Source organism: Shinella sp. G-2, assembly GCF_050172695.1.
Lineage (GTDB): Bacteria > Pseudomonadota > Alphaproteobacteria > Rhizobiales > Rhizobiaceae > Shinella.
Window position 1 is genome coordinate 1 of record NZ_JBBEYH010000005.1, and the last position, 111433, is coordinate 111433.

Annotated in this window: 107 protein-coding genes, 2 tRNA genes, 1 pseudogene and 1 riboswitch (1 of these 111 cut by a window edge); of the genes and pseudogenes, 54 read left to right on the forward strand and 56 right to left on the reverse strand. The window is 65.9% G+C overall.

The window, feature by feature from the left end; translation table 11 throughout:
- Positions 1 to 94, forward strand: a pseudogene (locus V8U06_RS10760) (IS5/IS1182 family transposase); the annotation flags it as partial.
- 16 nt (positions 95 to 110) lie between these two features.
- Here the strand turns inward: V8U06_RS10760 and V8U06_RS10765 are convergent.
- Both V8U06_RS10765 and V8U06_RS10770 read right to left on the reverse strand, forming a co-directional pair.
- Entirely contained in the window at positions 111 to 1013 is a 903-nt protein-coding gene (locus tag V8U06_RS10765; RefSeq protein WP_427140617.1) for a S41 family peptidase, read from the reverse strand.
- Positions 1014 to 1270: 257 nt separating this feature from the next.
- Positions 1271 to 2152, reverse strand: coding sequence for a branched-chain amino acid aminotransferase (locus V8U06_RS10770; protein WP_427140618.1), 882 nt, complete (start codon positions 2150 to 2152; stop codon positions 1271 to 1273).
- Positions 2153 to 2333: 181 nt separating this feature from the next.
- Here V8U06_RS10770 and V8U06_RS10775 point away from each other — a divergent pair, with 181 nt between their 5' ends.
- The 4 genes from V8U06_RS10775 (at position 2334) to tam (ending at position 5404) form a co-directional block, all read left to right on the forward strand.
- Positions 2334 to 2846, forward strand: a complete 513-nt coding sequence (locus V8U06_RS10775) for an N-acetyltransferase family protein (protein WP_427140619.1) — start codon at positions 2334 to 2336, stop codon at positions 2844 to 2846.
- 16 nt (positions 2847 to 2862) lie between these two features.
- Positions 2863 to 3903, forward strand: a complete 1041-nt coding sequence (locus V8U06_RS10780) for a zinc-dependent alcohol dehydrogenase family protein (protein ID WP_427140620.1) — start codon at positions 2863 to 2865, stop codon at positions 3901 to 3903.
- Between the two features lie 77 nt (positions 3904 to 3980).
- Positions 3981 to 4631 carry a haloacid dehalogenase type II gene (locus V8U06_RS10785; RefSeq protein ID WP_427140621.1) on the forward strand — a complete coding sequence of 217 codons (651 nt, stop codon included), beginning with the start codon at positions 3981 to 3983 and terminating at the stop codon, positions 4629 to 4631.
- A complete protein-coding gene (tam, locus tag V8U06_RS10790) occupies positions 4631 to 5404 on the forward strand; it encodes a trans-aconitate 2-methyltransferase (protein WP_427140622.1) in 774 nt (257 codons plus the stop codon). The genes V8U06_RS10785 and tam overlap by 1 nt, the downstream gene beginning before the upstream one ends.
- A gap of 48 nt (positions 5405 to 5452) precedes the next feature.
- Here the strand turns inward: tam and V8U06_RS10795 are convergent, their stop codons facing one another.
- Positions 5453 to 6346, reverse strand: a complete 894-nt coding sequence (locus V8U06_RS10795) for a LysR family transcriptional regulator (RefSeq protein ID WP_427140623.1) — start codon at positions 6344 to 6346, stop codon at positions 5453 to 5455.
- A 138-nt stretch (positions 6347 to 6484) separates the two neighbouring features.
- On the opposite strand from V8U06_RS10795, the gene V8U06_RS10800 reads away from it, so the two are divergent.
- The 4 genes from V8U06_RS10800 (at position 6485) to V8U06_RS10815 (ending at position 10517) form a co-directional block, all read left to right on the forward strand.
- The gene (locus tag V8U06_RS10800) at positions 6485 to 7678 is read left to right on the forward strand and encodes an MFS transporter (protein ID WP_427140624.1); all 1194 of its coding nucleotides are present in this window, start codon (positions 6485 to 6487) and stop codon (positions 7676 to 7678) included.
- A 62-nt stretch (positions 7679 to 7740) separates the two neighbouring features.
- The gene (locus V8U06_RS10805) at positions 7741 to 8574 is read left to right on the forward strand and encodes an aldo/keto reductase (protein WP_427140625.1); all 834 of its coding nucleotides are present in this window, start codon (positions 7741 to 7743) and stop codon (positions 8572 to 8574) included.
- Between the two features lie 276 nt (positions 8575 to 8850).
- Positions 8851 to 10005, forward strand: coding sequence for an MFS transporter (locus tag V8U06_RS10810; RefSeq protein ID WP_427140626.1), 1155 nt, complete (start codon positions 8851 to 8853; stop codon positions 10003 to 10005).
- 5 nt (positions 10006 to 10010) lie between these two features.
- A complete protein-coding gene (locus tag V8U06_RS10815; protein ID WP_427140627.1) occupies positions 10011 to 10517 on the forward strand; it encodes a ClbS/DfsB family four-helix bundle protein in 507 nt (168 codons plus the stop codon).
- Between the two features lie 86 nt (positions 10518 to 10603).
- Here the strand turns inward: V8U06_RS10815 and V8U06_RS10820 are convergent, their stop codons facing one another.
- Positions 10604 to 10999, reverse strand: coding sequence for a hypothetical protein (locus V8U06_RS10820; protein WP_427140628.1), 396 nt, complete (start codon positions 10997 to 10999; stop codon positions 10604 to 10606).
- Positions 11000 to 11232: 233 nt separating this feature from the next.
- Between V8U06_RS10820 and V8U06_RS10825 the strand changes: the two genes are divergently transcribed.
- Complete coding sequence (locus V8U06_RS10825) at positions 11233 to 12798, forward strand: helicase HerA-like C-terminal domain-containing protein (protein WP_427140842.1); 1566 nt, start codon at positions 11233 to 11235, stop codon at positions 12796 to 12798.
- Positions 12799 to 13258: 460 nt separating this feature from the next.
- Entirely contained in the window at positions 13259 to 14773 is a 1515-nt protein-coding gene (locus tag V8U06_RS10830) for an ABC-F family ATP-binding cassette domain-containing protein (protein WP_427140629.1), read from the forward strand.
- A gap of 75 nt (positions 14774 to 14848) precedes the next feature.
- Here the strand turns inward: V8U06_RS10830 and V8U06_RS10835 are convergent, their stop codons facing one another.
- The 5 genes from V8U06_RS10835 to V8U06_RS10855 all read right to left on the reverse strand — a co-directional run bounded on the left by V8U06_RS10835 (position 14849) and on the right by V8U06_RS10855 (position 17002).
- Positions 14849 to 15607: an RES family NAD+ phosphorylase gene (locus tag V8U06_RS10835; RefSeq protein WP_427140630.1), complete on the reverse strand. Its 759-nt coding sequence runs from the start codon at positions 15605 to 15607 to the stop codon at positions 14849 to 14851.
- Entirely contained in the window at positions 15567 to 15944 is a 378-nt protein-coding gene (locus tag V8U06_RS10840; protein ID WP_427140631.1) for an MbcA/ParS/Xre antitoxin family protein, read from the reverse strand. Before V8U06_RS10840 ends, V8U06_RS10835 begins: the two co-directional genes overlap by 41 nt.
- A 62-nt stretch (positions 15945 to 16006) precedes the next feature.
- Complete coding sequence (locus V8U06_RS10845; RefSeq protein ID WP_427140632.1) at positions 16007 to 16402, reverse strand: VOC family protein; 396 nt, start codon at positions 16400 to 16402, stop codon at positions 16007 to 16009.
- Between the two features lie 12 nt (positions 16403 to 16414).
- Positions 16415 to 16705: an ArsR/SmtB family transcription factor gene (locus V8U06_RS10850; protein WP_427140633.1), complete on the reverse strand. Its 291-nt coding sequence runs from the start codon at positions 16703 to 16705 to the stop codon at positions 16415 to 16417.
- Positions 16706 to 16825: 120 nt separating this feature from the next.
- The gene (locus V8U06_RS10855; RefSeq protein ID WP_427140634.1) at positions 16826 to 17002 is read right to left on the reverse strand and encodes a hypothetical protein; all 177 of its coding nucleotides are present in this window, start codon (positions 17000 to 17002) and stop codon (positions 16826 to 16828) included.
- Between the two features lie 273 nt (positions 17003 to 17275).
- On the opposite strand from V8U06_RS10855, the gene V8U06_RS10860 reads away from it, so the two are divergent.
- A complete protein-coding gene (locus V8U06_RS10860; RefSeq protein WP_427140635.1) occupies positions 17276 to 19153 on the forward strand; it encodes a methyl-accepting chemotaxis protein in 1878 nt (625 codons plus the stop codon).
- 89 nt (positions 19154 to 19242) lie between these two features.
- On the opposite strand, the gene V8U06_RS10865 is transcribed toward V8U06_RS10860, so the two are convergent.
- Positions 19243 to 19665: an organic hydroperoxide resistance protein gene (locus V8U06_RS10865; protein WP_427140636.1), complete on the reverse strand. Its 423-nt coding sequence runs from the start codon at positions 19663 to 19665 to the stop codon at positions 19243 to 19245.
- A gap of 114 nt (positions 19666 to 19779) precedes the next feature.
- Between V8U06_RS10865 and V8U06_RS10870 the strand changes: the two genes are divergently transcribed.
- From V8U06_RS10870 to rnd, 6 genes are all read left to right on the forward strand, one after another.
- A complete protein-coding gene (locus tag V8U06_RS10870; RefSeq protein WP_427140637.1) occupies positions 19780 to 20280 on the forward strand; it encodes a MarR family winged helix-turn-helix transcriptional regulator in 501 nt (166 codons plus the stop codon).
- 102 nt (positions 20281 to 20382) lie between these two features.
- Positions 20383 to 22335: a sensor histidine kinase gene (locus V8U06_RS10875; protein WP_427140638.1), complete on the forward strand. Its 1953-nt coding sequence runs from the start codon at positions 20383 to 20385 to the stop codon at positions 22333 to 22335.
- Entirely contained in the window at positions 22304 to 22681 is a 378-nt protein-coding gene (locus tag V8U06_RS10880; RefSeq protein ID WP_427140639.1) for a response regulator, read from the forward strand. Before V8U06_RS10875 ends, V8U06_RS10880 begins: the two co-directional genes overlap by 32 nt.
- A gap of 130 nt (positions 22682 to 22811) precedes the next feature.
- Positions 22812 to 24053, forward strand: coding sequence for an MFS transporter (locus V8U06_RS10885; protein ID WP_427140640.1), 1242 nt, complete (start codon positions 22812 to 22814; stop codon positions 24051 to 24053).
- An 85-nt stretch (positions 24054 to 24138) separates the two neighbouring features.
- Positions 24139 to 25521: a multicopper oxidase family protein gene (locus tag V8U06_RS10890; protein WP_427140641.1), complete on the forward strand. Its 1383-nt coding sequence runs from the start codon at positions 24139 to 24141 to the stop codon at positions 25519 to 25521.
- Positions 25522 to 25668: 147 nt separating this feature from the next.
- Positions 25669 to 26814 carry a ribonuclease D gene (rnd, locus tag V8U06_RS10895; protein ID WP_427140843.1) on the forward strand — a complete coding sequence of 382 codons (1146 nt, stop codon included), beginning with the start codon at positions 25669 to 25671 and terminating at the stop codon, positions 26812 to 26814.
- A 79-nt stretch (positions 26815 to 26893) separates the two neighbouring features.
- Here the strand turns inward: rnd and V8U06_RS10900 are convergent, their stop codons facing one another.
- A complete protein-coding gene (locus V8U06_RS10900) occupies positions 26894 to 28204 on the reverse strand; it encodes a dicarboxylate/amino acid:cation symporter (RefSeq protein WP_427140642.1) in 1311 nt (436 codons plus the stop codon).
- A 177-nt stretch (positions 28205 to 28381) separates the two neighbouring features.
- On the opposite strand from V8U06_RS10900, the gene V8U06_RS10905 reads away from it, so the two are divergent.
- Positions 28382 to 29281: a LysR substrate-binding domain-containing protein gene (locus V8U06_RS10905; RefSeq protein ID WP_427140643.1), complete on the forward strand. Its 900-nt coding sequence runs from the start codon at positions 28382 to 28384 to the stop codon at positions 29279 to 29281.
- 41 nt (positions 29282 to 29322) lie between these two features.
- Here the strand turns inward: V8U06_RS10905 and V8U06_RS10910 are convergent, their stop codons facing one another.
- Positions 29323 to 29730: a DUF2000 family protein gene (locus V8U06_RS10910; RefSeq protein WP_427140644.1), complete on the reverse strand. Its 408-nt coding sequence runs from the start codon at positions 29728 to 29730 to the stop codon at positions 29323 to 29325.
- On the opposite strand from V8U06_RS10910, the gene V8U06_RS10915 reads away from it, so the two are divergent.
- Positions 29729 to 30628, forward strand: a complete 900-nt coding sequence (locus V8U06_RS10915; RefSeq protein ID WP_427140645.1) for an AraC family transcriptional regulator — start codon at positions 29729 to 29731, stop codon at positions 30626 to 30628. The two genes, V8U06_RS10910 and V8U06_RS10915, sit on opposite strands and share 2 nt — an antisense overlap.
- Before the next feature lie 76 nt (positions 30629 to 30704).
- Here V8U06_RS10915 and V8U06_RS10920 read toward each other — a convergent pair whose 3' ends face one another.
- The 5 genes from V8U06_RS10920 to V8U06_RS10940 form a co-directional block, all read right to left on the reverse strand.
- Positions 30705 to 31256: a DUF922 domain-containing Zn-dependent protease gene (locus V8U06_RS10920; protein WP_427140646.1), complete on the reverse strand. Its 552-nt coding sequence runs from the start codon at positions 31254 to 31256 to the stop codon at positions 30705 to 30707.
- A gap of 56 nt (positions 31257 to 31312) precedes the next feature.
- A complete protein-coding gene (locus V8U06_RS10925; RefSeq protein ID WP_427140647.1) occupies positions 31313 to 32833 on the reverse strand; it encodes a Ppx/GppA family phosphatase in 1521 nt (506 codons plus the stop codon).
- Between the two features lie 11 nt (positions 32834 to 32844).
- Positions 32845 to 35058 carry an RNA degradosome polyphosphate kinase gene (locus V8U06_RS10930; RefSeq protein WP_226919987.1) on the reverse strand — a complete coding sequence of 738 codons (2214 nt, stop codon included), beginning with the start codon at positions 35056 to 35058 and terminating at the stop codon, positions 32845 to 32847.
- A gap of 202 nt (positions 35059 to 35260) precedes the next feature.
- A complete protein-coding gene (gene hdaA / locus V8U06_RS10935) occupies positions 35261 to 35956 on the reverse strand; it encodes a DnaA regulatory inactivator HdaA (protein WP_226919988.1) in 696 nt (231 codons plus the stop codon).
- Positions 35957 to 35979: 23 nt separating this feature from the next.
- Complete coding sequence (locus V8U06_RS10940) at positions 35980 to 37101, reverse strand: AI-2E family transporter (protein WP_226919989.1); 1122 nt, start codon at positions 37099 to 37101, stop codon at positions 35980 to 35982.
- 436 nt (positions 37102 to 37537) lie between these two features.
- Between V8U06_RS10940 and purM the strand changes: the two genes are divergently transcribed.
- Together purM and purN are read left to right on the forward strand one after the other, a co-directional pair.
- Positions 37538 to 38611 (forward strand): phosphoribosylformylglycinamidine cyclo-ligase, encoded by a 1074-nt coding sequence (purM, locus tag V8U06_RS10945; protein ID WP_427140648.1) that lies wholly within the window; start codon positions 37538 to 37540, stop codon positions 38609 to 38611.
- Positions 38608 to 39270, forward strand: coding sequence for a phosphoribosylglycinamide formyltransferase (gene purN, locus V8U06_RS10950; protein ID WP_427140649.1), 663 nt, complete (start codon positions 38608 to 38610; stop codon positions 39268 to 39270). Before purM ends, purN begins: the two co-directional genes overlap by 4 nt.
- Positions 39271 to 39449: 179 nt before the next feature.
- On the opposite strand, the gene V8U06_RS10955 is transcribed toward purN, so the two are convergent.
- Positions 39450 to 40226 carry a L,D-transpeptidase gene (locus V8U06_RS10955; protein WP_427140650.1) on the reverse strand — a complete coding sequence of 259 codons (777 nt, stop codon included), beginning with the start codon at positions 40224 to 40226 and terminating at the stop codon, positions 39450 to 39452.
- A 262-nt stretch (positions 40227 to 40488) separates the two neighbouring features.
- On the opposite strand from V8U06_RS10955, the gene V8U06_RS10960 reads away from it, so the two are divergent.
- Positions 40489 to 41448, forward strand: coding sequence for a glutathione S-transferase family protein (locus V8U06_RS10960; RefSeq protein ID WP_427140651.1), 960 nt, complete (start codon positions 40489 to 40491; stop codon positions 41446 to 41448).
- A gap of 222 nt (positions 41449 to 41670) precedes the next feature.
- Here the strand turns inward: V8U06_RS10960 and V8U06_RS10965 are convergent, their stop codons facing one another.
- The 10 genes from V8U06_RS10965 to V8U06_RS11010 form a co-directional block, all read right to left on the reverse strand.
- Positions 41671 to 42582, reverse strand: coding sequence for an agmatinase (locus V8U06_RS10965; RefSeq protein ID WP_427140652.1), 912 nt, complete (start codon positions 42580 to 42582; stop codon positions 41671 to 41673).
- A 435-nt stretch (positions 42583 to 43017) separates the two neighbouring features.
- Positions 43018 to 44082: a sn-glycerol-3-phosphate import ATP-binding protein UgpC gene (locus tag V8U06_RS10970; RefSeq protein ID WP_427140653.1), complete on the reverse strand. Its 1065-nt coding sequence runs from the start codon at positions 44080 to 44082 to the stop codon at positions 43018 to 43020.
- The gene (gene ugpE / locus V8U06_RS10975; protein WP_427140654.1) at positions 44082 to 44930 is read right to left on the reverse strand and encodes a sn-glycerol-3-phosphate ABC transporter permease UgpE; all 849 of its coding nucleotides are present in this window, start codon (positions 44928 to 44930) and stop codon (positions 44082 to 44084) included. Before ugpE ends, V8U06_RS10970 begins: the two co-directional genes overlap by 1 nt.
- A 7-nt stretch (positions 44931 to 44937) precedes the next feature.
- Complete coding sequence (gene ugpA, locus V8U06_RS10980) at positions 44938 to 45819, reverse strand: sn-glycerol-3-phosphate ABC transporter permease UgpA (RefSeq protein ID WP_427140655.1); 882 nt, start codon at positions 45817 to 45819, stop codon at positions 44938 to 44940.
- Between the two features lie 66 nt (positions 45820 to 45885).
- Positions 45886 to 47190, reverse strand: coding sequence for a sn-glycerol-3-phosphate ABC transporter substrate-binding protein UgpB (gene ugpB, locus V8U06_RS10985; protein WP_427140656.1), 1305 nt, complete (start codon positions 47188 to 47190; stop codon positions 45886 to 45888).
- Between the two features lie 512 nt (positions 47191 to 47702).
- Positions 47703 to 48266 carry a dual specificity protein phosphatase family protein gene (locus tag V8U06_RS10990; protein WP_427140657.1) on the reverse strand — a complete coding sequence of 188 codons (564 nt, stop codon included), beginning with the start codon at positions 48264 to 48266 and terminating at the stop codon, positions 47703 to 47705.
- Positions 48267 to 48542: 276 nt separating this feature from the next.
- On the reverse strand, positions 48543 to 50168 hold the full coding sequence (locus V8U06_RS10995) for a cisplatin damage response ATP-dependent DNA ligase (protein WP_427140844.1): 1626 nt from the start codon (positions 50166 to 50168) through the stop codon (positions 48543 to 48545).
- Between the two features lie 187 nt (positions 50169 to 50355).
- Positions 50356 to 51366 (reverse strand): ligase-associated DNA damage response exonuclease, encoded by a 1011-nt coding sequence (locus V8U06_RS11000; RefSeq protein WP_427140658.1) that lies wholly within the window; start codon positions 51364 to 51366, stop codon positions 50356 to 50358.
- 112 nt (positions 51367 to 51478) lie between these two features.
- On the reverse strand, positions 51479 to 51925 hold the full coding sequence (locus V8U06_RS11005; RefSeq protein WP_427140659.1) for a MarR family winged helix-turn-helix transcriptional regulator: 447 nt from the start codon (positions 51923 to 51925) through the stop codon (positions 51479 to 51481).
- 62 nt (positions 51926 to 51987) lie between these two features.
- Positions 51988 to 54288 carry a putative bifunctional diguanylate cyclase/phosphodiesterase gene (locus tag V8U06_RS11010; RefSeq protein ID WP_427140660.1) on the reverse strand — a complete coding sequence of 767 codons (2301 nt, stop codon included), beginning with the start codon at positions 54286 to 54288 and terminating at the stop codon, positions 51988 to 51990.
- A 233-nt stretch (positions 54289 to 54521) separates the two neighbouring features.
- On the opposite strand from V8U06_RS11010, the gene V8U06_RS11015 reads away from it, so the two are divergent.
- From V8U06_RS11015 to V8U06_RS11025, 3 genes are all read left to right on the forward strand, one after another.
- Positions 54522 to 55904, forward strand: coding sequence for a TIGR03808 family TAT-translocated repetitive protein (locus V8U06_RS11015; RefSeq protein WP_427140661.1), 1383 nt, complete (start codon positions 54522 to 54524; stop codon positions 55902 to 55904).
- 150 nt (positions 55905 to 56054) lie between these two features.
- The gene (locus tag V8U06_RS11020; RefSeq protein ID WP_427140662.1) at positions 56055 to 56309 is read left to right on the forward strand and encodes a type II toxin-antitoxin system Phd/YefM family antitoxin; all 255 of its coding nucleotides are present in this window, start codon (positions 56055 to 56057) and stop codon (positions 56307 to 56309) included.
- Positions 56309 to 56710, forward strand: coding sequence for a type II toxin-antitoxin system VapC family toxin (locus V8U06_RS11025; RefSeq protein WP_427140845.1), 402 nt, complete (start codon positions 56309 to 56311; stop codon positions 56708 to 56710). The genes V8U06_RS11020 and V8U06_RS11025 overlap by 1 nt, the downstream gene beginning before the upstream one ends.
- Positions 56711 to 56820: 110 nt before the next feature.
- Here V8U06_RS11025 and V8U06_RS11030 read toward each other — a convergent pair whose 3' ends face one another.
- From V8U06_RS11030 to V8U06_RS11040, 3 genes are all read right to left on the reverse strand, one after another.
- Complete coding sequence (locus tag V8U06_RS11030; protein ID WP_427140663.1) at positions 56821 to 57321, reverse strand: copper chaperone PCu(A)C; 501 nt, start codon at positions 57319 to 57321, stop codon at positions 56821 to 56823.
- A 26-nt stretch (positions 57322 to 57347) separates the two neighbouring features.
- Positions 57348 to 58727: a PepSY-associated TM helix domain-containing protein gene (locus V8U06_RS11035; RefSeq protein WP_427140846.1), complete on the reverse strand. Its 1380-nt coding sequence runs from the start codon at positions 58725 to 58727 to the stop codon at positions 57348 to 57350.
- A gap of 72 nt (positions 58728 to 58799) precedes the next feature.
- Positions 58800 to 59171, reverse strand: coding sequence for a hypothetical protein (locus V8U06_RS11040; RefSeq protein ID WP_427140664.1), 372 nt, complete (start codon positions 59169 to 59171; stop codon positions 58800 to 58802).
- A 251-nt stretch (positions 59172 to 59422) separates the two neighbouring features.
- On the opposite strand from V8U06_RS11040, the gene V8U06_RS11045 reads away from it, so the two are divergent.
- The gene (locus V8U06_RS11045; protein ID WP_427140665.1) at positions 59423 to 60082 is read left to right on the forward strand and encodes a glutathione S-transferase family protein; all 660 of its coding nucleotides are present in this window, start codon (positions 59423 to 59425) and stop codon (positions 60080 to 60082) included.
- Here the strand turns inward: V8U06_RS11045 and V8U06_RS11050 are convergent.
- Positions 60042 to 60983, reverse strand: coding sequence for a LysR substrate-binding domain-containing protein (locus tag V8U06_RS11050; RefSeq protein ID WP_427140666.1), 942 nt, complete (start codon positions 60981 to 60983; stop codon positions 60042 to 60044). The genes V8U06_RS11045 and V8U06_RS11050 overlap by 41 nt on opposite strands.
- Before the next feature lie 103 nt (positions 60984 to 61086).
- On the opposite strand from V8U06_RS11050, the gene V8U06_RS11055 reads away from it, so the two are divergent.
- Together V8U06_RS11055 and V8U06_RS11060 are read left to right on the forward strand one after the other, a co-directional pair.
- Positions 61087 to 61290 carry a hypothetical protein gene (locus tag V8U06_RS11055; protein ID WP_427140667.1) on the forward strand — a complete coding sequence of 68 codons (204 nt, stop codon included), beginning with the start codon at positions 61087 to 61089 and terminating at the stop codon, positions 61288 to 61290.
- Between the two features lie 68 nt (positions 61291 to 61358).
- Positions 61359 to 61706, forward strand: a complete 348-nt coding sequence (locus V8U06_RS11060; protein WP_427140668.1) for an MmcQ/YjbR family DNA-binding protein — start codon at positions 61359 to 61361, stop codon at positions 61704 to 61706.
- A gap of 88 nt (positions 61707 to 61794) precedes the next feature.
- Here the strand turns inward: V8U06_RS11060 and V8U06_RS11065 are convergent, their stop codons facing one another.
- Both V8U06_RS11065 and V8U06_RS11070 read right to left on the reverse strand, forming a co-directional pair.
- Positions 61795 to 62190: a VOC family protein gene (locus tag V8U06_RS11065; RefSeq protein ID WP_427140669.1), complete on the reverse strand. Its 396-nt coding sequence runs from the start codon at positions 62188 to 62190 to the stop codon at positions 61795 to 61797.
- 95 nt (positions 62191 to 62285) lie between these two features.
- Positions 62286 to 62651 (reverse strand): DUF4406 domain-containing protein, encoded by a 366-nt coding sequence (locus tag V8U06_RS11070; RefSeq protein ID WP_427140670.1) that lies wholly within the window; start codon positions 62649 to 62651, stop codon positions 62286 to 62288.
- A 98-nt stretch (positions 62652 to 62749) separates the two neighbouring features.
- On the opposite strand from V8U06_RS11070, the gene V8U06_RS11075 reads away from it, so the two are divergent.
- Entirely contained in the window at positions 62750 to 63505 is a 756-nt protein-coding gene (locus V8U06_RS11075) for a DeoR/GlpR family DNA-binding transcription regulator (protein WP_427140671.1), read from the forward strand.
- Here V8U06_RS11075 and V8U06_RS11080 read toward each other — a convergent pair whose 3' ends face one another.
- Complete coding sequence (locus V8U06_RS11080) at positions 63506 to 64513, reverse strand: asparaginase (RefSeq protein WP_427140672.1); 1008 nt, start codon at positions 64511 to 64513, stop codon at positions 63506 to 63508.
- An 85-nt stretch (positions 64514 to 64598) separates the two neighbouring features.
- On the opposite strand from V8U06_RS11080, the gene V8U06_RS11085 reads away from it, so the two are divergent.
- A complete protein-coding gene (locus tag V8U06_RS11085; RefSeq protein WP_427140673.1) occupies positions 64599 to 65336 on the forward strand; it encodes a DUF3750 domain-containing protein in 738 nt (245 codons plus the stop codon).
- Between the two features lie 9 nt (positions 65337 to 65345).
- Here V8U06_RS11085 and V8U06_RS11090 read toward each other — a convergent pair whose 3' ends face one another.
- Entirely contained in the window at positions 65346 to 66209 is an 864-nt protein-coding gene (locus V8U06_RS11090) for a sigma-70 family RNA polymerase sigma factor (protein ID WP_427140674.1), read from the reverse strand.
- A 108-nt stretch (positions 66210 to 66317) separates the two neighbouring features.
- Here V8U06_RS11090 and V8U06_RS11095 point away from each other — a divergent pair, with 108 nt between their 5' ends.
- From V8U06_RS11095 to V8U06_RS11105, 3 genes are all read left to right on the forward strand, one after another.
- Positions 66318 to 66776 carry a carboxymuconolactone decarboxylase family protein gene (locus V8U06_RS11095; RefSeq protein ID WP_427140675.1) on the forward strand — a complete coding sequence of 153 codons (459 nt, stop codon included), beginning with the start codon at positions 66318 to 66320 and terminating at the stop codon, positions 66774 to 66776.
- Positions 66777 to 66881: 105 nt separating this feature from the next.
- Complete coding sequence (locus tag V8U06_RS11100; protein WP_427140676.1) at positions 66882 to 68300, forward strand: MFS transporter; 1419 nt, start codon at positions 66882 to 66884, stop codon at positions 68298 to 68300.
- Between the two features lie 111 nt (positions 68301 to 68411).
- On the forward strand, positions 68412 to 69386 hold the full coding sequence (locus V8U06_RS11105; RefSeq protein ID WP_427140677.1) for a diguanylate cyclase: 975 nt from the start codon (positions 68412 to 68414) through the stop codon (positions 69384 to 69386).
- A 15-nt stretch (positions 69387 to 69401) separates the two neighbouring features.
- Here the strand turns inward: V8U06_RS11105 and V8U06_RS11110 are convergent, their stop codons facing one another.
- From V8U06_RS11110 to V8U06_RS11135, 6 genes are all read right to left on the reverse strand, one after another.
- Positions 69402 to 70403 carry an NAD(P)H-quinone oxidoreductase gene (locus V8U06_RS11110; protein WP_427140678.1) on the reverse strand — a complete coding sequence of 334 codons (1002 nt, stop codon included), beginning with the start codon at positions 70401 to 70403 and terminating at the stop codon, positions 69402 to 69404.
- An 89-nt stretch (positions 70404 to 70492) separates the two neighbouring features.
- A complete protein-coding gene (locus V8U06_RS11115) occupies positions 70493 to 72280 on the reverse strand; it encodes a GGDEF domain-containing protein (protein ID WP_226920022.1) in 1788 nt (595 codons plus the stop codon).
- A 125-nt stretch (positions 72281 to 72405) separates the two neighbouring features.
- The gene (locus V8U06_RS11120; RefSeq protein WP_427140679.1) at positions 72406 to 72843 is read right to left on the reverse strand and encodes an EamA family transporter; all 438 of its coding nucleotides are present in this window, start codon (positions 72841 to 72843) and stop codon (positions 72406 to 72408) included.
- The gene (gene crcB / locus V8U06_RS11125; RefSeq protein WP_226920024.1) at positions 72840 to 73229 is read right to left on the reverse strand and encodes a fluoride efflux transporter CrcB; all 390 of its coding nucleotides are present in this window, start codon (positions 73227 to 73229) and stop codon (positions 72840 to 72842) included. The genes V8U06_RS11120 and crcB overlap by 4 nt, the downstream gene beginning before the upstream one ends.
- A gap of 102 nt (positions 73230 to 73331) precedes the next feature.
- Positions 73332 to 73395, reverse strand: a riboswitch (Fluoride riboswitch).
- Positions 73396 to 73433: 38 nt separating this feature from the next.
- On the reverse strand, positions 73434 to 74600 hold the full coding sequence (locus V8U06_RS11130) for an acetyl-CoA acetyltransferase (protein WP_427140680.1): 1167 nt from the start codon (positions 74598 to 74600) through the stop codon (positions 73434 to 73436).
- A 57-nt stretch (positions 74601 to 74657) separates the two neighbouring features.
- The gene (locus tag V8U06_RS11135) at positions 74658 to 75206 is read right to left on the reverse strand and encodes an HdeD family acid-resistance protein (RefSeq protein ID WP_226920026.1); all 549 of its coding nucleotides are present in this window, start codon (positions 75204 to 75206) and stop codon (positions 74658 to 74660) included.
- 151 nt (positions 75207 to 75357) lie between these two features.
- Between V8U06_RS11135 and betI the strand changes: the two genes are divergently transcribed.
- The 8 genes from betI (at position 75358) to V8U06_RS11175 (ending at position 85333) form a co-directional block, all read left to right on the forward strand.
- The gene (gene betI, locus V8U06_RS11140) at positions 75358 to 75993 is read left to right on the forward strand and encodes a transcriptional regulator BetI (protein WP_427140681.1); all 636 of its coding nucleotides are present in this window, start codon (positions 75358 to 75360) and stop codon (positions 75991 to 75993) included.
- Positions 75994 to 76034: 41 nt separating this feature from the next.
- On the forward strand, positions 76035 to 77564 hold the full coding sequence (betC, locus tag V8U06_RS11145) for a choline-sulfatase (RefSeq protein ID WP_427140682.1): 1530 nt from the start codon (positions 76035 to 76037) through the stop codon (positions 77562 to 77564).
- Position 77565: 1 nt separating this feature from the next.
- The gene (betB, locus tag V8U06_RS11150) at positions 77566 to 79029 is read left to right on the forward strand and encodes a betaine-aldehyde dehydrogenase (protein WP_427140683.1); all 1464 of its coding nucleotides are present in this window, start codon (positions 77566 to 77568) and stop codon (positions 79027 to 79029) included.
- A gap of 101 nt (positions 79030 to 79130) precedes the next feature.
- Positions 79131 to 80783 carry a choline dehydrogenase gene (gene betA, locus V8U06_RS11155; protein ID WP_226920030.1) on the forward strand — a complete coding sequence of 551 codons (1653 nt, stop codon included), beginning with the start codon at positions 79131 to 79133 and terminating at the stop codon, positions 80781 to 80783.
- A gap of 535 nt (positions 80784 to 81318) precedes the next feature.
- Positions 81319 to 82071, forward strand: coding sequence for a phosphoadenylyl-sulfate reductase (locus V8U06_RS11160; RefSeq protein ID WP_427140684.1), 753 nt, complete (start codon positions 81319 to 81321; stop codon positions 82069 to 82071).
- 46 nt (positions 82072 to 82117) lie between these two features.
- The gene (gene cysD, locus V8U06_RS11165) at positions 82118 to 83071 is read left to right on the forward strand and encodes a sulfate adenylyltransferase subunit CysD (RefSeq protein WP_427140685.1); all 954 of its coding nucleotides are present in this window, start codon (positions 82118 to 82120) and stop codon (positions 83069 to 83071) included.
- Between the two features lies 1 nt (position 83072).
- On the forward strand, positions 83073 to 84566 hold the full coding sequence (gene cysN / locus V8U06_RS11170) for a sulfate adenylyltransferase subunit CysN (RefSeq protein ID WP_427140686.1): 1494 nt from the start codon (positions 83073 to 83075) through the stop codon (positions 84564 to 84566).
- Positions 84567 to 84769: 203 nt separating this feature from the next.
- Positions 84770 to 85333 carry a GNAT family N-acetyltransferase gene (locus V8U06_RS11175; RefSeq protein ID WP_427140687.1) on the forward strand — a complete coding sequence of 188 codons (564 nt, stop codon included), beginning with the start codon at positions 84770 to 84772 and terminating at the stop codon, positions 85331 to 85333.
- Positions 85334 to 85511: 178 nt separating this feature from the next.
- Here the strand turns inward: V8U06_RS11175 and V8U06_RS11180 are convergent, their stop codons facing one another.
- Positions 85512 to 86018, reverse strand: a complete 507-nt coding sequence (locus tag V8U06_RS11180) for an MgtC/SapB family protein (RefSeq protein WP_427140847.1) — start codon at positions 86016 to 86018, stop codon at positions 85512 to 85514.
- Positions 86019 to 86177: 159 nt separating this feature from the next.
- Between V8U06_RS11180 and V8U06_RS11185 the strand changes: the two genes are divergently transcribed.
- From V8U06_RS11185 to V8U06_RS11195, 3 genes are all read left to right on the forward strand, one after another.
- A tRNA-Pro gene (locus V8U06_RS11185) sits at positions 86178 to 86254 on the forward strand.
- 648 nt (positions 86255 to 86902) lie between these two features.
- A complete protein-coding gene (locus V8U06_RS11190) occupies positions 86903 to 87247 on the forward strand; it encodes a hypothetical protein (RefSeq protein WP_226920036.1) in 345 nt (114 codons plus the stop codon).
- Positions 87248 to 87314: 67 nt separating this feature from the next.
- Positions 87315 to 88061, forward strand: coding sequence for a class I SAM-dependent methyltransferase (locus V8U06_RS11195; protein ID WP_427140688.1), 747 nt, complete (start codon positions 87315 to 87317; stop codon positions 88059 to 88061).
- A 141-nt stretch (positions 88062 to 88202) separates the two neighbouring features.
- Here V8U06_RS11195 and V8U06_RS11200 read toward each other — a convergent pair whose 3' ends face one another.
- The 4 genes from V8U06_RS11200 to V8U06_RS11215 form a co-directional block, all read right to left on the reverse strand.
- Positions 88203 to 88907, reverse strand: a complete 705-nt coding sequence (locus V8U06_RS11200; RefSeq protein WP_427140689.1) for an SDR family oxidoreductase — start codon at positions 88905 to 88907, stop codon at positions 88203 to 88205.
- Between the two features lie 188 nt (positions 88908 to 89095).
- Positions 89096 to 89803, reverse strand: coding sequence for a glyoxalase superfamily protein (locus tag V8U06_RS11205; protein WP_427140690.1), 708 nt, complete (start codon positions 89801 to 89803; stop codon positions 89096 to 89098).
- A 317-nt stretch (positions 89804 to 90120) separates the two neighbouring features.
- Positions 90121 to 90600, reverse strand: a complete 480-nt coding sequence (locus V8U06_RS11210) for a VOC family protein (RefSeq protein ID WP_427140691.1) — start codon at positions 90598 to 90600, stop codon at positions 90121 to 90123.
- Positions 90601 to 90638: 38 nt separating this feature from the next.
- Positions 90639 to 91082 (reverse strand): SRPBCC family protein, encoded by a 444-nt coding sequence (locus V8U06_RS11215; RefSeq protein WP_427140692.1) that lies wholly within the window; start codon positions 91080 to 91082, stop codon positions 90639 to 90641.
- Positions 91083 to 91677: 595 nt separating this feature from the next.
- On the opposite strand from V8U06_RS11215, the gene V8U06_RS11220 reads away from it, so the two are divergent.
- A complete protein-coding gene (locus tag V8U06_RS11220; protein ID WP_427140693.1) occupies positions 91678 to 93276 on the forward strand; it encodes an SIR2 family protein in 1599 nt (532 codons plus the stop codon).
- Between the two features lie 282 nt (positions 93277 to 93558).
- Positions 93559 to 93789 carry a hypothetical protein gene (locus tag V8U06_RS11225; protein ID WP_427140694.1) on the forward strand — a complete coding sequence of 77 codons (231 nt, stop codon included), beginning with the start codon at positions 93559 to 93561 and terminating at the stop codon, positions 93787 to 93789.
- A gap of 102 nt (positions 93790 to 93891) precedes the next feature.
- Here the strand turns inward: V8U06_RS11225 and V8U06_RS11230 are convergent.
- A tRNA-Gln gene (locus V8U06_RS11230) sits at positions 93892 to 93966 on the reverse strand.
- A 179-nt stretch (positions 93967 to 94145) separates the two neighbouring features.
- Here V8U06_RS11230 and V8U06_RS11235 point away from each other — a divergent pair.
- Entirely contained in the window at positions 94146 to 94442 is a 297-nt protein-coding gene (locus V8U06_RS11235) for a cupin domain-containing protein (protein ID WP_427140695.1), read from the forward strand.
- Positions 94439 to 95386, forward strand: coding sequence for an MBL fold metallo-hydrolase (locus V8U06_RS11240; RefSeq protein ID WP_427140696.1), 948 nt, complete (start codon positions 94439 to 94441; stop codon positions 95384 to 95386). Before V8U06_RS11235 ends, V8U06_RS11240 begins: the two co-directional genes overlap by 4 nt.
- 97 nt (positions 95387 to 95483) lie before the next feature.
- Here V8U06_RS11240 and V8U06_RS11245 read toward each other — a convergent pair whose 3' ends face one another.
- On the reverse strand, positions 95484 to 96389 hold the full coding sequence (locus V8U06_RS11245; protein WP_427140848.1) for a DUF1499 domain-containing protein: 906 nt from the start codon (positions 96387 to 96389) through the stop codon (positions 95484 to 95486).
- A gap of 208 nt (positions 96390 to 96597) precedes the next feature.
- On the opposite strand from V8U06_RS11245, the gene V8U06_RS11250 reads away from it, so the two are divergent.
- Both V8U06_RS11250 and V8U06_RS11255 read left to right on the forward strand, forming a co-directional pair.
- The gene (locus V8U06_RS11250) at positions 96598 to 96978 is read left to right on the forward strand and encodes a hypothetical protein (RefSeq protein WP_427140697.1); all 381 of its coding nucleotides are present in this window, start codon (positions 96598 to 96600) and stop codon (positions 96976 to 96978) included.
- Between the two features lie 67 nt (positions 96979 to 97045).
- Positions 97046 to 97297, forward strand: coding sequence for a hypothetical protein (locus tag V8U06_RS11255; protein WP_226920055.1), 252 nt, complete (start codon positions 97046 to 97048; stop codon positions 97295 to 97297).
- Positions 97298 to 97321: 24 nt separating this feature from the next.
- On the opposite strand, the gene ppdK is transcribed toward V8U06_RS11255, so the two are convergent.
- From ppdK to V8U06_RS11285, 6 genes are all read right to left on the reverse strand, one after another.
- Positions 97322 to 99988, reverse strand: coding sequence for a pyruvate, phosphate dikinase (gene ppdK / locus V8U06_RS11260; RefSeq protein ID WP_226920056.1), 2667 nt, complete (start codon positions 99986 to 99988; stop codon positions 97322 to 97324).
- A gap of 181 nt (positions 99989 to 100169) precedes the next feature.
- Positions 100170 to 100316 carry a hypothetical protein gene (locus V8U06_RS11265; protein ID WP_427140698.1) on the reverse strand — a complete coding sequence of 49 codons (147 nt, stop codon included), beginning with the start codon at positions 100314 to 100316 and terminating at the stop codon, positions 100170 to 100172.
- 63 nt (positions 100317 to 100379) lie between these two features.
- A complete protein-coding gene (locus V8U06_RS11270) occupies positions 100380 to 103004 on the reverse strand; it encodes a patatin-like phospholipase family protein (protein WP_427140699.1) in 2625 nt (874 codons plus the stop codon).
- Positions 103005 to 103132: 128 nt separating this feature from the next.
- The gene (locus V8U06_RS11275; RefSeq protein ID WP_427140700.1) at positions 103133 to 106597 is read right to left on the reverse strand and encodes a chromosome segregation SMC family protein; all 3465 of its coding nucleotides are present in this window, start codon (positions 106595 to 106597) and stop codon (positions 103133 to 103135) included.
- Positions 106598 to 106753: 156 nt separating this feature from the next.
- On the reverse strand, positions 106754 to 107596 hold the full coding sequence (locus V8U06_RS11280) for a DsbA family protein (RefSeq protein WP_427140701.1): 843 nt from the start codon (positions 107594 to 107596) through the stop codon (positions 106754 to 106756).
- Positions 107597 to 107866: 270 nt separating this feature from the next.
- On the reverse strand, positions 107867 to 108373 hold the full coding sequence (locus V8U06_RS11285; protein ID WP_427140702.1) for a DUF721 domain-containing protein: 507 nt from the start codon (positions 108371 to 108373) through the stop codon (positions 107867 to 107869).
- 154 nt (positions 108374 to 108527) lie between these two features.
- Between V8U06_RS11285 and mutY the strand changes: the two genes are divergently transcribed.
- From mutY to V8U06_RS11300, 3 genes are read left to right on the forward strand one after another with little or no spacing between them, the layout of a single operon-like run.
- The gene (mutY, locus tag V8U06_RS11290) at positions 108528 to 109622 is read left to right on the forward strand and encodes an A/G-specific adenine glycosylase (protein ID WP_427140703.1); all 1095 of its coding nucleotides are present in this window, start codon (positions 108528 to 108530) and stop codon (positions 109620 to 109622) included.
- Entirely contained in the window at positions 109619 to 110236 is a 618-nt protein-coding gene (locus tag V8U06_RS11295) for an HAD family hydrolase (RefSeq protein WP_427140704.1), read from the forward strand. Before mutY ends, V8U06_RS11295 begins: the two co-directional genes overlap by 4 nt.
- A gap of 4 nt (positions 110237 to 110240) precedes the next feature.
- Positions 110241 to 110624 (forward strand): nuclear transport factor 2 family protein, encoded by a 384-nt coding sequence (locus V8U06_RS11300; RefSeq protein ID WP_427140849.1) that lies wholly within the window; start codon positions 110241 to 110243, stop codon positions 110622 to 110624.
- A gap of 278 nt (positions 110625 to 110902) precedes the next feature.
- Here V8U06_RS11300 and V8U06_RS11305 read toward each other — a convergent pair whose 3' ends face one another.
- Positions 110903 to 111433: the final stretch of a site-specific DNA-methyltransferase gene (locus tag V8U06_RS11305; RefSeq protein ID WP_427140705.1), read on the reverse strand. It continues 600 nt past the right edge of the window; only the last 531 of its 1131 coding nucleotides appear in the window; its start codon lies off the right edge, out of view; it ends in the stop codon at positions 110903 to 110905.

The window sequence follows — 111433 nt, forward strand, 5'->3', positions numbered from 1 at the left end:
GGACTGGCGGCGCATCGCAACCCGCTACGACCGTTGCGCGCATACCTTCTTCTCGGCAATCTGCATCGCAGCCACCATCATCTTCTGGATCTAATCAATGAGTCCTGAGCCTAGGTCCTGCTGCCGCGCTTCGCCATGGCGATGGCCGTTTCCATGGCATCCTCAAGCCCTGTCTCGACATCCGGGCGGACGCCGACACCTTCCCAGTTGCCGCGGGTCACGGGATTTTCCGCCCGGCCCGTCGGCACGACGACGAAGAGGTCGGAACCGAGATCGTTGAGCCCGCCCGGATTGGCGCCGCCGCGCGTGACCGTGCCCACCACGTTCGCCCGCTGCAGGGCTTGCAGGTCATAGGCAAACTCCTCCCCTGCCGAATAGGTCTGCGGACCGACAAGCACATAGACGGGTTTGCCGGCATAGCGCACCGGCGTCGGCGAACTCCAGAACGATTCCGTCCGAAAGGTCGTGGTTCCGCGATTGCGCCAGACGAGGTCGTTGACATGGACGCGCACGCCCGGGTCGAGAAAGAAGCTGACGAGATAGGCGACGGAGGCCGGGTGCCCGCCGCCGTTTTCCCGCATGTCGATTATGAGGGCGCGCGTGTCCGACAGGCTGCGCATGGCCGCATCGGCCGCCGGATTGAAGATGTCGGGGGGAACGAACCGCTCCAGACGGATGTAGCCGATATCGCCGCCCAGCCGCCTTGCCTCGAAACCGGCATCCTCTGATCCGGCGGGCGTGGGCTGTTTGCCGAAGGGCGAGCCGAAGATCACCCGCACATGACTGTCCTTCGTGACCGCCCGGAGCTGCTCGGTCAGTAGCAATGCAAACCGGGCCGGATCGGTCGCGCCGGCATAGGCGTTTTCCGCCAGCGCCTTTTCCAGCATGTCCGCCGCTATCGCTCCCTTGTCCGGGAACACGTAGGCTTCGCGCATTTCCGCGGCGATGCCGCCGATGGTCTTCTGAATCGTCGCCCGATCGAGCACCGCGCCTTGCGCGACGGTGGGCGGCACGTCCGCCCTTGCCGCGGACGCGACCACAAGGAGGCTAGTTGCCGCGAGACAAGCGGCCAGGAAGGGGGAATGGCGGTGCGGCATCGGGCTCTCGCTTGGCGGATCGAAAGCCTATGGCAACCGCCAATTCCGGACGAAACTATGGCGAATGCAACGCCACGCCGAACCAGGGCCTGCAATGTCCCGGCAGCCATCCGAGGACCGGGGGTTCCCGCCGCGGGTCTGAAAACCGGCGGCGGGCAGCTTGCGAGGCCGGATCAGGCGTCGTTGTTGGAATGCGCCCAGTCGAAATAGAGGTCGCGGGCCTTGGCGGTGACGGGGCCGGGCTGGAGGTCGCGATCCTCGAGGCGCGTGACCGGCACGACCTTGGAATAGTTGCCCGAAGTGAAGATCTCGTCGGCGGCCTGGAAATCGGCCACGGTCAGCGTGGTCTCGACCACTTCGAAGCCCGCCTCCTTCAAAAGGCCGATGACACGCGAGCGGGTGATGCCGGCAAGGAAGGTGCGGTTGGCGGCCGGCGTGAAGACGACGCCGTCCTTGACCATGAAGATGTTGGACGAGGCCGTTTCGGCGACATTGCCCAGCATGTCGCGCACCAGCGCATTGTCGAAGCCGCGCTTCCTGGCTTCCACCAGCATGCGGGCATTGTTGGGATAGAGGCAGCCGGCCTTGGCGTCGGTCGGCATGCATTCCACCGTCGGGCGGCGGAAGGGCGAGACGGTCAGCGACGAACCGGCCGAGGGCGAGCCCATCGGCGCCTCGAAGAGGCAGAGCGCGAAGCGGGTCGATTCGGCATCCGGCGCGACGACGCTGAAGGAGCCGTGCTCGGCCCAGTACATCGGCTTGATGTAGATCGCCGTCTTGCCGTCGAACTTCTTGACGCCTTCCCAGGCGAGCCGCTCGATTTCCGCCGCATCGACCGTCGCCTTGAGGCCGAGCGCCTCGGCGGAGCGGTTTACGCGCTGGCAATGCAGGTCGAGGTCCGGCGCGATGCCGTCGAACCAGCGGGCGCCGTCGAAGACGGTCGAGCCGAGCCACATGGCGTGCGAGGTGGGGCCGATCAGCGGCGGGTTGCCGGATATCCATTCGCCATCCACGAAGGTCCAGGTGGCGGAGCGCGGTGCGGTATCGACTGGCATTTCTCAACTCCTTTTCGCCCATCAGGGGCCCATCAAGGCCGGGCCGGCGCGGCCGGTCAAGCGTGTCGTTGCCTTCGGCCAATGCGCGCCGCTTGTCCATTCAAGATGTTGAATGGGTGTATCAGGTCTTATCATGGGTGCCATTCTGGCAGCGCGCAAACGGTCATGCCATAGAAGAGGCATGATCGCAGAGCCCGCCATGCCGCACATCCGCCGCCTCACCGTCGACGACGTCGCGGCCTACCGCGCCATCCGCCTGGAAGCGCTGACCGAGGCGCCGGCCGCCTTCGCCAGCACGGCGGCGGATTTCGCGCTGCGTTCCGACGCGGCGCTGCGCGTGACGCTCGCCGAACTCATCCTCTTTGGCGCCTTCCGCAACGGCGAGCCGGTCGGCCTGATGGGCCTGATGCGCAACGGCTCCAGCAAGATGGCCCACCGCGCCACCGTCATCATGGTCTATGTGCGCGCCGACGAGCGCGGCCGCGCGCTGGCGGATGCGCTGCTGGCCACCGTCACCGAGCATGCCCGCGGCATGGGCCTGCGCCAGCTCGAACTTGCCGTGGCCGTCGAGAACGCGCCGGCGCTCGCCTTCTACCGCCGGCAGGGCTTTGCCGAAGTGGGACGCATTCCGGCGGGCTTCCTGCACGAAGGCCGCGAGATCGACGAAATCCTGATGATGCGCCGCATCACCTGACAGCGGGAGGACCACCATGCGCGCCATGTATTACGAAGCCTTCGAGGCGACACCGGAGATCCGCGTTCTACCCGATCCGACGCCGGCGCCGGGCGGCGTGGTGATCAAGGTGGAGGCGACAGGCCTGTGCCGCAGCGACTGGCACGGCTGGATGGGGCACGACCCGGACATAAGGCTGCCGCACGTGCCGGGCCACGAACTGGCCGGCAAAGTGGTGGCCGTCGGCAAGGCCGTGCGGCGCTTCCGCGAGGGCGAGCGGGTGACGGTGCCCTTCGTTTCCGGCTGCGGCCATTGCGGCGAGTGCCGCTTGGGTAACCAGCAGGTCTGCGAGGAGCAGTTCCAGCCCGGCTTCACCCATTGGGGCTCCTTTGCCGAATATGTCGCCATCGACCATGCCGACCACAATCTCGTGCACCTGCCCGAGGCGATCGACTATGCCACCGCCGCCAGCCTCGGCTGCCGCTTCGCCACCTCCTTCCGCGCCGTGGTCGACCAGGCGCGGGTGACGGGCGGCGAATGGGTGGCGGTGCACGGTTGCGGCGGCGTCGGCCTTTCCGCCATCATGATCGCCGCCGCCCTCGGCGCGAACCCCATCGCCATCGACATTTCGGCGGAAAAACTGGATTTCGCCCGGAAGATGGGCGCGGTGGCAACGATCGACGCCCGCGCGGTCGCCGATGTCGCCGAGGCGGTGCGCGAGATCACCGGCGGCGGGGCGCATGCCTCGGTCGACGCGCTCGGCTCGCCCGTCACCTGCTTCAACTCCATCAAGAACCTGCGCCGGCGCGGGCGGCATGTGCAGGTCGGCCTGATGCTGGCCGATCACGCCACGCCGCAGATCCCCATGGCGCAGGTCATCGGCCACGAGTTGGAGATCTACGGCAGCCACGGCATGCAGGCCTGGCGCTACGATGCCATGCTGGCGATGATCGAAAGCGGCAAGCTCGCCCCGCAGAAGCTGATCGGCCGGCATATCGGGCTGGAGGAGGCCGTGCCGGCGCTGATGGCGATGGACAGGGCGACGGATCTCGGAATCAGCGTGATCACGCGGTTCTGAGGGCGCACCAATCGATTGACATTCCCCGTCCGATACCCGCCAATCGACCGTGACAATGCCAGGAGGAATCGCAGATCATGTCCCATGCCGCCTATGTCTTCGACGCCTATGGCACGCTGTTCGACGTGCATGCGGCGGTGCGCCGCCATGCGGGGGATGTGGGGCCGAACTACCAGATCTTCTCCGAGATCTGGCGCGCCAAGCAGCTCGAATATTCCTGGACGCGGGCGCTGATGGGCGCCTATGCCGATTTCTGGCAGCTCACCGAACAGGCGCTCGACTATACCTTCAAGCGCATCGGCGGCGTCGATCCGGGGCTGCGCCAGAAGCTGCTCGACGCCTACTGGAAGCTCGACTGCTATCCGGAAGTGCCGGCAGTGCTGAAGGCGCTCAAGCAGCGCGGCGCGCATATCGCCATCCTCTCCAACGGCTCGCCCGCCATGCTCGCCTCGGCGGTCAAGAACGCCGCGCTCGACACCGTCATCGACGACATCTTCTCGGTGGACGCGCTGAAGACCTACAAGACCGCCCCCGCCGTCTACGATCTCGTGACGACGAACTACCGGCTCTATCCCGAGGCGGTCTCCTTCCAGTCCTCCAACCGCTGGGACATTGCGGGCGCGACGAAATTCGGCTTCCGCACCGTCTGGATCAACCGCTCCGACATGCCGGACGAATATTTCGATCTCGGCCCGGCGCTCATCCTGCCGACGCTGGAGAGCCTGTAATGGCCTGGTCAGCCGCGCAATATCTGAAGTTCGAGGACGAACGCACCCGTCCGGCCCGCGACCTCATCGCCCAGGTGCCGGCCGATCTCGTCGCCGGCACGGTCTACGATCTCGGCTGCGGCCCGGGCAATTCGACGGAGCTGCTGGTCAGGCGTTTTCCCGGCCGGGGCGTGCGCGGCGTCGACAATGCCGCCGACATGCTGAAGGCCGCGCGAGAGCGCCTGCCGGGCGTCGATTTCGTCGAATGCGACCTTGCCGCATGGAAGCCGCACGAACCGGCCGCCCTGCTCTTCGCCAATGCCGTCTTCCAGTGGCTGCCGGACCATGTGGCGCTGCTGGCAAAGGCCATGGAGGGGCTGCGCCCGGGCGGCGTGCTCGCCGTGCAGATGCCCGACAACATCACCGAACCCTCCCATCTGCTGATGGAGGAAAGCGCGCTTTCCGGCCCCTGGCGCGCGGCCTTCGCGAACGGCACGCCGCGCCGCAACGCCCTGCCCGCCCTCGCCGCCTATTTCGACGCCCTCGGCCCCGGCGCCGCCCGCGTCGACGTCTGGCACAGCGTCTACTACCACCCGATGGCGGATGCGGCCGCCATCGTCGAATGGGTCAAGGGCACGGGCCTTCGCCCCTATCTCGACCGCATTCCCGCCGAACACCAGGCCGCCTTCCTCGCCGACTACGAGGCCCGCCTCGCCAAGGCCTATGCGCCGATGGCGGACGGACGGCGGCTGCTGCGCTTCCCGCGGATCTTCATCGTGGCGGTGAAGGCCTGATCGTTTCGGCGGCGCGCGGGGTTGCCGGGGGCCGCCGCGTGCCGTCCCTCAAATCTTCTCCACCAGAAAATCGATGAACGCCCGGATGCGGGCGGCGAGATGCTCGTGGCCGGCAAAGACGGCGTGGACGGTTTCGATGTCGCCGGGGTTGCGCGCCTCCAGCACCGGGACCAGCGTGCCGGCGGCGATGTCGGGCTCGACATGGAAACGGCCGATGCGGCCGAGGCCGAGACCGTCGAGGCAGAGCTGGCGCAGGATCGCGCCGCTGGAAACCAGCATGTTGCCCGTCGCCTCGACAGTTTCGACGGATTGGCCGTCCTCGGAGAGGAAGGGCCAGTCGTCCATGGCGCGGCGGAAATTGAAGCGCAGGCAATTGTGCGCGGCAAGCTCGGCCGGGTGCCGCGGCGTGCCGTGGCAGGCAAGATAGGCGGGCGCAGCGATGACGACCTTGCGGCTGTCCAGCAGCTTGCGCGCCTTCAGCGATGAATCGCGCAGCGGGCCGGAGCGGATGGCGACGTCGGCGCGCTCGCCGATCACGTCGATCACGCCGTCCGTCAGCGTCAGGTCCAGCTCGATTTCCGGATAGAGCGCCAGGAAATCCGGCAGCAGCGGCAGGATGTAGCGCTCGCCGAAGCCGACCGAGGCATTGACCCTCAGCGGCCCGCGCGGCACCACCTTCGCCCCTTCCGCAACGATGCGCTCCGTCTCGGCGATCTCCGCCAGGATGCGCCGCGCCCTTGCAAGATAGACCTCGCCTTCCGGCGTCAGTTCCAGCCGGCGCGTGGTGCGCACGAGGAGGCGCGCGCCGAGCCGGTCCTCGATGCGGGTGACGAGCTTGCTGACGGCCGAGGGCGACAGGCCCAGCTTGCGCCCCGCGGCGGAAAAGCTCTTCAGCTCCGCCGCCAGCACGAAGACCTCCATTTCGCCGGCCCGGTTGTCCATGGGATCACCTGTGAATTGACTTCACATATGCTTATCCACTTCTCCCGATTAACGCGCAAGTCGCCTCGCCCCATATTCCGCCCCGAACCTCAACACCACCCAACAGGACGCCCGGCACCGGGCGCGGGGATTTCGACCATGCCACTTGCCCTCTTTGCCCTCACCGTCGCGGCCTATGCCATCGGCACCACGGAATTCGTGATCGTCGGCCTCCTGCCGACCGTCGCCTCCGACCTCCACATCACCCTGCCGCTCGCCGGCCTCATCGTTTCCGTCTATGCACTCGGCGTCACCTTCGGCGCGCCCGTGCTGACGGCCCTCACCGGAAAGCTCGGCCGCAAACCGCTGCTTCTTGGCCTCATGGCCCTTTTCATCGCCGGCAATGCGCTGGCCGCGCTCGCGCCGAGCTACGGCATGCTGCTGGCCGGCCGCGTGCTTTCGGCCTTCGCGCATGGCGTCTTCTTCTCCGTCGGTGCCACCATCGCGGCCGATCTCGTCGCACCCGACAAGCGCGCCTCCGCCATCGCCATGATGTTCATGGGCCTGACGGTCGCCATCGTCACCGGCGTGCCGCTCGGCACCTTCATCGGCCAGACTTTCGGCTGGCGCGCCACCTTCTGGGCCGTCGCCGGGCTCGGCGTCGTGGCCCTCGCCGCCATCGCCTTCCTGCTGCCGGCGAACCTGCGCCGCGAAACGCCCGCCAGCCTGATGGAGCAGGTGCGCGTGCTCGGCTCCGGCCGCCTGCTGATCGTCTTCGCCATGACGGCGCTCGGCTATGGCGGCACCTTCGTCACCTTCACCTTCCTTTCGCCGCTCCTGCAGGAGGTCACCGGCCTTTCCGCCAACACCGTCAGCCTCGTGCTGGTGCTCTATGGCGCGGCCATCGCCCTCGGCAACGTCATCGGCGGCAAGGTGGCCGACCGCGATCCCGTCAGGGCGCTCGTCGTGCTCTTCGCCCTGCAGGCCGCCGTGCTGGTCATCCTGACCTTCACCGCGCCCTCGCCGTTCCTCGCGCTCGTCACGCTGGCCGCGCTCGGCTTCCTGTCCTTCGCCAATGTGCCGGGCCTGCAGCTCTATGTCGTCGACATGGCCAGGCGTCACCGCCCGGCCGCCGTGGACGTCGCCTCGGCGCTCAACATCGCCGCCTTCAACCTCGGCATCGCGGCCGGCGCATGGATCGGCGGTCTGGTCGTCGCCTCGCCGCTCGGCCTCGGCGCAACGCCCTGGATCGGCGCCATCCTCGTTGCGGGCGCGCTCGGCCTGACGCTGGCCAGCGGCGCGCTCGACCGGCGCGAGCGCAGCCAGCCGGACGCCGCCTGCCAGCTGGCCTGAAACCCTTCCCCCTGCCGGAGCGTTCCTCCCGAAGCTCCGGCGCCCATCGAAAGGAGACTCCCATGAAAACCGTCAACGCCAATGGCGCCCATATTCCCCAGCTCGGCTTCGGCACCTTCCGCATGCCGGACGCCGAGGTGCTCGCCATCCTGCCCAAGGCCCTTCAGGGCGGCTTCACCCATGTCGACACCGCGCAGATCTACGACAACGAGGCGGCGGTCGGCACGGCCATCCAGCAGTCCGGCATCGCGCGGGAAAATATCTTCCTCACCACCAAGGTCTGGGTCGCCAATTACGGCCGGGACCGCTTCGCCGCCTCCGTGGAGGAGAGCCTTTCCAGGCTGAAGACCGACCATGTCGACCTTCTGCTGCTGCACTGGCCGAACGAGACCGTGCCGCTGGAGGTGCAGATCGGCGAACTCAACGCCGCGCGCGAGCGCGGCCTTGCCCGGCATATCGGCATCAGCAACTTCAACACCGCGCAGATGGCCGAGGCCGTGCGCCTCAGCACCGCGCCGCTCGCCACCAACCAGGTCGAGTATCATCCCTATCTCGATCAGATGAAGGTTCTGGAGGCCGCCGAGACCTATGGCATGGCGCTGACCGCCTATTACGCCATGGCCGACGGCAGGGTGCCGAACGACCCCGTGCTGCGCGAGATCGGCGCGGCGCATGGCAAGTCGGCCGCGCAGGTCGGCCTTCGCTGGCTGATCCAGCAGCCGGACGTGGTGGCGCTCACCAAGACCGCGACGGAAAGCCGGCTTGCCGAGAACCTCGCGCTGTTCGATTTCACGCTGACGCAGGACGAGATGACGCGCATCCACCGCCTTGCCGGCCCGAACGGCCGCATCGTCAGCCCGGACGGCCTTGCCCCGGCCTGGGACGTCGCCGCCTGATGTTCTCGGCGGGGCTGTCGCCCCGCCGGTCTCTATCAAGGGTGTAGCCGGCTTTTCAAAAGCCGATCTCTCTCAAAGGTATGGCCGGCTTTTCAAAAGCCGGACCGGCGGGTCTGCCGCCCGCCGGTCTCTCTCAAAAAAGGTGCCCGGCTTTTCAAAAGCCGGCCGGCGGGGCTGCCGCCCCGCCGGTCTCTATCAAGGGTGTAGCCGGCTTTCCAAAAGCCGGCCGGCCGGATATGGGTGATGCGCCGCCTCGCATGCGGCAGGGAGCCCCTAATGCAGTCCTCGTCTTCAGCCGTCTTCTCGCCGGACTGGCCGGCTATCGTCGCCGTTGTCCTCGGCGCGACCGCCTTTTCGGTGGCGCAGGGGCTCACCTATCCGCTCGTCTCGCTGACGCTGGAGGCGCGCGGCTTCTCCCCCTCGATGATCGGCTTCAACGCCATCGCCTATGCCGCCGGCATGGGCGCCTCGACGCTGCTCATCGGCAGCCTCACCACGCGCTGGCGTGCGGACCGGCTGATCATCGCAAGCCTCATCGTCTGCTCGATGTGCCTTGCCACCTTCGCCGCCTCCTCGTCCTTCACGGTGTGGCTCGTCGCCCGCTTCCTGCTCGGCTTTTTCGCCAGCGTCATCTTCATGCTGGGCGAGGCCTGGCTCAACGCCGCCTGTCCGGACCGGCTGCGCGGCCGCGTCTCCGGCCTCTACGGCGCCGGCATCTGCGCGGGCTTTGCCGCCGGGCCGCTCGCCATTCCGCTGCTCGGCAGCGAGGGCGGGCTCGGCTTCGCGCTGACGGCCGTCTATCTCGCCATCGTCGCCTTCGCGACGGGCATGCTGATGTTCTCCACGAAGACGGTGCCGGAGCCTTCGTCCAACGGCGAACTCCTCCGCTTCTTCAAGGCCGCGCCGCTGCTGGTGGGCATGGTCTTCGTCTTCGGCTTCGCCGATATCGCGGCGATCTCGGCCATGCCGGTCTATTTCGTGAAGATGGGCTACAGCCAGTCCTTCGCCGCCGTCAGCGTGACGGTGCTGGCCCTGCCCACGGCCATCGCACAGCCCTTCATCGGCGTGCTGCTCGACAAGCTGCCGCGCGAGCGCGTGGCGCTGGCCGCCGTCAGCGTCGCGGCGGCCAGCTACCTCATCCTGCCGCTGGTGCAGTCGGAAATCGCCATCCTCACGGTCTTCGCCATCATGGGCGGGGCCGCCTTCTCGCTCTATACCTGCGCCCTCACCATGCTCGGGGAGCGGCACAGCGGCTCCATGCTGGTGGCCGGCAGCGCGGCCTTCGCGCTCGCCTATTCGGTCGGCAGCGGCGCGGGCTCGGGCCTGACGGGCGCCATCATGGATGCGGGCGGGCCGCAGGCCGGGCCGATCTCCGTCGGCCTCGGCCTGTCCGCCTTCACCGCCGCGCTGATCTTCGCGCGGCGGCGGTAACGGCCGTGGCGGTTCCGCAGGACAGGGACGCGCTGCTTGCCGCCATCCGCCTCGAATTCGGCAAGCTGACGGCGGTGCTGGCGGAGGTTCCGCCCGACCGCCTCCACGAGCGCAGCATGGAGGGGCATGCCAGGGGCACGACGATGAGCCCCTTCGATCTCGTCGCCTATCTCACCGGCTGGAACGAACTGGTGCTGAAATGGCTGGAGCGGGACGCCGCCGGCAAGGATATCGATTTTCCGGAAACCGGCTTCAAGTGGAATGAACTCGGCAGGCTCGCCGGCAAGTTCTACGCCGATTACGAGAGGATCGCCTATCCGCAACTCGCCGCGCGGCTGCAGGCCGCGAGCGGCAGGATCGTCGCCTTCCTTGAAAGCACGGATGACGCGGCGCTCTATGGCCGGCCCTGGTACGGGAAATGGACGATGGGCAGGATGATCCAGTTCAACACGTCATCGCCCTATGCCAATGCGCGTGGCCGCCTGCGCAAGTGGCTGAAAGCCCGCACGTAGCGCGGCAAAGCGGCATCGCACCGGTGAGCCGCAAAGGCTCGGGGCGGGAGCCATCCCGCGCGGACGCGGGATGGCGAAAGCAGGGATCAGACGAACTGGCTGAGGCCCGGAACCGAGGCGACGACTTCGTCGACCACGTCGTTGCCGGCATGTTCGCGGGCGACCGCGATGGTTTCCTTGGCAAGGCCGGTGATTTCGCCCATGCCGAGGCCCTGGCTCATCAGCTGCTGGGCGAGGGCCATGACGCCGCCGCCACCGCCGATGGCGCTCATCAGGCTGCCGAGCAGGCCGCCCTTGCCTTCGCCTTCGCCATTGTACTGGGCGACGAGATCGGAAGCACCCGGAATGGCCTCGATCATCCGGGCGACCGGGCCGTCGGCGGCTTCGCGCTGCAGGAAGCCGAGCATCATGCCGATGGCCTTTTCAGCCAGAGCCGCGTCGATGCCGACAGCTTCGGAAACGCGGGAGACGAGATCGTTCATGGAAAATCCTCCGATGGAATTGACGTTGACGTCAAGGTAAATGAATTCTTCGGCAAACTCAAGCCGGCACGTCGCGCATATCGAGGAAGGGCCGGGCCCTGAAAGCGTGTTGTTCCCGTGCCGGACTATCCTTATAACCTGCGTGAGACGATTCAATGAAAACATGGCCGAAGCGACGCTTGGCCGCGAATCGCCAGGACCGGCAGCCAGGGAGTTTCAACGTGGCGGATTCCATTCTTCAGGACGGAAAACTCTATATCGGCACCAGCCGCAAGCCGGACGATACGAACAACAAGCCCGAATATCTGGAGCTGAAGTTCGGCAATCGCCACGGCCTCGTCACCGGCGCCACCGGTACGGGCAAGACCGTGACGCTGCAGATCCTCGCCGAGGGCTTTTCCAATGCCGGCGTGCCGGTCTTCTGCGCCGACGTGAAGGGCGACCTTTCGGGCATCGGCGCGATGGGCGAGGCGAAGGACTTCCTGCAGAAGCGCGCCGACCAGATCGGCCTCACCCCTTACGAGTTCCAGGAATTCCCGGTCATCTTCTGGGACCTCTACGGCGTGAAGGGCCACCGGGTGCGCACCACCATCTCCGAGATGGGTCCGCTCCTGCTCTCGCGCCTGATGAACGCGACGGACGCGCAGGAAGGCGTCATCAACATCGCCTTCAAGATCGCCGACCAGGGCGGCCTGCCGCTGCTCGACCTGAAGGATCTGCAGGCGCTGCTGAACTATATGGGCGAGAACGCCTCGGCGCTCTCCAACCAGTTCGGCTTCATCTCCAAGGCCTCGGTCGGCTCGATCCAGCGCGAGCTTCTGATCCTCGAACAGCAGGGCGCCGAGCAGTTCTTCGGCGAGCCGGCGCTGAAGATCTCCGACATCATGCGCACCACCAATGACGGGCGCGGCGCGATCTCGGTGCTCGCCGCCGACAAGCTGATGATGAACCCGCGCCTCTACGGCACCTTCCTGCTGTGGATGCTCTCGGAGCTGTTCGAGGTGCTGCCGGAAGTGGGCGACCCGGACAAGCCCAAGCTCGTCTTCTTCTTCGACGAGGCGCATCTTCTCTTCAACGATGCGCCGAAGGTGCTGGTCGAGCGCGTCGAGCAGGTCGTGCGCCTCATCCGTTCCAAGGGCGTCGGCGTCTATTTCGTCACGCAGAACCCGCTCGACGTGCCGGAAACCGTGCTCGCCCAGCTCGGCAACCGCGTGCAGCATGCGCTGCGCGCCTATACGCCGCGCGAGCAGAAGGCGGTGAAGACCGCCGCCGACACCTTCCGCCCCAACCCGGATTTCGACTGCGCCACCGTCATCACCAATCTGGGCACCGGCGAGGCGCTGGTCTCCACGCTCGAAGGCAAGGGCGCGCCCTCCATGGTGGAGCGCACCCTCATCCGCCCGCCGGCCTCGCGCCTCGGCCCGGTCACGGATGCCGAACGTCAGGACATCATGAAGGTCAGCCCCGTCGCCGGCCTCTATGACGAGGACTTCGACCGCGAATCCGCCTACGAAATCCTCACCGCCCGCGCCAAGAAGGCCGCCGATGCCGCCGCCGCGCAGGAACAGGCGGCAGCGGAAGAAGCCAACCAGCCCGCCTCCGGCGGCAGCCGCTGGACCCTGCCCGGCTTCGGCGACGAAGAGCCGGCCGCGCCCTCCGCCCCCAAGCAGGCCAAGCCCCGCGCCGGCTACCAGCGCGAGACGGTGGCGGAAGCGGCCATGAAGTCCGTCGCCCGCACCGTGGCCTCCTCCCTCGGCCGCGCGCTGGTGCGCGGCATCCTGGGAAGCCTGCGGCGGTAGGAACCGCCCCGACGATTTGCCTTCCCCGCTGCGGCATGCCTCGCAGCGGGAAGCGCCGCCCGTCAGCCCCTCTCCTCCATCAAGCCGGACCCGATCCGGCATCTCGCCGCCGCGTCCACGCGGGGAGAGAACGTCCCCTATCCGTTGCAACGTTCCCCGACGCGGCCAGACATTTCGTGCCCGTATCCGCCCCCGTTGCCAATCCGCCCGGCCGGTGTTATCTCTCCCTCGTTCGCAACCCCGTAAGAGAGGACTGTGCCGTGAAGCTCGACTTCCTGCCAAATCGCACGCATGGTCCTGATTCTGCCCTGCAAATGCGTTTGCAGGGCTGATCGGAACGAACCTTACTCTTCTGGTCTGCCTTGTCCGGCGATGCGGCCTGCCGCGTCGAATTTTCTTGCCCTTCGCGTGATCGACGGCCGATGCCGCGCCGCGGGGCTGACAGGACCAGAGATTTTTCATGTCGCTCATCAATATCCGTGCGCTCGGCGTCACGCTGTCCACCCCGCTCTTTGCCAATCTCAACCTTTCGGTGGCCGCCGGCGACCGGATCGGGCTCGTGGCCGCCAACGGGCGCGGCAAGTCCACGCTGCTCAAATGCATCACCGGCGATTTCGAGCCGACGACGGGCGAGATCACCCGGGCCCGCGGCCTTACCGTCGGGCACATGGAGCAGAACCTGCCCGCCGGTCTCGAGACCCAGACGTTTCGCGAGGCGGTGCTGGGCGCCCTCACGCCCGACCAGCAGGAAAACGAGAGCTGGCGCGCCGATGTGACGCTCGAGGAGCTGGAGGTGCCGGAGGCCCTGCGCGAGCGCCGGCTCGACGCGCTCAGCGGCGGCTGGCAGCGCATCGCGCTCATTGCCCGCGTGCGCGTCGGCGAGCCGGACGTGCTGCTGCTCGACGAGCCGACCAACCATCTGGATCTCGAAAAGATCGCCCGGCTGGAAGGCTGGCTCGCCACGCTGCCCCGCGACATGCCGGTCCTCATCTCCAGCCACGACCGCGCCTTCCTCGATGCCGTGACGAACCGCACCCTCTTCCTGCGCCCCGAGCGCTCGCAGCTCTTCGCCCTGCCCTATTCCCGCGCCCGCGCGGCGCTGGACGAGGCGGACGCGGCGGAGGAGCGGCGCTTCGAGAAGGACATGAAGGCGGCGCAGCAGCTTCGCCAGCAGGCGGCCAAGCTCAACAATATCGGCATCAACTCGGGCAGCGACCTCCTGGTGGTGAAGACCAAGCAACTGAAGGAACGGGCCGAGCGCATCGAGGATGCGGCAAGGCCCGCCCATCTGGAGCGCTCGGCCGGCGCCATCCGTCTCGCCAATCGCGGCACCCATGCCAAGGTGCTGGTGACGCTGGAGGATGCGGCGGTGGAAACGCCGGATGGCGCCCTCCTCTTCCGCACCGGCCCGAAGTTCATCTGCCAGGGCGACCGCATCGTGCTGCTCGGCCTCAACGGCACCGGCAAGACGCGGCTGGTGCGCCTGCTGCGGCAAGCGATCGAGGGGGCTGGCGCGCCCGGCGTCAAGCCGACGCCCTCGCTGGTGCTCGGCTATGGCGACCAGGCGCTGTCGGACCTTGCGGACGAGGAGACGCCGCACGGCACCATCATCCACCGCTTCGACATCGGCGACCAGCGGGCGCGCAGCCTGCTGGCCGGCGCGGGGCTGTCCATCGAGATGCAGGGGCGGCCGGTCGGCCAGCTCTCCGGCGGGCAGAAGGCGCGGCTCGGCATGCTGGTGCTCCGGCTCACCGACCCGAATTTCTACCTGCTGGACGAGCCGACCAACCATCTCGACATCGAGGGGCAGGAAGCGCTGGAACGTGAACTGACGGACCAGCAGGCAAGCTGCCTCATCGTCTCGCACGACCGCGCCTTCGTGCGGGCGGTGGCGAACCGGTTCTGGCTGATCGAGAAGCGGCGGCTCGTCGAGGTGGACGGGCCGGAGAACTTCTTCGCCGAAGCGGCGCTGTAGTCCACCGGAAGGGCATCACCTCTTGTTTTGCGCATTGTCTGGCGCCGAAGCGATGCCGCTCCGACTGGAAATGCTCTAACCTGACGCGGCGATGCGCGGGTCGGCGCGAAAATCGTCGCGCGAAAAGCCGATGCGCCTTGGCGGGTGGTCGCAGAGCGCCTGCACGCCGAGGCCCGAAAGCCGGATGCGCCAGGTCTGGCGCTCCACGGGCCTCGGAGCGGCAAAGCCGGTGGCCGTCAGCAGCGCCATGTTGGTGCCGGCGGCGGGATCGCGCACCGAGCGGTAAAGGATGGCGGCGATATCCGCCGTCCTTGCCCCGTCCGCCAGCGCCTGGCAGGCGGCATAGTCGGTCGGATGCGTCCAGTGCGCGGCGTCGCGGGAAAGCGGGGGAAGCGTGAGGTCGATGCTCCTTTCCGTCGCGATGGCGGCGGAAAAGGCGGTGTAGTCGGCGGCATTGCCCGGCAGCGGGGTCGCGGGCGATTCGGCGAAGAAGAGCAGCCGGTAGAAGGCCATTTCGGCAAGCGCCGTCTCCACCGAGAGCGCCGCGTAATAGACACCCAGCGTGCGCCCCGCCCTGCGGAAGCGCGAGCCGTAGGGATAGACCGCGCCATAGCGGAAGGGTGTCGCCAGCAGATAGTCGAGCCCGGCGCATTCGGCCGGCAGCACCGGTTTGCTCTCTTCCAGCAGGTCTTCCAGCAGGGCCTGTTCGTCCAGGGTGTCGACGAGCTTCAGGGTCGAGACGCGGTGCTGCGCCTCGACGAACCGCCAGACGGGCCCCGCGAAGGGCCGCGCCTCAGACGAGAGCGCGGCGGGCGTCCAGATAGGCAAGGACATCGACAAGGCCGGTAACGGAAACGATGCAATCGACGGGGCGCGCGCGCAGCACGGTGTTGTCGGCCGTCATCCAGGCGCGGGCGACGGTCTCGTCGCCGCCGGTGATGGCGTCCAGCGAGCGGAACAGGCGCACCAGCAGCACGGCGAGCTCGAAGGGCTTCGTGCCGCGCTCCAGCAGCACGTCCTGTCGCTTCAGCCGCGAGACGGTGGCCTCGGAAACGCCGATGACCGCGGAGAGCAGACGCGCCGTCAGGCCCAGCCGGTCCGCCGCATTGACGGCCGCCTTGGTGAGCACGATGCCTTCGGCATTGGCCTGCGGGACGGGTTTGCGCTGCATGACGCGATCTCCTTTCATGGGAAAGAATATAGTCTCTATTTTTCCCATGACAAGATGCGCGATCAGGCAGCGGCTTTCATCTCGATGATCTGGATGAGATTGCCGCAGGTATCGTCGAAGACCGCCATGCGCACCGGCCCGGCATCCATCGGCGCCTGGGTGAAGGAGACGCCGAGCGACAGCAGCCGCTGGTGTTCGCCATCGACGTCATCGACCATGAAGGAGGTAATGGGAATGCCATCCGCCACGAGTGCGCTCTTGTAGGGCCCGACGGCCGGATGGCCGCTCGGCTCGAGCAGCAGTTCGGTGCCCTCGGGGTTTTCGGGCGAGACGACGGTGAGCCAGCGGTCCTCGCCGATGGGCACGTCATGCTTCACCCGGAAGCCCAGCACGCGGGTATAGAAGTCCTCGGCCTTCTCCTGGTCGTCCACGGGGACGCTGGTGATGTAGATGCGCATGGTCTTCTCCTCCTACAGATGGTTGCCAAGCCACGCCTCGACGGCGGCGCGCAGCGGGCCGGCATCCAGCGTGTGGAACTTTGTGCGCCCCGACCATTCGATGCACACGATGCCCGCCTTTTCCAGCATGTCGAGATGCTGCGTCACGGCCTGCCGCGACAGCGTCGCGCCGTCCTCGGCGAAGGACTGGGCGCAGATCTCGAACAGCGACTGGCGCGGGCGGGCGCGCAGGCGATCGATGATCCTGCGGCGCGTGGGATCGCCGAGCGCCTTGAAGACGCGGTCGAGGTCGTCGTCGGTCATGCGGGAGAATATGCAATAGAATTATTGCATGTCAAGGGCGACCATGGCGTAGAGGGCGCAAGCGAAAGACCCGGATGCAGGGGACATCCGGGCCTTCGGGGAGGTCAGTCGGCGTAACGCTTACTTGCAGACCTTGATCTTCTTGATGATGACGTTGCCGTAGTAGTCGTAGGACTTCACCTTCTTGATGAAGCAATGCGGCTTGTAGCCGTAGCTGTAGTAGCCGGCCTGCGAGGGGGCGGCGAAGGAAACGGCGGCGACGAGGGCGATGGTGGCGGAAACGATGATCTTGCGCATGGGGTCTCTCCTGATCGGTTAAGGATGAGCCTCTCTCATCCGGTGATCAGAAGGTCTCACATCGCCCCTTCCACCGCTGTTCCGCAGGGAACATGGCAAAAACCACGGCGCCAAAACTACAGCGCCAGAACCACAACGCCAAAACTACAGCGCTTGAGCGACCAGCCGGACGCCGGCGCAACCAAGAATAAGCACATTCTAAATTTAATTAATGCTTAAATAAAATCACTCTACCCTTGCCCATCCCAGAGTCCCGAACGGCAGGGCCTTCCCATGAAAATATCGACAAAACTCGGTGCAGTGACGCTCTTCCTGACGCTGCTGCTCGCCGGCGCCATTCTGTCCACCTATCTGGTGCTCAACGCCATGTCGGCGTCGATGAGCACCATCGTCGTCGACCGGCTGGTGCCCGCCGCCAGCCTCAAGAAGGTCGGCGATCTCTACGCGGTCAACATCGTCGACACCGCCCACAAGGTGCGCAGCGGCGCGCTCGCCTGGGAGGAGGGCTACCGGCTGAACAGCGAAGCGGTGGCGACGATCCAGACGCTCTGGGACGCCTATGCCGCCACCTATCTCACCGACGAGGAGCGGGCGCTGGCCGGCCAGATGACGGCCGAAATGCAGAAACAGGCCGCCAGCATCGACGACCTGCTCGCCATCATGAAGGCCAAGGACAAGGCGGCGCTCGACGCCTATGTCGAAACCCGGCTCTACCCGACCATCGATCCGATCGGCACCTATGTGGCGGCGCTGATCGACCTGCAGATCCGCGTCGGCCAGGAGGAATTCGCCGCCGCCAGCGCGAACAAGCAGACGAACCTGCTCCTGCTTTCGCTCTTCGGCGCGGTGGCGCTCGTCGTCTCCGCCCTCTCCTTCTGGATCATCGTCGCCGGCGTCTCGCGTCCGCTCAATGCCATCACGCGGATCATGCAGACGCTGGCCGGCGGCACCACGGATTTCGAGGTGCCGTTCCGCCGCCGCAAGGACGAGATCGGCAGCATTGCCGGCGCGGTGGAAGTGTTCCGCGGCGCGGCCATCGACAAGCGGCGGCTGGAAGCGGAGGCCGAGGCCGCGCGCCTTCAGGCCGAGGCCGACCGGGTGCGCCTGCAGGAAGAGGCGGAAGCCGCCGCGCAGAAACGCCTGCGGGAGGCGACATCCGGCCTTGCCGGGGGCCTGCGCCGGCTGGCGGCGGGCGATCTCTCCTTCCGGCTGAACGAACCCTTCGCGCCCGATTTCGAGCAGTTGCGCAGCGACCTCAACGCCGCGGTCGGCCAGCTCGGCGAGGCGCTTGCCGCCGTCGCCCAGTCGGTCGATGAAATGGATACCGGCACGCGGGAAATCAGCACCGGCTCGGATGCGCTCTCCAAGCGCACGGAACAGCAGGCCGCCTCGCTGGAAGAGACCGCCGCCGCGCTCGACGAGATCACCGCCAATGTCGCCAACTCGACGCGCCGGGCGGAGGAAGCCCGCGCCGTGGCGGTGGAGGCCAACGGCTCGGCCGCCCGCTCCGGCACCGTGGTTGCCAATGCGGTCGACGCCATGCAGCGCATCGAGCAATCCTCCGGCCAGATTTCCAGCATCATCGGCGTCATCGACGAGATCGCCTTCCAGACCAACCTTCTGGCGCTGAATGCCGGCGTCGAGGCGGCGCGCGCCGGGGAAGCCGGCAAGGGGTTCGCGGTCGTCGCGCAGGAGGTGCGCGAGCTTGCCCAGCGTTCCGCCAAGGCGGCCAAGGAGATCAAGGACCTCATCCGCAATGCGGAGGCGGAGGTGCGCAACGGCGTGACGCTGGTCAGCGAGACCGGCACGGCGCTGCAGGCCATCGGCGGCCATGTCGCGACGATCAACCAGCATATGGAGGCGATCGCCGTCTCCGCCCGCGAACAGTCCGTCGGCCTTTCGGAAATCAACACCGCCGTCAACCAGATGGACCAGATGACCCAGCAGAACGCCGCCATGGTGGAGGAGAGCAATGCCGCCTCCGCCACGCTGGTCACGCAGGCCGACCGGCTGCGCACGCTGATCGGCCGTTTCGCGCTCGGCCAGCCGGTTCGCCAGGCGCAGTCGGCGCCGCAGCAGGTCGTCCGGGCGGCCCGGCCGCGCCTTGCCGGCAACACGGCGCTGAAGGCGGAGAGCTGGGAAGAATTCTGAGACCTTCCCCTCACGCAAAAGGCCATAGAAAAAAGGCCGCCCGGAAACGCTCCGGGCGGCCTTTTCATGTGTGCGATCGCTTGGACGGATCAGGCGACGGTCGTCTTGACGTCGAGATTGCCGCGCGTGGCGTGGCTGTAGGGGCAGACGACATGCGCCTTCTTGACGAGGTCTTCGACCACGGCCTTGTCGACGCCGGGGACGGACACTTCGAGGGCTGCTTCGAGGCCGAAGCCGCCGCCGTCTTCACGCGGGCCGATGCCGACGGTGGCGGTCACCTTGGCGTCTTCCGGGATCTTCACCTTTTCCTGGCCGGCGACGAACTTCAGCGCGCCGAGGAAGCAGGCGGAGTAACCGATGGCGAAGAGCTTTTCCGGGTTGGCGCCGGTTGCGCCGTCGCCGCCGAGTTCCTTCGGAACGGTCAGCGTGACGTCGACGGTGCCGTCTTCGGTTGCGCCATGACCGGCGCGGCCACCGGTTGCGAAAGCCTTGGTCCTGTAGAGAATGGGCATGGATGTCTCCTTCCTGGTTTCGTTGTCGATGGGCAATAGGTAGCGCAAAATTAAATTGCGCGCAATATGATTTTGCAAATTGCAATTTTGGCCATTTGTGCGAGAATGGCCAGCATGAGCGACAAACGTGACGAGGTTGAGACGGGCGAATTTGCGGACGTGCCGGCGGACATGCTGGCGCTCGACGCGCAGCTTTGTTTTGCCGTCTATTCCGCCGCCCATGCGCTCAACCGCACCTACAAGCCGCTGCTCGACCCCTATGGCCTCACCTATCCGCAATATATCGCGCTGATGACGCTGTGGGAGGAGGACGGCCGCTCGGTGAAGGCGCTCGGCGCCAAGCTGGGGCTCGATTCCGGCACGCTCTCCCCCCTCCTCAAGCGGCTGGAAGCCGCCGGCTATATCCACCGCGCCCGCGACAGGAGCGACGAGCGGCAGGTGCTGGTGACGCTGACCGACAAGGGCCGCGCCATGCAGCGCGAGGCCGTCGCCATCCGCATGGCGATCGGCCAGGCGACCGGCTGTTCGCTGGCGGCGCTGCAGGCGCTGACCGGTGACCTGCAACGCCTGACCGAGCAGCTCGAAGCCGCCCCGGCGCGGGACGACGCGGCGTAAAAGTAGGATTTTTCATCTCCTCACCCTACGGCACCTGTTCGCGATTCAACCTTCGCGCTAAGGTGCGCGCCAAGGCGGAACGGAACCGCCAAGGGGGCAAGGGTGAATCGGGAGTGGTCCTGGCAGAAGGCGAACGTCGCGGCGGGCCTTTGGTGCATCGCCGTGGGCGTCGTCATGATGACGCTGTGGCTGGCCGAACCGGCCGGCCTTGCGGCGCGATACCCGTCCCTCTTCGGCATGAAGTTCAACGCGGCGCTCGCCGTTGCCATCACCGGCGCGGCGCTGCTGCTCATCGCGCACGGCTTCCGGCACCTGCCCACGATCCTGCTGGCGCCGGTCTTCGTCTACGGCGCGCTGGCGCTTTCCCAGCATCTTTTCGGCATCGACGCCGGCATCGACACGCTGCTCGACACGCCCTTCGTCGATATCGGCACCAGCCTGCCGGGCCGCATCGCGCCCAACACGGCCTTCTGCTTCATGCTGGCAAGCATCGCGCTCTGCCTGCGGGCGCGGCGGCAGAAAAACGACCTGACGCAGATCGCGCTCGGCTTCGTCCTCATCATCGTCTCGGCCGCCGCCCTCATCGGCTACATCATCGCGCTGGATTTCGCGCATGACTGGGTCCGCTTCACCCGCATGTCCTTCCAGAGCGCGAGCTGCTTCGTCGCGCTCGGCGTCGCCGTGGTCTTCGTCGGCACGGAGGCGTCCCGTTACAACCGGCTGACGCTCGCCGGCGTGCTGGGCCTTGCGACCTATCTGCTGCTGCTGGCGATGACCTACTACGAACTGGCGCGCTACGAGCGCTCCTTCGGCATCACCTTCTCCAGCAGCGGCGGCGGCGCGCATTCGACGCTCTCCTGGCTCGTGCTGATCTCCGGCGCGCTCTATGCCGGGCTCATCGCCCACCTCTATTTCTCCTCGCGCCGCGCCCGCGGCATGGCCGCCGACCTTGCCGAAAGCCGGGCCCGCCTTGCCGCCATCATCGACAATGCCGTCGACGGCATCGTCACCATCGACGAGCGCGGCGCCATCCTCACCGTCAACGCCGCCTGCACCCGCATCTTCGGCTACGAGCCCGGCGAGATGATCGGCCGCAACGTCAAGATGCTGATGCCCGAGCCCTATCACAGCGCCCATGACAGTTATCTCGGCAACTACCACCGCAGCGGCGAGGCGCGCATCATCGGCATCGGCCGCGAGGTGGAGGGACGGCGCAAGAGCGGCGACATCTTCCCGCTCGACCTCGCCGTGGCGAAGATCGAGCTCAACGGCACGACGATATACAGCGGCATCGTGCGCGACATTTCCGAGCGCAAGGCGAGCGAGCAGGCGCTGATCGAGGCGAATGCCGAACTGGAGGAATTCGCCTACCGCACCTCGCACGACCTGCGTTCGCCCATCGCCTCCTCCATGGGCCTGCTCGGCATTTCGCGCGAAATGCTGGCGGAGGGCGATACCGACGCGCTCGGCCAGATGCTCCAGCGCATGGAGCACAATTTCCGCCGCCTCGACCATCTCATCCAGAACATCATCACCATCACGCGCAACCGGCTGATGGAGGAGGAGAGCCGGCGGATTCCGCTGCACGACCTCGTTTCCGAAGCCATCGACGCGCTCTCCCATCTCGACGACGTCAAGCGCATCCGCATCGAAAATCACGTCCCCGCGGAATTGACAATTGACAGCAAGCCGTCGAAATTCCACGTCATCGTCGGCAACATGCTGTCCAATGCGGTCAAATATCATGACCCGAAGGAGGCGGAGCCGAGGATCGATGTCCGCGCCTTCCGCTATGCCGGCAAGCTGCGGCTGTCGGTGGAAGACAACGGCCTGGGCGTTCCGCTCAAGAGCCGCCATTTGTTGTTCAAGATGTTCAAACGGCTGCACCCGAACCGGTCCTTCGGCAGCGGGCTCGGCCTCTACATTTTAAGAAAGAGCGCGGAATCCCTGGGGGGAGCTGCGCTATATGAAGCAAGAGATAAGGGCAGCCGGTTCATAATAGAGCTGCCCGACGGGGACCATCATGAAAATCACCTCGATCCTGGTCGTCGATGACGACGAGAACGACCAGTTCATCTGCGACTACACGATCCGCAAGTTCGATCCGTCGATCCGCGTGCTCAAGGCCTTCGACGGCACGGAAGCGCTCGACATCCTGCACCAGGAAACGCCCGACGCCATCATCCTCGACATCAACATGCCCGTGATGAACGGCTTCGAATTCCTCGACCGCTATGCCGAGGAATTCGAGGTGCACGCCCCCGTCGTCGCCATGCTCACCTCCTCCCATCTCGGCAAGGACCGCGAGCGGGCGATGCAGTACAGTTTCGTGAAGAGCTATTTCGAAAAGCCCCTGCAGGCCGATCACCTGCGCCTCATGGCGGAACTGCTGGGCGGCTGAGGAACCGGTTACGCCGCTGCCTGCCGGACGGCGGCCTTCCGGGCCGCCACCCCATCGCCATTGCATACAATTTCCGCGTCCCTGGCGCTTTCCCCCTCCTCTTCCGCAAAAGCTTCGCCATAGTGCCGGCATGTCCACGATTCGCCCCCTGATTCCCCTTCTCGTCACCGCCGGCATCCTCATCGGGGGCAACGGGCTGCAAGGCACCTTCATCGCGCTGCGCGCCTCGCAGGAGGGCTTCTCCACCACGCTCATCGGCCTGTTGGGCGCGGGCTACAGCATCGGCTTTGCCATCGGCTGCATCTATGTGACGCGCGTGCTGCGGGCCATCGGCCATATCCGCACCTTCTCGGCCATGGCGGCCATCGCGTCGGCCTCGGCCATCGCCATGCTGCTGGTCATCGATCCACTCATCTGGTTCGTCATGCGCCTCGTCGCCGGCATCTGTTTCGCCAGCCTCTTCGCCACTGTCGAAAGCTGGCTGAACGCCTCCGTCACCAATGCCAACCGGGCGCGCACGCTGTCCGTCTACCGCCTCGTCGATCTCGGCTCGGTGACGGCGGCGCAATATCTCATTCCCGGCATCGGCATCGGCGGATTCGAGCTTTTCGCCATCGTCGCCATGGCGCTGTCGCTGTCGCTGGTGCCGATCTCGCTGGCCGACCGCTCCAGCCCGACCGTGCCGGAGGCGATCCGCTTCGACGTCAAGAAGCTCTGGAACATTTCGCCGCTCGCCACCGTCGGCTGCATCGTCGTCGGTCTCACCAATGCGGCCTTCCGCAATCTCGGGCCGATCTATGCGCACGATATCGGGCTGTCGGTCACCGCCATCGCCAGCTTCATGAGCGCCGGCATCGTCGGCGGCGTGGTGCTGCAATATCCGCTCGGCATCTATTCCGACCGGCTCGACCGCCGCCTCGTCATCCTCGTCGCGACGCTCGGTTCGGCGCTCGCCGCGCTCTATCTCGCCGTCTTCGCCGGCGGCGACGAATGGAAGAACCTCGTCGGCATCTTCATCTTCGGCGCTTTCGCCATGCCGCTCTATTCGCTCTGCTCGGCCCATGCCAACGACCATGCGGGCGAAGGCGAACATGCGCTGGTCTCGGCCGGCATGCTGTTCTTCTGGTCCTGCGGGGCGATCATCGGCCCGCTCTTCGCCTCGGTGCTCCTGCAGTTCTTCGGGCCGCAGGCGCTGTTCCTCTATACGGCCGTCATTCTCGTCGCCTTCATGGGTTATACGGCGCTGCGCATGAGCGCGCGGCCCGCCGTGCCGGCCGGCGAAAGGCGCAGCCGCTTCCGCAATCTCCTGCGCACATCGTTTTTCTTCAACAAGCTCGCCGCCGGCGACAAGGACCGCAACGGCCGCCCGTAAGGCTGCGGCAATCTGGTCGGCGCGGGCTTATTGCTGAGCGATGCCCTCAGGTTTAAAAAACGGTCGACGCACCGGAGGGACCGCCATGCTGACACGCCGCACGCTGATGAAGGGCGCACTCGTCGCCGGAGCCTTTGCCGGCGGCGGCCTTGCGGGCCGGTTCGGCGGCATCGCGAACGCCCGGGCGGCCATGCCGCTCGTCGCCCGCCGCTCCGAGGCGCTGATCACCGACAAGGGGCCGACCAGGGGCGTCATGACCTATGGCGATGCCGAGATCCCGCCGGTGCTGCGCATGCGGCGCGGCGAACTCTTCAACCTGCGCCTCGACAACAGGCTGGACGAACCGACGACCATTCACTGGCATGGCCTGCGCATCGACAACCGGATGGACGGGGTGCCCTTCCTCACCCAGCCCTATGTCTATGAGGGCGACGGCTTCGATTATGCCTTCACCCCGCCCGACGCCGGCACGTTCTGGTATCACCCCCATTGCAACACGCTGGAGCAGATGGGCCGCGGCCTTGCCGGGCTGATCGTCGTCGAGGACCCGGCCGATCCCGTCTTCGACGCCGAGATCGTGCTGAACCTGCGCGACTGGCGGCTCGGCGGCGACGGGCAGTTCATCGCCCAGTTCAAGCCACGCGACGCCGCCCGCGCCGGCACCTTCGGCACCGTGCGCACCGCCAACTGGCGGCAATCGCCGCAATATGACGCCCCGGCCGGCGGCCTTGTACGCCTGCGCCTTGCCGCGACCGACGTCACGCGCATCCTCGCGCTTTCCGTCGAGGGGGCCGACGCGCTGGTCATCGCTGCCGACGGCAACCCGGCCGCCGAACGCTTTGCGCCCGACCACCTGATGATCGGCCCCGGCCAACGGCTCGACCTCGTCCTGCGCATGCCCGACACGGAAGGCGCGGTCGCCGCGCTGAAGGACCTGCGCGGCACCAGGCCCGCCACGCTCGCCACCTTCCGCGCGGTCGGCGCGTCGCTGAAGCGCAACATCGCCGACCTGCCGGCGCTCGCCGCCAATCCCCTGCCCGAGCCCGACCTTTCCGCCGCCACGGAACTGCCCTTCATCCTCAGCGCCTCGGCGGAGGAACGGCCGAAGGACGGCATCTGCGGCTCGCTCGGCTACAATTTCTGGGCCATCAACAAGGTGCCGTGGGCGGACGATACGGGCGACCCGACCGCACCGCTGGCCGAGATGAAGGCGGGCAAGACCTATATCTTCAACGTCGAGAACCCGACGCCGCAGGTGCATCCCCTCCACCTGCACGGCCTCGTCTTCAAGCCGATGAATTCCAACAAGCAGGCCATCCGCCCGCATTTCTCCGACACCTACCTCATCCTGCCGGACGAGAAGGTGCAGCTCGCCCTCGTCGCCGACAATCCCGGCGACTGGGTCTTCCATTGCCACATCATCGAGCACCAGAAGACCGGCATGACGAGCTATGTGCGGGTGACGTGAACGGCCCTGCCATGCGGGTGGCCCCTCGGGCACGGCGCGATCCCAAATCGCGCGCCGGCAAGTTTTCGATTGTGGCAAAACCGTGGAGCGTCTAAAGCTGCCCGATCAAAAATTTCAGAGAAAAGCCCGCCCGAGACCGTCATGCAGATCATCGAGACCACCGCAGCCCTTCGCGACGCCTGTGAGACGCTCGCCCGTTCCGAGTATCTGACCGTCGATACGGAGTTCCTGCGGGAGACGACCTTCTGGCCGGAACTGTGCCTCATCCAGCTCGCCGGCCCCGAGATCGAGGTGATCGTCGATCCGCTCGCCAAGGGCCTCGACCTTGCCCCCTTCTTCGAGCTGATGGGCAATCCGGCCGTGCTGAAGGTGTTCCACGCCGCGCGGCAGGACATCGAAATCATCGTCAACCGCGGCGATCTCATCCCGCACCCGATCTTCGACACCCAGGTCGCCGCCATGGTCTGCGGCTTCGGCGACAGCGTCTCCTACGACCAGCTCGTGCAGAAGATCAAGGGCGTGCACATCGACAAGTCCTCGCGCTTCACCGACTGGAGCCGCCGACCGCTGACCGAAAAGCAGCTCGAATATGCGCTCGCCGACGTGACGCATCTGCGCGACGTCTATCTGGCGCTGAAGGCCAAGCTCGACGAGGCCGGCCGCTCGCTGTGGCTGACCGAGGAAATGTCCGTCCTCGAATCGCGCGACACCTACGACCTGCATCCGGACGACGCCTGGAAGCGGCTGAAGATGCGCGTCAAGAAGCCGATGGAACTGGCCGTGCTGCAGAAGGTGGCCGCCTGGCGCGAACGGGAGGCGCGCGGCCGCAACGTGCCGCGCTCGCGCATCCTGAAGGACGATACGATCTACGAAATCGCCCAGCAGCAGCCGGCCGATGCCGAGGCGCTGGGGCGTCTGCGCACCATTCCCAAGGGCTGGGAGCGCTCGCAGTCCGGCACCGCGCTGCTCGACGCCATCAAGGAAGCGCTTGAAATCCCGAAGGCCGACCTGCCGCGCCTGCCGCGCCAGAACCACGTGCCGGAGGGTGCGGCCGCCGCCAGCGAAATGCTGAAGGTTCTCCTGAAGATCGTCGCGGAAAAGCAGGGCGTCGCCGCCAAGATCATCGCCAACAGCGACGATCTCGAAAAGATCGCCGTCGAGGGGGAAGCCGCCGACGTGCCGGCCCTCACCGGCTGGCGCCGCGATCTCTTCGGCGAAACCGCCCTCAACCTCATCGGCGGCAAGGTCGCGCTACGCTTCGTCGACCGCAAGATCGAGGCGGTCGAGCTTTAAGCTCTTTCTCTAGCGCAAACGAAAAAGGCCTGTATCACCACAGGCCTTTGTCTTGAATGCGTGCTGTCAGACAGCCCTTTCAGCGGGCATTGCGGGCGACGGCGCCTTCCGTGAAGGTCGGTGCCGGCAGACTCTCGCCGTCGAGCACCCGGCGCGCCCGCTCCTTGTCGATATCGCCGACCCAGGACGCGATCGCCACCGTCGCCACGCAATTGCCGAGATAGTTGCCGAGCGCGCGGGCGATGCCCATGAACCAGTCGACCGAGAGCACGAGAACGAGGCCGATGGCGGGGATGCTGGGGATGGCCGCCAGCGTCGCGGCGAGGATGACGATCGCCGAACCCGGCACGCCATGGGCGCCCTTGGAGGTGACGAGCGCCACGCCGAGGATGGCGAGCAGATCCGTGAAGGCGAGCGGCGTGTTCGTCGCCTGGGCGATGAAGACGGCGGCCAGCGTCAGGTAGATCGAGAAGGCGTCCAGGTTGAAGGAATAGCCGGTCGGGATGACGAGGCCCACCGTTGAGTCCTTGATGCCCAGATGCTCCAGCTTGCGCATGGTCTGCGGCAGCACGGCGTCGCTGGAGGCGGTGCCGGCGACGATGCTGACCTCGGTGCGCAGGTAGCGCAGCAGCTTGACGATGCTGAACCCAGCCATCTTCAGGATGAAGCCGAGCACGACGAAGACGAAGAGCGCGATGGTCAGATAGAACAGGCCGACGAGATAGCCGAGCTGCGCCAGCGAGCCGACGCCGTATTTTCCGACCGTGAAGGCGATGGCGCCGAAGACGCCGAGCGGGGCAAGGCGGACGATGAAGGACATGATCTTGAAGGTCACGTCGCCGGCCAGTTCGATCATGTGGAGAAGCGGCTTGCCGCGTTCGCCGACCTGCGCCAGGGCGCAGCCGAACAGGATGGCCACCAGCAGCACCTGCAGCACGTCGCCCTGGGCAAAGCCGCTGATCATGGTGGTCGGGATGAGTTTCATCAGAAACTCGACGGTGCCACCGCTGCTGACCTCATGGGCCTTTTCCACATAGGTGGAGAGCGCCGAGGCGTCGAGCGTGCTGACGTCGATGTTCATGCCGTGGCCCGGCCCGAACAGATAGGCGATGGCGATGCCGAGGGCGAGCGCGATGGTCGTGACGATCTCGAAATAGACGAGCGCCCTGAAGCCGACGCGGCCGACCTTGCGCAAATCCCCCGCCCCCGCGATGCCGTGCACCACGACGCAGAAGACGATGACCGGAACCAGCATCTTGATGAGCTTGATGAAGCCGTCCCCGAGCGGTTTCATCCTGGCGGCGAGATCCGGCACGAAGAAACCGGCGGCGATACCCAGCACGAGCGCCAGGCAGACCTGTCCAAACAAGGACTTCGACCAATTCGGCATGTTTGCATTCCTCCCTATGGCAAGGAGGGGTTATCCACGGCCCGATGGGCGGTCGCACGGCCTCCACCGTGTCCTTCCATCGCGGCGCCCGTCGCGGCTCCCCCTCATGGCTTGATACTTGTCCAATATCTTATCCTTGTCTAATATCGATTTGTCGCCAATCTATAGGGTCGCGCTATGAGAATGCGCCAGCTCCAGTGTTTCGTGGTTCTGGCCGAAGAGCTGAACTTCACTCGCGCGGCCCAGCGGCTGAACATGTCGCAGCCCCCGCTCAGCACACAGATCCAGACCCTGGAGCGGGAACTGGGGGCGGACCTCATCAACCGCACCAGCCGCAAGGTGATGCTGACCCGGGCGGGCGAACTCTTCCTGCAACGGGCGATCAACATGCTCGACCAGTACGAGCGCAGCCTGCAGGAAATCCGCGAGGTCCAGCAGGGCCAGGACGGCATGATCGAGATCGGCACGACCGGCTCCATCCTGCGCGGCGGCCTGTCCGAACTCCTGGCGGGCTTTGCCGCCGCCTATCCGCGCATCACGCTGCGCGTGCATGAGCAATCGCCCTCCGCGCAGATCAACGAGGTGCGCAGCCGCCGCACGGATGTCAGCTTCAACCGATCGATCCCGCGCGACGAGGAACTTGCCCACGAATATGGTTGGCAGGAGGAAATGGTGGCGCTGGTGCGCGCCGACCACCGGCTCGCCGGGCGCGACAGCGTCTCGATCACGGACCTGCGGGACGACCAGCACGTGGTGCTGCGGCCGGACAGCTCGGACTTCGCCGCCTATGTCATGGCGTGCATCGTCGCGTCGGGCTACCGGCCGCGCGTCTCGCAGCAGGTGATCGACGCGCAGTCGATCCCGAGCCTGATCGTCGCCGGGTTCGGGGTCAGCATCGTGCCCGCCGGCATCGCCAAGCTGACCTCCGGCCCCCTCACCTTCCTGCCGATCCGGCCCAATCCGCCGGTATCGGGGGTCTACATCATCTACCACCACCACGATCCGGTACCGGCGCTGCAGCTCTTCCTCGCGGAAATCCGCCGCAGGCTGGGGCACGATCCGGCCGGGCCGGCATAGGACGGCGCCGGCCACGCGGCCCGCGGCGGTCGCGCCTTGAACTATGCGTGCAGCTTCGCACCCTTGGTGATGCGGTCGACGGTCTTCTTGTCGGCGTGGAGGGCGATGCCGACGATCTTCGCGTCCTCGGGGCCGAACTGCGCGAAGACCGCGCGGTTGGCCGCGTCGTGGCCGGTGGCGAACATTTCCTCGATATAGACGGAGGCGGGCACGGCGCGCTCCAGCGCGCGGCCATGGATCTTCGACAGGGTCGCTCCATCCGCCGCCAGCACGATGACGGGCTGGACGCTGAGGGCATTGTAGACATTGCCGCTCGCATCGCGGTAATCTTCGCCGATCAGCTCGGGCTTGCGGCCGATGACCCCGCCCGACAGGAAGGCGGTGACGTTGAGCTTCTGCCAGACCTCCAGATCCTCGCGCAGCACGACGGCGAACTTGGTATCGAACATGCAGGTACTCTCCCGGGAAAAGGCCGCGGACCATTCCGCGGCCAATGCGATAGCAGGCGCGCTCGAAGGGCCGCTTGAACGTTCGTGCGAACAGAAGGACCGCATTGTCGTCGCGCCGGAGCTGGCCGGCATCGAGCGCATCGAGGCGCGCTTCCGTGGCAAGGGCTTCGAGCCGCACCGGCACGACACCTATGCGCTGGGCGTCACGATGGCCGGCATCCAGACCTTCCGCTACCGGGGCGCGGCCCGCTTCAGCCTGCCCGGCAACGTCATCGCACTGCATCCCGACGAATTGCACGACGGCGGCGCGGGCACCGACGCCGGCCTCACCTACCGGATGATCTATATTCCGCCGGAACGCTTCCTGCCGGCAACGGCCGAGCGGGGGCGGACGCTGCCCTTCGTCGCCCCGGTCATCGAGGATCCGCGGCTTGCCGGCCTTCTGCTCGAGGCCATCGGCAGCATGGACGAGACGATCGAGCCGCTGAAGCTCGACGAGACGATGGCCGAGATCGCCGCCGCCCTCATCGACCATGCCGGTGCGCCGAAGGCCCGGCCCGGACGGCTCGCCCGCCCCGAGGTTCTGCGGGCCTGCGATTTCCTGCGGGAAAATCTCTCCCGGCAGGTCGGCTCGGCGGAGCTTGAGGCGGTGACGGGCCTCGACCGTTTCGCGCTCGCCCGGCAGTTCCGCCAGTTGCTCGGCACGAGCCCGCACCGCTACCTCGTCATGCGCCGGCTGGAGCGGGCAAAGGCGCTGATCGCGGCCGGCGACAGCATCGCCGAGGCCGCCTTCGCCAGCGGCTTTGCCGACCAGGCGCATCTCAACCGTCACTTCAAGAAGGCGCTCGGCATGACGCCGGGGCGCTTTGCGGCGCTGGCCGGCGGCCAGGCGGCCTGATCCCCGCCGTCACGAAAGCGAGACTTGCCCCGCCCTTTTTCGCCGGCGCGAAGACGGTGCGGCAAGGCGGAGCGCTCTATCGCGGATCGACCAGTTGCAGGATGAGTTGGTGCACGTTGCCGCCGTCGCTGAGTTCGGTCTGGTCGAAATCGCGGCTGCGGGCGCGCTGGGCGTCCGAGAGTTCGCCGAGGCGGGTCTGGAGCTGCGGGCGGATCTTCTGGCATTTCGGATCGTTCTCGACCCGCATGCCGACGCTCATCGCCTCGATCTGCTTCACCATATCCTTGATGAAATCGCCATGCACCTTCTCATGGGCGGTAACGCCGGCGATGAAGGTGTCCCAGCGGCCCTTCAGCGGACCGGAGAGCTTGGATTTCAGCCTGGGCAAGGTGTAGGTGATGACGAGCTTCGGCCTGTTGACCGTGATGACGCAGGCATTGCCGATGCGCTCGTATTTGCGCGTCCAGGTCAGCTTGAAGCCGGTATGGGCGATGACGCGGGCGACGCCGAGTTTCGGGCCGTGCTCGCCGATCGACTGGTAGATTTCAAGGCCGGTCGATCCCGTAACCGCATAGGGCTCCACCCGCTCGACGGCCTGCCAGTCCTGCGCATATGCGCCCTTATCCATGAGGATAGCAGAAAGGAGAAGGCCGGCGAAAAGGGCAGCGGTCCGCATGGCGCGCCTCACAGATACTTGAAGGCGAGCTTCTTGCCGGTCAGCTTGGCAAGCTGCTGCAGGCGGCCGTCGAGCCGTTCGCCGCCAAGCTCGGCATAGTCGGCGGGCACGACCAGTTCGAGATCGACATCCGGCTGCGACGACTTGCGGAAGGCGACATGCGGCACGACGCCCGGCATGGAGGCCGAGAAGAGATAGGCGACGCGCAGCAGCCCGCCGAGCAGCTTTGCCAGTTCGCGCATGCGCGGCGGGGCGATGCCGGCGAGCGAACTGCTGACCGCGTCGTCGTTGAGACCCTCGAAACGGTAGTAATTGGCAAGCGCGATGAAGGCGCGGCCGGGATGGGTGATGCCGATGAAGGTGCCGTGCGCGATGAGGTTCAACGCCTGCAGGCCGCGGTAATCGGGATGGGCGCGCCAGGAAATGTCGGCCAGGAGGCAGGCCGTCTCGCGGTAGCGGGCCTCCTCCGGCGTTTCGGTCACGCCGAAAAGCGGCATCATGCGGCCGGTCCATTCGGCAAGCTCGCGGGCATGTTCGGGCGAGCGGGCGCGCAGGATGGCCAGTTCCCCGGCGGCGGCGAGCAGCGGGTCGCGCGCCTTCTCCCGATCGGGCAGCAGCGAATAGAGATAGCCTTCGCGCACGCCCTGGGCGGAGAAGAAGACCCGCGAGGGCTTCATGATGGCGATGGTTTCCTGCAGCGCCACCGCGCCGAAGGGCAAGAGATTGCGCCGGCTCTTGGAAATCGCGCCATAGGCCGGGTCCTTCTGGTCCTTGGCCGTGACGATGTCCGTCAGGAAATCCATGGCGTCGGAGAAGCCGAGCTCGTAGCCCTGGATCATGTGCAGCGGGTAGTTCTGCACCTCCATGTGCAGGGCGCCGATGGCGCGCCAGGTGCCGCCGACCGCGTAGAAGGCGCGGCCCGTGCCGTTCTTCAGGAGATTGGCGGTGCGCAGGTACTTCCGCGCCACGATGCGGGCCTGGGCGGTCGAACCGCCTGAGGCTTCCGACAGGCGGATGCCACCGAGCGGCAGGGTGATGCCCTTGCCGACATGGACGCCGGCGACATCGATCAGTTCCAGCGAGCCGCCGCCGAGGTCACCGACGATGCCGTCGGTATCGGCAAAGCCGCTGACGATGCCGAGGGCGGAGAAATAGGCTTCCTCCTCGCCCGTCAGCACGCGCACCTTCTGGCCGAGGATCATCTCGGCGCGGTGGATGAAATCGGGGCCGTTCTCCGCCTCGCGCGCGGCGGCGGTCGCCAGCGCGAACATGGTGGAGGCGCGGGCCTGCACGGAAAGGGCCTTGAAACGGTGAAGGGCGGCCAGCGCGCGGTCGACGCTCGCCTCGTCCATGCGGCCGGTCTTGGCAAGCCCCTTGCCGAGGCCGCACATGACCTTCTCGTTGAACAGCATGGCGGGCGACCGGCTCATGCCCTCGTAGATGACGAGGCGAATCGAGTTGGAACCGATATCCACGACCGACACCGGGGCAATTCCAGGCAAACGCCCCTGGGCTTCAGATTCGACCATGAATATCCAGTTTACTTCTTCCGGCGGCCTTGCCAGCCCGCGATCGCCTTCGGTGTGCTGGACTTCAGGGCCTCGCCCCGGCCGGACAGGCTGGGATTGGTCATGAAGTAGTGCTGAGCGTTGAACGGCTCGGCGCCGGCCTGCACTTCCATGCGCCGCGACGTCCCGTCCGCAAGAATCTCGTAGCTCTGCTGGTTATCGATGAGATTGCCCAGCATGATCTGCGAAAGAACCTGCTCATGCACCGTCCGGTTGATCAGAGGCACAAGTGTCTCGACTCGCCGGTCCAGATTGCGCGGCATCATGTCCGCGGAGCCTATATAGACCAGCGCCTTGTCCGAGGGAAGACCGTGGCCATTGCCGAAGCAGAAGATGCGGGAATGCTCGAGGAAGCGGCCGACGATGGATTTGACGCGGATGTTTTCCGACAGTCCCGGCACCTGCGGGCGCAGGCAGCAGATGCCGCGCACCACGAGATCGACCTCCACCCCCGCCTGGCTCGCCCTATAGAGCGCGTCGATGATGTCGGGGTCGACCAGAGAGTTCATCTTCATCCAGATCGCCGCCGGCGCGCCGTTCTTCGCATGCGCGATCTCCTCGTCGATGTGACGCAGGATGCGCGGGCGCAGCGTATAGGGCGAGAAGGCGAGCTTCATGCCGGCCTCCGGCTCGCCATAGCCGGTGATGAAGTTGAAGATGTTCGCCATGTCGCTGGCGATGGTCGGATTGCAGGTGAAGAAGGAAAGGTCGGTGTAGATCTTCGCCGTGATCGGGTGGTAGTTGCCCGTGCCGAGGTGGCAATAGGTGCGAAGCTTGCCCTCCTCGCGGCGCACCACCATCGACATCTTGGCGTGGGTCTTCAGTTCGATGAAGCCGAAGACGACCTGCACGCCGGCCCGTTCGAGGTCGCGCGCCCAGCGGATGTTGGCTTCCTCGTCGAAGCGGGCCTTCAGCTCGACCAGCGCCGTCACCGACTTGCCGGCCTCGGCCGCGTCGATCAGCGCGCGCACGATGGGGCTGTCGTTGGAGGTGCGGTAGAGCGTCTGCTTTATCGCCAGAACGTCAGGATCGCGCGCAGCCTGGAGAAGGAACTGGACCACCACGTCGAAGCTTTCGTAAGGGTGGTGGACGACCATGTCCTTTTCGCGGATGGCGGCGAGGCAGTCTCCGGCGTGTTCGCGGACGCGCTCGGGAAATCGGGCATTGTAGGGCTCGAATCGCAGGTCGTCGCGCGGCGCCTTGGCGATCTCCGACAGCGTGTTGAGGGCGAGCAGGCCCGGCAGGACGGCGACGCGGTTGTCCGGCACGCCGAGTTCGCCGACGACGAAGCGGCGCAGCGATTCCGGCATTTCCGAGTCGGTCTCGATGCGGATCACCGAGCCGCGGCGACGGCGCTTCAGCGCCGTCTCGAAGAAGCGCACGAGGTCTTCGGCCTCTTCCTCCACTTCGATATCGCTGTCTCTGATGATGCGGAACGTGCCCGAGCCGCGCACGATATAGCCGGGGAAGAGCTTTCCGATGAAGAGGCCGACGGCGTCCTCCAGCGTGATGTAGCGGATGGCGCCCTTGGCGTCCGGCAGGCGGATGAAGCGGTCGAGCGCGACCGGCAGGCGCAGGAGCGCCGTCATCGGCTCCTTGCCCATCGTGCTTTCGAGTTGGAGGCCGATGGAGAAGCCGAGATTGGGGATGAAGGGGAACGGGTGGGCCGGGTCGATGGACAGCGGCGTCAGCACCGGGAAGATCGACTGGATGAACTCCTGCTGCAGCCAGACCTTGTCGTCGCTGGAAAGCGCCGTCGGGCGGACGATGAGGATGTCTTCCTTGGCGAGATACTGCTGGAGCACGGCGAGCGAGGCCTGCTGCTCCATCTGGAGATTGTCGATCTCCTTGAGGATGTCGTCGAGCTGTTCGGCCGAGGTCTTGCCGTCGGGGCTGCGAATGCCGACGCCCTGGCGCACCTGACCCTCGAGGCCGGCGACGCGCACCATGAAGAACTCGTCGAGATTGGCCGCCGAAATCGACAGGAAGCGGATGCGCTCAAGCAGCGGATGAGCCGTGTTCAGCGTTTCCTCGAGGACGCGGCGATTGAACTGGAGCCAGGAGAATTCGCGGTTGATGAAGCGCGTGGGGCTGGCCATCAGCGCCTCGACATCGACGGATGCGCCTTCCGGCACGACGGCTTCGACCGGCTTTTCCTGAGACATGTCGGATGTCACTGTATCCATTGAAGTTCCGCCCCAGCTTGCCGCGCTCGATTTCTGCTTATCCGCGAAGCGCTTAGCGCAGTTTGACGACAGAACTGTGACAGTCAATCCGGGCGGGTGGAAATCGGCGCGGAAAGGCCCGTTCCGAGAGCATGTCAGGTTCGGATTGAACCAGACATTCGTCTTTTCGGGAAAACCGGTTCCCACTTTTGCCCGACAAACTCTAGTCCGCGAAATCCCCGCCACCGACCATTTCGCCCAGCACTTCCTGCGCCAGCGCGCGGGTGATGCGGCTGCCGCGCGCGAGCGCCAGCCGGTCGAGCCGTTCCACCAGCGTCTGCGCGGCCTCCAGCGAGCGCTCCATGCGCGCGACGATATAGGCGACGAGCTTGTCGTCGACGAAGAGCTGGCGGTCGGCGAAGAGCTTGACGATGACCTGCGAGAGCAGTTCGTCGTCGGGCTCGCCGATCTCCACCACGGTGGCGGCCTTGAGGCGCGAGCGCAGATCCGGCAGTTCGACCGGCCAGGACATCGGCCAGAGTCTCGAGGTGATAAGCAGCGTGTGGCCGTGCTGGCGCACATTGTTGATGATGTGGAACAGCGTGCGGTCGTCGAAGCCGGCGCGGTCGGCATCCTCGATGAGCACGGGGCCGCGCTCGGCCGCCTCTTCCGCGCCGTTCTCCGCCTTCGCCTCGATAAGATCAGCGCCCACCTTCTCGCGCCAGATGGCGGCGAGGTGCGACTTGCCCGAACCGACGGGGCCGGCGATGACGACCACGGGCGACGGCCAGTGTGGCCAGGCGTCGATCATCGCCACGGCCGCGTCGACGGGTTCGGCGATCAGAAGATCGTCGCGCCCCGTCGCGGGGTCGTGCCCGAAGGCCAGCGGCAACTGTTCGGCGGTCTTGCGCGAAGTCATCGGTCTACTCGGATACGCTTGTCTCACTCGCCGTCCGGCGCGTTCTCTTCCAGGAGAACGGGCTTGCTGCGGCCATAGTAGAGGTCGCTGTCAAGGTAACGGCTGAGGCCGAAGCGGACAAGCACGCCCACCGCGGCGGCGGCCGGCACCGCGATCATCAGGCCGACGAAGCCGAACAGCGCGCCGAAGGCGACGAGCGCGAACATCAGCCAGACGGGGTGCAGGCCGACGCGCTTGCCGACGAGCTTCGGCTGCAGGATGTTGCCCTCGACGAACTGGCCGGCGAAGAAGATCGCGGCGATGAGCGCGATCATCCAGTATTCCGGCCAGAACTGCACGATGGCGACGCCGATCGACAGGACGAGGCCGACCAGCGAGCCGACATAGGGAATGAAGCCGATGATGCCGGCGAAGAGGCCGATCAGCAGGCCGAAATTGAGCCCCGCGAAGGAAAGCGCGATGCCGTAGAACAGGCCGAGAATGATGCAGATGGAGCCCTGCCCGCGCACGAAGCCGGCAATGGCGGCGTCGATCTCGGAGGCGATCTGGCGCACATTCGCCACGTGGTCGCGCGGCACCCAGCTATCCACCTTGGCGATCATGCGGTCCCAGTCGAGCAGGAGGTAGAACGCGACGACGGGGGTGACGACCAGCAGCGAGACGATGTTCACCAGCGCCATGCCGGAGTTCCAGAGCTGCTTGAACACCGTGCCGAGGAAACCCGCGCCTTCGGCGAGGATGGAGGAGAAGCTCTGCTTGATCGTGCCCATCTGGCTGCTGATCCAGCCGGGCAGGAGATTGGGATTGAAGTTGGCGACCAGTTCCTGAAGCTGGGTGACGTAGCCCGGCAGCTTTTCGAGGAAATCGGCCGCCTGGGTCGCCAGCAGCGGGATGACGATCATCAGCGACAGGGCGAAGAGCACGACGAAGGTGACGAGGATCACCACCGTCGCCATCATGCGCGACAGGCCGACGCGCTCCAGCCGGTCGGCGACCGGATCGAGGAAATAGGCGAGCGCCATGCCGGCGATGAACGGTAGCAGGATATCGGAGAAGACGAGCAGGAAGAGCACGAAGGAGACGAGCGCGATGACCCAGAAGATCACCTGTCGCTTCAACCCCGCGCCGCTGATATGCGCTGCCATCGCGTTTTTCCCCGTGTTTCGCCGCTGTTTGCAGAGGAGATAGGATGCGCGGCCGAGAAAGGTCAAGGCTCGGCGGAAAAGCAGGCGGCATGGTTTTGCGTTCGACAGACCCCTCACCCGGCCGGCCCGCCCTTCTTCTTCCCGGTGGAACGGGGGAAACCTGCCGCATCGTTTTCCCCCATTTCCACATGCTGCCCATGCGTGCGCCGGGCGCGTCCGCACGCGCATCACTGGGTAAATCGGTGAAAAAATCCCGGTTTTCCCGGCATCGCGCTTGCACTTATGCCCCCGCCATGCCAATCGGGCGCGAACAGTGCAGAGCAGCCGGGCTCCCCCATGTTCGCGTCCTCTGTCCTGCCTATTTGTTTTGCCGCATTTGTGCGACGGCAGGCGCGACCGCCTGCCTGCAAAATGCTCCAGCGCCGGAGACGAGAGCATGAGCCAGTCGGAAAAGAACGGTCTGACCTATAGCGATGCGGGCGTCGACATCGACGCGGGCAACCTGATGGTCGAGAAGATCAAGCCGGCGGTGCGCTCCACCCGCCGCCCGGGCGCCGATGGCGAGATCGGCGGCTTCGGCGGCCTCTTCGACCTCAAGGCCGCAGGCTTCAAGGATCCGGTGCTCGTGGCGGCCAATGACGGCGTCGGCACCAAGCTGAAGATCGCCATCGACGCGAACCGCCACGACACGGTCGGCATCGACCTCGTCGCCATGTGCGTCAACGATCTCGTGGTGCAGGGCGCCGAACCGCTCTTCTTCCTCGACTATTTCGCCACCGGCAAGCTCGATCCCGACCAGGGCGCGGCCATCGTCGAGGGCATCGCCGAGGGCTGCCGCCAGGCCGGCTGCGCGCTGATCGGCGGCGAGACGGCCGAAATGCCCGGCATGTATTCCCATGGCGACTACGACCTTGCAGGCTTTGCCGTGGGCGCGGCCGAACGCGGCCAGCTGCTGCCGGCCGGCGACATCGCCGAGGGCGACGTCATCCTCGGCCTCGCCTCCTCCGGCGTTCACTCCAACGGCTATTCGCTGGTGCGCAAGATCGTCACGCTCTCCGGCCTTGCCTGGGATGCGCCGGCGCCGTTCGACGCCGCGAAGAGCCTCGGCGAGGCGCTGCTGACGCCGACGAAGATCTATGTGAAGCCGCTCCTCAAGGCGATCGGCGAGACGGGCGCCATCAAGGCGCTGGCCCATATCACCGGCGGCGGCTTCCCGGAAAACATTCCGCGCGTGCTGCCGAAGCACCTTGCCGCCGAAATCGACCTCGATGCCGTCAAGGCCCCGGCCGTCTTCTCCTGGCTGGCCAAGACCGGCGGCGTGGAAGCCAGGGAAATGCTGCGCACCTTCAACTGCGGCGTCGGCATGATCGTCGTCGTTCCCGCCGACAAGGCCGATACGGTCGCCGCCGCGCTTTCCGCCGAAGGCGAGACCGCCTTCCGCCTCGGCCGCATGGTCGCCCGTGAAGAGGGCGCGGCCGGCACGATCTACAAGGGCACGCTCGCCCTATGACGTCCTCCCGCAAGCGTGTCGTCGCCTTCGTTTCCGGCGGCGGCTCCAACATGCTGGCTCTGGCGAAGGCCGCCGCGGCGCCGGATTTTCCGGCCGAGATCGTCGCAGTCTTCTCCGACAAGGCCGAGGCCGGGGGCCTGGCGAAAGCCGAGGCGCTCGGCATCCCGACCCGCACCTTCCTGCGCAAGGACTATGCCAGCAAGGACGCGCATGAGGCGGCGATCCTCGACGCGCTCGACGCGTTGTCGCCCGATCTCATCTGCCTGGCGGGCTATATGCGCCTGCTCTCCGGCGCCTTCATCGGCCGCCACGAGGGCCGCATCCTCAACATCCACCCGTCCCTGCTGCCGCTCTTCCCCGGCCTCCACACGCACCAGCGCGCCATCGACGCGGGCATGCGCCTTGCCGGCTGCACGGTGCATTTCGTGACGGAAGGCATGGACGAGGGTCCGGTCATCGTGCAGGCGGCCGTGCCGGTCCTGCCCGGCGACACCGCCGACGCGCTGGCCGCCCGCGTGCTCACCGTCGAGCACCGGAGCTATCCGCTGGCGCTTCGGCTCGTCGCCGAGGGCAAGGTGCGCATGGAGGACGGCAAGGCCGTAACGTCCGGCGACCTGCCGGTGCTGGACGGCGCGCATCTCATTTCGCCGGCGGCGTAAGGCCGGACAGGCTGCTTGTAGGGCAAACGGGCCGAACGAGCGGCCCGGCGTGCCTTGCCCCTCCCCCTCACCCAACCACCGACGTCATCCTCGGGGCGAGCCCTAGGGATGACGGAGAAGAGGTTGCCCGAAATCGAGACGTTTGCCCGGGCGGAAAACGACGAAGACGCAGGCGCCCGTCAGATGACCAGGATCGGCGCCTTGCCCTTCACACGGTCGTAGAGATCCATCACATCCTGGTTCAGCATGCGCACGCAGCCCGAGGAGACGGCCTTGCCGATGGATTTCCATTCCGGCGAGCCGTGCAGGCGGTAGAGCGTGTCCTGACCGTTCTGGAAGATGTAGAGCGCGCGGGCGCCGAGCGGGTTGTTGAGGCCGCCGGGCATGCCGCCATTGGCGGAGGAATATTTCACCAGTTCCGGCTGGCGCTGGACCATTTCGTCCGGCGGCGTCCATTTCGGCCAGGTCTGCTTCCACTGGATGACGCCGCGGCCCGACCAGGCGAAGCCCTGCCGGCCGATGCCGACGCCGTAGCGCATGGCGCGGCCGTTCGGCAGGATGAGATAGAGGAAGCGGTTGCCCGTATCGACGATGATCGTGCCCGGCTTTTCGGCAAAGGGGCTCTCGACCTCCTGCCGGTAGAAGCGCGCGTCGATCTGCTGGTAGGGCACCGCCGGCACCCGGAAGCCGCCGTCGCTGACCGGGCCGTACATGGCGGCATATTCCGAGGATTCCGGCAAAAGGCCCGAGGGCGGCGTCTGGCCGTAGAGGCCGATCGGCTGCCTGTTGTCGATATATTCCGGCCGTCCCTCCAGCGCGGGATTGCGGAAATAGGGCCGCGTTTCGTAGCGGAAGCGGTCCGTGTCCATCGACGACGTGCAGCCGGCAAGGCCGCTTGCCATGGCGAGGCCGGAGAACTGGAGGAAACGGCGGCGGGAAAGCGCGGTATCGGTCATGGAAGGGTCGGTATCCGGTGAGCGGAAAGGCAGGATGAACGAAAAGGCTGAATCACTAACAAACGAACGAAAGGCGAATTAGGTCCACAACCCTGCCCTAATTGTGGCAATTGCGGCTGACCTCAGGCTTGCGCGCCGCATTTGCCGGCGACTGTGGCTTCCCTGCGCCGCTTTGTGAACGCTGTGTCAATCGCCGCGCGAATTGCCGTTTTCGCGCGCGCGGCGTAGGTCGGAGAGACGACAACCCCATGGGAGAGATGCGATGCTCGTCAACGGGAAATGGACGGAAGACTGGCAGCCGGTGCAGGCGACGGACGCCAAGGGCGGCTTCGTGCGGCAGGTCTCGAGCTTTCGCAACTGGGTGACGCCGGATGGCAGCGCCGGTCCGACGGGCGAAGGCGGTTATGCGGCCGCATCCGGGCGCTATCACCTCTATGTCGCGCTCATCTGCCCCTGGGCCTCGCGCACGCTGATCACCCGCAAGGTGAAGAAGCTCGACGCCGTCGTCTCCGTCTCGGTGGTCGAACCCGCGCTGTCCGATCAGGGCTGGCGTTTCGGCGACTATCCGGGCGCCAACCGCGACGACCTCAATGGCGCGACCTACATGCACGAACTCTATTCGCGCGCCGAGCCGACCTTCACCGGCCGGGCCACCGTGCCGGTGCTCTGGGACAAGGAGCGCAAGACCATCGTCAACAACGAATCCGCCGATATCGTGCGCATGCTGAACAGCGGCTTCGGCGCGCTGGCCGACGAAAGCGTCGACCTCTATCCCGAGGCGCTGCGCGCCGAGATCGACGCCCTCAACGAGCACATCTATCCCGCGCTCAACAACGGCGTCTACCGTACGGGTTTCGCCACCACGCAGGTCGCCTATGAGGAAGCCTATCACGGCGTCTTCGCGATGCTGGACGAGCTGGAGGCCCGCCTTGGCGACGGCCGGCCGTTCCTCACCGGAACGACCTTCACCGAGGCGGATATCCGCCTCTTCGTCACGCTCATCCGCTTCGACGCCGCCTATTTCGGCCTCTTCAAGTGCAACCGCCAGCGCCTTGCCGACTATGCCGCGCTCTCGGCCTATACGAAGCGCGTGCTCGACCTTCCCGGCGTGCGCGAGACCGTGAACATCGACCACATCAAGCACGGCTACTATTCGATCAAGTCGCTGAACCCGAACCGCATCGTGCCGCTCGGGCCGGATCTTTCTCCGCTGGGGCTGTAACCGGAGGCTCACCCCCCCTCTGGCCTGCCGGCCATCTCCCCCTCAAGGGGGGAGATCGGCAAGAGGCATGACCCTAGCCCAATCCGCAACGTTGGAGATGTGCAAGGCATCGCTCCATCCGATCTCCCCCCTTGAGGGGGAGATGGCCGGCAGGCCAGAGGGGGGTCACGCACGCCACAGCGGTCGATTTTCCCCCGTCTTGAGGTGGCGAAACGGAAGCCCCTACCCCTGCCGCGCGATTGCCCCGATCGTATTGACGACGATGCGCGCGGCCGTCAGCGCGGACATCCCGTCGATATCGGCCGGCGGCAGCAGTTCGACGAGATCGAACCCCGCCAGTCTCGCGCGCTTGCCGATACCCGCGATGAGATCGATGACCTGCATATAGGTGAGGCCGCCGGGGGTGCGGGCCGCGACGCCGGGCATGATGGCGGGATCGAGGCTGTCGCAGTCGAGCGTGATCACCACCCGCGCGCCGTTCGGAATGTGCCGCAGGGCGGCCTCGACACCCTGGGCATGGACGTCGCGCGCCGTGACGAAATGGCTGCCATAGCGCCATGCCGCCTCAACTTCGACGGGACGGGCGCTGCCGACGCTGCGCAGCCCCACCTGCACCATGCCGGCGACATGCGCCATCTCGCTCGCCCGGCGCATCGGGCTGGAATAGCCGTAGCGTTCGCCATGGATCTCGTCCCGCCAGTCGATATGAGCATCGATCTGGACGACCCAGATCGGGTCGCCGCCGCCGAAGGCATCGAGAAACGGGATCGTCACGGAGCAATCCCCGCCGATCAGGATCGGGACAGCCCCGGCCGCCAGCACGTCGCGCGTCTTCGCCGCGATGCGGGCGCGGTTTTCCGCGTTCTCATGCAGGGTGGTCTCGATATTGCCGAGATCCACGCAGCATGCCGGCCCGCCGTCGAAGAGCGGCCCGCCCAGATCGAAGTCCCAGTGTTCGACAAGCGGGGCATCGCCCTGACTGGCGGCGCGAATGGCGTCGGCGGCCAGGGCGTAGCCGCCGCTGTCCTTGCCCGGATAGGTGCTGCCGTGACCGACACCAAAGATCATCACGCGGGGGCTGCGGCCTTCGCCGAGATGGGCCGGGAATTGAAGGAAGGAGGATGTGCCGTTCATGCCGATGGTCCTGATCAGATCGCGTTACCTGCAAGCCGCAGACTGCCGCGCTGCCTGAAGAAGAACCGCCTCTCCCGACTCACGGGCAGACAAGGCGGAGCCTTGCGACATCCATAGCGAAAACGGCACGCAATTGCCTGGCCGGCGTCACCTGCAAGGCCAGGAAAACGCCGACGGCCTCACACGGACCGGCACGCCCGGCACGCAAGCCCTTTGACACGGCGACAGAAAGCGGCATACTGCCTCTGGTTGATTGAAATAGACATCTTCTCCTCCTGGGTGTCATTGCATCGACCAATCCCCTCTGAAGGGTTCAGCCTTCATCTTTGGGCCGCGGTCTCCGTCGGCCCATTTTTTTGCCGCGAGGGCGCATCGTGGCAGGCGCCAACGTCCTCTCAAGGCGACGCGGCGCGGCAACGAAGATCGCGCATAGGTTCAGGCAACGCCCGCCAAATCCTGCCGCGTGCCGTCCATGCCGAACATATGCAGCGCGTCGGCACTGGCTCCGACCTTCACTTCATCGCCGATCCCGATGCGCGTGCGCCCCGAGACGCGGAAGATGAGGTCCGTGCCGTCGGCGAGCTTGCCGTGCAGCAGGCTCTCCGCGCCGACCAGCTCGACGCCGTCGACCCGCACCGTCGCCGCGAAATCGAAGGGCTTTCCCTCGGCCGGAGCGGTCAGCAGGTCCTCCGGCCGCACGCCCAGCGTATAGCCGCCCTGCGGCCGCGGCACATGCGCCGCCAGCGACCAGCCGGCGGGCGCGTCGGCGCCCGGCAGGAGGTTCATCGCGGGCGAGCCGATGAAGGTGGCGACGAAGGTCGTTGCCGGCTTCTCGTAGAGTTCGAGCGGCGTGCCGACCTGCTCGATGCGGCCGGCATTGACGACGACGAGCCGGTCGGCGAGCGTCATCGCCTCCATCTGGTCGTGGGTGACATAGACGCTCGTGGTGCCGAGGGCGCGTTGCAGGCGCTTGATCTCGATGCGCATCTGGCCGCGCAACTTGGCGTCGAGGTTGGACAGGGGCTCGTCGAACAGGAAGGCGGCGGGCTCGCGCACGATGGCCCGGCCCATGGCGACGCGCTGGCGCTGGCCGCCGGAGAGCTGGCGCGGCTTGCGGTCGAGATATTGCTCGATCTCCAGCGTCCTTGCGGCGCCCGCGATGCGGCGGTCAATTTCGGCCGGGGGCGTGTTGCGGTTCTTCAGGCCATAGGCAAGGTTCTGGCGCACCGTCATATGCGGGTAGAGCGCATAGTTCTGGAACACCATGGCGATGTCGCGTTCGGCCGGCTCCACATCGTTGACCCGGCGCGCGCCGATCAGGATGTCGCCGCCGGTGATGCCTTCGAGGCCGGCGATCATGCGCAGGAGCGTGGACTTGCCGCATCCGGACGGGCCGACGAGCACGACGAATTCGCCGTCCTTGATGTCGAGCGAAACGCCCTTGATCGCTTCCACGGTGCCGTAGGACTTGAGAACGTTGTTGAGGGTGATCTCAGCCATTACTTTTCGGTCTCCACAAGGCCTTTGACGAACCAGCGCTGCATCAGCACCACGACGAGAATGGGGGGAATGATCGCAAGGATCGCGGTCACCATGACGTAGTTCCAGGGTGTGGACGCGTCGGTGAAATCCATCATCTTGCGCAGGCCGATGACGATGGTGTTCATCTTCGCATCGTTCGTCACCAAGAGCGGCCAGAGATACTGCGTCCAGCCGTAGATGAAGAGGATGACGAAGAGGGCGGCGATATTCGTGGCCGAAAGCGGCAGGAGAATATCGCGCATGAAGCGGAAAGGGCCGGCATTGTCGATGCGCGCGGCCTCCACCAGCTCGCCCGGGATCGTCAGGAAGAACTGGCGGAAGAGGAAGGTCGCCGTCGCCGATGCCATCAGCGGCAGGGTCAGGCCCGCATAGGTGTCGATCAGGCCGAGGTCGACGATGACCTTGTAGGTCGGCAGGATGCGCACCTCCACCGGCAGCATCAGCGTGATGAAGATCATCCAGAAGAACAGCATCTTCAGCGGGAAGCGGAAGAACACGATGGCGAAAGCGGACAGGAACGAGATGACGATCTTGCCGAGCGCGATGGCAAGCGCCACGACCGTCGAATTGAACAGCAGCCGTTCGAGGCTGACGCCGACGACGCGCTCCACGCCGCCGCCCATCGCCTCCGCGTAGTTGTCGAGGAAATGGTCGCCCATCGTGAGCGCCATGGGCGGACGCACGATCTCGACCGAGGTGTGGGTGGAGGCGATGAAGGTGTAGTAGATCGGAAGGGCGACGATCAGGATGCCGATGACCAGCACCAGATGACTGACCAGGCTTGCGATGGGACGGTTCTCGATCATGGGCGCCTCACGAGTAGTGAACCCGCTTCTCGACGAAGCGGAACTGGAAGGCCGTGAGGGCGATGACGATGAGCATCAGGATCACCGACTGGGCGGCCGAGCCGCCGAGGTCGAGATTGACGAAGCCGTCGTTATAGACCTTGTAGACCAGCGTTTCGGTCGCCTTGGCCGGACCGCCCCCGGTGACGGCATGGATGATGCCGAACGTATCGAAGAAGGCGTAGACCGTGTTGACGACGAGCAGGAAGAAGGTTGTCGGGGCCAGCAGCGGGAAGACGATGGTCCAGAAGCGTTTGGGCCCGCGCGCGCCATCGATGGCCGCCGCCTCGATCAGCGATTTGGGGATCGCCTGCAGGCCGGCGACGAAGAAGAGGAAATTGTAGCTGATCTGCTTCCAGGCGGCCGCGACGATGACGAGGACCATCGCCTGATTGCCGTTGAGCAATGGGTCCCACATGAAGCCGTTGCGGCGCAGGATATAGGCGAAGGTGCCCATGGCCGGATTGAACATGAAGAGCCACAGCATGCCGGCAATGGCCGGCGCGACGGCATAGGGCCAGATCAGCAGCGTGCGATAGATGTTGCGTCCGCGGATGACGCGCTCGGCGGAGGTGGCGAGCAGCAGCGCCGCCCCCATCGACAGGAGCGCGGTCGACAGCGAGAAGACGACGGTGACCTGCAGCGAATGCAGGTAATCCGGATTGGCGAGGATGGCGCGGAAATTGGCAAAGCCCACGAAGGCGGATTTCAGGCCGAACGGATCCTCGCGCAGCACCGACTGGTAGAGCGCCTGGCTGGCCGGCCAGAAGAAGAAGACAACGGTCAGGACGATCTGCGGCGCGAGCAGCAGATACGGCAGGACCTTGTTGGGAAAGACGACAGACTGCATGAGGCTCCCCTTCCGTAGAAGACAGGCCCGCACCGCCAGGCGGCGCGGGCGCGGTGGTTCAGGGGATTACTGGCCGACCGCGGCGGCGATGGCGGCGTTGGCCTTCTGCACACCCTCCGTCAGGGCGGCCTTGGCATCCTTCTTGCCGGCGAGCATGGCTTCAAACTCCTCGTTGAGGATATCGCGTACCTGCGGCAGGTTCACGAGGCGCACACCCTTGGAGTTTTCCGTCGGCGCCTTGCCGAGCATCTGCTTGATGGGGGTCTCGCGGCCGGGGTTCTTCTCGTAGAAGCCCGATGCCTTGGTCGCCTCATAGGCGGCCATCGTCACGGGCATGTAGCCGGAAACCTCATGCAGGCGGACCTGGATTTCCGTCTTGGAGAGGAAGTTGAAGAACTCGGCGATGCCCTTGTATTCCGCATCGCTCTTGCCCGCGAAGACCCAGAGGCTGGCGCCGCCCGGAATCGTGTTCTGCGGGCCATGGCCTTCATAATAGGGCAGCTGGCCGACGCCGTAGTTGACGCCGGACTTCACGATATCGCCGAGACCGCCAGAGGATTCGGTGAGGATCGCGCATTCGCCGGACATGAAGAGCTGCTTGGCTTCGGAGGTGCGCCCGCCGTAGCGGAACGTGCCGTCCTTGCTGAGATCGGCGATCGCCTGGAAATGATCGACGAAGATCGGCGCATCGATCTTCAGCTCCACATCGAGGCCCGCCAGGCCATTCTCGTTCGTCCCATAGGGCACGTTGTTCCAGGCGGAGAAGTTCTCGGTCTGGATCCAGGTCAGCCAGGTCGAGGTGAAGCCGCAGTCGGACGCGCCGCTCGCCTTGATCTTTTTGGCGGCCTCGAAGACCTCGGGCCAGGTTGCCGGCGGCTTTTCCGCATCGAGGCCGGCCTTGGCGAAGACGTCCTTGTTGTAATAGAGGATCGGCGACGAGGAGTTGAAGGGGAACGACAGCATCGTGCCGTCGGGCTTGGAATAATAGGACACGATGCCCGGCAGGTACTGGTCCTTCTTGAACTCGTAGCCACCCTTCTGCAGCACCTCGGCCACCGGCACGACAGCGCCCTCGGCGCCCAGCATCACGCCGCTGCCGGCGTCGAAGACCTGGAGGATGGCCGGTGCCTGCTTGGCCCGGAAGGCCGCGATGCCGGCGTTCAGCGCCTCGGGATAGGTGCCCTTGAAGACGGGCACGACCTTGTACTCCGTCTGGCTTTCGTTGAATTCCTTGGCGAGCTGTTCGACAGCTTCATTGTTCGCGCCCGTCATGGCGTGCCACCAGGGCAGCTCCGTCGCCGCAAGGGCGCTGGAGGCGAGCAAGAGCGAAATCGCGGATGTGGCCACAAGGGTCCTGTTCAGGCGTGTCATGGTGTTTCCTCCCGTTTCGATATGAAGAAGACGATCCTCCTATGCGCCAATCCTCCTCGATCGAACGCATTATGCTTTCGCGACGAAAGCAATCTTACTTAAAGCGCACTTTAGCGAAAACGCAAGCGAAAATGGAATGTGTAATCCACAATATTAGAGTCATGGAATTTTTGTTCCATTGGCGGCGGCCCGCAACGCTCCTGCGGTCCCCGTCTCGAGAACCATGGAAACGTCCTGAACGCGCCGATCTCGTCACCCGCCCCGTCCGCTTCCAGATCGGCCAGGATCGTGGAAGAGCCGCTGCATTCCCATCACATAGAGGCGCGGACGCCGATGCCAAGACCCACCCTGCCTGTGCAGGCCGGGCATTGTGAAAGGGCGACGCTGGAGTTCGTCAGGGAAAGGTGGGAACCGGTTTTCCCGAAAAGACAAACAGAGCATGTCTGGTTCAATCTGAACCTGACATGCTCTCGTGGCGGCATTCAGCGTCCGCCCCTGCAGACGGGGAACGTTCAACCGGCGGAACGGTCCGTCGCTTCCATGTCCTCCCATCTTTCGTCCATGGCATAGGCGGGGGAGAAGAAGGGCACGGCGAAATGGCCGTAGCGGATGGAGAGCTGGCGTTCGGCCGTTTCCTCGTTTTCATGCGCGATGCGGGCGAGATAGACGACCGAGGCAAGTCCGGTCCGGTCCGCGCCCGAGCGGCAATGGATGAGGATCGGGCGCGGCGCATCGCGCAGGACCGCGACAAGGTCCGCCGCCGTCTTCGCGTCGAGGCGCCGGCCGGCATTCAGCGGAAAATCGATCAGGGTCAGGCCGAGCCGTTTTGCGGCGGCGGCTTCGTCCCGGTACCAGGCCGAACCGTCATCCCGCCCCCTCAGATTGAGGACGGTGCGGATCTTGTAGCGCCCGGCATAGGTCGCAAGGTCGGCCGGCGTGGGCTGGTTGGAGCGGTAGGCTTCCCCCGGCACCACGGCGGCGAAATTCCCGGTCATCTGGATCGCCACGAGATAGAGGCCGAGCCCGAGGCCGGCGACGCCGCACACAAATCCCGCCCATTTCAAGAATCGTTTCATGATCGCCGTCCTGCCAGTTGCGTCGGCAGGAAAGTCCTTGCGCCTGACAGGGCGCTGAACGTCGCCCTGGAAAGGGCGGAACCCGGCGCGATTCCGGTGACATGGGAACGCTTGTCTCGTTGATCGCATTGTCCGACGCCGAAGCTATCCCGCTTCGGATGCTTGTCCTGCATGTCGCCTTGTCCGACGCCGAAGCGATTCCGCTTCTGCTCGAAATGCTTGACCCGCTTGTCGCATTGTCCGACGCCGAAGCGACCTCGCTTCGGCTGGAAATGCTTAGCCCTCCTTCGCCTCCACCATCGCCATCAGCGTTTCCAGCCGGTCGGCGTCGGCGGGCAGCTTGTCCTGCCGCAGCCGCGCGATGCGGGGGAAGCGCATGGCGACACCCGACTTGTGGCGGGTGGAGCGGTTGATGCCCTCAAAGGCGACTTCCAGCACGAAGCCATAGCCGGGTTCGGCGCGCACGGCGCGCACCGGGCCGAAGCGCTCGGTCGTGTTGTTGCGCACGAAACGGTCGAGCACCTCGAGTTCGGCATCGGTGAAACCGAAATAGGCTTTACCGACGGGCACCAGCATGTCGCCCTCCGGCCCCGCGGTCCAGACGCCGAAGGTGAAGTCGGAATAGTAGCTGGAGCGTTTGCCGTGGCCGCGCTGGGCATACATCATGACGGCATCGATATTGTACGGATCGCGTTTCCACTTGAACCACGGTCCCTTCATGCGGCCGGCCTGGTAGGGACTGTCCAGCCGCTTGATCATCACACCCTCGATGACGGGGTCGGGCGGCGCGCGGCGGAGCGTTTCCAGTTCCTCCCAGCTGGCAAAGGGCACCAGCGGCGAGAGGTCGAAGCGGTCGTGCGGCGCCTTCTCGATGAGGCCCGCGAGCCGGTCGCGACGGGTGGCGAAGGGTTCAGGGCGGATATCCGCCTCCCCCTCGAACAGCACGTCATAGGCGCGCACGAAGGCGGGATAGTCCTCCAGCATGCGCGCCGTGACGGTCTTGCGGTTGAGGCGCTGCTGGAGGTCCGAGAAGGTGCGCGTGGGGCTGTTCGTGCGCGCCGTGCCACCCACCAGAAGCTCGCCGTCGACCACGCCGGAGAAGTTGATGGCGTCGAGCACATCCGGAAAGGCGGCGGAGATGTCGTCGCCGGAGCGGGAATAGAGGCGCCGCGTCGTGCCCGAGGCGGAGAGCTGCACGCGGATGCCGTCCCATTTCCATTCGGCGGCGAAATCGGCGGGATCGAGCGCATCGAGGTCCCCCTCGCCCACGGGATTGGCCAGCATGACGGAATGGAAGATGGCGGGCGTTGCCAGCACCGGACGCTCCGCCCCGCCCTCCAGCCAGGCGAAAAGCGATTCATAGGGCGGTTGCAGGCCGTGCCACAGGGTCTCGATCTCGGTGACGTCCATGCCGGAGAATTCGGCGAGCGCCTGTTTGGCAAGGCGGGCCGAGACGCCGATGCGTAGCCCGCCGGTCGCCAGCTTGAGGAAGGCGAAGCGGGCGGAGGGATCGAGCCGGTCGAGAAGCTCGCGCACCGCGCCGCGCACCTCCGTGCGGCCGAGCGCGTTCATGCGCGCGACGACCGCACCGAGCCGCGGCTGGTCATTGTCCGGCACGCGCTCCTTGCGCTCCTGGTCCCAGACGAGCGCGATCGTCTCGGCAAGGTCGCCGACATAGTCGTAGGAATAGCGGAACAGCACCTCGTCCATGCGCTCCAGCACCAGTTCACGCAGCAGCGCCGGCTTTACGCTCTTCAGGTCCAGCGTGCCGGCGATGGCGGCAAGGCCATAACCCCGGTCGGGATCGGGCGTGTCGCGGAAATAGTCGGCGAGCAGCTTCAGCTTGCCGTTGCGCGAGGGCGTGAGGACGAGGCGGTCGAGGAGGGTCGCAAAGGCTTTCATGGACGGACGCCCCACGGCCCTGCCGGGCATGTCGCGCCAGCTCCTTGAAAAATGCCGGACCGAAAAAGACCGGAACGACGGATTGCCGGAAAAGCAGGCCACCTGCCGATCTCCCCCCTCGAGGGGGAGATGCCCGGCAGGGCAGAGGGGAAGCGCGCGCGTCCGCTGTGGCGAGGATCGGCCATCGTCAATCTCCCTCGTCCTCGTAACCGACGAGATGCAGCGGCCGGGCCGGCACGCCGGTGAGTTCGCACCAGCGCACCAGCGCCTCCTCGCGGCCATGCGTCACCCAGACTTCGGACGGCGCGAGTTCGCGGATCGTCTCGGTCAGTTCCGGCCAGTCGCAATGGTCGGAGATGACGAGCGGCAGCTCGACGCCGCCCTGCTTGGCGCGCTGGCGCACCATCATCCAGCCGGAGGCGAAGGCGACCAGCGGCTCGTTGAAGCGCCGCGCCCAGCGGTCGGCGAAGGCCGAGGGCGGGCCGACGATGACCGCGCCGCGAAAATCGGCGGGGCTGCTCTTCTCCGTCGTCGCCGGGCGCAGGTCGCCGAGATCGACGCCGCGGCTGACATAATAGGCGCAGAGGGCGGCGAGCGAGCCGTGAATGTAGATCGGCGCGTCGTAGCCGCAGTCCCTCAGAAGACGGATGACGCGCTGCGCCTTGCCGAGCGAATAGGCCCCGACGAGGTGGCTGCGCTCGGGAAACTGTCGGAGCGAGGTGAGCAGCTTGCCCATCTCGCCCTTCGGCGCGGGATGGTGGAAGACCGGCAGGCCGAAGGTCGCCTCGGTGATGAAGACGTCGCAGGGCACCGGCTCGTAGGGCGCGCAGGTCGGATCGGCGCCGCGCTTGTAGTCGCCGGAGGCGACGACGCGCAGGCCCTCCTTCTCGACCGCGATCTGCGCCGAACCGAGCACATGGCCGGCGGGATGGAAGGAGACGGTGGCGCCGCCGAGATCGATGCGCTCACCGAGCGCCGCCGCCTGGCTGGAACCGCAGAAATCCGCGCCGTAGCGGATGGCCATGATATCCAGCGTCTCGCGCGTCGCCAGCACCGCGCCATGGCCGGCGCGGGCATGGTCGGAATGGCCATGGGTGATCAGCGCCCGCGCCACGGGGCGCACGGGGTCGATGTAGAAATCGCCGGCGGGGCAATAGAGGCCGGCGGGCGCGGGATGGAGGAGCTGGTCGGGCTTCATGGCGGGAAAGATAGCGGCTTTCGCGCGCGCTGCCAGGGGGCGAGGCAGGGATGTCTGCGGATGCCCCTCACCCGGGTTCGTCCCGGGGTTCGCCCCTCACCCCGCAGGATTGTCAGGCGATGGCCAGCATGCCGGCGCGCAGCGCGCCCATGTCGATGCCGGCAAGCTGCGTGTCCACCTTCTCATGCGTCTCCTTCCAGACCGGGAAGGCGGATGTCAGCAGACGGCGGCCCTCCGGGGTCAGGCACAGGCGGCGGCCGCGACGGTCGCGCGGATCGGGCTCGATGGCGACGAGGCCGCGGCGTTCGAGCGGCTTGAGGGCGGCGGTGAGCGTCGTACGGTCCATGGCCAGCAGGCTCGCCACCGGCCCCATCGGCGGTGGCTCGGGCCGGTTCAGCGCCATCAGCAGCGAGAACTGGCCGTTGGTGAGGCCGAGCGGGCGCAGCGCATCGTCGAAACGACGGGCGAGCGCCCGTGCCGCGCGCTGCGCCTGCAGGCACAGGCAATTGTCGCGCACGAACAGCGTCGCCTCATAGGGAATCAAGGCTTCATTAGACATAGCTTTACTGTTGATATCAACATACCAATGTCAAGAGCCTTGCCGCCCAAGGATGCGGATTCTCAGAGATTGGGGATACAGAGGATCGCCTGGAGGCCACGCGCGTCGATGGGCTTGCTGAGATAGTAGCCCTGGATCTCGTCGCAGCCGGCCTCGCGCAGGAAGTCGATCTGCTCGCGGGTCTCCACGCCCTCGGCGATGACGCGCAGCTGCAGCGTATGGGCGAGCGAAATGACGGCGCGCGCGATGGCGGCGTCGTCGGTGTCGTTCGGCAGGTCCTTGACGAAGGAGCGGTCGATCTTCAACCGCCCGACGGGGAAGCGCTTGAGGGCGCTGAGGCTGGAATAGCCGGTGCCGAAATCGTCGATGGCGAGGTGCACGCCAAGCTGCGAGAGGCGGTGCATGGTCTCCACCGCCTGCTGCACGTCCTGCATGATCAGGCTTTCGGTCAGTTCCAGCTCGAGATAGCGCGCCTCCAGCCCGCTTTCCTCCAGCGCCGTGGCGACGCGTTCCACCCAGTCCGTTTCCTGGAACTGGCGCGCCGACACGTTGACGCTGACGACAACGGGCGGCAGGCCGGAATCCTGCCAGGCCTTGTTCTGGCGGCAGGCGGCGCGCAACGTCCAGTCGCCGATCGGCCCGATCAGGCCGTTTTCCTCGGCCAGCGGAATGAAATCGCCGGGCGGCACGATGCCGCGCTCGGGATGACGCCAGCGGATCAGCGCTTCGACGGCAAAGATGCGGCCGGTGGAGAGGTCCATCTGCGGCTGGTACTGCAGGAAGAATTCGGAGCGGGCGAGCGCGCGGCGCAGCTCTTCCTGCCGCTCCAGCTTCTCATGCGCCCGGTTGGCAAGCTCCGCGGTGAAGACCTGCATGGCGTCGCGGCCGATCTCCTTGGCGCGGTACATGGCGGTGTCGGCGCGGGCGAGCAGTTCCGTGACGTTGCGGCCGTGTTCGGGATAGGCGGCGACGCCCATGCTGCAGGTGACCTGGAAGGAGCGCCCCTCGATCTCCACGGGCTCGGCGATGGCCTCGCGCACGGCGCTGAGCCGGTCTTCCACGTTCTCGCCCTTGCGCATGGCGCCGTTGATCAGCACGACGAACTCGTCGCCGCCGAGGCGCACGATGCTGTCGCTGGCGCGCACGCAGCGCAGCATGCGCGCGGCGACGATCTTCAGAAGCTCGTCGCCGGCGTGATGGCCGAGGCTGTCATTGACCAGCTTGAAATTGTCGAGGTCGATGAAGGCGAGCGTCATGGTGCCGCCGGCATCGTCCGCCGCCTCGATGGCCGAGGCGACGCGCTCGTCCAGCATGCTGCGGTTCGGCAGGCCCGTCAGCGTGTCATGGTGGGCCATGAACTGGATGCTGTCTTCCGCTTCCTTGCGCTCGATGGCGATGCCGGCGATGTGGATCGCCATGCCGACGAGCTTCATGCATTCGGCGCTCGGCTCGCCGCCGCGGCGCGAATAGAGCGCGAAGCTGCCCATCACCTTGCCCTGGTAGGAGCGGATGGGCGAGGACCAGCAGGCGCGGAACCCGTAGGGCAGGATCAGCGCCTTGAAATTCTCCCAGAGCGGGTCCGTCTCGATATCGGTCACGATGACGGGCTCGCCGCGCCACATGGCCGTGCCGCAGGACCCGAGCGACGGGCCGATCTCCAGTCCGTCGACCAGCTGGCAATAGGCGGGGTCGAGATTGGGCGCGGCCCCGTGCACGATATGCCTGCCGTCGGGTGCGAGCATCAGGATCGAGCCCGTCACATCGGGGATATGCGCCTCGATGAGGAGGATGAGCGAGGAGAAAACCTCGGCGAGCGGCGCGCCGAGCGCGATCATCTTGAGAAGATGCGCCTGGCCGAGATGCAGGCTCTCCTCGCGCTTGCGCTCGGTGATGTCGCGCGCGATGCCGACGATGCCGACCACTTCGCCGGCGGCGTCCCGCACCGGCAGCTTCGAGGAGAGCAGCCATTTCATCCGGCCGTTGGCGTCGCGCACCAGCTCTTCCATGTCGAGCCGGGGGCGGCCGGTGCGGATGATCTCCTGCTCGATGGTGAAGAAGCCGCGCGCCACATGCTCGGGATGGAGGTCGAAGTCGGACAGGCCTTCCATGCCCCCTGTCCCCTCGCGCCTGTTGTCCTTGACGACGGCACGGTTGGCGACGACGAAGCGGCTGTTCCTGTCCTTGAAATAGAGATAGTCCGGCACCTCGTCGATCATGGCTTCGAGCCACATGGTGCGCTCGTTCTGTGCCACCGCCAGCGGGAAGAGCCGCGCCGCCTCGTCCAGCAGGCGCTGGCTGGCGGACATCAGGCGTGCCGTCGCTTCGACGTCGTCGTTGCCAAGGTGGGACAGGTTCGTCGACATGGTTCCCTGCAAATCCAGAACATGCGGAAGGGGACGGCCATATGCCGCCCTTCGCGGACAACCCAAGCTACACCTTGAGTCGTTATCCAAACCTAAAAGAAACGAACGAAATGCCGCCAATCCGGGGTCCGGAAGCGGACAAACGACAACTTTTGCGGGCGCGGGCGTGCTGTCCCGTTCCGGAACAGAACCATCTGGCACGGTTCCTGCTCCAAGGCCGGAAAGGAGTTTTCATGGTTAGCAGACGGTTGTTTCTTTCCGGCCTGGGTCTTGGTGCAAGCGGTCTTGGGGCTAGCGTCGCCGCTTCGGCGCGCGCCGAAACGCAACACCTGCCGATCGTGGATGTCGACCTTCGCGGCAGCATCGACGCCTCGGCGCATGGCGTGCGCCCCGGCGCGGGCGACCGCAAGAGCAAGGCCTTCGCAAAGCTGCTGAAGGACGCGGCGGCCAGCAACACGCCCGTCTTCCTGCCGCCCGGCGACTACGTGATCTCCAACCTCAGCCTGCCCGACAACACGCGGCTGACGGGCGTGCCCGGCGCCACGCGCATCCTCTATGGCGGCGACGGCCATCTCTTCGCCGCCGACGGGGCGAGCCGCATCGAGCTTGCCAATCTCGTCATCGACGGGGCGAACCGCTGGCTCGACGATACGGTCGAGGGCCTCGTGCATCTTTCCAATGTCGCCAATGTCACCATCGAGAACTGCGAGATCCAGGGCTCGTCCAAGTGCGCCATCAGCCTGCAGCGCTCGGGCGGGCGCATCGAGCGCAACCGCCTGTCGGGCGCGGCCGAGCACGCGCTCTATGCCGTCGAGAGCCGCGAACTCTCCATCACCGGCAATCAGGTCTTCGACTGCGGCAATGGCGGCATCCTCGTCCACCGCTGGCAGAAGGGCCGCGACGGCACCATCGTCACCGGCAACCGCATCGCGCGCATCGCCGCGACGCGCGGCGGCACCGGCCAGTATGGCAACGGCATCAACGTCTTCCGCGCCGACGACGTGATGATCACCAACAACCACGTCTCGGGCTGCGCCTTCTCGGCCATCCGCGCCAATGCGGGCTCGAACGTCCAGATCGCCGGCAATACCTGCCTCGACAGCGGCGAGACGGCGATCTATTCCGAATTCGGCTTCACCGGCGCGGTGGTCAACGGCAACCTCGTCGACGGGGCGGCCAACGGCATCCTCATCGTCAATTTCAACGAGGGCGGACGGCTCGCCACGGTGACCGGCAACGTCATCCGCAACCTCCGCCTCGACGGCCCCTATGTGCATGACGGCGCGGGTTTCGGCTTCGGCATCGCGGTGGAGGCCGATACGGTCGTTTCCGGCAACACGGTGGAAAACGCCCCGAAATGGGGGCTGGTGCTCGGCTGGGGACCCTATATGCGCGGCCTCGTCGTCAGCGGCAACCTGGTGCGCGCCTGCCCGGTCGGCTGCGCGGTGAGCGTGGTGGAGGAGGCCGGCGCCGCCCTCATCTCCGGCAATGTCTTTTCCGAAACGCCGGAAGCCGCCATCGCCGGCTATCGCTGGAACGAACGCGTGACGGGCGACCTCGCCACAGAGAGCGCGGCCTATGCGCATCTGACGATCGAACGGAACCGGGCGGGCTGACCCGCCCCGGAATGCGCCTCTCCTTCCTGCCCGAACGGAGAGGCGTCATGGTGGATGGGGGAGCGGCCGCCGGCCGCCCCCTCATCCGCTTCCTTGCAAAGACAACGCCCCGCGCTTATTCTAGCTAGACAGTCTAGCCAGGAGCTGCTCATGGATTGGCAATTGCAGGATGCGAAAAACCAGTTCTCCAAGGTCGTGCAGAAAGCCCGCACAGAGGGACCGCAGGTGGTGACCCTGCGCGGCGAGCAGACGGCCGTGGTGCTGTCCATCGAGGATTACAACGCGCTCAAGGCCGGTCGGCCGAACTTCGTCGACGATCTGCTCGGTGGGCCTGCCTGGGACGCGGACATGGCGCGAGCGGTCGAGGACCGGCCGGAATGGCCGCATCGAGACGTCGCGCTCTGATGTATCTGCTCGACACCAACATCCTGTCCGAGGCCCGGCGCGGCACGCCGCAAGCGGTGAACTGGCTGCGTTCGGCCGACGCGGGCCGGCTTTATCTCAGCGTCATCACGCTGGGCGAAATCATGCGCGGCATCGCGCTGAAGCAGCGCGCCGATCCGCAGGCTGCGGCGCATCTTTCGGCCTGGCTGGGGCGGTTGCGACAGGACCATGCAACCCGGATCCTGCCCGTCACCGACCGGATCGCCGTGGAATGGGGCCGCCTTTCGGCACTCCGCCCCCGCGGCGGGGCGGATGGCCTGATCGCCGCCACCGCCATTGTGCACGAGCTGATCGTCGTCACCCGCAACATCGCGGATTTCGCCGACACAGGCGCCGCCTGCCTCAACCCCTGGGATCTCTAGGTTTGTCAGGGAAAAGCGGGAACCGGTTTTCCCGAAAAGACAACCGAAACAAAAGAATTTAGAGCAATTCCGGTGAACCGGAATTGCTCTCGCCTCTTGTCATTGCTGTCTCAGCCACCATGGCCCTGATGGTCGCCGGAGGCGCCTTCGGCGGGCTTCGCGCCGGGCTTGGCGGATCCGATCTTGAAATCGACGTCGATCTTGCCGGCCTTCTCGAAGGTCAGCGTCGCCTTGAACGTCTCGCCTTCCTTCAGGGGATGCTTGATCTTCATGAACATGACGTGCAGGCCGCCGGACTTCAGCTCGACCTTGGCGCCGGCCGGGATTTCGACGCCATCCGGCAGCTGGCGCATCTTCATCACGTCGTTTTCCATGGCCATTTCATGGATCTGCACGTCGTCGGACACGTCCGGCGCGGCGATGGAGACGAGGCGGTCCGCCTCCGTGCTCTTGTTGGTGATGGTCATGAAGCCGCCGCCGACGGGCTGGCCGGGCAGCGTCGCCTTGGAGGCCGGGTGGTGAATTTCGAGCGCGCCGAGCGTGAAATCATGGGCGAAGGCGGCCGAGGCCGAGAGCGCCAGAACGGCGATGGTTGCGAGCATGCGTTTCATGGGAGTTTCCCTTTCTTGCGGTCTGTTCAGGAGAAGACGCGCCGCAGCGGCGGCACGAAGCGGATGACGACCTGATCGAAGGCGATCATGGCGAGGATGGTGAGGCCCGTCAGCGGGAAAAGCGCACCGAAGACGACGGCGATGCCCCAGAGGCCGAGATAGAGGCGCGTTTCGCGGGGGGCCGGCGGCACGCCGATGCGGCCCTTCGGCCGGCGCTTCCACCACATGACGACGCCCGACACGCTCATGGCGATGACGAGGAGGCAGGTGGAGAGCATGAGCAGCTGGTTGAACAGACCCCATTCCTGCCCCTTGTGAATATTGACGCTCCACTCGATGGCCTTGCCGGTCGCCGGATAATCGCCATAGGCGATATCGACGAGGCGTTCGCCGGAATACTGGTCGATATGGATTGTGCGCTCGTGCTGGAGGTCGGCCGGATAGATCGCGGCGGTGTAGACACCCGTTTCGCCCGCGGGCGGCGAGACCTCGTAGCCGGGCAGCATGCCGGCGGCATCGGCGATCGTCACCGCATTGTCGAGGCCGATCGGCGGAAGGGCCTTTTGGCCATCGACCGGAAGGGTCGATTGCGGCACCGGCGCATTCTCCATCAGCCAGGAGGGCTTGGCGACGACATCGGTGGTGATCAGCATGGAATGCGGCACCCTGTCCCAGAGCTGGGCGGGATAGCCCATGCCGTTCGCCGTCAGCGTCGCATTGAGTTTGGCGCCCCAGAAGCCGCTCCACAGCAGGCCGCTGAAGGCCAGGAACAGGATGACGACGCTGGCGAACAGGCCTGTCACGGCATGCAGGTCACGCCAGAAGACGCGCCTTGCCGGCGTGCCGCGCACCGTCAGGACGCCGCCGGTCTGGTTGCGCGGCCACCACAGATAGAGGCCCGTCAGCACCAGCACGATGGCAAAGCCCGCGACGATCTCGATGATGCGCTCCCAGGACGTGCCGAAATAGTCGAGGCTGTGCAGGTCCTCGACCACCTGGTTGAACTCTTCCTTCGCGCCGACCGTGTCGAGCACGGCGCCGTCATAGGGATCGACGAAGACCAGCACATTGCCGGCCTCGGTGGACACCGTCACGCGGGCGGAGCGGTCCGCCCCGGCCGGCGTGCGGTAGGAGGCGAGCGCCGAGCCCGGCACCGCCGCGACGGCCCTTTCCACCAGGGCGGAGGGCGGCAGGGCCTGGTCGCCCACCGTCACGTAATTGCGATAGCGGAAGAGGCTGGCGTCGATTTCGTCGTTGAAGAGGTAGAGCCCGCCGGTGATGGCGAGACTGATCATGAAGGGCACGGCCAGCAGGCCGGCGAAGAAATGCCAGCGCCAGATGGCGCGGTAGAGGCGCTGGGCCAGCGCGGACGGTTCGGCGGCGGCGGCGGCCGGCGCGTCTGAAATCACGGACATGGGAAAGGGTCCTGTCGGTCTGAAATCGAGGCGCACGCCGGAAAACGGCGCGCGGGCGAAAGATCAGGCGGACAGGAAGGGGGGCGCGCGCGGCGGCGCGGCGGGGCGGTCGCGCCGGGAGGCGAGCGCCTCCTCGACGAGCGGCAGGGGAGAGACGTGGCGGAAGGCGAGAACAGCGCCGTCGAGATCGGCCGGCGCGGGCAGCAGCATGGCGCCGGCGATGCGGCAGGCCTCGCACTTGACGGGCGCGACGTGCTTGGCCTTGCCGTCGACCATGTCGTTGAGGCAGAGGTCCGCGATCGTGCCGTCGGGCAGCACATATTGGGCAAGCTCGAAGGCATCCGGCTGGTTGGCGACAGCGGGGCGGTGGGCGAAACCGACGAACAGCAGGGCGACCGCGCAGAGAATGCGCAGGCAAGCGGCCCAGCGTGTCATGCCTCGTGTCATCGTTCGTCCCCATCCGCCTTTTGCGGACAATCACCCGTAGGACCATGCCGGCGTCAGGTCAATGCGGCAAAACGGGCTCCATCAGCACAATTGATGGATCGATCGGGCGCATCCCCTACCACCGGACCCGGCCGCCGCCTATGGTGCCGGCGCTCCGCATCCTTTCGCCTTCGATAGCAGCGATGGGGGCGCGGCTGTTTGTTCTGCATCAAGCCCGGGCAAGACGGGCAGGAGGATCCATGCTCACCATCTACGGCGTCTACCGCTCCCGCGCTTCCCGCAACTACTGGCTGGCCGGCGAACTCGGCCTGCCCTTCGCCTGCGTGCCGGTCATCCAGGCCTACAGGCTGGAGGATGCGCAGGCGGCGGATGCGCCGCTCAACACGCAGTCGCCGGAGTTTCTCGCCGTCAACCCGACGGGCCTCATCCCCTGCATCGACGACGGCGGCTTCGTGATGACCGAATCGCTGGCGATCAACCTCTATCTCGCCCGCAAGCATGGCGGCCCCCTCTCCGGCCAGACCATCACGGAAGAGGCCGAGATGCTGCAATGGACGATGTGGGCGGCGACCGAGGTGGAGCCGCATTCCGTCAAGATCATCATGCTGCGCGACCCGGCCGTCCTCGCGAGCGAACAGGGGCGCATGACCATCCGCGCCGCCAACAAGGCGCTGAAGAAGTGCTTCGAACGGTTCGACGCGCATCTGGCCGCCACCGGCCATGTCGTCGGCGACCGCTTCACCGTCGCCGACCTCAACCTTGCCGAGGTCTTCCGCTATGCCATGAGCCAGACGGCGCTGTTCGACGCGGCGCCCAACGTCAAGGCCTGGCTGGAACGCTGCCAGGCGCGCCCCGCCTTCAAGGCGATGATGGAAGCGCGCTCGGGCGAGCCGGAATAACGGCGCCGGCAAAGCTGTCCATGTCCTCGGCGATGGCCGCCCGCAGCCATTGCTTGAAGAGCGCGACCTTGCGCGGCTCCGGCGTGTCCGGGGCCGTGACGAAATAATAGCCCATGCCGGTTTCCACCCGGATGGGCACCGGCGCGACCAGCCGGCCCTCCTTCAGCGCCCAGGAGGCGAGCACCGGCCAGGCAAGCAGCACGCCCTGCCCCGCCAGCGCCGCATCGAGGCAGAGCGAGGCATCGGAAAAGACGTGCCGGGCCCTGGGCGCCGGCACGTCGAGGCCCGCCGCCTTCAGCCAGTGCTCCCAGGTGAAGGCATCGTTGCCGTCGACGACCGCGGGCTGGTCGGCAAGGTCCTGCGGCGTCCGGATCTTTTCCGCCAGCGCCGGCGCGCAGACCGGGAACATGACCTGCGGGATCAGATACTCCGCCGCCACATCCGCCCAGCCGCCGGGGCCGACGCGGATGCCGAGATCGACATCGGACCGCGCCAGATCCACCAGCGTCGTCGTCGCCTCGATGCGCAGGCCGATATCGGGGTGCGCGGCGCTGAAGCGGTCGATGCGGTGGATGAGCCAGCGCGAGGCGAAGATCGGCGCGACGGAGATCGTCAGGATCGCATCGTCGCGGCGCTGCGTGGTGGCGACGGCCTCGGAAAGCTGGCGGAAGCCGGCGGAAAGGCGGGCGAGGAACGGCGCGCTCGACCCCGTCTCGCGCAGGCCCCGCGCGGTGCGCTCGAAGATCGTCCGGCCAAGCTGCTCCTCCGCCTTGATGACCTGCTGGCTGACCGCGCCGACGGTGACGCCAAGCTCCTCGGCGGCCGCCTGCAGGGAACCGAGCCGCCCCACCGCCTCCAGCGCGCGGAGCCCGTTCAGATGCACCCGATTGAGGTTCTTCATATAGATTTCCTATAGCCGTCGCCTGAACTACTCGATTGCGGAAAGGGCGGTTCGGCGCGATTATCAGGCATCGTCAATCGTAACGAAGCGGAAGGAGAAGGCAATGTTCAAGATTTTCTCCAGGCTGGCCACTCTTTTGCAGGCCGAAGCGGAGGCCGGGGACGCACCCGTCTGGATGCGCGATCCGCTGTCCCATCCCGATATCGAGGCGATGGATGCCCGCGCGCTCGGCGACCTGCCCTTCGGCCTGTTCCGCAGCCCCGCTCTTTGCGCCGATGCCGCCCCCGACGGCTGCCGCCCGGCCTGATCCTCCCAATGCCCGCCTTCCCGATGCCCGCCTTCCCGATGTAAGCTCGTCGGGGAGGAGGCTCCTTCATGGCTGACGACGATATCGACGCACTGCTCCTGCGCCTGCAGCGCCTTGCCGGCGACCTTGCGGGCGTGGAGACCGGCACGTCCTACGGCACGCCGGCCCTGAAGGTAGCGGGAAAACTGCTGGTGCGCATCAAGGATGCCGGGACGCTGGTGCTGACGGCGGCGCTGGACGAGAAGGAGCGCCTGATCGAGATGGCGCCGGAGATCTACTACGAGACCGATCACTACAGGGGCTGGCCGGCGCTGCTGGTGCGCGCAGACGCCATCGGCGACGACGAATTGCAGCACCGCCTTGCCGAGGCATGGCAGGCCCGCGCGCCGGCGAAACTGCGCAAGCGGCGCGATTGACGGCGAGGCGTGACCTCCGGGGTCCCTTGGTGACCCTCCTGATGGCTTCTCCCCGCGACCGGGGAGAAGCGAAGATGCGGAAAGGCGATCAGCCGCCCGACTGGTCCATATGCATGAATTCCCAGACATTGCCGCTGATATCCTGGAAGGAGCAGCCATACATGGGGCCGAACTCCATGTTCGGCTTCCATTCGCGCCCGCCCGCGGCCAGCGCCTTGGCCTTCATGTCGTCGACCTCCTGGCGGCTCGTGGCGGAGAAGCAGGTGAGCGCCTGCGTCTGCTGTTCGGGATCGCCGACCTTGCCGGTGACGAACTGCGCGAACTTCTCCTCCGTCAGGTGCATGACGAAGATGTTCTCGTCCACCACCATGCAGGCGGCGGTGTCGTCGCTGAACTGCTCGTTGAAGGTGAAGCCGAGCGCGCCGAAGAAGCGGCGGGTGGCCGGCAGGTCCTTGACGGGAAGGTTGACGAAGATCATGCGCATGGAAGTCTCCTGGTTCTCGTTGGCGATGCGGGTTTTCCCGATCATGCCACAAGGACGCGACAGAACGTCCCGTCCCGACATCGCCGACGAAAAAATCATGCGGCCGCCACGCAGCCCGGCACATCCTCCAGCCGGTGCCAGACCGGAATGCCCCGCTCGCGGGCGATGCGCACGTCGTTGTCCGCGCCGCTGGAATCGCCCGGCAGCCGCAGCACGCCCTCGCAGAGCGCCAGAAGGCGATGGGCGACCGGATAGAAGATCTCCTCGTGCAGCGCGTCGCCGATCGTCTTTCCGCCCGCCGCATGCCAGACGGGCAGCGCCACCCATTCGCCGATCATCGGCACGTGGCCGGCCTTGAACAGCGCATAGGACGGCGCCTCCAGCCGCTTCAGGTTCTCCGCCATTTTCACGGGGTCGTCCCCGGTGCCCGAGCGATAGGGGCCGGCAATCAGGATCAACATGTCTTTTACTCCATACAGTTGCACGAAATATCCGGATTATTCTGGATATTTCACGATTATTCGTGTAGTTTCGTGCAGAGTCAAGACGGAGCCCGTTCATGCTGACCAGCCAGAGAAAAGCCCTCATCACCCAGCGCCTCACTCGCGACGGCGAAATCGTCGCCAAGACGCTGGCGGGTGAACTGGACCTGTCGGAGGACACGATCCGGCGGGATCTGCGGGAAATGGCGGCGGAGGGGCTGTTGAAGCGGGTGCATGGCGGCGCGCTGCCATTGTCGCCGCCGCTGCCGGACTTTGCCGCGCGCCAGACGCTGGCGACCGACGAGAAGGCGGCGCTCGGCGCCCGCGCGGCGGCGATGATCGAGCCGGGACAGGTGGTCTTCCTCGACGGCGGCACGACGACGGCGGCGCTTGCCCGCGCCCTGCCGCGCGGCTTTGCCTTCACCGTCGTCACGCACAGCCCGACGATCGCCTGCGAACTCGAGCGCCACCCCACCGCCGAGGTCGTGCTGGTCGGCGGCCGGCTCTACAAGCATTCCATGGTGACGGGCGGCGCGATGGCGCTGGACGCCATCGCCGGTCTCAAGGCCGATCTCTATTTCATGGGCGTGACGGCCGCCCATCCGACGCACGGCCTTTCGACCGGCGACATGGAAGAGGCCGCCACGAAGCGCGCCATCGCCGGCAATGCCGCCGTGACCTGGGTGCTGCTGACCGCCGAAAAGCTCGGCCGCGCCTCCCCCTGGAAAATCCTGCCGCTGGCCGCCGCCGCCGGCCTCATCGTGCCGAAGGGGCTGCCGACGGAGACGCTCGCGCCCTATCGGGAGCTCGGCATCGACATCGTCGAGGCGTGATCAGGCCGTCAGCACGTCCGTCACCCTGACATCGCCGACATGGATGCCGTTCCAGTTGGACATGGAGCGGTTGGCCTGGGCGAGCAGCGCGGCGTGAAGGTCCGGCTCGTCGGCGAAGAAGCGGGCGAGCGTCGCGGCCACCATGCTTTCGGCGGCGCGGGTGGTGCCGTCCTCGCATTTCAGCGCGATGGCGATGCCTTTTTCCGGAATGGCGGCGCAGAAGACGCCCTCGGCGCCGGTCTTGGCGAAGATGCGGCCGGGCGCGGTCTTCATCAGGCGCGTGCAGGCGCGCTTGGTGCCGGCGACGAAGAAGGGCTCGGCCATGCAGGCATCGATCAGGCGGCGCGCGGCTTTCGCGCGTTCGGGCGCAAGGCCGGTGCCCGTCGCCATCTTCGCAAAACCGTGGGCAAGGCTCTTCAGCGGCATCGCATAGGTCGGGATGGAGCAGCCGTCGACGCCGCAATTGTCCACCGCCAGCGCCGCCCCCGTCAGGCTTTCCATGACGCCGCGGATTTCGGCCTGCACGGGATGTTCGTAGCGCACATAGCCCTTGAGGCCCGTGCCGGCGTGGCAGGCGGTGCAGACGAAGCCGGCATGTTTGCCCGAGCAATTGTTGTGCAGCGCGCCGGGCTGGTCGAGACTGCGCGCCTGGCGGATCAGCACGGGCTGGTCGAAGGACCAGTGGGCGCCGCATTCCAGCACGCTCTCGTCGACACCGGCGGCGGCCAGCATGTCTCCGGCAAGGCGGACATGCTCCGGCTCGCCGCTATGGGAGGAACAGGCGAGCGCCAGTTCCTTCGCGCCGAAGCCATAGGCATCGGCCGCGCCGCCTTCGACCAGCGGCAGGCCCTGCATGGCCTTGCAGGCAGAGCGCGGGAAGACGCTCGCCTCGATATCTCCTTGCGAAAACACCACCGTGCCGTCGCCATCGACCGCGACGACCATGCCGCGATGGCGGCTTTCCACGAGATTGCCACGGGTGACTTCGACAAGGACGGGGTTTGCCATGATCATGCCCTCAAATTTCCGCGTTCCGCTGCGGTATTATCCGGAATTCGCGCGCCTGCCCACTCGGTTTCGGAGAGCCCCCCGCATGAAATTGCTGCGGAACGTCCTTGTCCTCTTCCTCGTGCTCTATCTCATGCCGGCGCTCGCCTCGGCGGGCTACTGGTACATCAAGGACCGCCCGGCAAACTGGCGGGAGGCCGACTGGTCTTCCGCCGGCATCCTGCCGAAGCCGAAGGACATGCCGCAGGCGACGATCCACATCTTCTCCGCCGCGACCGGCGGCATGAAGGGCGCGGTGGCGAGCCACGCCTGGATCGTCACCAAGGAGGCGAACGCGCTCGCCTATAACCGCTACGACAAGGTGGGCTGGGGCAAGCCGGTGCGCCGCAACGCCTATGCGCCCGACGCCTACTGGTATTCCAACACGCCGCGCGTGGTGGTGAGCGTCAGCGGCGAGCAGGCGGCCCGGCTGATCCCGAAGATCGAGAAGGCCATCGCCGCCTATCCCTATGCCACGCCCGGCGCCTACCGCATCTGGCCGGGGCCGAACTCCAACACCTTCGTCGCCCATGTGCTGCGCTCCGTGCCGGAACTCGGCGTCGTGCTGCCGCCCGACGCGGTGGGCCGCGACTACCTGCCGGACGGCAGGCTCTTCGCCCTGGACCCCGACGGCAAGGACGTGCATGCCACGCTCTACGGCCTGCTCGGCGTTTCCGCCGGGCTGCGCTCCGGGCTGGAACTGCACATCATGGGCCTCGTCGCCGGCGTCGACTTCCAGCGACCGGCGATCAAGATACCCGCCATCGGGCGGATCGGCATCTGAGGCTGCCCGTCAGAGATAATCCACCGTCATGGCGGCGATGCGGGCCGGGTCGGCGATCGATTCGATCCCGACGATCCGGTCGTCCTCCACATCCATGACGACGACGACCCGCAGTTCGCCGCCGAGAATGACGGCAAGCCCGAGCGCCCCGTCGATGCGCGCCAGCCTTGCGGCGGTCGCCTTGCCCTTGAAGGTCGTCGCCACGGCCTCGGCCCCGTGGATCTCGGCAAGCGAACCGAGCCGCACCGCGTCGGCATCCGCATGGAAGACGACATCGGGATCGAGCACGGCGAGCAGGCCGGAGAAATCGCCGTCGCGCGAGGCCGCGAGAAAGGCGGCGACGACGCCCTTGCGACGCTCGTAGTCGGCCGACGGCGTTTCCGGCAGACCCTGCACGCGGCGGCGGGCGCGGCTGGCGAGCTGGCGGGCGGCGACGGGGGAGCGGTCGACGATGCGGCCGATCTCCTCGAAGGGCACGTCGAACATGTCATGCAGCACGAAGGCGAGACGTTCGGCCGGCGCAAGGCGCTCCAGCACCACGAGAAGCGCAAGCCCGACGGAATCGGCCAGCGCCGCCTGCTCGTCCGCCAGCGCGCCCGGGTCGGCATGCTGCGTTTCGCCGGCATCCCCCTCGATCGGCTCCTCGCCGCGGCGCGTGCGGGCGCGCAGCATGTCGAGGCAGATGCGGCCGACGACGGTGGTCAGCCAGCCGGCCGGATTGTCGATACCCTCGCCCGCCCGCTCCAGCCGCAGCCAGGCCTCCTGCACCGCATCCTCCGCCTCCGCGCGCGAGCCCAGCATGCGGTAGGCGACCGCGCTCAGGCGGCCCCGCTCGGCCTCGAAACGCTCGGTCCAAAACTTTTTTTCGCTCATCGGTCACACTCCTTCGTCCAGCGGCGTCATGGCCATGACGAACGAAGCCGCACCGGTGTGACAGGGCTCGCAACCGTCGAAGCGAAAAACAGTGCAAGGAGCACCGAAATGCAATCCCGTATGAACAACATCGTTGCCGTTCTCCCCGATGTCATGGCCGCCATGGGCGCCCTCCAGGGCGCTGCGCAGAAGACCGGCCTGCCGGAAAAGACTGCCCATCTCGTGCAGCTTCGCGCCAGCCAGATCAACGGCTGCGGCTTCTGCGTCGATCTGCACCCGCGCATGATGAAGAAGGCCGGCGAGACGGACCGGCGCATCCTGTCCGTCGCCGCCTGGCGCGAGGCGCCGTTCTATACGGATGCCGAGCGCGCGGCGCTGGCGCTGACCGAAGCGCTGACGCGCATCGCCGACCGCGAGGAGCCGGTGCCGGATGCCATCTGGAACGAGGCCGCCAGGCACTATGACGAAAAGACGCTGGCCGCCCTCGTCGTGGAGATCGCCGCGATCAACGTGTGGAACCGCTTCAACGTCGCGACCCGGCAGATCGCCGGCGAATGGACCCCGTAAAGCCGCCCCATCCGGCGCCGCTCGATCGAAAAGTCACGGCTTGAACTCCGGTTTGGGCCGTGCGACGTCTCTTCCACCTTCTTCAGCATACCAGGGCCGAAATCCATGTCCGAGAGCGCCGCCACCGCGAAGGAAGCCGCACCGCGGCTTTCCAGCCTCCTGTCCCGCGCCTATCTGTTCGGCACGCTGATGCTCGGCGGCGGCATCATGCTGCATGCGGTGGAGACCTACATCACGGCGACGCTGATGCCCTCCATCGTGCGCGACATCGGCGGCCTGCCGCTCTTCGCCTGGGCGACGACCATCTATGTCGCCGCCTCGGTGCTCGGCTCCACCTTCATCGCCGTGCGGCCGCCAGGCGTCACCCTCAACCGCTGCTACGTTTTCGGTGCGGCGCTGTTCGGCGTCGGCAGCCTCGTCTGCGCCATCGCGCCCAGCATGGAGACGGTGCTGATCGGCCGGGCGATCCAGGGGCTCGGCGCGGGTTTCCTCGTCGCGCTCGGCTATGCCTTCATCCGCTTCGTCTATCCCGAGGCGCTGTGGAGCACGGCCTCCACGCTCTATGCCGCCGCCTGGGGCATCGCCACCTTCCTCGGGCCGACCATCGGCGGCATCTTCGCGGCCGGCAGCGCCTGGCGCGAGGCCTTCGCCCTGCTCGTTCCGATCTCGGTGCTCATGGCCGTCTGCGCGCCCCGGCTGCTGCCCTCCGGGGACGGCGAACGCGTGACGACGAAGACGCCCTTCCTGCAGATCCTGCTTCTCGTGGCGGCGGTCGTCATGCTGTCCTTCGCCAGTTCCGCCGAGACGCCGATCCTGCGCGGCCTTCTCGCCGGCGCGGCGGTCGTCGCCGTCGTCACGGCCGTCGCCATCGAGCGCAGCGCCGAGGCCCGCCTGCTGCCCGCCGGCACGATCCGCCTCTCCTCACCGCTCGCCGGCGTCTATCTCGTCATGCTGCTCCTGCTGGTGACGATCTGCTCGGATGTCTACATTCCCTATTTCCTGCAGGTGCTGCATGGGGTGACGCCGCTGGTCTCCGGCTATCTCGTGGCGCTGCTGGCGCTCGGCTGGACCATTGCCGCCTTCGTGACGGTGCGCTTCCAGGGCCGCAGCGCCAATCGCGTCGTCGTCATCGGCGCGGTGGTGGAAACGGCGGCGACCGTTCTGCTCGTCTTCACGCTCGCCCGGCACAATCCGGACAGCGGCCTTGGCCTCCTGGCGCTTTCCACGCTCTTCATCTTCCTGATGGGCTTCGGCATCGGCATGGGCTGGGCGCATCTCGTCACCCATGTCATGCGCCTTGCGCCGGCGGGGGAAACCGACAAGGCCTCGGCCGCCATCACCACCATGCAGTCGCTGGGCGCCGCCTTTGGCGCGGCGCTTGCCGGCATCATCGTCAATTCTGCGGGGCTGGTGGAGCCGGGCGGCATCCCGGGCGCCGTCAGCGCGGCGCGCTGGCTCTACCTCCTGCTGGCCCTGCCCGCCGCACTCGGCGTGCTGCTTGCCCTGCGCCTGCCGCGCGATTGAGGATTTGTTAACGCCGTCCGCCGGTCGCGATTGCGGGCCTGCCCCCTTCTGCCACAAAGGACCCCCATCATCCGCAGCACGCGGTGATTCTGTCCCGGGAGGAAATGGCGGGTGCGACGCAACGACGGGCAAGGCTGGCCGCAGGAGAGCGGCGTTGCGCATGTCGATGCGATCCTGCCGCTCGCGCTGATCCGCGACCGCGCCGCCACCGATCTCATCCTTTCGGGGCTCGACGCCTCCGGTGTCGCCTTCGCGCTGTTCTCGCCCGACGACGTGCTTTCCTATGGCTCGACCGCCTTTCGCACGCTCTTCGACGTGCAGCCGGGCGCCAGGACCTTCGCCGACATCATGCGCAACTGCCATGCCACCGGCATCGGTCCGCGCGTGACCATGGAGATCGAAGCCTTCCTGGCAATGGCCGGCGAAAGGCGGCGCAGCCGCCCGCAGCGCACCTTCGAGATCGACGTCAGCGACGACCGCTGGTTCCTCGTCAACGAGACGCTGCTGCCCGGCGGCTGGCTGTGGCACGTCTTCACCGACATCAGCATGCTGAAATCCAACGAGCGGGTGCTGCAACAGGCGCGCGACGCCGCGCAGCTTGCCGCCGATACCGACCCACTCACCGGCCTCGTCAACCGCCGCGCCGCGATGGAGCGGCTGGATGCGGAAATGCAGGCCGCCTTCCGCGAGGGCGCCGCGCTCTCGCTGGTCCTGATCGACCTCGATCATTTCAAGACGATCAACGACCGCTACGGCCATGCCCGCGGCGACGCGGTGCTGCGCCATTTCGCGGCCGCCGGCCGCCAGCAGTTGCGCGGCGGCGACATCTTCGCCCGTATCGGCGGCGAGGAGTTCATGATGCTGATGCCGGGCGCCGGCATGCCGGAGGCGGTGGCGACCGCCGAACGGCTGCGCAGCCACATCGCCCGCGCGGAAAACCGTGTCGGTCTCGGCTGCGCCTACACCATGTCGGCGGGCGTTGCGCAATTCTGCGGCACGCCGGCGGCCGATTTCTTCGAGCGCGCCGACCGGGCGCTCTACCGCGCCAAGCATCGCGGGCGCGACCGCATCGAACGCGCCGACTGAGCCCTGCCCGCCCCGTCAGTCGAAGGTCAGGACGATCTTCCCGATATGGTCGCCGTGCTCCATCATGCGGTGGCCGGCGGCGGCCTCGGCAAACGGCAGGACGGCATGCAGGACTGGGGCGATGCGCCCCTCCTCCAGAAGCGGCCAGACCGTCTGCAGCAGCTCATCGCGGATCGCCTGCTTTTCCGCCGCCGTGCGCGGACGCATGGCCGAGCCGGTGATGTGCAGGCGTTTGAGCATGATGGGCGCGAGGCTGACCTTTTCGGCGAAGGTGCCGCCGAGGAAGGCGATGATCGACAGGCGGCCGTCGCGGGCGAGCGACTTCAGGTTCCGCTCGAAATAGGCCGCGCCGATCATGTCGAGAATGACGTCGACGCCGGCCTTGCCGGTCTCCTCGGCGATGACGGCGCAGAAATCCTCGCTGCGATAGTTGATGGCGCGGCTGGCGCCGAGGGAAAGGCAGGCCTCGCACTTGTCCGCCGTGCCCGCCGTCGCGAAAACACGCGAGCCGAGCGCGGCGGCAAGCTGGATGGCCGTGGTGCCGATGCCGCTGGAGCCGCCATGGATCAGCACGCTTTCACCGGGCTTCAGGCCCGCCATCATGAAAAGGTTCGCCCAGACGGTGAAGAACGTCTCGGGCAGCGCCGCCGCCTTCACCGCATCGTAATCCCTGGGGAAAGGCAGGGCCTGCGTCGCCGGCACCGCGCAATATTGCGCATAGCCGCCACCATTGGCCAGTGCGCAGACCCGATCGCCGATCTGGTGGTCCGTGACGCCCTCACCCAGCGCCACCACCTCGCCGGCGATCTCCAGGCCGAGAATGGGGCTGGCATCGGGCGGCGGCGGATAGTCGCCCTTGCGCTGGAGCACATCCGGCCGGTTGATGCCGGCCGCCTCGACGCGGACCAGAATCTCGCCGCCGCGCGGCTGCGGCGTGTGCCCCTCCATCACCACGAGATTGTCCGGGCCGCCGTGTTCGGTGAGCCCGACATAGGACATGGTGGATGGAACGGTCATGGCTTGGCCTCCCGGCAGCGTTTCTTCAGCCCTGTTGCGCCGATTCTAGCGGAAAATGCGATTCATTTGAATCGCTTCCGGGCAGAACCTCACTCGCCGCCCGAAAAGACCAGCCCGCCGTCGCTCGCCTTGGCGTCGGCCTTGAGCGCGGCGATGCGGCTGCTGATCTGCCCCGCCTCCCCGATGACCTCGCCCTCTGGCAGCGTGAGCACGACAGCGGAGCAGCGCATCAGGGGAAAGCGCGTCTCGTGGCCGGCGCGGTCGCGGCCGCGGATTTCCCCGGCCAGCCGATCCTCCGGCGAATAGAGCGTGCGCACCTCGCGGGCGAAATCGGCGAGCAGCCGTTCCAGCATCTCCCGTACGTCAGGCGCGGGGCGGCCGCAAATGCCGGCAAAGAAATCGTCGCCGCCGACATGGCCGACGAAGACATCCTCGCCGACGAATTCGCGCCGCAGGAGCGAGGCGAAGAGCGACAGGGCAAGGTCGCCCTTGTGGAAGCCGTAACGGTCGTTGAACGGCTTGAAATTGTCGAAGTCGAAGTAGCACAGGCAGCGAAGCTGATCGCCATCGAGCGCCTTGTCCTGCAGGTAGTCGCGCACCGAGCGGTTGCCCGGAAGGCCGGTCAGCGGGTTCTGGTCCTCCGCCGTCTTCAGCCGCTTCTCGTTGATGATCTTCAGGAGCGAGGAGGCCGAGAGAATGCCGGCATAACGCAGGTTCTCCGTCAGGATCACGCATTCGTTGCCGCCCATGCCGGTGAAGACGTCGAGCAACTGTTCGGCGGGCGTATCGAGATCGGCGATAGGGGCCGTCGTGACGAAATGCGACAGGCTCTTCTGGTAGAGCTTGTTCTTCAGGAGATCGCGGCCGAAGGGATGATAGCTCAGTTCCTTCACATGGTATTCGTGCAGGATGCCGCGCGGCTCGTCATTGGCGTTGAGCACCGGGAAGAAGGTGCGCTTGGGGTCGCGGCGGAAGAACTCGAAGACCGATTCCAGGCTTTCGTTCTCGCGCAGCACCGCCACCTGCTCGATCTCGCGGCGGATGAGGATGCTGTCCAGCGTGCGGGAATTGCGGCGCGTGCCGCCGGCGCGGGCGACCTGCGCATAGACAGGGCTCAGTGCCGAAAAATCCGTGACCGGGCGGGAGATGAACCAGCCCTGCACGAGATCGCAGCCCGCCTCGCGGCAGGCGACGAACTCCGCCTCCGTCTCCACCCCCTCGGCGATGACGCGGATGCCGAGCACATGGGCGGCGTTGACGGTGTTGCGCACCAGATGGCGCTTGCGGGCATCGGCCTCGATGCCGGAGATGAAGTGGCGGTCGATCTTGAGGTAGTCGACCGGATGATCGCAGAGCAATTTCAGGCCGTTATGGCCGACGCCAAAATCGTCGATGGCGAGCTTGAAGCCGGCAAGGCGCAGCTTGCGCACCAGCACGGCGAAATCCGGCAGCGTATCGTTGTCGAAGCGCTCGGAAATCTCGAAGCAGATGGAGGAGGCCGGAATGCCGGCGCGCGTCAGATGCCCGACGAGGCGCTCGACGAGGTCGGCGCCCTCGGGCACGAGGCGGGAATCGAGATTGACGAAGAGCGTGCGCGAGCGGAAATCCGGCAGCGCCGCGAAGGCCGCGATGGCGCGGCTGTTGACCATGTGCTCGAGCGCCAGAAGCTGGCCCGCCTCATGCGCCCGGTCGATGAGATCGAGCGGGGAGCGGAAGCCGAGGCGGTCGAAGCCGCGCATCAGCGACTCGTAGCCGAAGACCGCCCCCGTCGCCGCCTCCACGATGGGCTGGAACGCCGTCTCGATCACCAGCTTGGCGAGCGTGACGATCTCGCCGTCACCGAAGCGTCGAAGGGCTAGCAGTTCGGCGGCGGACATGCAGAGGGCTCCAGGGCGTTTTCCAATGCCGCGAAGTCTCCGCCGCCATCCCTGAAGAAAGCGTTTCCCTGGTATGACAATTTCATGAAACTTCAACAACTACAAAGAGTTGAAAAAGATTTCACTCATATTGGAAGCGCCAGCATCAAGGCCCCGGCGCCGATCATGAAAACGGCGAGCCAATGGACCGGCGAAAGCTGCTCGCCGAGGACCAGCACGGCGAAGACCGCGACGAGCACGACGCTGAGCTTGTCCACCGGCGCGACCTGCGCGGCCTTGCCGATCTTGAGGGCGCGGAAGTAGCAGAGCCAGGACGCGCCGGTCGCCAGACCCGAGAGAACGAGGAAAAGCCAGCTTCTCGCCGAGACCGTGCCCGGCGCCTGCCAGGTGCCGGCAAGCGTCAGCATCAGGCCGATGGCGGCGAGAATGACGACGGTGCGCACGAAGGTGGCGAAGTCGGAATTGACGCCGACAATGCCGACCTTGGCGAAGATGGCGGTCAGCGCCGCGAAGACCGCCGAACCGATCGCCCAGACCTGCCAGGAGGCCAGAAGCGCCTTCACGCTGCACCTCCCGCGAGCATCAAGCGCGAGAGCCAGAGCCCCGCCGCCACGCCGGCGAGCGAAAGAACGACCGACGCGCCGACATAAAGCGCCGCCAGCCCCGCCTCGCCGCGCTCCCACAGCAGCGCCGCATCGAGCGAGAAGGCGGAAAAGGTGGTGAAGCCGCCGAGAACGCCCGTTGCCAGGAACAGGCGCGCCTCCTGCGGCAGGTGCCCGCGAAAGGCGAAGATGCCGGCGACCAGCCCCATGACGAAGCAGCCGAGCACATTGATGGCGAGCGTGCCCGCGGGAAAGCCCGTGCCGAAGAGACGCGCCGCCAGCACGTTCACCCCGTGCCGGCCCGCACCGCCCAGCCCCGCGCCGAGAAAGACGATCAGATAGTTCATGTCCGTTGCCCTCACGTTCAGCGATCCGATTGTCCGGACAACAAAAAACCGCCCTCGGGCGGTCGCCAAACACGCTCCCGCCTTCGACGGCCATCGCTGGCCGGTCTGGCAGGAGCTATCAGCCGGTAAACGGCAGTTGTCGGGGAGCTCCATCCCCATCCCACAGCCGATTTCTAGGCGCTGGCGCGGCGGCTGTCAAACCGCTCAACGCTGCCGTTCGAGGATCGAGACGTAGTTGGCGACGGCGGCGCCGCCCATGTTGAAGAGGCCGCCGAGTGTGGCGCCGGGGACCTGGATGCCGCCGGCCTCGCCGGCAAGCTGCATAGCGGTTAGCACATGCATGGAAACGCCCGTCGCGCCGATGGGATGACCCTTGGCCTTGAGCCCGCCGGATGGATTGACCGGGAGACGCCCGTTCCTTGCGGTCTCGCCGGAAAGGGCAAGCCTGCCGCCCTCGCCGGGTTTTGCAAGGCCCATCGCCTCGTATTCGATGAGCTCGGCGATGGTGAAGCAGTCGTGGGTTTCGACGAAGGAGAGGTCGCCGAGCGTCGCGCCGGCCTCCACGAGCGCCTGACGCCAGGCCTCCGCGCAGCCCTCGAAACGCAGGATGTCGCGCTTCGACATGGGCAGGAAATCCTGCACATGGGCGCTCGCCCGGAAGGCGATGGCGCGCGGGGCGCTGGCGGCCGCGTCCGAGGACGCCAGAACGACGGCGGCCGCCCCATCGGAGACGAGCGAACAATCCGTGCGTTTCAGGGGGCCGGCGACGAAGGGGTTCTTCTCGCTCTCGGTGCGGCAGAAATCGAAGCCGAGGTCCTTCTGCATCTGTGCATAGGGGTTGGCGACGCCGTTCCTGTGGTTCTTCGCGGCGATGGCGGCGAGCGCGTCGGACTGATCGCCGTGGCGTTGGAAATAGGCCGAGGCTATACGGCCGAAGACGCCGGCAAAACCGGCAGGGGTGTCGCCGTCCTCCGGCAGATAGGAGGCTTTCAGGAGATTGGCGCCGATCTCGGCGGCGGGCGTCCTCGTCATCTGCTCGACGCCGACGACGAGCACATGGCGGGCGGCGCCGGCGCGAATGGCGCGGATACCCTGGTGCACGGCGGCCGAGCCGGTGGCGCAGGCATTTTCCACCCGCGTCGCGGGCTTGAAGCGCAGCGCGTCGTCGGCCTGCAGCACGAGGCTGGCGGTGAATTCCTGCGGCGAGAAGCCGGCGTTGAAATGACCGAGCACGATCTCGTCGATATCGCCCGCCGCCAGACCCGCATGGGCGATGGCCTCGCGGGCCACGGTGACGATCAGGCTCTCGACCGTCTCGCCTTCGAGCTTGCCGAAACGCGTGTGCGCCCAGCCGATGATGGAAACGTCCATGAGCAATCCTCCCGCCGCCATGATGGGACGAGGACGGCGGGAGGTAAAGGGCGGTGATTACTTGCGCAGCGCGAAGCCGAAGGCGACGAGCGCCCAGCCCTGCATGGCAAGGTCGAAAGCGAGGAACAGGCCCAGCAGCCAGAGGCTATTTACCGGCCAGCCGAGAATGAAGACCACGCCGGCGAGCGCCGTGACGACGCCGCCGGCCATCAGCCAGCCCCAGCCGCTTTCCGGCCGCACGCGCCAGGCCGCGAAGATGCGGAAGACGCCGGCGACGAGCAGCGCGGCCGCCATCAGCAAGGTCAGCACGGCCGAGGTGAGCACCGGATTGACGAAGGCGAGCACGCCCGCGGCGAGATAGAGCAAGGCGCTCAGCGCCCAGGAAATCGTCTCCCGCCAGGCCTTGACCTGGAAGGCATGGGCGAGATGCACGGCGCCGCCGACGATCATCAGCATGCCGACATAATAGACCGAGGCGACCGTCGCCATGAAGAGATTGGCGGCGGCAATGCCGCCGAAAGCAAGCAGGACGACGCCGAGGGCGACGAACCAGCCCCATTTCGCACGCACGTCGGAGAGAGGATTCATTCCGGGGGAGAGGACCATGATGCACCTCGAAAAATGAATGAAAACAAAGCCAGCCTAACATGAAACGGGCGGGCTTTGCGACAGCCGATTGCGAGCGGACCCGGGCAGCAGATTTTTATTGATTGATCACTCAATTAAAAATATTCTTGACCAAAAGCAGGGGACGAGCATGCCGAAGGTTGGAATGGAGCCGGTGCGCCGCAAGGCGCTGGTGGACGCGACGCTCCGGGCGGTCGGCGACCATGGCTCGCTGACCGTGACCATGTCGGAAATCGCCCGCCATGCCGGCGTCTCCCCGGCCCTCGCGCATCACTATTTCGGCTCCAAGGAACAGCTCGTCATCGAGACGATCCGCAGCCTCTTGCGCCAGTTGCGCGCCGATGCGGTGGCGGCCCTGGCAGTGGCGGCAACGCCGCGGGAGCGGCTTTCGGCCGTCATCCGCGTCAATTTCCAGGCGCACCAGTTCGCGCCGGAGACGGTGGCGGCCTGGCTTGCCTTCTATTCGGAGGCGCAGCGCTCGGAAGCGGTGCGGCGGCTGCTCGTCGTCTATGCGCGGCGACTCAATTCCAACCTGCTTGCCAGCCTCAAGCAGCTTTGCCCGGCCGAGCGCGCCCGCGAGATCGCCGACGGGGCGGCCGCGATGATCGACGGGCTCTACCTGCGGCAGGGGCTGAAATCGGCGCCCGTCAGCATCGAGTCCTCGATCGGGCTGACGGAAGGCTACCTCAATGCCCAGCTTGCCGCCGTCGCAAGCGCCGCTTGCGCCGCCGCGGGCCGACGACCACCCGTCACACGGGCGCGATAGAGATTCCGGATACCTGTTTCATTCATTTCAAGGACCAGCCCGTGACCGCCAGCAAGCCGAACATCCTGATCATCATGGTCGACCAGCTCAACGGGACCTTTTTCCCCGACGGGCCGGCGGACTGGCTGCATGCGCCACACATGAAGGCGCTCGCCGCGCGCTCGGCGCGGTTTCGCAACAACTATACGTCCTCGCCGCTCTGCGCGCCCGCCCGCGCCTCCTTCATGGCCGGCCAGCTGCCGAGCCGCACGCGGGTCTATGACAATGCGGCGGAATATGTCTCTTCCATTCCGACCTTCGCCCATCACCTGCGCCGCGCCGGCTATTACACGGCGCTGTCGGGCAAGATGCATTTCGTCGGGCCGGACCAGCTGCACGGTTTCGAGGAGCGGCTGACCACCGACATCTACCCCGCCGATTTCGGCTGGACGCCCGATTACCGCAAGCCGGGCGAGCGCATCGACTGGTGGTATCACAATATGGGTTCGGTGACGGGCGCGGGCGTGGCCGAGATCACCAACCAGATGGAATATGACGACGAGGTCGCCTTCCTCGCCAACCAGAAGCTCTACCAGCTTTCCCGCGAGAACGACGACCAGTACCGCCGTCCCTGGTGCCTCACCGTCTCCTTCACCCATCCGCACGACCCCTATGTGGCGCGCCGGAAATTCTGGGACCTCTACGAGGACTGCGCGCATCTGACGCCCGAGGTCGGCATGCTGGAGGAGCAGGATCCGCATTCCGCCCGCATCCTGCATTCCTGCGACTATGCCAAGTTCGCCATCAGCGGCGAGGATGTGCGCCGCTCGCGCCAGGCCTATTTCGCCAATATCTCCTATCTTGACGAGAAGGTCGGCGAACTCGTCGACACGCTGACGCGCACGCGCATGCTGGACGAGACGCTGGTGCTCTTCTGCTCCGACCATGGCGACATGCTCGGCGAGCGCGGTCTGTGGTTCAAGATGAACTTCTTCGAGGGGTCGGCCCGCGTACCGCTGATGGTCGCCGGCCCGGGCGTCACGCCCGGCCTGCATCTGGCGCCGACCTCCAATCTCGACGTGACGCCAACGCTCTGCGACCTCGCGGGCATTTCCATGGACGAGGTGATGCCCTGGACCGACGGGGAAAGCCTGCTGCCCGTCATCAACGGCGCGGAACGCACGACGCCGGTGCTGATGGAATATGCGGCCGAAGCATCCTATGCGCCGCTCGTCGGCATTCGCGAAGGCAAGTGGAAATACATCCACTGCGAGCTCGATCCCGAACAGCTCTACGACCTCGAGGCCGATCCGCAGGAACTGACCAACCTTGCGGCCTCCGAAAATCCGGTAATCCGGGCGACGCTGGAGGCCTTCCGCCAGATGCGCGAGGCGCGCTGGGACATGGCCGCCTTCGACGCCGCCGTGCGCGAGAGCCAGGCGCGGCGCTGGGTGGTCTACGAGGCGCTGCGCAACGGCGCCTATTATCCATGGGACCACCAGCCGCTGCAGAAGGCATCCGAACGCTACATGCGCAACCACATGAACCTCGACAATCTCGAGGAATCCAAACGCTATCCGCGGGGAGAATGATATGAAAGCCCAACCGAAAGCCTCGCATTTCATCGACGGCGACTATGTCGAGGATGTTGCCGGCACGCCCTTCGAGAGCATCTATCCCGCCACCGGCGAGGTGATCGCGAAGCTCCATGCGGCAACGCCCGCCATCGTGGAAAAGGCCATCGCCTCCGCCAAGCGCGCGCAGAAGGAATGGGCGGCGATGAGCCCCACCGCCCGCGGCCGCATCCTCAAACGCGCGGCCGAGATCATGCGCGAGAGGAACCGCGAACTTTCCGAACTGGAAACGCTCGACACCGGCAAGCCGATCCAGGAAACCATCGTCGCCGACCCGACCTCGGGCGCCGACGCCTTCGAATTCTTCGGTGGCATCGCGGCGGCGGGCCTGAACGGCGACTACATCCCGCTCGGGCAGGACTTCGCCTTCACCAAGCGCGTGCCGCTCGGCGTTTGCGTGGGCATCGGCGCCTGGAACTATCCGCAGCAGATCGCCTGCTGGAAGGGCGCGCCGGCGCTCGTCTGCGGCAACGCCATGGTCTTCAAGCCCTCGGAAAACACCCCGCTCGGCGCGCTGAAGATCGCGGAAATCCTCATGGAGGCCGGCCTGCCGAAGGGTCTCTACAACGTCATCCAGGGGGATCGTTCGACGGGGCCGCTGCTCGTCAACCACCCTGACGTCGCCAAGGTCTCGCTGACCGGCTCCGTGCCGACCGGCAAGAAGGTGGCGGGCGCCGCCGCGTCCGACCTCAAGCATGTGACGATGGAACTTGGCGGCAAGTCGCCGCTCATCGTCTTCGACGACGCCGACCTCGAAAGCGCCATCGGCGGGGCGATGCTCGGCAACTTCTATTCGACGGGGCAGGTCTGCTCCAACGGCACGCGCGTCTTCGTGCAGAAGGGCATCAAGCAGAAGTTCCTCGCCCGCCTCAAGGAGCGCACGGAGAAGATCCTCATCGGCGACCCGATGGACGAGGCGACGCAGCTCGGCCCGATGGTCTCGAAGGCCCAGCGCGACAAGGTTCTCGACTATATCGGCAAGGGCAAGGCCGAGGGCGCGACGCTGCTGACGGGCGGCGGCATTCCGAACGACGTTTCGGGTGAAGGCACCTATATCCAACCGACCGTCTTCGCCGATGTCACCGACGACATGACGATCGCCCGCGAGGAGATCTTCGGGCCAGTCATGTGCGTGCTCGACTTCGACAGCGAGGACGAGGTGATCGCCCGCGGCAACGCCACGGAATTCGGCCTGTCCGGCGGCGTCTTCACCGCCGACATCACCCGCGCGCACCGCGTCGTCGACCAGCTCGAGGCCGGCACGCTGTGGATCAACACCTACAACCTCTGCCCCGTGGAAATCCCCTTCGGCGGCTCCAAGCAGTCCGGTTTCGGGCGGGAAAACTCGCTGGCCGCGCTGGAGCACTATTCGGAGCTGAAGACGGTCTATGTCTCCATGGGCAAGGTCGAGGCGCCGTATTGAGGTAGGTATTGCCCTCATCCGCCGTCGCGCCCTTTCTCGTGGAGACGGTGACGGCCGGATGAGGGCACTTGCCGCAGGCAGGAATTCAGGGGGCAAACGCCATGCAGAACGCAGACTATATCATCATCGGCTCCGGCTCGGCCGGCTCGGCGCTGGCCTATCGTCTTTCGGAAGACGGCAAGCACACCGTCATGGTGCTGGAATATGGCGGCTCGGATATCGGGCCGTTCATCCAGATGCCGGCCGCCCTCGCCTGGCCGATGAGCATGAAGCGCTACAACTGGGGTTATCTCTCCGAGCCTGAGCCGAACCTCAACAACCGGCGCATAACCGCCCCGCGCGGCAAGGTCATCGGCGGCTCGTCCTCCATCAACGGCCTCGTCTATGTGCGCGGTCACGCGGAGGACTTCAACCGCTGGGAAGAGCTCGGCGCGCAGGGCTGGGCCTATGCGGACGTGCTGCCCTACTACAAGCGGCTGGAAACCTCGCTCGGCGGCGAAGCGGGCTGGCGCGGCACGAACGGGCCGCTGCACGTGCGGCGCGGGCCGGTGACGAACCCGCTCTTCCACGCCTTCATCCAGGCCGGCCAGCAGGCCGGCTTCGAGACGACGGACGACTATAACGGCTCCAAGCAGGAAGGTTTCGGCCTGATGGAGCAGACGATCTACAACGGGCGGCGCTGGTCGGCGGCCAATGCCTATCTGCGCCCGGCGATGAAGCGGCAGAACGTTTCCCTCGTGCGCTGCTTCGCGCGCAAGATCGTCATCGAGAACGGCCGCGCGGTCGGCGTCGAGATCGAGCGGAACGGCAAGATCGAGGTGGTAAAGGCGAACCGGGAGGTCGTCGTCTCGGCCTCCTCCTTCAACTCGCCGAAGCTGCTGATGCTTTCGGGCATCGGCCCGGCGCAGCACCTGAAGGACATGGGCATCGCGGTGAAGGTGGACCGGCCGGGCGTCGGCGCCAACCTGCAGGACCATATGGAATTCTATTTCCAGCAGGTCTCCACCAAGCCGGTCTCGCTCTATTCGTGGCTGCCGTGGTTCTGGCAGGGCGTGGCGGGCGCGCAGTGGCTGCTGTCCAAGGGCGGGCTCGGCGCCTCCAACCAGTTCGAGGCCTGCGCCTTCCTGCGCTCGGCGGCCGGGCTGAAGCAGCCGGATATCCAGTATCACTTCCTGCCCGTCGCCATCTCCTATGACGGCAAGGCGGCGGCCAAGAGCCACGGCTTCCAGGTGCATGTCGGCTACAACCTGTCGAAGTCGCGCGGCAGCGTGACGCTGCGCTCGTCCGACCCGGGGGCCGATCCGATGATCCGCTTCAACTATATGAGCCACGAGGAAGACTGGGTGAAGTTCCGCCACTGCGTGCGTCTCACCCGCGAAATCTTCGGCCAGAAGGCCTTCGACGACTTCCGCGGGCCGGAAATCCAGCCTGGCGAGAGAGTGCAGACGGACGACGAGATCGACGCCTTCCTGCGCGAACATCTGGAAAGCGCCTACCATCCCTGCGGCACCTGCCGCATGGGCGCGGCGGACGATCCGATGGCGGTGGTCGACCCGCAGACCCGCGTCATCGGCGTCGATGGCCTGCGCGTCGCTGATTCCTCCATCTTCCCGCATGTCACCTACGGCAACCTCAACGCCCCCTCGATCATGACGGGCGAAAAGGCCGCCGACCACATTCTCGGCAAACAACCCCTCGCCCGCTCCAACCAGGAGCCCTGGACGAACCCGCGGGCAGCGGTGAGCGATCGGTGACGGTCTCGCCGACCGATCCATCGCCAAGATTTCGGGGTGGTTAGGGCATAGTCGCTGGCGCACGCCTGCTTTGCGGAATCTTGTTGTGTAATTGCCGGCAGACTCGCTTGATGGTATAAACACCAACATGAAATCAAGGCTGATCGTCAACACCCGAAGGCAGATCGGCGAGGCCATGTTCGCGGACCTCGTGATATGGCTGACGCTTGAACCGTTGCGCGATAGCCACCACGTCCGCAAATACCGTCCGGCAAATACCCTCTGGCCTTCGTGGTCAATGGCTTCTGCGTGATGCGTTACGACAACGAAGCCGGCAAAAGGGACCACAAACATATCGGCGCCAGCAATCGGCTTATTTTTCTACTATTTTTGTGGAATAATATCAAGGCATTCCCCGGCGGCAGGATTTCTGCACCGGGGCTGAGATGGAGAGATATTTGCTCTTCGTCCCAAGGCTTTGGAAATCCGTTTTGCTGTCTCTCCCGTCTCGCCCCTGCGATAATCCGGCAAATTCTCGCAAAGGCTTGGAAACGGAATGACTGCTCTTACCGGAAACGGGATCGCGGAAGCCCTGAACGACAAACTGGCCGGTCTCGACCTTGCCGGGCGCCTGGCGCTCGTGGCGGAGCTTGGCGGGCGCGCCGTCTTCACCACCAGCCTCGGAATCGAGGACCAGGTCATCACCGCCGCCATCGGCACGGGGCGCCTTGCCATCGATGTCGCGACGCTGGAGACCGGCCGCCTCTTCAAGGAGACCGTCGACCTCATCGACGAGACCGAGGAACAGTACGGCATCGCGATCACGCGCTATCATCCGGTGCAGGACGATATCGACGCCTATGCGGCGAAATACGGCCTCAACGGCTTCTACGAGAGCGTCGAGGCGCGGCACGCCTGTTGCGGCGTGCGCAAGCTGAAGCCGCTTGCGCGCGCGCTCGAAGGGGCATCCTTCTGGATCACGGGCCTGCGCCGCGGCCAGTCCGGCAACCGGGCGGACACGCCCTTCGCCGAATACGACGCCGACCGCAACCTCATCAAGGTGAACCCCCTGGCCGACTGGGACATCGACCGCATCAAGGCCTATGTCACCGAAGAGGCCGTGCCGGTGAACCCGATGCACAAGCGCGGTTACCCCTCCATCGGCTGCGAACCCTGTACGCGCGCCATCAAGCCGGGCGAGCCCGAGCGCGCCGGCCGCTGGTGGTGGGAAAACGATGAGAAGCGCGAATGCGGCCTGCACGTCGCGGAAGCCGCCGCCTCCCCCCTCCCGGCCCCGAGCGTGGCCTGAACCGAACAGCCCTCCCAAGGCATCCCTATCTGGAGTGACGAGTTTAATGTCCGATATCCGTAACGAGGCGGAAGCCAAGCACAACGCGACGCCGAAGCCGCTGCTCGATCCGCACCTGAAGGCGCTGGAAAACGAGGCGATCCATATCTTCCGCGAGGTCGCCGCCGAATTCGAGCGTCCCGTCATGCTCTATTCGATCGGCAAGGACTCCTCCGTCCTGCTGCATCTCGCCCGCAAGGCCTTCTATCCCGGCCGCGTGCCCTTCCCGCTGCTGCACGTCAACACGGGCTGGAAGTTCGCCGAGATGATCGCCTTCCGCGACAATATCGTGAAGGAATACGATCTCGACCTCATCGAGCACGTCAACCCGCGTGGCGCGGCGGAGAATGTCACGCCCTTCTCCCATGGTTCGGCGCTCTATACCGACATCATGAAGACGGAATCGCTGCGCCAGGCGCTCGATGCCGGCAAGTACGACGCGGCCTTTGGCGGCGCGCGCCGCGACGAGGAAGCCTCGCGCGCCAAGGAGCGCATCTACTCCTTCCGCACGCCCGACCACCGCTGGGACCCGCGCAACCAGCGCCCGGAACTGTGGAACGTCTATAACGGCATGATCCGCCAGGGCGAGAGCGTGCGCGCCTTCCCGCTGTCCAACTGGACCGAGGTCGACATCTGGCGCTACATCCAGGCCGAAGACATCCCGATCGTGCCGCTCTATTTTGCCAAGAAGCGCCCCTATGTCGAGCGCGACGGCATGATGATCATGGCCGAGGACCCGCGCCTGGAACTGCTTCCCGGCGAAGTGAAGCAGGAAGGCGTCATCCGTTTCCGCACGCTCGGCTGCTTCCCGCTGACCGGCGCCATCCGCTCCACCGCCACGACGCTCGACGACATCATTGCCGAGCTGGAGACCGCCACCGTCTCCGAACGCCAGGGCCGCGCGATCGACCGCGACCAGTCCGGCTCCATGGAAAAGAAGAAACGCGAAGGGTATTTCTGAGATGACCGTTTCCGCCACTGCAACCGCCGAGGTTCTTGTGCCCGTCGAAGAACCGGCCCTTGGTCAGGCTCGCGCGATCCGCGATTCCCGCCCGCTTCGCCTCATCACCTGCGGCTCGGTCGACGACGGCAAGTCGACGCTGATCGGCCGCCTGCTCTGGGACACCAAGGCCGTCAAGGAAGACCAGGCCGCGACGCTGGAGCGTGACAGCTCCGGCAAGCAGAACGATCTCGGCCTGCCCGACTTCGCGCTGCTTCTCGACGGCCTGCAGGCCGAACGCGAACAGGGCATCACCATCGACGTCGCCTATCGCTACTTCTCGACGGACCGTCGCTCGTTCATCGTCGCCGACACGCCCGGCCACGAGCAATATACCCGGAACATGGCGACCGGCGCCTCGACGGCCGATCTCGCCGTGCTGCTGGTCGATGCCCGCGCCGGCATCCTGGAGCAGACGCGCCGCCACGCCACCATCGCCTCGCTGATGGGCATTCGCCAGTTCGTGCTCGCGGTCAACAAGATCGACCTCACGGATTACGACCGCGCCCGCTTCGACCAGATCTCGCACGACTTCCGCGAATTTGCCCTGACGCTCGGCGTCAAGCAGATCACCGCCATTCCGATGTCGGCGCTGAAGGGCGAGAACGTCGTCTATGACGGTCGCGCCGCCATGCCCTGGTATGACGGCCCGACGCTGGTCGAGACGCTGGAAAAGGCCACCACCCGCTCCAACCAGACGGTCGGCTTCCGCCTGCCGGTGCAGCGCGTCTCCCGCCCCGGCGAGAGCTTCCGCGGCTATCAGGGCACCGTCGCCGGCGGCTCGGTGAAGCCGGGCGACTCGGTCGTCATCCTGCCCTCCGGCATGGTGGCGAACGTCACCAAGATCGTCACCTTCGACCTCGTGCGCAACGCGGCCGTCGCGGGTGATGCCATCACGCTGGTGCTCGACCGCCAGGTGGACGTATCGCGCGGCGACATGATCGTTGCCATCGACAGCCAGCCGATGACCGGCCGCAGCTTCGACGCCCAGCTCGTCGCCCTGCAACCCGAAGGCATCGAGCCCGGCAAGCGCTACTGGCTGAAGAGCGGCTCGCGCCGCCAGCGCGTCAGCATCGAGCCGGTGAGCCAGCTCGACCTGAAGACCTCCAAGTGGAACAGCGCCGAAAAGCTCGGCATGAACGCCATCGGCAAGGTGCATCTCACCTTCGACGAGCAGGCGATCTTCGACACCTACGAGCAGAACCGCACCACCGGCGCCTTCATCCTGATCGACCCCGACACCAACAACACGGTGGCCGGCGGCATGATCACCGGTCGCCGTTCGGAACTCGGCGGCATCCACAAGGACGACCAGCGCGTGCTGCTGTCCCTGCCCGCCGACCTCGCGGAAAAGATCATGGCGACCGAGCTCTTCGCCAACCGCCGCCAGGACGTGGACGTGCGCCACACCAGCGCGGGCCGGGCCGCGGAAATCCTCGCGGATCTCGACGAATAGCCTTTCCGGCAATCGGACGATGGAAGGCGGCGCCCTTGGGGCGCCGCTTTTCGTTCTAGAGTTTGTCAGAGAAAAGTGGGAACCGGTTTTCCCGAAAAGACAAACGAAAACAAAAGAATTTAGAGCCTGTCATCGGGACGCTTGCGGGGGCGGGAATTTCTGCAAGGATGCGGCCACCCATGCAGCCGGACCGGATGCCGACAATGCCCAATCCCCTCATAGCCAAAACCATCAAGGACTTTCCGAGCCTTGCCACCGCGCGCCTCCGGCTGCGGCAGATCCGCCCGGAGGATTGCGAGGCCGTCCATGCCCTCCTCTCCTGCCCCGAGGTGACGCGCTTTTCCGACTGGCCGGACGCGCCGAGCCGCCGCCGGGCCGAACGGGCGGTCAAATGGATGGACGAGATGTTCGCCAAGGGCAAGGGATGCGCCTGGATGATCGAGGAGGGCGCGAGCGCGGTGTTGCTCGGCGCCATACGCTTCAACAGCATCGATGCGCGAAACCACTCAGCGGAGGTCGGGTACGAGCTGCACCCCGCCGCCTGGGGCAAGGGCTACATGAGCGAAGCGCTGGAGGCGGTGGCGGCCTGCGGCTTCGGGCCTTTCGGGCTGAACCGTATCGAGGCCTGGACCCTGCCGGGCAATCCCGCATCGGACCGGGTGCTGGAAAAGGCGGGCTTTCACTATGAAGGCACCCTTCGCCAGAAAGCCTGGTTCAAGGGTGCCTTTCATGATTTCAGGATGTTTTCGCGCCTTGCCGGCGCGTGAGGCAGCTCCTCAGAAGAAGAAGTACCAGAGCAGGAGAACGAGGAAGAGCGGCACGCCCATCAGCCAGAGAATCAAAGCCCGAGCCATTGAAGTTTCCTTTCACTATTGCGTTGCAGGGGAAATGTCCGAACGGGAAATTTGTTCCATCAGCGATCGGTGATGGAGGCTCTGGCGGGCATCAATTGCCGTCTTCGTCGGACGCGGTTTTGCGCGCCTCATCGCTGCCGATATCGACCTTGGCAAGAATGAAGAGCACGACGAAACAGGCCGCCGTCGCCACCGCCGCGACGAACCAGTAGCCGAGCCCGACGGCAAGGCCGACCGCGCCGGCAAGCCACATGCCCGCCCCCGTCGTCAGCCCCTTCACCTTGCCACGCGAAAAGACGATCATTCCGGCCGCCAGAAAGGCGACGCCCGACGTCACGGCCTCGATGACTCGCAGCGGATCGATCCGCACCTGCTCGTCGGAAAAGCCCGCCATATGCACGCTCTCGATGGACAGGAGCGCAAAGACGCAGGCCGACAGCGATACGAGGATATGGGTTCGAAGGCCCGCCGGATGATCGCGGTATTCCCGTTCCGCGCCGATCACGGCGCCGAGCAGTACGGCGCCAATCATGCGTGCAAGCATGACCGGATAGGGCAGTTCCGTCTTTGCGACGAGGTCGGCGGCGATCTCTTCCATGGCCACCGAAACGGACAAGCCGCGCCACGGTTCCCGCCCGAAACCGGCTCGAAAGAAATTTTTCCCGGCGCATCAGCGTTTTGCGCAAGTTGGCGAATTTTTTTGATATTTTGCGCTTGTCGAAACGAAAAGCCTGTTCTATAGGAAGCGCCGCTGGTCCGGAGTGTAGCGCAGTCTGGTAGCGCACCACGTTCGGGACGTGGGGGTCGAGTGTTCGAATCACTCCACTCCGACCAGCCAAAATCCTCTTCCCGGAGGATCTTTCAGCCGCCCGAAAGGCTGACGTCTCCCACACCCGGAAAGCCTCGTTCCTGATCGCTTCAAGCCTTCCGAAGGCCGTGTCGCTCTGCCCGGATATGCCTAGATCAGCAGCACCAGCGGCGGAATGCCGAGGGCGAGCAGGCTGGCGAGCGTGGCGAGCGCGAAGCGCAGCAGGGTTCTGTCGTAATGCTGTTTCTGTCTTTCTGTCCGTACCGCCATTTTCGAGCCTCCTTGAACTCAATGGCCACACGACGATGAAGCAGGAAGCATGCCACCGGCGGATTGTTCCCCATTTGGGGAGGCCCGCCCTGGCGCTGGACCGTCGAAACGGCAACAGTATACACGTCGTGCGAGAAAAGTGTGCGCCTCAATAGTAAAGGAAGTGCTTAATGAACCCGGGCGTGCAGGCGGTTGCTCCCCTGCCTCCTTGCCGTGTCGGCACAGACGATGCGGCGGGCGTGGCAAACTGTTGCAAATCCGCACGTTCCGCGCGTCTTCGGTTGGGATGGGTGCAAAGTTGGCACAGCGGCGATTCCCCTTTGACGCGTGCTGCGCTATGGCGAATCGAGGCTCAAGGCCCGAGTCGCCGGGAACGGCCGCACGAATTCGAGGAAATCACACCCATGAAGTCCCGCATTGCAATTCTGGCAGGCGTCGCGCTTGCTCTCGCCGGATGCACCACCGCAACCGTCGCCTCCAACCCGCTTCAGGCGCGCTGGAACGGAAAGACCGCCGGCAGCTTCTTCGCGGCCTATGGCCCGCCGATCTCCGACACGGCCAGCTCTGGCGGCACGACGCTCTACAAGTGGCGCGGCGGCTTTGCGAAGGGCAAGTCCTGCACGGTCGAGCTGAGCGTCAACGAGGCCTACAAGATCAACAACATCCGCGCCGTTGCCGACCGCGTCGACCCCAAGGGCGGCCCGACCCATTGCGAGAAGGTTCTCGACGCCGACGGCGAGAAGAAGTGATCGGCGGCTGAGACCGAACGTTCGAAAAGCCGTGCGGAAACGCACGGCTTTTTTCTTGGAGGAGAGAATGGACGAAGACCGCCTCTATCACGATCCGGCGCTCGCCGATTTCTATGACCTCGAGAACGGCTGGGACCGCTCGCCGGACTTTGCCTTCTGCAAGGCGCTGGCGGCGGGGGCGGCAAGCGTGCTGGACCTTGGCTGCGGCACGGGCGCGCTTGCCGTCGCGCTTTCCGGCGGCCGACGGGTCGTCGGGGTCGATCCCGCGCCCGCCATGCTGGAGATCGCCCGGGCGAAACCCGGCGCCGAGGCCGTGGATTTCATCGAGGGGGATGCGCGCACGCTGCGGCTTTCCCGCCGCTTCGAACTCGTCGTGCTGACCGGCCACGCCTTCCAGGTGTTCCTGACCGAAGACGACCGCCGCGCGGTGCTTACCACCATCGCCGCGCATCTTGCCCCCGGCGGCCGTTTCATCTTCGACAGCCGCAACCCGGACTGCCGGGAATGGGAGGAATGGGGGCCGAAGGAATCGCTGCGCGTCGTGGACCATCCCCGCTTCGGCGCAGTCGCGGCCTGGAACGATGTGGCCGAGGACCCGGCGACCGGCATCGTCACCTACGAGACCCACTACGAAATCCGCGCCACGGGCCAGCGGCTCTCCGCCGCCTCCCGCATCGCCTTTCCGCCGAAGGCCGAACTGGAGGCGCTGATCGCCGAGGCCGGGCTGAAGGTGGAGCGCTGGCTCGGCGACTGGGAGGGCAACGACTGGAAGCCAGTCGCCGGAGAGCTCATCCCCCTCGGCACCCTCGCCTGACCTTAATCGTCCTATTTCAGACGGCCGGGATCGTCGCGTGCCCGGAAGGAAGGAAGGCCTGCCGTTTCCGCGGCCGGCCTCCGATATCATCAGGCGTTCGCGCCACGCCGGTCGCCAAGCGGTCGCCGGCATGCGCGCCGCTTAGACGGATCGCATCAGCCCGCCATCGACGCGCAGGTTCTGGCCGGTGATGTAGCCGGCCCCCTCGGAGGCGAGGAAGGCGACGGTGGCGGCGATCTCCTCCATCGTGCCGTAGCGCTTCATCGGCACGCTCTCGCGCCGCTCCTCCGTGCCCGGCAGGCTGTCGATCCAGCCCGGCAGCACATTGTTGATGCGCACATTGTCGGCCGCATAGCTATCGGCGAAGAGCTTCGTATAGGCGGCAAGGCCGGCGCGGAAGACGGCCGAGGTCGGGAACATCGGCGACGGCTCGAAGGCCCAGGCGGTGGAGATGTTGACGATCGAGCCGGATTTCTGCGCCTTCATGATGGGCGCCACCAGCCGCACGGGACGGATGACGTTCATCAGGTAGGTGTCCATGCCCTTGTGCCAGTCCTCGTCGCTGATCGCGGTGATTTCGGCGCGCGGGCCATGGCCGGCGCTGTTGACGAGCACGTCGATGCGGCCCCACGTGGACATGGCAAGATCGACGAGCGCCTTCAGGTCGTCATTCGACTGGTTGGAGCCGGTGACGCCGAGGCCGCCCAGTTCCCTGGCCAGCACCTCGCCCTTGCCGGAGGAGGACAGGATCGCGACCTTGTACCCGTCCGCCGCCAGGCGCTGCGCCGCCGCCGCGCCCATGCCGCTGCCGCCCGCGGTGATGACGGCTACCTTGTTCGTGCTCATGCTCGTCTCCCGTCTGGTCTTTGCTTTCAAATAGAACCGGGCCTTGTGATAGCACCGGCCCTGCAGAAAAATCTCGCACAATCGTCGCGCCCTACCCCTCCGGCCGAAACCGGAAGGGCGATGGCAGAGAAAGCATGTCCAGCCGAAGCAGTATCGCTCCGGCTTTGGATCCTGCGGAAACCGGGCAGCTAGAGCGACGGTGCGAAGGCAAGGTTGACCGGCGCGACCCGATCGACCGGCGCGCCATTCGTCGCCTCGACCTCCCCGCCGACCGGCGCAAGCGCGACGTCGCGCACCCAGAGGCTGCCGGCGCCGCGCAGGTAGAAGCCGAAGCTGATGATCTCTGCGCTTTCGGGGATATCCAGCACGACGCGGCGTTCGCACCAGTCCGTGGTGCCGCTCAGGACGCCGTCGGCCGTCCGGCGCTCCATATTGTCGAAGCGCAGCGTGTCGTTCTGCCGGCCATCGACCCGCATCCACAGCGTGCCGCCACCGGCATCGCGCGTCCTCAGCCTTGCCGAGAGTTGCAGGCGCTGGCCGCGATAGGCCGTCGCCATCATGCTCTGCATCAAGGTGCCGAAGCCATTGCCGATGCCGGCGAAAGCCGGATCGTCGGGCTCGTATTTGCAGCGGATGAGAACCGCGCCATGCGGCCCGCTCTGGTCGATGCCCATCTCGTAGGCCTCGCTGCGCGAGCCGGAGGGCTGCCACCCGGCGGGAAGATCAAGGGTCCTCTGCCGCGCCTCGATCTCAGCCGACAGCGCATTCCAGTCGGCTAGGCCGAACTGGCGGGCGACAAGTTCGAGGCAGAGGCTGTGGGAGACGTCGATCGTCTGTTCGCCAAGGGCCTTGCGAAGGGCCTTGGCCATGATTTTTGCATCGCGATAGGTGCGCATAGTCCGATCCTGAAACGGGGCAAACGTTTATCAGAGCTCGCATTGCTGACAGGTTCACCCGCAGGGGTCAGACCATGGTTTCGAAAAGTGCATTCACCATGCCTTGCGACGCGAGCGGCAGGCTGCACTGGCCCTGTCCGCAAGCTAGCGAGGACGGCGCGATTCTGTCAATCGGCAAGGATGGGCGAAAGCCGGACCGGGATTGCGGCCCGACGGCCCCGCCCCAGTCCGGTGGCATTACGAGACGCACGCGAAACCTTTTTCCGCGTGCGGCTCTTCACCGGCAAGCTCCTGAGGGCGCGCCGACCGATGCGGCCTCAGCCGCGCCGGGCCGCCTCGATGGCGGCGATGTCGATCTTCTTCATGCCCATCATCGCCTCGAAGGCGCGCTTTGCCTCCGCGCCACCGGCGGCCATCGCATCCGTCAGCGCGCGCGGCGTGATCTGCCAGGAGATGCCCCATTTGTCCTTGCACCAGCCGCAGACGCTTTCCTGGCCGCCATTGCCGACGATGGCGTTCCAGTAGCGGTCCGTCTCTTCCTGATCGTCCGTGGCGATCTGGAACGAGAAGGCCTCGCTGTGCTTGAACGTCGTGCCGCCGTTAAGGCCGATGCAGGCAACGCCCGCGACGGTGAATTCCACCGTCAGCACGTCGCCGGCCTTGCCGGAGGGGAAGTCGCCGGGCGCGCGGTGAACCGCGCCCACGGCGCTGTCGGGAAATGTCGCAGCATAAAACCGGGCCGCGGCCTCGGCATCCTTTTCATACCAGAGGCAGATGGTGTTCCTGGGCGTCGTCATTGGATCGTCCTTTCCTTCCGGCCGCAGATGCGCGGCGGCTACTGGTTGATCTCGGGCGTGACGAGCTTTGTCAGCTTGTCCAGCGAATCCTGCCAGCCGAGATAGCAGGCCTCGGCGGGGATGATATCAGGCACGCCCTGCTGCTCGATATTCACCTCCGTGCCGACCGACACGGCCTTCAGGCTGACAATCACCTTCATCTCGCCCGGCAGGTTCGGATCGTCGAAACTGTCGGTGTAGACGAGGCGCTCGCCCGGGACGAGTTCCAGATAGGTGCCGCCGAAACCATGGCTGCCGCCGGTCGTGAAATTGCGGAACGACATCCTGTGACGGCCGCCGACCTTGGCATCCAGCTCATGCACGGTGCAGAGGAAGCCATAGGGCGGAAGCCAGCTTGCCACCGCATCCGCTTCAAGGAACGCGCGATAGACCTTTTCGGGCTTGGTCGCGATGACGCGGTGCAGACGGATCGTGCTGGGCATGATGCTCTCCTGTGGTTCGTTTTTGCGAAGGGTGCACGCCTCCCAATCGCGGCACCGCACGGGCAGCCAATCGCCGCTCGATGTTATGAAGACGAACGAGGTAGAGAAGGTCCGACATGACATCGGGAAAAGTTTGACGTTGGCGCTTCTTCAACGTCCGACAGTTTTCCGGGTACTGTAAGAACACGCTAATGTCGGCCGGCACAGAACGTTTCCGGCTCAGATTGATAAGTCCCCCAAGGCACTCGATACGCGACGCAACTACTCAAATAGCCTCGCGTCCTGGAAACACTTTCCATGGCATTGAATGAACTTGAAACACCTGCCCTACGATTTAAGTATTCACCAGAGTTAAGCATCGAATTATCAATTTGGGGGCGATGACCGCCGATCCGGTTTCGCAAGTCGAGCAGGGAAGAGCTGCTATGGAGTGAGGCCAACCTCCATGACCGTTCAACTTTGCTGAACGCCCTTTGCCCGTAGCCAGATTCTTCGAGCCGCTGTCGAATCTACATCAACCTGCCCACTGCTTGATGTATTGGCGGCAAGCAAATTCCATGGCAAGACGGCATTCACAACTTTATGGAGAACCTACATGGCCACGCCTGGCGCGGAACTAAAGTCGATCCTGCAGAGGCATCCTGCAGCTCCATTCTTGTTCGTAGGATCAGGGTTCTCGCGTCGTTACTTGGGCTTGGGCGACTGGGCAGGATTACTGCAGCAATTCTGCGAACCAATTAAAGACTTTGGCTACTACAGCTCAAAGGCGGACGGTGATCTCCCTGCGGCCGCGTCTCACATGGCACACGACTATAACGAATGGTGGTGGTCGGCACCAGAAATGTCACGTAGTCGAAAACAGTTCTCTAGGATGATCAAGGGGAGCGCCGACGCGCTGAAAGTGGAGATTGCAAACTATCTTAGCCAATATTCGTTGGAGGATGCACGAAAGTCGAAGTTCGGAAGCGAGATCGCTGCACTGTCCAAAATAGCCGTTGATGGGATCATCACTACGAATTGGGACTCTTTCCTCGAGGAGCTCTTCCCAGACTACAAAGTCTTCGTAGGGCAAGAGGAATTGCTGTTCTCCAATCCTCAATCAATTGGGGAAATCTACAAAATACACGGTTCAGCAAGTGATCCGCAAAGTTTGGTATTGACTGCGGAGGACTACGCTGAATTCAACGATAGAAATCCATATCTGGCGGCCAAACTTGTGACGATCTTCGTCGAACACCCAATCTTATTTTTTGGCTACTCGATCACCGATCCCCACATCCGGGCACTAATCTCATCGATCGCCAAATGTCTGCCTCAACACAAGATTGATGCGTTCCAGCAAAACCTCATCTTCATCCAACGCACAAAAGGTGATGAACAGCCCATCATAGAGAAGACAACAATTCAATCTGGCGAATTTAGTGTAACGATGATGGTGGCGAAGTTTGCAGATTTCGGAGAGGTGTACGCGGCGCTATCAGAGTCCAAAAGGAAAATGCCGGCGAGGGTCCTGCGCTTCTTTAAGGAGCAACTATACGAACTCGTGCATGCACCAGTCGATAGCGAGCGAAAGATTGCAGTCGTGAATTACGACGAGATCGGTTCTGCGGAAGCAGTTGAATTCATAGTTGGTGTCGGCGTTGCCCAGCGTCAGCAAGATTTTGGGGACAAGGTCGACAAAGCGGTTAAGAGCGCGTTGGCAAAAAAAGGATATGAAGGAGTTTCCCCCGACGAGGTATTCATCGATTGTCTCGAAGAAGTATCAAAGTTCGATGCTTCGGATCTTCTTGGCTCCGCTTTTCCAGCCTACGGGAGATCAAACCGAACATTTATTCCTGTTTTCAAGTATCTGCACGCTGCGGGCATTCAGTCCGAGGACCAACTTGTTGCCTCAAACTATGAAGGCGCTAAGAAGGTGGTCGATAAGCTGAGAAAAGCGGACTACACGTTGCCTTCATACGCAAAGAGATACAAGACGTCATTCGTTGGCTTGTCGACCAAGTCTATTATAGAAAAGGCTTCTGATCCTATCGAGGCTTTGCTGATGCTTCCATTCCAGCCTATTACGGAGATGGACGCTTTAGAATTGCGCCAATTCCTACGCGGTAATTCGGGCAACTTCGAACTCGACCCCTACCGGACGGCTTATCGCAAGGCCATCTGCTTGCTCGATCGTTTACTCTACGGTTTTTGACTATAAACTTCGGATTTTAGTTAAAAACCACCATGCTGTCTGATTAGGCAAAGGCTGATTTCGGGAAATTCAAGCCGGCAGAATGATCGACATTTTGGCGCAAGCATCTGTGATGTTTTAATCCTAAAGACCGGACTGGCCAATCTGTTTTATGGTTCGCGTCGCTTCACGTGGATTCGAGCATCTAATCCACCGCCCCCCTTGACGAGCAGCCTTCTCACCCGAATAGCGTCGAGCCCAAAACATGCTAAGCACTGACCAGCCCACAACAGGAGTACACCCATGAGCGAACCGTCCGTAGAAGAAGCGACCAATCGAATTTATGAATCGCTCCAGGCCGATAACGCCGACATCGATGTGCATATCGCGGCGCTCAAGGCCGCGATGAAGCAGGCGGGGTTGAAAGAGGCGGTGTTCGATCCGGCGCGGCTGGCGCACAACAATCGTTCCGGCAGGAAGCTCATGCAGGCCTATTTCCGCCAGCGTGGCGTGACGGTGACGTTCTCGGCGTGAAGCCTTCCCGGCCCTGGAACCAGGGCCGCGGTGCCGCCCACGGATTCCGAACGAGCGCGAAGGCGCTGGAAAGCCGTGATTCTTCTTTGAAAATGGGAGCGCTGGCTGGGGCGCCAGGATTCGAACCTGGGAATGCCGGTACCAAAAACCGGTGCCTTACCGCTTGGCGACGCCCCAACACGGCGGGAGCCTGATAGCAAAGCGGGAGGGCGTGGACAATGCTTAAGTTCCGCTTTGCCGCGATTATTCTCCGTCATGCCCGCCGTTTTCCCGCCGGGCGGGCGGGCTTCGCGCTTGGCAGGCGCGGCGGGCGGGGCTAGGGTCCGGCCCAACCTGCCTTTTTTCAAGGAGCCGCCATGCCCCAGTTTCGCGCCCGTCCGCCGGCCGTGCCCACCGTTCTCCTCGACGATGCCGTGGTGCGCGTCACGCGCTGGGACTTCGAGCCGGGGGCCGATACGGGCCATCATGTGCACGGGCTCGGCTATGTCGTGGTGCCGATGACGGATTGCGAATTCCTCATCGAGGAGGAGACGGGCGACCGGCGGGTGTCCACCAAGGCGGGCGCCGTCTACCGGCGCGAGGCCGGCGTTGCGCACAATGTCGTCAATGGCGGCGATGCGCCGATGAGCTTCATCGAGATCGAGTACAAGTGACCGCATCCGTGAGCGACGAGAAGGACGACAGCCCGCATTTCAACCTCGAGTTCCGCCCCGCCCACGGCGAGGCCGTGCCGGTGGCCGCGCGCGTGCAACGCGTCACGGTCAACAATCCCGGCCCCTTCACCTTCCACGGCACCAACAGCTATATCGTCGGCGACCGCTCGGTGGCGGTGATCGATCCCGGGCCGGAGGACGAGGCGCATTTCCGCGCGCTGATGGCCGCGCTCGCGGGCCGTGAGGTCACGCATATCGCCGTCAGCCACACCCATCGCGATCACTCGCCGCTCGCCCGCCGGCTGAAGGCGGAGACGGGCGCGATCATCGTCGCCGAAGGCCCGCACCGGGCCGCGCGGCCGCTCCATGCCGGCGAGCAGAACCCTTTTGCCGAAAGCTCGGATACGGATTTCGTGCCCGATATCGCGCTTGGCCATGGCGAGACGCTGGCCGGCGACGGCTGGGCGCTGACGGCGCTGCTGACCCCCGGCCACACCGCCAACCATGCGGCCTTCGCGCTCGACGGGCCTGAGGGCATCGTCTTTTCCGCCGACCATGTCATGGCCTGGGCGACGACCATCGTCGCCCCGCCCGATGGCGCGATGGCGGATTACATGGCCTCGCTGGAGCGGCTGCTGGAGCGGGACGACCGCCTCTATTTCCCCGGCCATGGCGGGCCGGTGGTCGAGCCAGCCTCGTTCCTGCGCGGATTGCGCACCCACCGGCGCATGCGCGAGCGGGCGGTGCGCGAGCGCGTGCGCGCCGGGGACCGGCTGATCGCCGACATGGTGAAGGTGATCTACCGCGAGACCGATCCACGCCTGCATGGCGCGGCGGCGCTGTCCGTGCTGGCGCATCTGGAAGATCTTGTCGGACGCGGCGAGGTCGTCACCGAGGGACCGCCTTCGCTGAAGGGGCTCTATTTCCCCGCGCCGGGATTTTAGAGCATGTCAGGTTCAGATTGAACCAGACATGCTCTAAATGCTTTTGTTTTCGTTTGTCTTTTCGGGAAAACCGGTTCCCACTTTTCCCTGACAAACGCTAGTCCCCGGCAATGCCGAGCAGTTCCGCGTCCAGCGCCTTGAGATAGCCTTCGACCAGCTCGGCGCCGATGCCGAGATCGTGCGGCCCGTAGCGGGAGGCGGCACGCATGTCGACCAGCGTCGTCTCCGCCTCCTCGCGCAGGCGGATGACCACGTCGAAGCGGAAGCCGAAGACCGGCGAGCGCCATTCGCCCTGCAGGATCACGTCGCCCGGGCCGCCGATATGCGGCAGGATGGGCGTTTCCAGCGGCCTTGCCTCGGGGATCGGCACTTCGCCGAGCGGCTCGGCGCTGCCGGCCGCCTTGCCGGGATCGACCACCAGGTCCTCGAGATCGGCAAGGATATTGTCGAGGCCGTCCTCGGCGGTGATCGCAATGCCATAGGCGGCCGCCACCTTACGCACGCCCTGATAGACGCGGTCGAGCGCGCCCTCGTAGCGCCGGCCGGATAGCGCGGGATAGGCGGCAAGCTGCACCTCGCGGTCGCGCGGCGTCACCACGCCGGCGCGCTGCAGCCAGTCCTGCTCGGCGGAGGGCTGCGAAAGCCAGGGCGGCGCGGAAAGCGTATCCGTCGTCACATCGTAGAGCGCCGGCTTGTAGAAATAGGAATAGGCGGCGGCGGCGGCGACGCCGAGCGGCAGCAGCGCCAGCAGCAGCGCGATGAAAGAGGCCTTGCCGCCCCGCGCGCCGACATGCCAGAGCCGCACGAGGCCGACGGAAGCCAGCAGTACGGCAAGCGCGGAAAGCGCGGCGGCAAAACCGGCGAGCACCAGGAAATGCGGCGTCGTCAGCGGCCCGAAGCGGTGCGACAGCACCACGGCGACGAAGAGCAGGCAGGAAAACAGCGCGAGACGCCGCGCCCAATGGGCCGCGTGAGAAACAGGCCTCTCGTACTGGATCGTGATCGCCATGGCCTCACCGGATGCGCACGGCACCGCTGCCGCGCCCCATCCCTAGCGCAGGGCGGGGAACTTTTCCACCGGGATCGGTCTTGTGAGAGCGAACGCCCCCAACAGCGCAAAAAACCCAGGCGCGCAAAAATACTTGCGTGCCGTAAATTTGCCACGCTCGTTAACGAGCCTTCATAAACGGGGGTAGAACAAGGAGAAGACGATGTTGCCGACGCAGACGGCCGCCGACACACCTGTCGCCACCACGGCTGGCGAACCCGCCCTCCCCCTGGAGCTTCTCGAACTCGAACTGTCGCTCGACGGCTTTTCCGGCGACGTGGAGAATTTTGCCGAGGCGGTGCGCCAGGCCGCAACGCAGCTCGGCGGCGATTTCCTGTTCGACCTGCCGGCCTCCGGCCTTGCCGAGGATTGCCTGCGCATCGCAGCTTTGCGCGTGCCGAAGGGCGAAGACAACGCGCTGGAGGTAGTCTTCGCGCTGCTCGATGCCGAGGGATCCACCATCCGCGTGGAAAACCCCGATGAGACGACGCAGGACCTGAAGCGCTTCGCGGAGGCCTTCGTCGGCGTGCTGGAACGCATCTGAGGCCTTGCCGAGGCAGGGCGCCCGGCCTATTTGCAGGGCAGACACCCGTTCGCCCGGAGCCTTCCCGATGTTTGCAAGACTAGCCGTCCTCGCCGCCACCGCCCTTTTGCTCGCCGGCTGCCAGAGCGCGGCCGAGATGCGCGCGGCGGATGAAAACCGCTGCGTTTCCTATGGCTTCCGCCCCGCCACCGATGCCTTTGCCGAATGCCTGCAGCGCATCGATCTCGACCGCCGGGCGCAGCTTCGCCAGGCGAGCAGCGAGGCGCTGTTCATGCCGTCGCCCGTCATCGTGGTGCGCGAGCGGCGGCACTGGCACTGAGGCCGTTCAGGCGTCGCCCTTCGCTCAGGCCTTGCCGCTGAAGGCCGCCTGCGCCGCCGCAAGGCGCGCGATCGGCACGCGGAAGGGCGAGCAGGACACGTAGTCCAGCCCCGCCTCCTCGCAGAAGTGGATCGAGGCCGGGTCGCCGCCATGTTCGCCGCAGATGCCGAGCTTCAGGTCGTTGCGCGTGCGCCGGCCGCGCTCGGCGGCGATGCGGATGAGTTCCCCCACGCCGTCGAAATCGAGCTGGACGAACGGATCCTGCTCGACGATGCCCTTCTGGATATAGGTCGACAGGAACGCCGAGGCGTCGTCGCGCGAGATGCCGAAGGTGGTCTGCGTCAGGTCGTTGGTGCCGAAGGAGAAGAATTCGGCCGATTCGGCGATGACATGGGCGCGCAGCGCGGCGCGCGGCAGCTCGATCATCGTGCCGGTGAGATAGTCGATGGCGACGCCGCTTTCGGCGATGACCGCCTTGGCCACCGCCTCGATGCGCGCCTTCACATAATCCAGCTCCGCCTTGAGGCCGACGAGCGGCACCATGATCTCGGGCTCGACGGCGGCGCCGGTCTTCCTGGCGGCTTCCACGGCCGCCTCGAAGATGGCGCGCGCCTGCATTTCGGCGATCTCCGGATAGGAGATGGCGAGGCGGCAGCCGCGATGGCCGAGCATGGGGTTGAACTCGTGCAGCGTATCGACCCGGCGGCGCAGCACCGTCTCGTCGATGGAAAGCGCGGCCGCGACCTCGGCGATCTCCTCGTCCGTCTTCGGCAGGAATTCATGCAGCGGCGGATCGAGCAGGCGGATCGTCACCGGCAGGCCGTGCATGATCTCGAAAAGCTCGACGAAGTCGGAGCGCTGCATGGGCAGCAGCTTGGCGAGCGCCGCCTTCCGGCCGGCCTCGTCTTCCGCCAGGATCATCTCGCGCATCACATTGATGCGGCTGCCCTCGAAGAACATGTGCTCGGTGCGGCAGAGGCCGATGCCTTCCGCGCCGAAGGAGCGCGCGGCGCGCGCATCCGCCGGCGTCTCGGCATTGGTGCGCACCTTCATGCGGCGCGTGCGGTCCGCCCATTCCATGATGCGGCCGAAATCGCCCGACAGTTCGGGCTGGAGCATGGGGATTTCACCCTTCAGCACCTGGCCGGAGGAGCCGTCGATGGTGATGACGTCGCCCTTGCGCAGCGTCACGCCATGGGCGACCAGCAATTCGTTGCGCAGGTCGACGCGCAGCGTGCCCGCGCCAGAAACGCAGGGCGTGCCCATGCCGCGCGCGACGACCGCCGCGTGGCTCGTCATGCCGCCGCGCGTCGTCAGGATGCCTTCGGCGGCGTGCATGCCGTGAATGTCTTCCGGGCTCGTCTCGATGCGCACGAGAATGACCTTGCGGCCCTCCTCCTCCGCCTTCACAGCCTCTTCCGAGGTGAAGACGATCTCGCCCGTCGCGGCGCCCGGCGAGGCCGGCAGGCCGGAGCCGATGACGTCGCGCCGCGCGCGCGGGTCGATGGTGGGGTGCAGCAGCTGGTCGAGCGAGGCGGGATCGATGCGCGCGACGGCCTCGCCCTCGCTGATCAGGCCTTCCGTCGCCATGTCGACGGCAATCTTCAGCGCGGCCTTGGCGGTGCGCTTGCCCGAGCGCGTCTGCAGCATCCAGAGCGTGCCGCGCTCGATGGTGAATTCGAGGTCCTGCATGTCGCGGTAGTGCTGCTCCAGCCGGTCGCAGATGCCGCGGAATTCGGCGAAGGCCTCCGGCATCAGCTTTTCCAGCGACGGCCGGTCGGAGCCCGAACCGATGCGCGCCTCCTCGGTGATGTTCTGCGGCGTGCGGATGCCGGCGACAACGTCCTCGCCCTGCGCATTGACGAGGAACTCGCCGTAAAGCTTGTTCTCGCCCGTCGAGGGGTTGCGCGTGAAGGCGACGCCCGTGGCCGAGGAATTGCCGAGATTGCCGAAGACCATGGCCTGGACGTTGACGGCGGTGCCCCAGACGGCGGGAATGTTGTGCAGCGTGCGGTAGGTGACGGCGCGAGCGTTCATCCAGCTTGCGAAGACGGCGCCGATGGCGCCCCAGAGCTGGACTTCCGGATCCTGCGGGAATTCCTCGCCAAGCTCTTCCTGGATGACTTCCTTGTAGCGGGCGATGACGTGCTGCCACTCGACCGCCGATAGTTCGGTGTCCTGCTCGTGGCCGAGCCGGCCCTTCTCGTCTTCCAGGATCTCCTCGAAGACCTCATGGTCGAGGCCCATGACGACGTCGCCATACATCTGGATGAAGCGGCGGTAGCTGTCCCAGGCAAAGCGCGCATCGCCGGCATCGTGGCCCAGCGCCTCGACCGTGCGGTCGTTGAGGCCGAGGTTCAGCACCGTGTCCATCATGCCGGGCATGGAGGCGCGCGCGCCGGAGCGCACGGAAAGCAGCAGCGGCTTGCTCATGTCGCCGAAGATGCGGCCGGTAATGGCCTCCATCTGGCGCAGGCCCGCGCGGACCTCGTCCTTCAGGCCGGCCGGAAGCACCCGGCCGTTCTCGTAATAGTGGTTGCAGGCGGAGGTGACGATGGTGATGCCGGGCGGCACCGGCAGGCCGAGATTGCACATTTCGGCAAGGTTCGCGCCCTTGCCGCCGAGCAGATTGCGATCGCCCGCGCTGCCTTCGGCACGGCCTCCCCCGAAGGTGTAAACCCACTTCTCCATCGACGCCTCCCCAAACGTATCCGGGCAATCTACAGGAACTGCATCCCTTTGAAAACGCGGCACGACAGGTTTTTTGCTGCACTGCGTCAATTTTGCGACGGCGATGCAATATTACGACAAGACGATAAAGCCGCGCTCCCTTGCGGAAACACGGCCTCGTGCCTTGCCGCAGCGTCGCGGCTCAATTTTCCTGGATGGACAGGCCCTGCTGGTCCAGCCGGATCTCGACGCCGTCAGGCTTCTTTTCCTGCTGATAGGCGTAATAGGAAAACCCTGCCACCACGACGATGAGGGCGCCGATGATCATGTAAAGTGCGTTTCTGTTCACGTTTGGTCCCCGATTGCATTGGCTGCCTGCAGGAACTGGCAGGCGGCCCATAATGCACCAGGGTCAGTTTTGTTCCTTCGCGCCGTCGTCCAGCATGTCCTGCAGCTTGTTGCGGAGGCTGTCATATTGCGGCTTGCCGACGGTGTCCTTCAGGCCATGGCTCGTCGCGTGGAAGCCGAGCGCCCGATAGGCCTCGAACTGCTCCTCGGAAAAGAACTGGTCGCCAGTCGATTCATGCGGGAAACGCGGATAGCGTTTCTCGTAGTCGAGCACATAGGTGCTTTCGTCGCCCGTCATGGACGCCTTGATGTAGAGGAGCACGCCCTCCTTCGCCGGCTTGAGCAGTCTTCGGTTATCGTCATAGAGCGCGGGATAGGAGATCTTGCCGATCACCGCATGGGCATGGGCCGGGGCCTTGTAGGAAAGCACGTCGGCCTTCTTCAATTCCGCCTGCCGCTTCAGCACGGCCTCGCGGATGGTGGCGACCGGCACCTCCATGCGGATGCCGAGATCGATGCGGGCGAAGCGCTCGACATCGACGAAGGAGGCGAAGGTCATGGCGGGGTCGGCCTCGGCGTCCGAAACGACGATCACGTCGCAGCGCCGCTTGAGAAGCTGGTAGAGCCCGAGATTGTCGATATGCCCGCCGTCGGAGACGTAGACCTTCGGCGATTTCTCGTCGAGCAGCTTGAACATCTCGAAGAAGAGATAGGGAAGCCGCCAGTCTCCCGCCGAGACCTTGCGCTGGTCGCCGCCGACCACGAGGCGGTTCGGATTGCGCAGCCAGTAGGCAAGACGAATGTTGAGCAAGGCGAGCGTCGGCGCGATGAGGGCGATGCCCGCCCGGCCCATGGCGGAGGAGACGGCCGCGCCGGAGATCGCGACGGCGGTCGCAAGATCGAGCGACGGTTCCGCCTTCTGATAGTCCTCCGTCGACACATATTGCGTGACCTCGGAGCCGACATGGCGCGGCGTGAAGGTGAAGAAGTCCGCGTCGCGCGCCCGCTTGTTATGCTCGGAATGCTGGATGTTGACGGCGGCGTTGATGATGAGCTGCGGGCGCAGCGGCTGCTCGACGCCGTCCTTCGTCACCGTCGCGAGATCCGTAAGGCGGTAGCTCTTCTCGCCGTTTCCAAGGTTGAAGGCGAAGTTCAGCCGGTCGCGATAGAGGCGATGGAGCGAATTGGCGTTTTCCGTGAAGAGGCTGCCCACCAGGAACAGCACCATGAAGAGCGCGAGATAGTCCGTGGCGATCCGGTAGATGCCGAGGTCTGCGGCACCGGTGTGGAGCGCGAGCCATCCGGCAAGATGCACGGCAAGGATCAGCAGGAAGACGGAGGCCGCGACGGCCGAACGGCTGTCCTCCTGCCGCCAGCCACCGCCCTTCCACCAGGCTCCGTTGAGCAGCGTCTCGCCGACAGGCCCGACCTTCGCCGACCAATGGGCGATGGCCAGCATGACCCAGAGCGGCGGCAGCAGGAACCAGACGGCGCCGAGGCAATCCTGTACGGCGACGAAGACGGCGGGAATATCGCAGCTGTTCCTCGCGAGGGCGAGCACGGTCACCCAGAGATAGAGCACATAGATCAGGAGCGGCAGCGCGGCGGCGAGCAGCACGAGCGCAAGGCCGCTGACGAGCTTGTCGAAGCGGGCGCGCCACGGACCGTTCTTGTCGGCCGCCTGGATATAGCCGACGAGCTTGCGCCAGAAGAAGGCGAGCATGACATTGCCGGTGACGAGCGTGAACACCGAGGTCTGGAACGAGAACCATCCCTTGAAGATGCCGCCGCCTTCACGCCAGGCCACCAGCCGGTCGACGATGGGCACCTGCACCTCGCACAGGAAGACCGCAAGGATCACCAGCAGGAAAATCCCCGTCCGCCTCGCCCCTTTTGATCCCGGGTCCGATTGATCGCTTTCGCTGCGCGCGGCCGACCGCACCAGCGCCCACCCGATGAGCCAGAGCAGAAGCACGATGGCGAGCAGCTTCGTCAGCACCAGCGAGGGTCCAAGATCGAGCATGCCCTTGAACCGCGCCTGATCGAGGAGGGCATTGATCCAGGACACCTGAAGCGACGCCTTGGTGGGGTTGAAGAACAGCGTGACGGCGGCGGCAAGGAAGATCGCGGCGGCCACCATGACGGCATTGACCGCAAGCCCCCGCAGGATGATGCCGAGCGAGACGATAAGATCGAACTTGCCTGTCGGCATCAGGTAGCGGCTCTTGTCGCGCAGCGCGCGCACATCGCCATTGTCGCCGATCTCGTTCGCCCCCATGCCGAGGCGGTCCGTGCTGTCGTCCATGCCGAAGGGGAAGTCGCCGTTTCCGCGCTTGATGCCCGCGACCAGCGCCGCGCCGGTATAGCCGCCGCCCGATACGGTCGACAGAAAATCGATCCTGTCGAACACCTTGCGCACCTTCAGGGCCTGCAGCACGCCAAGGCTGAAGGCCGCCGAGCGGATGCCGCCGCCCGAAAGCGCAAGGCCCGTCTCGATCGGTTCGGCCTTTCGCCGGATCGCCATCGTCTCCAGCGCGGAGGCCCCGGCAACCTCCCGGCGCTCCTCCAGGAAGACAGCGTTGAAATTCTGCGGCTGAACCTTCCGGCCGGTCTCCCGGGGCGTGTTCGAAGCCCCTGCCCCCTGGTCTTCGTTCTGTGGATCGGCACCAGCAACGACATCGTCCGCCATGACACTCTCCCCAAAGTCGCCGATCGAAACGTCCCGAAAAAGGTATGCCAGCAGCTCAAAATTACAAGTTGTATTTTGAGTTTCCAGTCGCCAAGGACGTCAGGAACGACACGACGGGGCCGTCGTCCCTAGACGGCTTCGCGCAGCTGCTCGGCCGTCTGAAGGTCCACCGACACCAGCTGCGAAACGCCCTGTTCGGCCATGGTGACGCCGAAGAGGCGGTTCATGCGCGCCATGGTGATGGGGTTGTGGGTGATGATGACGAAGCGGGTCTCGGTGGAGGCCGCCATTTCGTCCATCAGGTTGCAGTAGCGTTCGACATTGTGGTCGTCGAGCGGCGCGTCCACCTCGTCCAGCACGCAGATCGGCGCGGGATTGGTGAGGAAGACGGCGAAGATCAGCGCCATGGCGGTCAACGCCTGCTCGCCGCCGGACAGCAGCGTCATGGTCTGCGGCTTCTTGCCGGGCGGGCGGGCGAGGATTTCGAGGCCCGCATCGAGCGGGTCGTCGCTCTCGATCAGTTGCAGTTCCGCCGTGCCGCCGCCGAAGAGGTGGGTGAAGAGGCGCTGGAACTGCACGTTGACGACGTCGAAGGCGGCCAGCAGCCGCTCGCGGCCCTCGCGGTTGAGGCTCTGGATGGCCGAGCGCAGCTTGCGGATCGCCTCGATGATATCCTCGCGCTCGGCGACGATGGCGTCGAGTTTATCCGTCAGCTCCTTCTGCTCTTCCTCGGCGCGCAGGTTCACCGCGCCGAGCCGTTCGCGCTCGACGCGCAGGCGGTCGAGGTCCCGTTCGCGCTCGCGCGGATCGGGCAGCGGCGCATCGGCCGGGTGGCCGGTGAGGCGCAGGGCCTCGTGCGGGGCGCAGGACAGCGCCTCGCGGATGCGCGTCTCGCCCTCGATGCGGCGCTCGCGGGCGGAGACGAGGCGTTCCTCGGCGCGCCCGCGCGTCTCGCGGGATTCGGCAAGCTGCGACAGGGCCGTGGCGGCGAGGCGATCGGCCTCGCGCTGGCAGTTGTCCGCGTCCTGCAGGGCATCGGCGGCCTCGCGGCGGGCGGCTTCCGCATTGGTAAGGCCGGTCAGGAGCTCGCGGCGCTTTTCCTCGATCTCGTCGGGGGCCTCGGCAAGCTCCTCCATTTCCTCGCGCGCTTCGCCCTCACGCTCGCGCAGCGTCGCGATGTGGGTCTCGGCGCTGGCGGCGCGGGTCCTCCAGGTCTCGCGCTCGGCGGCAATGGCCATCAGCCGGCGGCGGCGGTCGGCCATTTCGCGGGCAAGGCCGTCATGGGCGGCGCGAGCCTCGGCAAGCGTCGCCCGGTCGGTCGCGACATCCATGGTGTGGGTGCGCAGGCGCAGCTCAAGTTCGGCAAGGTCAGGCGCGTCTTCCAGCGCGGCGCGGGCATCTTCCAGCGAGACGGCCGCCTCCTCCACCTGCACCTCGATCTGCGCGCGCGTTTCCGACAGCACGGCGCGGCGGCGGATGAGATCGCCGGACGCGCGCTCGGCCGCCTCCAGCGCCTCGCGGGCCTCGGCCAGCGTGCGGGTGGCGGTGCGCTGCGCCTCGCGGGCGGCCTGCTGGCGCTGGCTTTCGGCGCGGATGGTTTCGGCGGCGCGGGCCAGATCAGCTTCTGCGGCAGACAGTTTGGCGCGGGCGTCTTCCGCCTCGGTTTCGAGTTCGGACAGGCGGTTCTTCTGTTCGAGGCGAAGGGCAGCGGCGCTCGGCGCATCCGCGCCGGTGACATGACCGTCCCAGCGGAAGACCGCGCCCTCGCGGGTGACGAGCCGCTGGCCGGGCCTCAACCGCGGCAACAGGGCCAGCGCTTCGCCGACATCGCCAGCAATGCCGATCTGGGCAAGACGGCGATGCAGGACCTCCGGCGCACGAACATGGGCGATAAGCGCGGGAACGCCATCCGGCAGGGCGGGATCGGCGGATGCGTCGCCGGCCTGCCGCCAGTGAACGGGCGCGTCGCTGTCGGCCGGAGAATCGAGATCGTGGCCGAGGGCTGCGCCAAGCGCGGTCTCATAGCCGCGGTCGACATGCACATCCTCGACGACAGGCGCGAAGGAGCCCCCGGCGGCGCCGGCCTCCAGCATGCGGCGGATGGTGCGGGCTTCCGTCTCGATGCCGGCAAGGTGGGCGCGAGCCGTGTCGACGGGGCCGCGCAGGGTCGTTTCGGCAAAGCGGGCCTCTTCCAGCGCGTCTTCCACGGCAACAAGCATGTCGCCGGCCGCTTCCAGCGCCTCCTCCGCCGCCTGCACGGCGGCGCGGCGTTCTTCCGGATCGGGCAGCGCTGCGATGCGCGCGTCCATTTCGTCCAGTTCGCGCGCCTGCGCGTCGAGCTGCTGGCCGAGCCGGAGATGGCGTTCGGCAAGGTCGCGGATCGCCTTTTCGAGCTGGTTGCGCACGGCCTGCGCCTCGGCGCGCTCGGCGGTGACGCCGGCAAGGGCGGCTTCGCTTTCGGCAAGTTTCGCGGCGGCCGCGTCCATCGTCTCGCGGGCGGCTTCGGCACGCTCGTCGGCCTCGGCGAGGATGTCGCCGATCTCCTCCTCCTCGCCCGTCAGGCGTTCCAGCACGGCGGCATTGTCGGCCACCATGCGCTCCTCGCGCACGATATCCTCGGCAAGCTGGGCGAGACGGCGGGAAAGCTCGTCGCGGCGGCGCAGCAGCCGGGCGGAATCTTCCTCGAGCTGCGCACGGGCGATCTGCAGGCGCTGCAGCACGGCGGCAAGCTTGGCCTCGTTCTCACGCAGTTCCGGCAGTTTCAGGCTGGCGACGGCCTGGTCCTTGGCGGCCTGCATCTGGGCGTTCGCCCGCTCGGCGACGAGCGAGGTCGCCTGGTTGAGCTGGCTCTCCGCCTCACCTTCCTGCTCCTTGGCCTGAACCCAGCGGATATGCAGCAGCATCGCCTCGTGGCGGCGGATATCGGCCGACAGCGCCTTGAAGCGGTTCGCCTGGCGCGACTGGCGCTTCAGGCTCTCGATCTGGCTTTCGAGCTGCGAGGTGACGTCATCGAGCCGTTCGAGGTTGGTCTCGGCGGCGCGCAGGCGCAGCTCCGCCTCGTGGCGGCGGGAATGCAGGCCCGAAATGCCGGCCGCCTCTTCGAGAAGCTGGCGGCGGGCCTGCGGCTTTGCCTGGATGAGTTCGCCGATGCGGCCCTGCCCCACCATGGAGGGCGAGCGGGCGCCGGTGGAAGCGTCGGCGAAGAGAAGCTGCACGTCCTTGGCGCGCGCCTCCTTGCCGTTGATGCGGTAGACCGAGCCGTTCTCGCGCTCGATGCGGCGCGTCACCTGGATCTCGTCCTCGCCGTTGAAGGCGGCGGGCGCGGTGCGGTCGGAATTGTCGAGATAGAGGCCGACCTCGGCGGTGTTGCGCGCCGGGCGGTTGCCCGAGCCGGAGAAGATGACGTCGTCCATGCCGGACGCGCGCATGTTCTTGTAGGAGTTTTCCCCCATCACCCAGCGCAGCGCCTCGACGAGGTTCGACTTGCCGCAGCCGTTCGGTCCGACGACGCCGGTCAGGCCCCGCTCGATGACGAATTCGGTGGGCTCGACGAAGGACTTGAAGCCGAGGAGGCGGAGCTTGGTGAACCTCATGCCGCGCGCGCAGGGCGAATGGGACCGCCCTCCTCTCGCCCGCCGGCCCTCTTCCCCTGAGGGGAAGAGATCGCATGGCGGGCGGTCAGCGCCGCTGCGCAATAAAAAGCGGGCGCACGGCTTCCGCCGTCGCCCGCCGAAAATCCGGTCGAAGGATCAGAGCATGCTGTCGATGAGGGCCGACATGGTGTCAACCGACATGTCTCCCGAATAGCGCTTGCCGTTGATGAGGAAGGTCGGCGTTGCGGCAACGCCGAATTCCTTGGCGCCGCGTTCGCGGACCGCGTTCACATCATCCAGAAGCTTCTGGTTCGTCAAGCAGGCCTGGAAGCTCTCCTGTGTAAAACCGGCGAGCTTGGACATTTGCATCAGGGCTTCGCGGCCGTCCTGCGCGGCGGCCCAGACTTCCTGCTGCTTCATCAGCATGGAGATCATCGGGAAATACTGCGCAGCTTCGGTGAGCTTCGTCGTGTCCTGCGGGTTGCAGCGCGCCAGCATGAAGGCGGCGGCAGCGCGCGGGTCGAACGGGAATTCGCGCACGATGAAGCGAACCTTGCCGCTGTCGACATACTTCGTCTTGATGGCGTCGAAGGTGTTGTTGTGGAAGGCCGCGCAGTGCGGGCAGGTCGTCGACATGTATTCGACGATGGTGACGGGGGCGTTCGCCTCACCGAGCGCCATGTCCGGCAGCGCGCCGGGCTTCAGGACTTCGGCCATATCCACGTCGCCCTCGGCGGCAGGAACTTCTGCCGCCGGCTTCTGGGCGGTTTCGGTTGCCGGCGTGGTGGTCGTGGTCGTCGTCGTGGCGGTCTCGGTGGTCGTCGCCGTCGAGGTCGCCGGCGTCGAGCTTGCGCCTTCGGTCGTCGTCTGGCTGGTTTCGGGAGCCTTGGCGGTCTCCTCCTTCTTCTCGTCGGAGCAGGCGGCCAGCGTCACGGCGAGCGCCGCAACGGCCGCGCCGGTCAGGAGGCGCTTCATCAGGCTCATTTCGGAAAGGGACATGGTCTCTCCTGTGGGAAGGGATAGGAATTCAAATCTCTGGCGCAATGGCGGGCGGGAACGACTTACATCTTTCCGCAATTGCTCTCGGCATCCCCGTTATACCTGCTTTGGGGCGGGAACAAGCGGTGTGAAGGCAAGTAACTTCAAAGAATTGTGACCGTTCGATGTTCCGGGCATTCCCACGCGAAGCGGCTTCGCGCCGGCGCCGGACCACGCGGAAAACAGGAGACAGGAAAGCAATTCCGGTGGGCGGCGTTCACCGCGCTTGCGCTAGCGGCGCTTTCCGAGCACGGCCGTGCCGAGCCGCTTCAGCGCCGCCTTCAGCGCGTCGCCCTCGATGCCCTCGACGAGATGATCGAGATGGCGCGCGGCCTCGCCCGTCAGCGGGCGGGGCTTGGGCCGGCGGCGCGGCTGGACGGCCACCGGCTTCTGCACGATCCGCACCTCGTTGATGGCGGGAAAGCCGAAGAAGCCGTTGATGCGCTGGATGATCTCGCCCTGCTGGTGGCTGAGGAAGAGCGCGCGGGCGCCCTCGCAGGCGATGGTCAGCACGCCCGGCTGGTGACCGCCGCCCTCGCCCGCCATTTCGGAGGCGCGGCGCGGCCAGGAAATACGCTCGGGCCGCGTGCATTCGGCAAACTGCACCCCGGCGATCTCGTCCCAGGAGCCGAGCAGCATCGTGTTGATGCCCGCGCGCTTGGCCAGGACGGGATCGATGAGGCCGTTGGCCACTTCGCTGATCTGGACGATGCCGCGTCTTGACGCCTTGTTGTTCACGATTTACCCCTTACGGGAAAATATTCCTGCTTCACCCGCGAAGCACCTTGAAGATCGCGGATCACTCCGCCAGTTATAGAGCAATTCCAGCAAAAATGTGCAGCCGTTTTGCGCCCGCAACAGCGCCGCCGAAGAAGGTCCCGTCAGGCAGATCATGACCCAAGCCCACCGGACCCTGTCGCCCGCCGACCTGCTGCTTGCCTGGTACGACCGGCACCATCGCGACCTGCCCTGGCGGGTGAGCCCGCCCATGGCGGCGCGCGGGCAAACGCCCGATCCCTACCGCATCTGGCTGTCCGAGGTGATGCTGCAACAGACGACGGTGCAGGCCGTGAAGGCCTATTTCGCGCTCTTCACCGCCCGCTGGCCGACCGTCACGGATCTTGCGAAAGCGGACAACGAGGACGTGATGAAGTCCTGGGCGGGCCTCGGCTACTATGCCCGCGCCCGCAACCTCAAGAAATGCGCCGAAGCCGTCGCGTTCGAGCATGGCGGCGTGTTTCCCGATACGGAGGAAGGCCTGAAGGCCCTGCCCGGCATCGGCGACTATACCGCCGCCGCCATTGCCGCCATCGCCTTCAACCGCCGCAGCGCGGTGCTGGACGGCAATGTCGAGCGCGTCATCTCGCGCCTTCATGCCATCGAGACGCCCCTTCCCGCGGCCAAGCCCGAAATGCGCGCGCTCGTCGCGGCGATGACGCCCATGGACCGGCCGGGCGACTTCGCCCAGGCGATGATGGATCTCGGCGCGACGATCTGCACGCCGCGCCGGCCGGCCTGCGCGCTCTGTCCCTTCAATGCGGATTGCCGCGTGCTCGGCCGCGCCGACCCGGAATCCTATCCGCGCAAGGCCGCGAAGAAGGAAAAGCCGGTGCGGCTCGGCGCCGCCTTCGTCGCGGAAGACGAGACCGGCGCCATCTTCCTGCGCAAGCGGGGCGAAAGCGGCCTTCTCGGCGGCATGACGGAGGTGCCGGGCAGCGCCTGGACCGCCCGCATCGACGGCGAGACGAGCCCCGCCGCCGCGCCCTTTGCGGCCGACTGGCAGGCAAGCGGCACCGTCACCCATGTCTTCACCCATTTCGAGTTGCGCCTCACCGTCTACCGTTCCAAGGTGACGGGCTCGGCCGTTCCGGGCGACGGCTGGTGGCAGCCGAAGGCGACGCTCGACGGCGAGGCGCTGCCGACCGTCATGAAGAAGGCAATAAAACAGGCCATACCCGACGCATTTCAACCGGCGAGGAAAGCATGAGCAGCATCGACATCCGACACATCGTCTTCGACATCGGCAAGGTGCTGATCCACTACGATCCGCATATCCCCTTCTCGCGGCTCATCCCCGACGATGCCGAGCGCAACTGGTTCTTCGCCAATGTCTGCACCCACGACTGGAACCTGGAGCAGGATCGCGGCCGCAAGTGGGAAGACGCCGAGGCGCTGCTGATCGAGGCACATCCCGACCGCATCGAACATATCCGCGCCTTCCGCAAATACTGGCACGAGATGGTCTCGCATGCCTATGTCGAGAGCGTCGCGATCATGGAAGCGCTGATCCAGGAAGGGCGCGACGTGACCATGCTGACCAATTTCGCGGCCGATACGTTCAAGGAAGCGCGCAAGCTCTTCCCCTTCCTCGACATGCCGCGCGGCGTGACGGTGTCGGGCGAAGTCGGCCTCATCAAGCCGGACCTTGCGATCTATGAAATGCACACCCGCGATTTCGGCCTGTCGCCGGCCCATACGCTGTTCATCGACGATTCGGCCGCCAATGTGGACGGGGCGCGGCAGGCCGGCTGGAACGCCGTGCTGTTCACCGATCCGGAAAAGCTGAAGAGCGACCTTGCGGCCCATGGCATCCCGCTCTGACCCCATGGGTTTCGACCCGGCCGAGGCGGTGCGCGACTACCACGCCGCCATCGCCGCGCTGGACTTCGACGCCATCGCGGGCTTCTTCGCCGAGGAGGCCGTCTATCGTTCGGCCGGCACCGGCGGCTCCATCGAGGGACGCGCGGCGATCCTCGCCGCCTTCCGCCGCTACTTCGCGGAATTTCCCGACCAGCGGGCGGAGGATTCGCTCGTCGAGCGGGTCTCGCCCCACGCCGCCCGTTCGCTCTGGAGCCTCGTTGCGACCAGCCGGCATACCGGCGCGGTCTCCCGCCGCGCGGGCGAGGAGACCGTGACCTTCGATGCGGCGGGCCGCATCGTGCTCGTGGAGGTCCGGGACCTGGAAACCGAAACGCCCGGAGCCTTGTGAGCTCCGGGCGTTTTCGCATTTCCGGGACTGAAGGTACAAAAACCGGAAAAGCGACATCCGGCCTGCAGGGCCGGTTGATCGGCCGTAGCTTTCCGCAACGATTTCCATTGCTTGGCCCGATATACTTGCACCATGAGACTAAGCGCCTGATGGTTAAGATCACCTGAATCCCTTCAGGGAAATTTGCGCGCGCCCGCCTCCCCGAAAAGCCACAGCCCCCGGTGCAGGGAACACCGGAGGCCGCAGCTGGAGAAACGGTATGAAGCGGGTTGGCAGGCCTATTCGAGGCCGGCCATTTCCGAGCGGATGACGGCGCGCAGGGCATCGATCGGCTTCAGCTCGGCGCCATCGGCATAGTGCCAGAAGGTCCAGCCGTTGCAGGCATCCAGCCCCTGCACCTTCGCACCGAGGCGATGGATGGAGCCGGCATCGTTGCCCGAGGCGAGCGTGCCGTCGGCCCGCACGATGGCGCTGTGGCGGCGGCGCGCGTCGGTCAGCACCGTGCCGGGCGCGATGAGGCCGCTTTCGATCAGCGTGTTGAAGGCGACGCGCGGTTCGGCCTTCTTGCCGCTCATGACGGAAAGGGTGCCGCTGCCGAGCGGTTCGACCGCATCGATGCGTTCGCGGGCGGCGTCGATATAGGCCTGCTCGCGCTCGATGCCGACGAAGTGGCGGCCGAGACGCTTGGCCACCGCGCCGGTCGTGCCGGAGCCGAAGAACGGATCGAGCACCACGTCGCCGGGCTTGGAAGAGGCCATCAGGATGCGGGCGAGCAGGGCTTCCGGCTTCTGCGTCGGATGTACCTTCTT

What these genes read in the sequence shown, in the direction of transcription:
- V8U06_RS10770 (WP_427140618.1), bottom strand. Translation starts at nt 2,152, where the DNA reads ATGCCAGTCGATACCGCACCGCGCTCCGCCACCTGGACCTTCGTGGAT.
- V8U06_RS10775 (WP_427140619.1), top strand. Translation starts at nt 2,334, where the DNA reads ATGATCGCAGAGCCCGCCATGCCGCACATCCGCCGCCTCACCGTCGAC.
- V8U06_RS10780 (WP_427140620.1), top strand. Translation starts at nt 2,863, where the DNA reads ATGCGCGCCATGTATTACGAAGCCTTCGAGGCGACACCGGAGATCCGC.
- V8U06_RS10785 (WP_427140621.1), top strand. Translation starts at nt 3,981, where the DNA reads ATGTCCCATGCCGCCTATGTCTTCGACGCCTATGGCACGCTGTTCGAC.
- tam (WP_427140622.1), top strand. Translation starts at nt 4,631, where the DNA reads ATGGCCTGGTCAGCCGCGCAATATCTGAAGTTCGAGGACGAACGCACC.
- V8U06_RS10795 (WP_427140623.1), bottom strand. Translation starts at nt 6,346, where the DNA reads ATGGACAACCGGGCCGGCGAAATGGAGGTCTTCGTGCTGGCGGCGGAG.
- V8U06_RS10800 (WP_427140624.1), top strand. Translation starts at nt 6,485, where the DNA reads ATGCCACTTGCCCTCTTTGCCCTCACCGTCGCGGCCTATGCCATCGGC.
- V8U06_RS10805 (WP_427140625.1), top strand. Translation starts at nt 7,741, where the DNA reads ATGAAAACCGTCAACGCCAATGGCGCCCATATTCCCCAGCTCGGCTTC.
- V8U06_RS10810 (WP_427140626.1), top strand. Translation starts at nt 8,851, where the DNA reads ATGCAGTCCTCGTCTTCAGCCGTCTTCTCGCCGGACTGGCCGGCTATC.
- V8U06_RS10820 (WP_427140628.1), bottom strand. Translation starts at nt 10,999, where the DNA reads ATGAACGATCTCGTCTCCCGCGTTTCCGAAGCTGTCGGCATCGACGCG.
- V8U06_RS10830 (WP_427140629.1), top strand. Translation starts at nt 13,259, where the DNA reads ATGTCGCTCATCAATATCCGTGCGCTCGGCGTCACGCTGTCCACCCCG.
- V8U06_RS10835 (WP_427140630.1), bottom strand. Translation starts at nt 15,607, where the DNA reads ATGTCCTTGCCTATCTGGACGCCCGCCGCGCTCTCGTCTGAGGCGCGG.
- V8U06_RS10840 (WP_427140631.1), bottom strand. Translation starts at nt 15,944, where the DNA reads ATGCAGCGCAAACCCGTCCCGCAGGCCAATGCCGAAGGCATCGTGCTC.
- V8U06_RS10845 (WP_427140632.1), bottom strand. Translation starts at nt 16,402, where the DNA reads ATGCGCATCTACATCACCAGCGTCCCCGTGGACGACCAGGAGAAGGCC.
- V8U06_RS10850 (WP_427140633.1), bottom strand. Translation starts at nt 16,705, where the DNA reads ATGACCGACGACGACCTCGACCGCGTCTTCAAGGCGCTCGGCGATCCC.
- V8U06_RS10855 (WP_427140634.1), bottom strand. Translation starts at nt 17,002, where the DNA reads ATGCGCAAGATCATCGTTTCCGCCACCATCGCCCTCGTCGCCGCCGTT.
- V8U06_RS10860 (WP_427140635.1), top strand. Translation starts at nt 17,276, where the DNA reads ATGAAAATATCGACAAAACTCGGTGCAGTGACGCTCTTCCTGACGCTG.
- V8U06_RS10865 (WP_427140636.1), bottom strand. Translation starts at nt 19,665, where the DNA reads ATGCCCATTCTCTACAGGACCAAGGCTTTCGCAACCGGTGGCCGCGCC.
- V8U06_RS10870 (WP_427140637.1), top strand. Translation starts at nt 19,780, where the DNA reads ATGAGCGACAAACGTGACGAGGTTGAGACGGGCGAATTTGCGGACGTG.
- V8U06_RS10880 (WP_427140639.1), top strand. Translation starts at nt 22,304, where the DNA reads ATGAAAATCACCTCGATCCTGGTCGTCGATGACGACGAGAACGACCAG.
- V8U06_RS10885 (WP_427140640.1), top strand. Translation starts at nt 22,812, where the DNA reads ATGTCCACGATTCGCCCCCTGATTCCCCTTCTCGTCACCGCCGGCATC.
- V8U06_RS10890 (WP_427140641.1), top strand. Translation starts at nt 24,139, where the DNA reads ATGCTGACACGCCGCACGCTGATGAAGGGCGCACTCGTCGCCGGAGCC.
- V8U06_RS10900 (WP_427140642.1), bottom strand. Translation starts at nt 28,204, where the DNA reads ATGCCGAATTGGTCGAAGTCCTTGTTTGGACAGGTCTGCCTGGCGCTC.
- V8U06_RS10905 (WP_427140643.1), top strand. Translation starts at nt 28,382, where the DNA reads ATGAGAATGCGCCAGCTCCAGTGTTTCGTGGTTCTGGCCGAAGAGCTG.
- V8U06_RS10915 (WP_427140645.1), top strand. Translation starts at nt 29,729, where the DNA reads ATGCAGGTACTCTCCCGGGAAAAGGCCGCGGACCATTCCGCGGCCAAT.
- V8U06_RS10910 (WP_427140644.1), bottom strand. Translation starts at nt 29,730, where the DNA reads ATGTTCGATACCAAGTTCGCCGTCGTGCTGCGCGAGGATCTGGAGGTC.
- V8U06_RS10920 (WP_427140646.1), bottom strand. Translation starts at nt 31,256, where the DNA reads ATGGATAAGGGCGCATATGCGCAGGACTGGCAGGCCGTCGAGCGGGTG.
- V8U06_RS10925 (WP_427140647.1), bottom strand. Translation starts at nt 32,833, where the DNA reads ATGGTCGAATCTGAAGCCCAGGGGCGTTTGCCTGGAATTGCCCCGGTG.
- V8U06_RS10930 (WP_226919987.1), bottom strand. Translation starts at nt 35,058, where the DNA reads ATGGATACAGTGACATCCGACATGTCTCAGGAAAAGCCGGTCGAAGCC.
- hdaA (WP_226919988.1), bottom strand. Translation starts at nt 35,956, where the DNA reads ATGACTTCGCGCAAGACCGCCGAACAGTTGCCGCTGGCCTTCGGGCAC.
- V8U06_RS10940 (WP_226919989.1), bottom strand. Translation starts at nt 37,101, where the DNA reads ATGGCAGCGCATATCAGCGGCGCGGGGTTGAAGCGACAGGTGATCTTC.
- purM (WP_427140648.1), top strand. Translation starts at nt 37,538, where the DNA reads ATGAGCCAGTCGGAAAAGAACGGTCTGACCTATAGCGATGCGGGCGTC.
- purN (WP_427140649.1), top strand. Translation starts at nt 38,608, where the DNA reads ATGACGTCCTCCCGCAAGCGTGTCGTCGCCTTCGTTTCCGGCGGCGGC.
- V8U06_RS10955 (WP_427140650.1), bottom strand. Translation starts at nt 40,226, where the DNA reads ATGACCGATACCGCGCTTTCCCGCCGCCGTTTCCTCCAGTTCTCCGGC.
- V8U06_RS10960 (WP_427140651.1), top strand. Translation starts at nt 40,489, where the DNA reads ATGCTCGTCAACGGGAAATGGACGGAAGACTGGCAGCCGGTGCAGGCG.
- V8U06_RS10965 (WP_427140652.1), bottom strand. Translation starts at nt 42,582, where the DNA reads ATGAACGGCACATCCTCCTTCCTTCAATTCCCGGCCCATCTCGGCGAA.
- V8U06_RS10970 (WP_427140653.1), bottom strand. Translation starts at nt 44,082, where the DNA reads ATGGCTGAGATCACCCTCAACAACGTTCTCAAGTCCTACGGCACCGTG.
- ugpE (WP_427140654.1), bottom strand. Translation starts at nt 44,930, where the DNA reads ATGATCGAGAACCGTCCCATCGCAAGCCTGGTCAGTCATCTGGTGCTG.
- ugpA (WP_427140655.1), bottom strand. Translation starts at nt 45,819, where the DNA reads ATGCAGTCTGTCGTCTTTCCCAACAAGGTCCTGCCGTATCTGCTGCTC.
- ugpB (WP_427140656.1), bottom strand. Translation starts at nt 47,190, where the DNA reads ATGACACGCCTGAACAGGACCCTTGTGGCCACATCCGCGATTTCGCTC.
- V8U06_RS10990 (WP_427140657.1), bottom strand. Translation starts at nt 48,266, where the DNA reads ATGAAACGATTCTTGAAATGGGCGGGATTTGTGTGCGGCGTCGCCGGC.
- V8U06_RS10995 (WP_427140844.1), bottom strand. Translation starts at nt 50,168, where the DNA reads ATGAAAGCCTTTGCGACCCTCCTCGACCGCCTCGTCCTCACGCCCTCG.
- V8U06_RS11000 (WP_427140658.1), bottom strand. Translation starts at nt 51,366, where the DNA reads ATGAAGCCCGACCAGCTCCTCCATCCCGCGCCCGCCGGCCTCTATTGC.
- V8U06_RS11005 (WP_427140659.1), bottom strand. Translation starts at nt 51,925, where the DNA reads ATGTCTAATGAAGCCTTGATTCCCTATGAGGCGACGCTGTTCGTGCGC.
- V8U06_RS11010 (WP_427140660.1), bottom strand. Translation starts at nt 54,288, where the DNA reads ATGTCGACGAACCTGTCCCACCTTGGCAACGACGACGTCGAAGCGACG.
- V8U06_RS11015 (WP_427140661.1), top strand. Translation starts at nt 54,522, where the DNA reads ATGGTTAGCAGACGGTTGTTTCTTTCCGGCCTGGGTCTTGGTGCAAGC.
- V8U06_RS11020 (WP_427140662.1), top strand. Translation starts at nt 56,055, where the DNA reads ATGGATTGGCAATTGCAGGATGCGAAAAACCAGTTCTCCAAGGTCGTG.
- V8U06_RS11025 (WP_427140845.1), top strand. Translation starts at nt 56,309, where the DNA reads ATGTATCTGCTCGACACCAACATCCTGTCCGAGGCCCGGCGCGGCACG.
- V8U06_RS11030 (WP_427140663.1), bottom strand. Translation starts at nt 57,321, where the DNA reads ATGAAACGCATGCTCGCAACCATCGCCGTTCTGGCGCTCTCGGCCTCG.
- V8U06_RS11040 (WP_427140664.1), bottom strand. Translation starts at nt 59,171, where the DNA reads ATGACACGCTGGGCCGCTTGCCTGCGCATTCTCTGCGCGGTCGCCCTG.
- V8U06_RS11045 (WP_427140665.1), top strand. Translation starts at nt 59,423, where the DNA reads ATGCTCACCATCTACGGCGTCTACCGCTCCCGCGCTTCCCGCAACTAC.
- V8U06_RS11050 (WP_427140666.1), bottom strand. Translation starts at nt 60,983, where the DNA reads ATGAAGAACCTCAATCGGGTGCATCTGAACGGGCTCCGCGCGCTGGAG.
- V8U06_RS11055 (WP_427140667.1), top strand. Translation starts at nt 61,087, where the DNA reads ATGTTCAAGATTTTCTCCAGGCTGGCCACTCTTTTGCAGGCCGAAGCG.
- V8U06_RS11060 (WP_427140668.1), top strand. Translation starts at nt 61,359, where the DNA reads ATGGCTGACGACGATATCGACGCACTGCTCCTGCGCCTGCAGCGCCTT.
- V8U06_RS11065 (WP_427140669.1), bottom strand. Translation starts at nt 62,190, where the DNA reads ATGCGCATGATCTTCGTCAACCTTCCCGTCAAGGACCTGCCGGCCACC.
- V8U06_RS11070 (WP_427140670.1), bottom strand. Translation starts at nt 62,651, where the DNA reads ATGTTGATCCTGATTGCCGGCCCCTATCGCTCGGGCACCGGGGACGAC.
- V8U06_RS11075 (WP_427140671.1), top strand. Translation starts at nt 62,750, where the DNA reads ATGCTGACCAGCCAGAGAAAAGCCCTCATCACCCAGCGCCTCACTCGC.
- V8U06_RS11080 (WP_427140672.1), bottom strand. Translation starts at nt 64,513, where the DNA reads ATGGCAAACCCCGTCCTTGTCGAAGTCACCCGTGGCAATCTCGTGGAA.
- V8U06_RS11085 (WP_427140673.1), top strand. Translation starts at nt 64,599, where the DNA reads ATGAAATTGCTGCGGAACGTCCTTGTCCTCTTCCTCGTGCTCTATCTC.
- V8U06_RS11090 (WP_427140674.1), bottom strand. Translation starts at nt 66,209, where the DNA reads ATGAGCGAAAAAAAGTTTTGGACCGAGCGTTTCGAGGCCGAGCGGGGC.
- V8U06_RS11095 (WP_427140675.1), top strand. Translation starts at nt 66,318, where the DNA reads ATGCAATCCCGTATGAACAACATCGTTGCCGTTCTCCCCGATGTCATG.
- V8U06_RS11100 (WP_427140676.1), top strand. Translation starts at nt 66,882, where the DNA reads ATGTCCGAGAGCGCCGCCACCGCGAAGGAAGCCGCACCGCGGCTTTCC.
- V8U06_RS11110 (WP_427140678.1), bottom strand. Translation starts at nt 70,403, where the DNA reads ATGACCGTTCCATCCACCATGTCCTATGTCGGGCTCACCGAACACGGC.
- V8U06_RS11115 (WP_226920022.1), bottom strand. Translation starts at nt 72,280, where the DNA reads ATGTCCGCCGCCGAACTGCTAGCCCTTCGACGCTTCGGTGACGGCGAG.
- crcB (WP_226920024.1), bottom strand. Translation starts at nt 73,229, where the DNA reads ATGAACTATCTGATCGTCTTTCTCGGCGCGGGGCTGGGCGGTGCGGGC.
- V8U06_RS11130 (WP_427140680.1), bottom strand. Translation starts at nt 74,600, where the DNA reads ATGGACGTTTCCATCATCGGCTGGGCGCACACGCGTTTCGGCAAGCTC.
- V8U06_RS11135 (WP_226920026.1), bottom strand. Translation starts at nt 75,206, where the DNA reads ATGGTCCTCTCCCCCGGAATGAATCCTCTCTCCGACGTGCGTGCGAAA.
- betI (WP_427140681.1), top strand. Translation starts at nt 75,358, where the DNA reads ATGCCGAAGGTTGGAATGGAGCCGGTGCGCCGCAAGGCGCTGGTGGAC.
- betB (WP_427140683.1), top strand. Translation starts at nt 77,566, where the DNA reads ATGAAAGCCCAACCGAAAGCCTCGCATTTCATCGACGGCGACTATGTC.
- betA (WP_226920030.1), top strand. Translation starts at nt 79,131, where the DNA reads ATGCAGAACGCAGACTATATCATCATCGGCTCCGGCTCGGCCGGCTCG.
- V8U06_RS11160 (WP_427140684.1), top strand. Translation starts at nt 81,319, where the DNA reads ATGACTGCTCTTACCGGAAACGGGATCGCGGAAGCCCTGAACGACAAA.
- cysD (WP_427140685.1), top strand. Translation starts at nt 82,118, where the DNA reads ATGTCCGATATCCGTAACGAGGCGGAAGCCAAGCACAACGCGACGCCG.
- cysN (WP_427140686.1), top strand. Translation starts at nt 83,073, where the DNA reads ATGACCGTTTCCGCCACTGCAACCGCCGAGGTTCTTGTGCCCGTCGAA.
- V8U06_RS11175 (WP_427140687.1), top strand. Translation starts at nt 84,770, where the DNA reads ATGCCCAATCCCCTCATAGCCAAAACCATCAAGGACTTTCCGAGCCTT.
- V8U06_RS11180 (WP_427140847.1), bottom strand. Translation starts at nt 86,018, where the DNA reads ATGGAAGAGATCGCCGCCGACCTCGTCGCAAAGACGGAACTGCCCTAT.
- V8U06_RS11190 (WP_226920036.1), top strand. Translation starts at nt 86,903, where the DNA reads ATGAAGTCCCGCATTGCAATTCTGGCAGGCGTCGCGCTTGCTCTCGCC.
- V8U06_RS11195 (WP_427140688.1), top strand. Translation starts at nt 87,315, where the DNA reads ATGGACGAAGACCGCCTCTATCACGATCCGGCGCTCGCCGATTTCTAT.
- V8U06_RS11200 (WP_427140689.1), bottom strand. Translation starts at nt 88,907, where the DNA reads ATGAGCACGAACAAGGTAGCCGTCATCACCGCGGGCGGCAGCGGCATG.
- V8U06_RS11205 (WP_427140690.1), bottom strand. Translation starts at nt 89,803, where the DNA reads ATGCGCACCTATCGCGATGCAAAAATCATGGCCAAGGCCCTTCGCAAG.
- V8U06_RS11210 (WP_427140691.1), bottom strand. Translation starts at nt 90,600, where the DNA reads ATGACGACGCCCAGGAACACCATCTGCCTCTGGTATGAAAAGGATGCC.
- V8U06_RS11215 (WP_427140692.1), bottom strand. Translation starts at nt 91,082, where the DNA reads ATGCCCAGCACGATCCGTCTGCACCGCGTCATCGCGACCAAGCCCGAA.
- V8U06_RS11220 (WP_427140693.1), top strand. Translation starts at nt 91,678, where the DNA reads ATGGCCACGCCTGGCGCGGAACTAAAGTCGATCCTGCAGAGGCATCCT.
- V8U06_RS11225 (WP_427140694.1), top strand. Translation starts at nt 93,559, where the DNA reads ATGAGCGAACCGTCCGTAGAAGAAGCGACCAATCGAATTTATGAATCG.
- V8U06_RS11235 (WP_427140695.1), top strand. Translation starts at nt 94,146, where the DNA reads ATGCCCCAGTTTCGCGCCCGTCCGCCGGCCGTGCCCACCGTTCTCCTC.
- V8U06_RS11250 (WP_427140697.1), top strand. Translation starts at nt 96,598, where the DNA reads ATGTTGCCGACGCAGACGGCCGCCGACACACCTGTCGCCACCACGGCT.
- V8U06_RS11255 (WP_226920055.1), top strand. Translation starts at nt 97,046, where the DNA reads ATGTTTGCAAGACTAGCCGTCCTCGCCGCCACCGCCCTTTTGCTCGCC.
- ppdK (WP_226920056.1), bottom strand. Translation starts at nt 99,988, where the DNA reads ATGGAGAAGTGGGTTTACACCTTCGGGGGAGGCCGTGCCGAAGGCAGC.
- V8U06_RS11270 (WP_427140699.1), bottom strand. Translation starts at nt 103,004, where the DNA reads ATGGCGGACGATGTCGTTGCTGGTGCCGATCCACAGAACGAAGACCAG.
- V8U06_RS11275 (WP_427140700.1), bottom strand. Translation starts at nt 106,597, where the DNA reads ATGAGGTTCACCAAGCTCCGCCTCCTCGGCTTCAAGTCCTTCGTCGAG.
- V8U06_RS11280 (WP_427140701.1), bottom strand. Translation starts at nt 107,596, where the DNA reads ATGTCCCTTTCCGAAATGAGCCTGATGAAGCGCCTCCTGACCGGCGCG.
- mutY (WP_427140703.1), top strand. Translation starts at nt 108,528, where the DNA reads ATGACCCAAGCCCACCGGACCCTGTCGCCCGCCGACCTGCTGCTTGCC.
- V8U06_RS11295 (WP_427140704.1), top strand. Translation starts at nt 109,619, where the DNA reads ATGAGCAGCATCGACATCCGACACATCGTCTTCGACATCGGCAAGGTG.
- V8U06_RS11300 (WP_427140849.1), top strand. Translation starts at nt 110,241, where the DNA reads ATGGGTTTCGACCCGGCCGAGGCGGTGCGCGACTACCACGCCGCCATC.